The following is a 109,497-nucleotide window of genomic DNA, read 5'->3' on the forward strand; positions in this document are numbered from 1 at the left end:
CGCTCCGGCTTCGGGCGAAGCGCGGGCTGGGGCGCGCCGGTCTCAGTTCTCTTGGGCCGCGGCGGCGAGCTTGGCCTCCGCGTCCTTGTCGACGCAGGACTGGATCACCGCGTTCAGTTCGCCGTCCAGGACCTGGTCCAGGTTGTACGCCTTGAATCCGGTGCGGTGGTCCGAGATGCGGTTCTCGGGGTAGTTGTACGTGCGGATCCGCTCCGAGCGGTCGACCGTACGGACCTGGCTGCGGCGCGCGTCCGAGGCCTCCCGCTCGGCCTCCTCCTGCGCGGCGGCCAGCAGCCGCGAACGCAGGATGCGCATCGCCTGCTCCTTGTTCTGGAGCTGGCTCTTCTCGTTCTGGCAGGACGCCACGATACCGGTCGGCAGGTGGGTGATCCGGACCGCGGAGTCGGTGGTGTTGACCGACTGGCCGCCGGGGCCGGAGGAGCGGTAGACGTCGATCCGCAGGTCGTTGGCGACGATCTCGACCTCGACCTCCTCCGCCTCGGGGGTGACCAGCACGCCCGCCGCGGAGGTGTGGATGCGGCCCTGGGACTCGGTGGCGGGGACGCGCTGCACGCGGTGCACGCCGCCCTCGTACTTCAGCCGGGCCCAGACGCCCTGGCCGGGCTCGGCGTTGCCCTTGGTCTTCACGGCCACCGAGACGTCCTTGTAGCCGCCGAGGTCGGACTCGTTGGAGTCGATGATCTCGGTCTTCCAGCCGATCCGCTCCGCGTAGCGCAGGTACATCCGGAGCAGGTCGCCGGCGAACAGCGCGGACTCCTCGCCGCCCTCGCCCGCCTTGATCTCCAGGATGACGTCCTTGTCGTCACTCGGGTCGCGCGGCACCAGCAGCAGCCGCAGCTCCTCGGTGAGCTCGTCCCTGCGGGCCTCGGAGGCCTTCGCCTCGGCGATGAACTCCGGGTCCTCCGCGGCGAGTTCGCGCGCGGCCTCGATGTCCTCGCCGGCCTGCCGCCACTGCCGGTAGACCCGGGTGATCGGGGTCAGCTCGGCGTACCGCTTGGCCAGCTTGCGGGCGTTGGCCTGGTCGGCGTGGACGGACGGGTCGGCCAGCCTCGTCTCGAGGTCGGCGTGCTCGACGAGGAGCTCTTCGACTGCCTCGAACATGGGGTGGCCTTCTTCCCGGTGACTCGGAAACGTGTGGGGGGTGGGGAATTCGCGGGGGGACGCGAACGGCGCCGGCCCCCAGCGCCCCCGACAACGAGTACGGGGGCACCGGGAACCGGCGCCGAGGGAGCGCTAGGCCTTCGCGCTGTGCTGCTTGCCGAAGCGGGCCTCGAAGCGGGCCACGCGGCCACCGGTGTCGAGGATCTTCTGCTTGCCGGTGTAGAACGGGTGGCACTGCGAGCAGACCTCGGCGCGGATCTCGCCACTGGTCTCGGTCGAGCGGGTGGTGAACTCGGCGCCGCAGGTGCAGGTCACGCGCGTGACCACGTACTCGGGGTGAACGTTGGGCTTCAAGGGGTTCTCCTAGGTTTCGGGAGGGTACCGGGTCGGCGGCTGGGGCGCCGCACGTGAACCGGGACCGACGGACCAGTCTGCCAGGACCGGCCGCATCTTCCCAAACCGGGTCGCGTTCCGGGATATTCCGGACCCCCCTCAGCGCGTGCCGGCGGCCTTCGCGGACGGCTTCCCCGCGGCCGGCGCGGGGGCCGTGGGGGCCGCCTGGGCGGGGTTCTCCGGCTGTTCGGAGACGATCGCGGAGGGGAACGGCTGGTCGGCCTTGAGCGCCGCCCAGACCTGCCCCGCCTGCGGCTGCAGCGGGACCACCCGGTTCGGGTCGCTGGGGGCCGTCTCCACCGGCAGGGTGACCATGCTCAGCTGGTCCGGGCCTATCCCCTTGAGCTCCTGGGCGAGCCCCACCAGCGAGTTCACCGAGCCGAGCGCGGAGTCGGTGGTGATGCTCCTGGTCACCGTGTCGCCGACCGACCACAGCTTGACCGGGTTGGTGAGCATCCCGCTCCCCCCGACCTGCTGCAGCAGCGACTTCACCATCTGCTTCTGGAGCTCGATCCGGCCGAGGTCGCTGCCGTCGCCGACGCCGTGCCGGGTGCGCACGAAGGCCAGCGCCTGCTGTCCGTCCAGGTGGTGCTCGCCGGGCGGCAGGTCGAGCCCGCTGTCCTTGTCGTGGATGGCCACCGTGGTGGTCACGGTGGCCCCGCCTATCGCGTCCACGACCCGGGCGAAGCCGGCGAAGTCGACCTGCAGGTAGTGGTCCATCCGCAGCCCGGTGAGCTGCTCGGTGGTCTTGACCGCGCAGGCCGCGCCGCCGCTCTCGAAGGCGCTGTTGTACATCGCGCGCTTGGCGCCGGGCACCGGCTTGCCGTTCGCGTCGACGCAGTCGGGGCGGGCGACCAGGGTGTCGCGCGGGATCGAGACGATCTGGGCGCCGGAGTGGGCCTGGTTGACGTGCACCACCATCGCGGTGTCCGAGCGGGCGGTGCCGCCGGTGTCCCCGCCGGCGACCGAGCCGTTGTCGCCGGCCCGCGAATCGGAGCCGAGCACCAGGATGTTGAAGGAGCCGTCGGTGGCGGCCGGCGGCCGGGCGTCGCCGAGCCGGGCGTCGATGTCGACGCTGGTGATGTTCCCGTTGAGCCTGAAGTAGGCGAAGAGGCCCGCGCCGGCGCCGAGGACGACGAGCGCGGCGAACGCGCAGGCAGCCGTCCGCAGGATTCTGCGGCGGCGACTCAGGACCCTCTTGTGCTCGGCCATACGGTCCAGAGTAAATCGGACAACATGATCCAAACGCCCCCAAGGTGTCCCGACTCTGGAACAAAGCGGCCAGGACGCACGGAACCCCGGACCGCTCGCGCGATCCGGGGTTCCGTGCTTCGACAGCCGTCCGGCTACGGTCAGTCGCCGGAGCCGGGGGTGGTCTTGGCGATCTGCATCAGGAACTCGGCGTTGCTCTTGGTCTGCTTCATCTTGTCCAGGAGCAGCTCGATCGCCTGCTGCGAGTCGAGCGCGTGCAGCACCCGGCGGAGCTTCCAGACGATGGCCAACTCCTCGCTGCCGAGCAGGATCTCCTCCTTGCGGGTGCTGGAGGCGTCCACGTCGACGGCCGGGAAGATGCGCTTGTCCGAGAGCTTCCGGTCGAGCTTGAGCTCCATGTTGCCGGTGCCCTTGAACTCCTCGAAGATCACCTCGTCCATGCGCGAGCCGGTCTCGACCAGCGCGGTGGCCAGGATGGTCAGCGAGCCGCCGTTCTCGATGTTGCGCGCGGCGCCGAAGAACTTCTTCGGCGGGTACAGCGCGGTCGAGTCGACACCACCGGACAGGATGCGGCCGGAGGCCGGCGCCGCCAGGTTGTAGGCGCGGCCGAGGCGGGTGATCGAGTCCAGCAGGATGACCACGTCGTGGCCCAGCTCCACCAGGCGCTTGGCCCGCTCGATGGCCAGCTCGGCGACGGTGGTGTGGTCCTCGGCCGGGCGGTCGAAGGTCGAGGAGATGACCTCGCCCTTCACCGACCGCTGCATGTCGGTGACCTCTTCCGGACGCTCGTCGACCAGGACGACCATCAGGTGGCACTCGGGGTTGTTGTGGGTGATCGCGTTGGCGACCGCCTGGAGCACCATGGTCTTGCCGGTCTTCGGCGGCGCGACGATCAGACCGCGCTGGCCCTTGCCGATCGGCGACACCAGGTCGATGATCCGGGTGGTCAGCACGCCCGGGTCGGTCTCCAGGCGCAGCCGCTCCTGCGGGTAGAGCGGGGTGAGCTTGTTGAACTCGGGGCGGCCGCGGCCGCTCTCCGGGTCCATGCCGTTGACGGAGTCCAGGCGCACCATGGCGTTGAACTTCTCGCGGCGCTCGCCCTCGCGCGGCTGGCGCACCGCACCGGTGATGGCGTCACCCTTGCGCAGGCCGTTCTTGCGGACCTGGGCGAGCGAGACGTAGACGTCGTTCTGGCCCGGCAGGTAGCCGGAGGTGCGCACGAACGCGTAGTTGTCGAGGATGTCGAGGATGCCCGCGACCGGGATCAGGACGTCGTCCTCGCCGACCTGCGGCTCGGCCACGCCGGCGGCCTCGAAGCCGTCACGGCCACGACGGCCGCGGCGGTCGCGGTAGCGCCCGCGCCGGCCGCGGCGGCCCTCGCCGAACTCGTCGTCCTCGTAGCCGCCCTGCTGCTGGGCCTGCGGCTGCTGGGTCTGCTGGCCCTGACGGCCCTGCTGCTCGGCCTGGCCGCCCTGCTGCTGGCCGCCGCCCTGCTGGGGCTGGCGGTCGGCGCGCTCGCGGCGGTTGCGGCGGTCGCGGCGCGACTCGCGGCTGTCGCCGTCCTGGGCCTCGCCGCCCTCCTGGCGGTCGGTGCGCTCGGTGCGCTCGGTGCCCTCGCGGCGGTCACGGCGCTCGCGGCGGTCGCGACGCGACTCGCGGCCGTCCTCGCGGCCCTCGAAGCCGCGGGTCTCGGCCGGGCGGGCCTCGGCCTGCTTCGGCTCGGCGACCGCGACGGTGGCGGGCTCGGCGGCGGCCTCGGCGACCGGGGCGACGGGCGCGCCGGCGGCCGAGGTGGCCCGGCGGCGGGTGCGCTCGGTACGGGCGGGCGCGGCGGTCTCCGCGGCGGCCTGGACCGGGATCTCGATCTGGGCCTGCGGCTCGGCGGCGGCCGGGGCCTCGGCCTTGGCGGCGGCGGCCTTGGTGCGGCGGGCCGGCTTCTCGGCCGGGGCCTCGGCGTCCGCCTTGGCGGCGGTGCGCTTGGCGGCCGGGGCGGTGCCACCGGCGGCGAGCAGCGGGTCCCCGCCGCTCTTCTCCTTGATGGTCTCGATCAGCTGGCTCTTGCGCATGCGTCCGGTACCGGTGATGCCAAGGTCCGCGGCGAGCTTCTGGAGCTCGGCCAGGACCATGCCGTCCAGGCCCGCGGCGGCACTGCGGCGGCGCCGCGCCGGAGCAGCGGGGGCGGCGGCTGCGTCCGACGCCTCTGCGTCCGGGCGCGCGCCCATCAGATCGGTGGAGTCGCTCACTAAGGGTCCTTCCCTGGAGCGGACGTCGGCCTGTCTGGCTCGGCGACCGGTTGTGCTGTCCTGACCAACGCTCGACTGCGTCGGTCCGAGGCGGTGATCCCTCGAATGGCGGGAGCCTGTCGAGAGAGGGTTACGTGCGAGGTGCGGTGCGTGAAGCACGGTGGTGCTGAGTGGCGCGTGGGCCGGTCGTGTGTCGACCTCCCCTGAGGGCGTAACCCCCACGCTTCCTGCGAATCCCGGGCCCCCGTCGCGTGACGGTGGCCCGTGCTCCGCCCGTCCTGGCCTCAGGTGGGAGGCTGCGGGTGGGAGTCAGGTGCCGTCACGGCTTCGGGATGCGGCCGCATGTCGCGCAGGCAGGCTGCGTACGCGCTGCGGTGGGCTCCCGGAGAATCGTCGCCCCGTGCATCGCCGGGACTCCACTGCCGTGGAGCGCTGGGATCGGGACGCGGCGCACCTAGCCCCGGAGGGCACCTGGTGCAGCAATGAGGTTAACACTACCGACCCCCTCAGACATTCCCCAGCCTTGCGCTTGCCAATCGTGTCCGTCGGACCCGGCTCGGCAGGGTGCCGGTGCCGGGTCCCGAGCGGCCCGTTCGGGCTGCTCAGACGTCCAGCGGGAGCACGACGGCCCCGGTGCGGTCGACGTCCAGCCGGTGCGCGGCGAACGCCGGGTCGCCGCCGTGGCCGTGGTGTCCGGCGAAGGAGAGCACCTTGTCGGCGCCCGCCTCGTCGGTGAGGGCCAGGACGGTCGGACCGGCGCCGGAGACGACCGCCGGGAAGCCCTCGGCGCGCAGGGCGCCGACCAGCGCGGCGCTGTCCGGCATGGCGGAGGCGCGGTAGTCCTGGTGCAGCCGGTCCTCGGTGGCGGCGAGGAGCAGTTCGGGGCGCCTGGTCAGCGCCTCCACCAGCAGTGCGGAACGGCCCGCGTTGACGGCCGCGTCGGCCAGCGGGACGGTCTTCGGCAGCAGTCCGCGCGCGGTCTCGGTGAGCACCTCGCCGGCCGGCACGAACACCACCGGGACGACCTGCTCGGACGGCTCCAGCACGACCGCCTTGGCCGACTCCTCGTCGGTCCAGGCGATGGTGAAGTTGCCGCGCAGGCAGGCCGCGACGTTGTCGGGGTGGCCCTCCAGCTCGGAGGCGAGGGCCAGCAGCGCGTCGTCGTCCAGCGCGGACCGGCCGCCGATGGTCACCGCGCGGGCGGCCACGATGCCGGCGCAGATGGCGGCCGAGGAGGAGCCGAGGCCGCGGCCGTGCGGTATCCGGTTGGCGCAGACCACTTCGAGGCCGCGGGGCTGGCCGCCGAGCCGGTCGAAGGCGGCGCGCATCGAGCGGACCAGCAGGTGGCGCTCGTCGCGCGGCAGCGTCTCGGCGCCCTCACCGGCGATGTCGACGGAGAGGCCGGAGTCGGCGACCCGGACGACCACGTCGTCGTACAGACCCAGCGCGAGCCCGAAGGCGTCGAAGCCCGGGCCGAGGTTGGCGCTGGTCGCGGGAACCCTGACCCGGACGGCGGCGGCACGGAACGCGGGACCGGCCATACGGTGGACTCTCCTGGGGTAAATCGGGCGGCGCGGAGCGCGTCGTCGGTGCGAGGGTGGGAACGGACCGCGGCCCCTCCGGGGGGCGGGCGGTCGCGGTGTCGGCGCGGCCCGGACCCGCCGGGCCCGGGGCATGTGCCACACGGCCGAAGCCAGAGTATCGAAGAGAGGTTCCCGAGCGGTACACCCCGTGGGCCTTCGATCTGGTGTGTTGCCGTTCTGGCCGGAAATGCTCACCCCTCCCCGTCGACGGGAGGGGTGGAAAAGGATCGCAATGCGGAACCCAATGGACACAAAAGTGTCAGGGGGGAACTCCGACGGGCCGACCCTCGAAAGGGTCGGCCCGTCGGGGCGTCAGGGCCCTTTACCGGTCGAGCAGTCCGAGGCTGCGGGCGGCCGCCTCCGGGTCGATCGGGACGATCTGCGGCTGCGGCGCGCCGGCCACCGCCCAGTCCGGGTCCTTCAGGCCGTTGCCGGTCACGGTGCAGACGATCCGCTGGCCCGGGTCGACCAGGCCGGCCTCCGCCTTGGCCAGCAGACCGGCCACCGAGGCGGCCGAGGCGGGCTCCACGAAGACGCCCTCCTGCGAGGCCAACAGCCGGTAGGCGGACAGGATCTGACGGTCCGTCACCTTGTCGATGAGGCCGCCGGACTCGTCCCGCGCGGCGAGCGCGAAGTCCCAGGAGGCCGGGTTGCCGATCCGGATGGCCGTGGCGATGGTCTGCGGCTTGAGCACCGGCGCGCCGTCCACGATCGGGGCCGAGCCGGAGGCCTGGAAGCCCCACATCCGCGGGGTGCGGGTGGCGAGGCCGTCGGCCGCGTACTCGCGGTAGCCCTTCCAGTACGCGGTGATGTTGCCCGCGTTGCCGACCGGCAGGACGTGGATGTCCGGGGCGTCGCCGAGCATGTCGACGATCTCGAAGGCCGCGGTCTTCTGGCCCTCGATCCGCACCGGGTTGACCGAGTTGACCAGCGCCACCGGGTACTTCTCGGACAGTTCACGCGCAAGGGTGAGGCAGTCGTCGAAGTTCCCGTCGACCTGGAGGATCCTGGCGCCGTGGACCAGCGCCTGGCCCATCTTGCCGAGGGCGATCTTGCCCTGCGGGACGAGCACCGCGGAGACCATCCCGGCCCGCACCGCGTACGCGGCGGCGGAGGCCGAGGTGTTGCCGGTGGAGGCGCAGATGACCGCCTGCGCGCCCTCCTCCTTGGCCTTGGAGATGGCCATCGTCATCCCGCGGTCCTTGAAGGAGCCGGTCGGGTTGGCGCCCTCGACCTTGAGGTAGACCTCGCAGCCCGTGCGCTCGGAGAGCACCTGGGCGGGGACCAGGGGCGTGCCGCCCTCCAACAGGGTGACCACCGGGGTGGCCGCGGTGACCGGCAGGCGGTCCCGGTACTCCTCGATCAGGCCGCGCCACTGGTGGGTGTGCGCGCCTCGGACGACGTTCTCGGCAACGGCGTTCATGGCTGGTTCCTTATTCCCCTTCGACCCGCATGATGCTGGCCACGTCCCGCACGCTGTCCAGCGCGCGGAGCTTGTCGACCGTCGCCGACAGCGCGGCGTCGGTGGCACGGTGGGTGACCACGACGAGCGAGGCGTCGCCGTCGCGGCCCTGCTGGCGCACGGTGTCGATGGAGACGCCGTGCTCGGCGAAGACGGATGCCACCTGGGCGAGCACGCCCGCGCGGTCGTCCACGTCCAGGCTGACGTGGTAGCGGGTGACCACCTCGTCCATCGGCTTGGCCGGCAGCCGCGTGTACACCGAGTCACCGGGGCCGGTGGCGCCGGCGAGCTTGTTGCGGCAGACCGCGACCAGGTCGCCGAGCACCGCGGAGGCGGTCGGCGAGCCGCCCGCGCCGGGGCCGTAGAACATCAGCCGGCCGGCCGCCTCGGCCTCGACGAACACCGCGTTGTACGCCTCGCGGACGGAGGCCAGCGGGTGCGACAGCGGGATCATCGCCGGGTGGACGCGCGCGGTGACGGACTCGCCGTCCGCGGCCCGCTCGCAGATCGCGAGCAGCTTGACCACGCAGCCCATCTCCTTGGCGGAGGCGATGTCGGCCGCCGTCACCTCGGTGATGCCCTCGCGGTAGACGTCCGCCGCGGTGACCTTGGTGTGGAAGGCGATGCCGGCCAGGATCGCGGCCTTGGCGGCGGCGTCGAAGCCCTCGACGTCGGCCGTCGGGTCGGCCTCGGCGTAGCCCAGCGCGGTGGCCTCCTCCAGCGCCTCCGAGTAGCCGGCGCCGGTGGTGTCCATCTTGTCGAGGATGAAGTTGGTGGTGCCGTTGACGATCCCCAGCACCCGGTTGACCTTGTCCCCCGCGAGGGACTCGCGCAGCGGGCGCAGCAGCGGGATCGCGCCCGCCACCGCGGCCTCGTAGTACAGGTCCACCCCGGCCTCGGCGGCCGCGGCGTGCAGCTCGGTGCCGTCCTTGGCGAGCAGCGCCTTGTTGGCGCTGACCACCGAGGCGCCCTGCCGGAAGGCGGACAGGATCAGCGATTTGGAGGGCTCGATGCCGCCCACCACCTCGACCACCACGTCGATGTCGCCCCGGTTGACCAGGGCCTCGGCGTCGGTGGTGATCAGGTGCTCGGGGACGCCCGGGCGGGTCCGCCCGGCCCGGCGGACCGCGATCCCGGCCAACTCGACCGGAGCGCCGATGCGAGCGGCGAGGTCGTCGGCCGTCGTCGTCATGATGCGCGCCACCTCGGAGCCCACCACACCACAACCCAGCAACGCCACCTTCAGCGGGCGCGTACGCATCATCCGACTCCGCTCTGCATTCTTCTGCTTCGGTAATTTCCGGCGGGTTTTCCTGGACCGCCGGGAACTTCGGTCTCTACCAGTCTCCGGGACTTTCCGTACGGATCTACGGTCGTTCCATGATCTGAGACGAGGATTTCGTCATCCGATATCCAGACGCAGGAGATCCTCCTCCGTCTCGCGCCGGACGATCACCCGCGCCGCACCGTCCCTGACGGCGAGCACGGGGGGCTTGAGGGCGTGGTTGTAATTGCTCGCCATCGACCGGCAGTAGGCGCCGGTGGCGGGCACCGCGATCAGGTCGCCCGGGGCCAGGTCGGCCGGCAGGAAGGCGTCCCGGACGACGATGTCGCCGGACTCGCAGTGCTTGCCGACCACCCGCACCAGCATCGGCTCCGCGTCGCTGGTGCGCGACACCAGGGCCACCGAGTACTCGGCGTCGTACAGCGCGGTGCGGATGTTGTCGGACATCCCGCCGTCCACGCTGACGTAGGTGCGCAGGCCCTCCAGCGGCTTGATGGTGCCGACCTCGTACAGCGTGAACGCCGTCGGGCCGACGATCGCCCGGCCCGGCTCCACGCTCAGCCGGGGGGCGTCCAGGTTCGCGGCGGCGCACTCGCGGCGGACGATGTCGGCCAGCGCGGCCGCGATCTCGGCCGGCTCGCGCGGGTCGTCCTCGCTGGTGTACGCGATGCCGAGGCCTCCGCCGAGGTCGATCTCGGGCAGCTGGACGCCGTGCTCGTCACGGATCCCGGCCAGCAGGCCGACCACCCGGCGGGCGGCCACCTCGAAGCCCGCCATGTCGAAGATCTGCGAGCCGATGTGCGAGTGGATGCCGCGCAGCTCCAGGCTGTCGTGGCCGAGCACCCGGCGCACCGCCTCGGCGGCCGCTCCCCCGGTGAGCGACAGCCCGAACTTCTGGTCCTCGTGCGCGGTGGCGATGAACTCGTGGGTGTGCGCCTCGACGCCGACGGTGATCCGGATCAGCACCCGCTGGCGCACGCCCTGGCGGGCGGCGATCGCGGCCAGGCGCCCGATCTCCTCGTAGGAGTCGACCACGATGTGCCCGACGCCGGTCTTCACGGCGTGCTCGAGCTCGTCCGCCGACTTGTTGTTGCCGTGCAGCGCGATCCGCTCCGGCGGCATCCCGGCGGCCAGGGCGACCGCCAGCTCGCCCGGGCTGCACACGTCGAGGTTGAGGCCCTCCTCGTGCAGCCAGCGCACGACGGCCTTGGAGAGGAACGCCTTCCCGGCGTAGTAGACGTCCGCGCCGGTGCCGAAGGCGTCCCGCCAGGCGCGCGCCCGGGACCGGAAGTCCTCCTCGTCCAGCACGTAGGCGGGGGTGCCGAACTCGGCGGCCAGCCGCCTGACGTCGATGCCGCCGACGGTCGCCACGCCCTCGGCGTTCCGGGCGACGGTGCGCGACCAGACCTTGGGGTCGAGCGCGTTCAGGTCGGCGGGCGGGGCCTGGTAGTGGCCCTCGGGCAGGACGTCGCCGTGACGGGGGCCTGCCGGGTGTGCGGAGCGACTCATCTTCGGAGATCCTTCGAGACCTATGGCGAGGGGCGGCGACGGTCCACGTTGACCGTCAGCCGCCCCCGCCGTGCGCTTGGGGGTGGTGCCTACATCCGCTCGGGCGCCGTCACGCCCAGGAGCGTGAGTCCGTTGGCGAGCACGGTGCGCGTCGCCTCGACCAGCCAGAGGCGGGCGCGGTGCGTGTCGGAGAGCTCCTCGTCGCCCTTGGGCAGGAACATGCAGTTCTCGTACAGGCGGTGGTACTTGCCCGCGAGGTCCTCCAGGTAGCGCGCGACCCGGTGCGGCTCGCGCAGCTCGCCGGCCGTGGCCAGCACCCGCGGGAACTCCGCGAGGTGGCCGAGCACGTCGGACTCCCACTCGGTGGCGAGCAGCTCGGGCTTGAACTGCTCGACCGTGCCCTTGTCCACGCCCAGCTCGGCGGCCTTGCGGGCCACGCCGCACATCCGGGTGTGCGCGTACTGGACGTAGAAGACCGGGTTCTCGTTGGTCTGGCTGGTCAGCAGGTTGATGTCCAGCGTGATCGTCGAGTCCGTGGAGGAGCGCGCCAGGGTGTAGCGGGCGGCGTCCACGCCGATCCACTCGATCACGTCGTCGATCGTGATGATGTTGCCGGCCCGCTTCGACATGCGGACCTCTTCGCCGTCGCGAAGCATCTTCACGAACTGGCCGATCTTCACCTCGATGTTGTGGTCCATGTCGTCGCCCGCGCAGGCCGCGATGGCCTTGAGGCGGTTGACGTAGCCGTGGTGGTCGGCGCCCAGCATGTAGAGCGCGACCTCGGCGCCGCGGTCCCGCTTGGACAGGTAGTACGCGGCGTCGGCGGCGAAGTAGGTCTTGTCGCCGTCGGCCTTGACCAGGACGCGGTCCTTGTCGTCGCCGAAGTCGGTGGTGCGCAGGAAGACCGCGTCGTCCTGCTCGAAGACGTGGCCCTGCTCGCGCAGCCGGTCGATGGCCTTCTCGACCGCGCCGGAGTCGTGCAGCGTCTTCTCCGAGAACCACACGTCGAAGTGGGTGCCGAACTCGTCCATCGAGCGCTTGATCTCGGCGACCATGAGCTTGAGGCCCTCGGTGCGGAAGACCTGGAGCTGCTCCTCCTCGGAGAGGTCGAGCACGCCGGGGATCGCGTCGGTGAGCGCCTTGGCGATGTCGACGATGTACTCGCCGACGTAGCCGTCCTCGGGCGCCGGGCGGCCGTTCGCGGCGGCCTGCAGCGAGGCGGCGAACTTGCCGATCTGCACGCCGGCGTCGTTGAGGTAGTACTCGGTGGTGACGTCGGCGCCGGAGGCCCGCAGCACGCGCGCCATCGAGTCGCCGACGGCGGCCCAGCGGACGCCGCCGATGTGGATCGGGCCGGTCGGGTTGGCGGAGACGAACTCCAGGTTGATCCTCAGGCCCTTGAGGGCCTCGTTGCGGCCGTAGGCCTCGCCCGCCTCGACGACGGTGCGCGCCAGCGCGCCGGCGGTGGCGGTGTCCAGGGTGATGTTCAGGAAGCCCGGACCGGCGATGTCGACCTTGGCGACGCCGGTGATCCCTCGCAGGCGGTCGGCCAGCAGCTCGGCAACGGCTCGCGGCGGCTTGCCGGCCGCCTTGGCGAGCTGGAGGGCCACGTTGGTCGCGTAGTCGCCGTGGTCCCTGTTCTTGGGCCGTTCGACCGTCACGTGCTCGGGCACGGCGACGGCCAGCTCGCCCGCCTCGACGGCGGAGCTCACTGCGGCCTGGATTGCCTGGGAAAGGTCTGCGGGGGTCACGACGCCAAGCGTAGGCGAGACGGGGTGCCCGCCCGCCACCCGGTTTACCGGTTGAGACGCCGGTGCGCCGTGGTTACCGGGTCTCAGCCGCGATCCGTCCGCTCTGTTCGCTCAGGGCGAACTGCGTCGGACGGACCGGCACGGCGCCCGCCGGACGGACCGGCGGACTGTTCCGCGAGCCCCATCAGGCGCCGGACCAGGGCCACCAGGTCGGCCGGGTCGAAGGGCTTGCCGAGGTAGCCGTCCACCCCGACCGTCTCCCCCAGGTCGAGGTCCGCCGGGGTGCAGGCGCTCACGATCGCGATCGGCAGCCGGCTGGTGTCCGGGGTCGCGCGCAGCCGGGCCGCCGTCCGCAGGCCGTCCAGCCTCGGCATCACCACGTCCAGCGTCACCACGTCGGGCCGCACCCGGCGGACGACCTCCAGGCACTCGGCGCCGTCGGCGGCGGTCACCACCTCGAAGCCCTCGAGCTCCAGGTTGACCCTGATCAGCTGGCGGATCACCTCGCTGTCGTCCACCACGAGGACCCGCCCGGACACTCCCGACACCTCACCGAGGGTATCGGCGGCCCCGCCGCCCCGTCCGGCCTTTGGGCACTTCCGCCCCCCACCCGGCACACGGCCCGATCCCCGGGTCGATCCGCCGCCCGATTCGCGGCCCGATCCGCGGCCCGGACGATCTTCGGGGAAACCCGTGCACGGACCACCGCCGGAGCCTGGTACTGTTCTCACGTCGGAAGCGCGAGCGACCGACAGGCCAACAGGCCCCCGTAGCTCAGGGGATAGAGCACCGCCCTCCGGAGGCGGGTGCGTAGGTTCGAATCCTACCGGGGGCACTTCGCAGGAAGTGCAAGTCAGGCCCAGATCAGTGGAGTTGATCCACGGATCTGGGCCTTTGTCGTATGCGGACGCGCGACCGGGTCCGGGCCCGGGTGGGGGCCGGGTCCGGACCCGGTGTCTCAGGAGGCGGCCGCCTCGGCCTGGGTGTACAGGTCCGCGATGGTGTGGTCGAAGAGGGCGCTGTACGAGATGTCGTCGGTGTCGCCGCCCTGCTGGTAGCCGCCGATCGCGCCGATCACGTCGCCGGTGGCGGTGTTGATCCACGGGCCGCCGCTGGTGCCGCCCGGGTAGGCCGGGCAGTGGACGACCCGCTGGTAGGCGCTCTGCTGCCCGGTGGTGTTGGTGCACAGGACGGGCGCCTCGGCGTCGGCGGGGTAGCCGTAGAGGCGGACGGTGGCGCCGAACGGCTCGTCGGTGCCCAGCCGGTTGCCGCCGACCACGTCCTCGACGTTGCGGCCGTTGCTGGGGGCGGTCTCCAGGATCGCGAAGTCCTCGTCCTCGTCGCCCTTCTGGGACCAGCCGGCGGTGGTGTGGATCGCGGTCACCCGCCAGGTGCCGTACGGGGCGGAGCCGTCGCGGTAGCCGGGGGCGAAGGTGACGCCGTCGGTGCTGCTGAGACAGTGCGCGGCGGTCAGCAGCAGGTTGCCGGTGGCGCTGTGCAGCACGCTGGCGGTGCAGAAGTGGTCGCCGGCCGTCGGCGTGCCGCTGAACAGCGCGCCGACCGTCCCGGTCTCACGGTCGCCGGCCGGCGCCGGGGCGGTGGTGCCGAGCGCGACGTCGGCGGCGGTGGTGGTCGGGGCGGCCGGCGCGGCGGCGGGGGTGGCCGTCGCGGTGGCCGTCGGGTCGGCGGTCGGCGCCGCGGAGGGCGTGGGGGCCGCGACCGGGGCGGGCGGGGCGACCGCCGCCGGGTCGGCGGCCGGGACGGGCACGGCGGCCCGGGTGCTGCGGGCCGCCTTCCCGGCGGCCGTCGTGTCGGACAGGTCCAGCCCGTGCGTCCCGGTCAGCACCGCGGCGACCGCCACCGCGGACAGCGCGGTGAACAGGGACGGGGCCAGGAGTCTGCGGCGGCGCGAGCCCTCGCGGCGGTGCTTGCCCATGCCTGTCTCTCCTGCCGGGGCGGTCGGTGGCGTCGTTCGGTGAACGACTATGGCGCCTCAGCCTGGAAAGGGCGTGACCGGCTCCTTGGAGCTCGATGAGAAATACCGTCAGCGCGTCAGCACCGCGTCCAGTTCTGCGGCTCCGACGAAAGCGGTGTGCGTCCCGGCGGCGGTGCAGGCGAAGGCCCCGGCCACCGTACCGGCCCGGGCGCAGTCCAGCGGCGGGCGGCCCTGGAACCAGGCGTACAGGAAGCCGGACACGAAGGCGTCCCCGGCGCCGTTGGTGTCCACCACCGGACGGCCCGGGTCGACGGCCGGCAGCCGGCGCGGCGCCGGGTCGTCCCGGGTGAGCAGGTGGCAGCCCTCGGCACCGGCGGTGGCGACGACCACCCGCGCGCGCCCCTCGGCGAGGATCGCGCGCATCACCTCCTCGTGCCGGCCGCGGCAGCCGGCCACCGAGAGGAAGACCAGGTCGGAGCCGAGCGCGTAGTCGCGGTGGTGCGGGTCGGCGCCGTCCCAGTCGTGCAGGTCGGTGGAGGTGGTGCGGCCGAGGCGGTGCAGGTCGCCGTACATGTCCCGGTTGACGCCGGTGATGGACAGGTGGACGTGCCGGCTGCGCTCGGCGTACGGCAGACAGAAGTCGCGCGGCAGCCGCAGGTCGGCGGGGTGGCGGCCGTCGAAGAAGGAGAACCGGCGGCCGGCCGGGTCCACCAGGTTGACCCCGCGCGGGGTGCCGTACGGGCTCACCAGGTGCGCGAAGTGCAGTCCGTGGCGCGCGTAGTGGGCGCGGACCAGGTCGCCCTGGGGGTCGTCGCCGAGGAAGTCGATGAACGCGGTGCGCAGGCCGAGGTGGTGGGCGCCGAGGGCGACGCCGTTGCCGGTGTGGCCGACGTAGTCCCGCACCGGCTCGACGAACCGCGAGTCGCCGGGCGGGAGTTCCAGCCGCTCGACCCGGACGATGGTGTCCACACCGCTGCCGCCGACGACGAGCAGGTCGAACTCGGGCGGCGCGGCCTCGGGCGAAACGGTCTCGGACGGCACGGCGGCGCCTCCTTGCTTCCTGGACGGTGGTGGCCAGGAGTCAAGCAGGCGCCGGAGGTTGACTGCAAGGACTTGCTGCAAATTTCAATCGGCCGGTGGCCGCTCCGGACCCGCCTCGGCGCGGACCTCGGCCCCGGTCTCGACGTTCGCCCGGACGTCGGCCCGGGCCACGGCCCGCGGGCTCGGCCGCCCGTCCACCGCCCGTACGGCGGACGCCGATGCCGCCCCGCCCTCGACGGCGGTGGCCGCGACCGGCGTCGGCCGGTGGTCGATCATCAGCACCGCGACCAGCGCGGCCGCCAGCAGCACGCCCATCGCCACCCAGGTCGCGACCACGTAGCCGTGCACCGCGCCCTGGGCCCGCACCGCCGGGTCGGCGGCGATCCGGGTGGCCAGGAAGCTCGCGGTGGCGCTCGCGGCGACCGTGTTCAGCAGCGCGGTGCCGACCGAACCGCCCACCTGCTGCGCCGAGTTGATGGTGGCCGAGGCCGCGCCGGCCTCGTTCGGGGCGACCCCGAGGGTGGCCAGGCTCATGGCCGGCATGAACACCAGGCCCATGCCGAAGCCGATCAGCAGTTCGGCGGGCAGCACCATGCCGGCCCACGGGCTGTCCACCCGCATCTGGGTCAGCCAGGCCATGCCGCCCGCGGCGAGCAGCAGGCCGGGGCCGATCAGGTTCCGGGACGGCACCCTGGTCATCATCCGGGCCGCGAAGCCCGTCGAACTCAGCACGATGGCGACCGTCATGGGCAGGAAGGACAGGCCGGACACGATCGGCGAGAAGTGCTTGATGGCCTGGAGGTAGTAGGTCAGGAACAGGAAGAGGCCGAACATGCCGACCATCGCCAGGCCCACCGAGAGCGCGCCGCCGCCGCGGTTGCGGTCGGCGACGATGTGCAGCGGCAGCAGCGGGTGCGCGGTGCGCCGCTCCACCAGGACGAACGCCACGAGCAGCGCCACGCCCAGGACCAGCGGGCCGATCACCAGGCCGTCGCCCCAGCCCCTGGTCACGGCCTCGGAGGTGCCGTAGACGATCGCCAGCAGGCCGCCGCAGCCGAGCAGCGCCCCGGGCAGGTCCAGCCGCAGCCGGCGGCCCTTCCCGACGTGGTCGCGCTTCAGCACGTTGAAGGCCGCGAAGGCGGTGACGGCGGCGATCGGCACGTTGACGAACAGGCACCAGCGCCAGTCCAGGTACTCGGTCAGCAGGCCGCCGGCGATGAAGCCGATCGCGGAGCCGCCACCGGCGATCGCGCCGAAGATGCCGAAGGCCGTACTGCGCTCCCGCGGATCGGAGAAGGTGGTGGAGAGCAGCCCCAGCGCGGAGGGGGCGAGCAGGGCGCCGAACGCGCCCTGGAGGGCGCGGGCGCCGAAGAGCATGGCGGGGCCGACCGCCGCGCCGCCGAGGGCGGAGGCGAGGGCGAAGCCCAGCAGGCCGACGGTGAAGACGCGCTTGCGGCCGAAGAGGTCGCCCAGCCGGCCGCCGAGCAGCAGCAGGCCGCCGAAGGCCAGCGTGTAGGCGGTGATCACCCACTGCCGGTCGGCGTCCGAGATGCCCAGGTCCCGTTGGGCGGACGGCAGTGCGATGTTCACGATGGTGATGTCGAGCACGATCATGAGCTGGGCGGTGGCGATGACGGCCAGCGCCCACCAGCGGCGGCGGTCCGCGTCCTCATGACCGGCGACGGTTCTCGCAGTCACTGGTCGAGCCTTCCGGAGTGGGGCGGAGAGGTCACGCAGTCGCCTTCCAGCCAAACCCCGCTCCGGACGGATGGCAAGGAAAAACCTCACCAAATCAGACCTTCGGGACAAAAGAACCAGGCCCCCGGGACTGCGGACCGAGTCCCGGGGGCCTGGTTCCACGGCTCGCGCCGCGTGGTGGCTCAGAGCGCCGAGAGCTCCTCGACCAGGTCGTCCAGCCCGAGCGAGCCCTGCGAGAGCGCCGCCATGTGCCAGGCCTTGAGGTCGAACTCCTCGCCGCGCGCCTCGTGCGCCGCCTTCGCCGCCGCCCGGCCGCGCAGCCAGGCGCGCTCGCCCAGCTTGTAGCCGATCGCCTGGCCGGGCAGGCCCAGGTAGCGGACCAGTTCGCTGTCCAGGAAGTCGGCGGACAGGCCGCAGTACAGGCCGAAGAACTCCCGGGCGTGCTCCGGGGCGACCGGCTCGCCCGGCCGGTACGGGGAGTCCGCCGGGAAGTCCAGGCCCACGTGCATGCCGATGTCGACGATGACCCGCAGCGCGCGCATCATCTGCGCGTTGAGGTAGCCCAGGCGGTGGCCCGGGTCGGTGAGGTAGCCGAGCTCGTCCATCAGGCGCTCCGCGTACAGCGCCCAGCCCTCCAGGTTGGCGCTGACCCCGCCGAGGCTCACCTGGTAGGTGGAGAGCCGGTCGGCGACGTAGTTCCACTGCGCGAGCTGGAGGTGGTGGCCCGGGACGCCCTCGTGGTACCAGGTGGAGACCAGGTCCCAGACCGGGAAGCGGTCCCGGCCGACCAGCGGCAGCCAGGTCCGCCCGGGACGGCTGAAGTCCAGCGAGGGCGCGGTGTAGTACGGCGCGGCGGCGCTGCCCGCCGGGGCGATCCTCGACTCGACCCGGGTGACCGGCTCGGCCAGGTCGAAGTGGGTGCCCTGGAGGTCCCGGACGGCCTGGTCCATCAGGCCCTGGAGGTACTCCCGGGCGGCCTCGGCACCCTCGATCGCCGGGCCGTCCGACTCCAGCCAGCGCATCGCCGCGAGCGGACCCGCGCCCGGCAGGACCTTCTCGGCCTCGGTCTCCATCTGCGCCAGCAGGTCGTGGAACTCGCTCCAGGCCCAGGCGTAGGCCTCGTCGAGGTCCAGGTCGGCACCGGTCCAGTAGCGCACCCAGCGGACGTAGCGCTCCCGGCCCGCGGTGTCCGGGGCGCCGGCCGCGGCCGGGCCGTACACGTCGCGCAGCCAGTCCCGCAGCTCCGCCAGCGCCTCGGCGGCGGCCACCGCGTGCTTCGACAGCTCGGGGTGCAGGCCCTCCGGCGCGCCCTGGACGAAGGTGCCGAACCAGGCACCGGGCACCCGCTCGGCGGCGGGCGTGTCCTCGCCCAGCCACTCGGCGAACTGCCCGAGCACCGTGGCCACCTGGCGCGGGCCGGACAGCAGGCCGCGCTCGACGCCCTCCGTCAACGTGCGCCGGTACTGCGCGAACGCCTCCGGGAGCCGCGCCATCCGGCGGCCGATCACCTGCCACTCGGCCTCGGTGTCGGTGCCCATCAGGGTGAAGGACTCCCGCACGTCGTGCACCGGGGAGCCCAGGTTGCGCAGCGAGCGGAAGTTCTCCCCCGCCTCGTGGACGGCGAGTTCGGCGGTCAGCCGCTCGCGCAGCAGCCGGGCGCAGCGGCGCTCCGCCTCATCGTCGGCGGCACCGGCCCGCTCGGCCTCGTCGAGCTTCGCCAGGGTGCGGCGGGCGAGGTCGGCGACGGCCTCGGGACCGGCCGGGGAGAGGTCGGGAAGCCGGTCGTCGTCAAGGTTGAGACCGAGGTACACCGCGGTCAGCGGGTCGAGCTCGGCCAGTTCGCGGACGTGGTCGTCGGCGATGCGGCGAGGGGTGGCGCCGTCGGCGGTGATCAGTTCTTCACGCATTCGGACATCATTTCGTGGCGCGGCAGCTTTGCAACCCCTTTGCGAGCCGGGTTCGCCTGCGAAAATCCGTTCGGCGCGACCGGATCCGATCCGTCCGGCGCCCATTACGCTTGGCCGCCATGGAAGCCAGCCCCGCCCCGGCCGCACCCGAGCCGCGCCCGCGCCGCACCGGCTACCGGCGGCTGCCGGTCCAGCAGCGGCGCGAGCAGCTGATCGCGGTCGCCCTGGAGCTGTTCGCCTCCCGGCCGCCCGAGGAGGTGGGCCTGGACGACGTCGCCGAGGCCGCCGGGGCCTCCCGCCCGCTGGTGTACCGCTACTTCGCGGGCGGCAAGCAGCAGTTGTACGAGGCCGCGCTGCGCACCGCGGCGGACGAGCTGAGCAGCCGCTTCGCGCTGCGGCTGAGCGGGACGCCGTCCGAGCAGCTGTCGGCGGTGCTGGACGGCTACTTCGCCTTCGTGGCCGAGCACGACGCGGGCTACTCGGCGCTGCTGCGCGGCGGTTCGGTGGTGGAGACGGCCCGCACCTCGGCGATCGTGGACGACGTCCGGCGGGAGGCGCTGCGCCGGACGCTGCGCCACCTGGGCGTGCGGGAGGCCGGGCCGCGGCTGACGCTGCTGGTGCGCTCCTGGATCGCGGTGGTCGAGGGCGCGTCGCTGAGCTGGCTGGACGAGGGGCGCGCGCTGCCGGTGGCGGAGCTGCGCGACTGGCTGGTGGACCAGTTCACCGCGATGGCGGCGGCGACGGCGCTGCACGACCCGCAGACGGCCGAGGTGCTGGCGGGGGTGCTGGCGCTGGAGGGGCCGCGGCCGGAGCGGGCGGAGCGGCTGCGGGCGGTGCTGGGCGGCGGCTCCTAGCCGGCGCGGCCGCACCCGAGCGGTCCCGGCGCCCCTCCCGACCCCCGTGCCAAGGGTCGGGCGGCCCGCGCCGTTACGCCTTGCCGAGCACCTGGCGCTGGCGGCCGAGCCCGTCGACCTCGATCTCGACCACGTCGCCCGGGGCGAGGTACGGCGTGCCGGGGCGGCCCAGGGTGACCCCCGCCGGGGTGCCGGTGATGACCACGTCGCCGGGCTCCAGCACCATGAACCGGCTCGCGTAGCGGACCAGTTCGAGCACCGGGAAGACCATCTCCGCGGTGCTGCCGTGCTGCCGCCGCTCGCCGTTGACCCACAGCCGCAGGGTCAGCGCCTGCGGGTCGGCCACCTCGTCGGGGGTGACCAGCCAGGGCCCGAGCGGGGTGAAGGTCTCCGCCGACTTGCCCTTGTCCCACTGGCCGCCGCGCTCGAACTGGAAGGCCCGCTCGGTGACGTCGTTGGCGATCGTGTACCCGGCGATCACCCCGGCCGCCTCGGCGTGCGAGTCCAGGTAGCGGGCGGTGCGGCCGATCACGACGGCCAGCTCGGCCTCGTAGTCGGTCTTCTCGCCGCCGCGCGGCACCAGCACCTCGTCGTACGGGCCGACCACGGTGGAGCCCGGCTTGAGGAAGATGACCGGCTCGGCCGGGATCGCGGCCCCGGCCTCGGCCGCGTGGTCGCGGTAGTTGAGCCCGATGCCGACCACCTTGCCCGGCCGGGGCACCGGTGCGCCCACCCGCAGGCCGTCGAGGTCCAGCACCGGCAGGACGCCGGCGGCCGCGTCCCGGGCCAGTGCGGCCGGGTCCAGCCCGGCCAGGAAGGCCCCGTCGAGGTCGCGGGTCCGCCCCGAGAGGTCGTACGCGGTGCCGTCCTCACCCAGGACGACCGGGCGCTCGGCGCCCGCGGGTCCGACGCGCAGGAGCTTCATCGATCCGTCACCAACCTTTCGTCGCAGCTCACCGGGGCGGCCCGGAGGCCGCTCCCGAGTCCGGCAACGAGGTATACCAACGCGCCGGGGCGGCGGGCCAGACCGTCCCGATGGGCGAAATCCTCCCGGTTGGCGCTCCGGCCGCCGCCCCGGCTCGGCGGCCCGCACGGTTGACACCCCGGGGGCCGACCGCGCGGAGGCGGCTCAGCCGTCCTGCGCGCCGCCGCCGAGCAGCGCCGCCAGGGCGACGGCCCGCGGCCGGCCCGGGCCGAGCCGGGCGGCCTCCCGCTGCCAGTGCGCGAGGTCGCGCCGGACGTCCGCCCGGGCCTCCGGGGTGGCACCGGGCACCTGGGCCAGTTCGTCCAGCAGGGCGGCGGCCGCGCCCGGGCTGCCGTCCCGGGCCAGCCAGAGGGCCAGGTCGTGGCAGGTGCGCAGGGTGCGCGGGTCCTCCGGGCCGCAGATCCGGGCGAAGTCGGGGACGAGCGCGGTGAGGATCTCCACCGCCTCCGCGGCCTCGCCGGCCTCCCCGTGCCGCCAGGCCCGGTCGGCCCGCCGGCGCAGCTGCTCCGGGCTGGGGTCGTCCGGGCGCAGCATCCCGGGCCGGATGGCGCGCAGCCGCTCCAGCACCTCGGCGGCACCGGCCGGCCGCTGTCCGGGCCGCTTGGCGAGCAGTTCGGCGACCAGCCCGGCCAGGGCCGGGTCCTTGCCGCGCACCCGGGGCGGGACCTCCTCCAGGTGCTTGTACATGTACTCGGCGGCCGAGGCGGCGCGGAACGGGCGGGTGCCGGTGCAGACCTCGTACAGCATGATGCCGAGCGCGTAGAGGTCGGCCCGGCCGTCCACCGGGCCGCCGGACCAGCACTCGGGCGCCAGGTACGGGACGGTGCCGACCACGTTGCCGGTGGAGGTGAGCCGGACGGTCTGGGTGACCAGTCGGGCGATGCCGAAGTCCAGGACCTTGGCCCGCTCCCCGTCCTCCACGATCATCACGTTCTCGGGCTTGATGTCCCGGTGGACGATCCCCGAGCGGTGCGCGGCGTCCAGCGCCTTGCACACGTGCCGCATCCAGCGCAGCCCCTGCTTGTGGTCCGGCCGGCCGTCCTTGAGCACCTCGGACAGCGCCCGGCCGCGGACCAGCTCCATCACCAGGTACGGGATCTTCCCGGAGCCGGACTCCGTCCACCCGTAGTCGTACACGGTGACGATGTGCGGGTTGTTGAGGCCGCCGGCCGTCCGGGCCTCGCGGACGAACCGGCTGACCGCCTCCCGGTCGGTGGCGTGCTCGGCGAGCAGCACCTTGACCGCGACCGGCCGGTCGATGGTCGTGTCGGTCGCCCGCCAGACCACGCCGAAGCCGCCCCGGCCCAGCTCCTGCTCCAGCCGGAAGCGGCCGCCGAGCACCTCGCCCTTCTCCATTCCCTCCCCCAACCCGACCGCGCCCGCTCGGCGTTCGCCGCCGGAGGGGTCGGAGGGGTCACCATAGCGGCGGGCGGGGACGAACGGGTGAACGAGCCGGGCCCACTTCCGGCAGCTACGGCTTGGGCAGCCCGGGCGGGTTGATCTCGGAGCTCTTCACGGCCTCGTTGTCCAGGCCCCAGCGCTTGAGCACCTGCCCGTACGTGCCGTTCCTGATCACCTCGTCGATCGCCCCATTCAACGCCTTGACCAGGCCGTTGTCCTTCCGGGTGGTCGCCGCGATCTTGCCGAGGACGTCCGCGCCGCCGCCCGAGTAGGTGCCGACGACCTCGGTCTCGCCGGTCTGCACGGCGTGGAAGGCCAGACTGGGGTTGGGGCCGGTGTAGACCTCGATCCGGCCGGAGGAGAGCGCCAGGTAGTACTCGGTGCCCTGGAAGTACTTGATGTCGATCGGCTTGAGGCCGTTCCTGACGTTCTCCTCGCTCCAGGAGACCAGCAGCTTCTCCTGGTTGGTGCCGGTGGCGACGCCGACCGTCTTGCCCGCGAGGTCCCTGGGGCCGGTGACCTTGAGGCCGCCGCCCTTCTTCGCCTCGAAGCCCAGGACGTCCAGCCGGTAGGTGGCGAAGTCGTACTTCTCCTTGCGCGCCTCGGTGACGGTGATGTTGGACAGGCCGACGTCGTACTTGCCGCTGTCCAGGCCGACGAAGATGTTCTCCCAGGAGACCGGGTTGAACTCGACCTTGAGGCCGAGCACGTTGCCGATCAGGAGGGCGAGATCCGGTTCGACGCCGATGATGGTCTTGTCGTCGTCGGCGTAGAAGTCCAGCGGCGGGGTGGAGCCGATGGAGTCGACGACGCTCAGCGTCCCCTTCCGTCTGATCTCCTCCGGGACCAGCGCGGCGATCGCGTCGACCTTGGGCGTGGTGACCCGTTCCTGGTTCGGCGACAGGTTCACCACCGTGCCGTCCGGCGCGGTGCTGCCCTTGGCCGGGGCGAGCTCCCCCGCCGCGCCCGTGGCGCCGCTGCCGCAGCCGGCCAGGACGAGGGCTGCGGTGAGCGCGGCGGCGGTCACGAGGGCGCGACGGGGTAGGGACATGGCGGAACTCCTGCTCGGTGAAGGGGGGTTGGGGAAGGGGAAGGTCAGAGGACCTTGGCCAGGAAGGCCCGGGTGCGCTCGTGCCGCGGCCGGTCCAGGACCTCGGCGGGCGGGCCCTGCTCGACCACCACGCCGCCGTCCATGAAGACCACGGTGTCGGCGACCTCGCGGGCGAAGCCGATCTCGTGGGTGACCACGATCATCGTGGTGCCGCTGCGGGCCAGGTCCTTGATGACGTCCAGCACCTCGCCGACCAGCTCCGGGTCGAGCGCCGAGGTCGGCTCGTCGAACAGCAGCACCTTCGGCTCCAGCGCCAGCGCCCGGGCGATCGCCACCCGCTGCTGCTGCCCGCCGGACAGCTGCCGGGGGTAGGCGGCGGCCTTGTCGGCCAGCCCGACCCGCTCCAGCAGCGCCAGCGCCGTCGCCCTGGCCTCGGCCCGGGGGCGGCGCAGCGCGGAGACCGGCGCCTCGACCAGGTTCTCCAGCACGGTGAGGTGCGGGAACAGGTTGAAGTTCTGGAACACGAAGCCGATGCCGGTGCGCTGGCGCAGCACCTCGCGCTCCTTGAGCTCGTACAGCCGGTCGCCGGAGCGGCGGTAGCCGATCAGCTCGCCGTCGATGGCGACGTGGCCGCGGTCCAGCTTCTCCAGGTGGTTGATCGCGCGCAGCAGGGTGGACTTGCCGGAGCCGGACGGGCCGAGCACCACGGTCACCGAGCCGGCCGGGACGTCCAGGTCGACCCCGCGCAGCACCTCCAGCCGGCCGAAGCTCTTGTGCAGGCCGCGGACCTGCACCATCGGGGCGGCCGGGCTCGGGGCGGCCGGGCTCGGCTCGGGCTTCGTCAGGGTGGTCACGACTGTCCTCCGGGGGTACGGGCGGCGGCGGGCCGGGTGCGGTCCGGCAGGCTCCGGGCGAGGGCCCGGACGCGCTGCCACGGGGTGGGCGGCGGGGTGCGCTGGGCGCCGCGGGCGAAGTGGCGCTCGACGTAGTACTGGCCGACCGAGAGCACGGTGGTCAGCAGCACGTACCAGACGGTGGCGACCATCAGCAGCGGCACCACCCGGCCGGTGCGGCCGTAGACCACCTGGGCCTGGTAGAAGAGCTCGCCGATGGCCATCACGTAGACCACCGAGGTGCCCTTGAGCAGCGAGATCACCTCGTTGGCGGCGGCCGGCAGGATGCCGCGCATGGCCTGCGGCAGCACGATCCGCCGGCCCTGCCGCCAGCGCGGGATGCCGAGCGCGGCGGCGGCCTCGCGCTGGCCGGCGTCCACCGCGATGATGCCGCCGCGGATGATCTCGGCGGCGAACGCGGCCTGGTGCAGCCCGAGGCCGAGCACCGCCGCGCCGAGCGCGCTGAGCACCCCGACCGTCTCGACCTCGCCGAAGGTCGGGCCGAAGGGGATGCCGATCCCGAACCGCTTGTACAGGTAGGAGAGGTTGAACCAGAACACCAGCTGGACGATCAGCGGGATCGAGCGGAACACCCACACGTAGGCCCAGGCGATGGAGCGCAGGATCGCGCTGCGGGACAGCCGCATCGCGGCCACCACGGTGCCCAGCAGGAAGCCCAGCACCGTGCCGTAGGCGGTGAGTTCGAGGGTCCGTCCGATCGCCCGGAGGATGGTGTCGGCGGTGAAGTAGAGCCGGAAGGTGGCCCAGTCCCAGCCGGGGTTGGTGGCCAGGCCGTGGGCGAACTGGGCGAGCACGACCAGCGCGGCGATCCCGGCGGCCCAGCGCCAGGGGTGCCGGGCGGGGACGGTGCGCAGGCCGGCCAGCCGGTCGAGGTCGAGGGCGGCGGCCGGGGCCGGCCGGCTGGGCGGGGCCGCGCTGGTCCCGGTGGTGGCGCTGGTCCCGGTGGTGGCGGTGGTGGCGGTGGTGGCGGTGGTCATCGGGGGTCTCCTTCGCTCGGGCCGGCGCTCAGGCGTGCTCGGGCGGGCTGATCTGCGACTCCTTGATCGCCGACTCGGCGACCCCCCACTTGCGCAGGATCCGCTCGTACGTCCCGTCCTTGATCAGCTGGTTGACCGCCGCCTGGAGGGCCGGGGCGAGCTTCGAGCCCTTCTTCAGGGCGAAGCCGACGTCGAGGCGGTGGAACTCGTTGAGGAAGCGGGTCCCGGAGGCCTCCTGCGCGACCTGGTGGCGCAGGCCGTTGATGGTGGACATCTCGATGTCCACCCGGCCCTGCTGGAGGCTGGTCAGCAGGGCGCCGCTCTCGCTGAACGCCTTGACCTCGTACGGCTTCTTCCCGGCGTCGGTGCAGACGCTCTTCCGGCTGTTGAGGGTGGTCTCGAAGGTGGTGCCGGCGCCGGTGCCGATGGTCAGTCCGCACAGCTGGACCAGGTCGGTGACCGGCTGGATCGCGGTGTTGTCCTTCTTCACCGCGAAGCCCTGGCCGTCGTCGATGTAGGTGACGAAGTCGATGGTCTTCAGCCGGGCCGCGGTGACCCCGAAGTTGCCGGTGCCGACGTCGTACTTCCCGCTGTCCAGGGCGGGCAGGATGGTCTCGAAGGCGGCCTGCTCGCGCTGCACGGTCAGGCCGAGCAGCCTGGCCACCGCGTCGGTGAAGTCCACGTCGATCCCGGCGGGCCTCCGGTCGGCCTGGTCGGTGTAGAAGGCGCTGGGCGGCGTGCCGAAGGACGAGCCGAACCTGATCGTGCCGGCGGCGCGGACGTCCTCGGGCAGCAGCGCGGCGGCGGCCTGCGAGGTCCTGAGGCCGGAGACGAGGTCCTCGGTGGCGGCGGCGGACGGACCGCCCGCCGCCGCGCCCGCGATCTTCGGGTCCGAGCCGCAGGCGGCCAGGGCCAGGACCGGCAGCAGGGCGGCGGTCGCGAGCAGGCGGCGGCGGACGGTGCTGGTTCTCACGGGGGGCCTTTCAGGGAGTGTGGGCCAGAACGGGCGACTGCGGTCCGAGGACCGGCAGCCGCTTCTCGAAGGGGAGCGGGCCGATGGTCAGCGGATCGGCCGAGACGTCGAACAGCGGGGTGTAGCCGGCCGCCAGGTAGAGGTTCCTGGCCTCGGGCTGGCGCGGCCCGGTGGTGAGGTAGAACCGGCTGTAGCCGGCCGCGACGGCCGTCCGCTCCAGCTCGGCCAGCACCCGGCGGGCCAGGCCCCGGCGGCGGTGCGCGGAGTGCGTCCACATCCGCTTCACCTCGGCGGTGCGCTCGTCGTAGCGCTTGTACGCGCCGCCGGCCACCGGTTCGCCGTCCTCCAGCAGGAGCAGCAGCACGCCGTGCGGCTCGGCGAAGGCCTCGCCCGGGTAGCGGGTCATCTCCTGGTGCGCCTCGGGGCCGTACCGGGTGACGTACTCGTGGGTGAGCTCGCGCAGCAGCGGTTCGACCAGGGGGTCGTCGACGGACGCCTTGCGGAACTCCCACCCGCCGGCCGCGCTCACGCCTGCGCCGCGATCAGCTGGTGGCGGTCGCGCTCGGCGCGCTCGGCCCGGGCGGCCCCGGCCTTGGCGGCGTCCCGCTTGGCGACCTCCTCGCGGACGATCGGGATGACGTACCTGCCGAAGTCGATCGCGTCGTCCAGCAGGTGGTAGCCGCGCGCGGAGAGGATGTCCACACCGAGGTCGTAGTAGTCGAGCAGCGCCTGGGCGACCGTCTCCGGGGTGCCGACCAGCGCGTTGGAGTTGCCCGCCCCGCCGGTCGCCGCGGCGGTCGGGGTCCACAGCGCGCGGTCGTAGCGCTCGCCGGCCTCGGCGATCTCGATCAGCCGCCGGGAGCCGGTGTTCTCGGGCGTCACGGCCTCGGGGGTGGTCCCCGGCCGGTCGGCGCCCCGGCGGGCCCGGATCGCGGCCACCGTCCGGTGCGCCTTCTCCCAGGCCAGCGCCTCGGTCGGCGCGATGATCGGCCGGAACGCCACCTGGATCCGCGGCACGTCGGTGCGCCCGGCGGCCCGGGCCGCCTCCCGCACCCGCTCGATCTGCTCGGCGGTGCGGGCCAGCGGCTCGCCCCACAGGCAGTAGACGTCCGCCTCGGCGCCGCCGGCCGCGTAGGCCGCGTCCGAGGAGCCGCCGAAGGAGACCCCGGGGCGCGGCTGCTGCACGGGGAAGACGTCCGAGACGAAGTCGTTGAAGCGGTAGTGCGGGCCCTCGTGGTCGAAGGGCTCCCGGCTGGTCCAGGCCTTCTTGACGATGCCGATGTACTCGCGGGTGCGCTCGTAGCGCTGGTCCTTGGTCAGGAAGTCGCCCTCGCGCTGCTGCTCGTGGTCGTTGCCGCCGGTGATGAAGTGGACGGTCAGCCGGCCGTCGCTGATCCGGTCGAGCGTCGCGAAGGTCTTGGCCGCGAAGGTCGGGTAGGAGACGTTGGGCCGGTGCGCCAGCAGGATCTGGAGGCGGTCCAGGTGCGAGGCGAGGAAGGCCGCCGCGGCCGCCGGCTCGGGGGCGCCGGCCCCGTACGCGAAGAGCACCCGGTCCCAGCCGTGGTCCTCGTGCGCCCGGGCCAGCCGCAGGGTGTAGTCGCGGTCGAAGGCGGCGGTGGTGCGGGCGGTGGTCTCCGAACCGTCGCCGGTGGCGGCGATGCCGAGGAATTCGACGGGCATGGCGGAACCTTTCGGGGTGGGTGGAGGTCCGGTGGACCGCGGGTGGGCGGCACCGGAGGCGGCCGCGGCGGGGCGGCCGTCGAGCGGGTGACGGTGGGAGGGGTGCGGGAGCGGAGGTACCGGACGACGGGAGGGCCGGAGCGCGGGAGGGCCGGAGCGCAGTGCGGGGCCATCGGCGGCAGCGGGGGCCTGACGCGTCGCCGGTCGTCGACGACGGATCCGGCCGCGACGGGGCGGTCCGAGGGAGGGCTCTCCCCGCCGGGGGATCAGGCCGGACGGGCGGCCCGCTGCCGGGTCAGCCGCGACACGCCGCGGACCACACCCGACCGAAGTCGATGTGGTCGCGGGTGACCAGGGGCTGCTCGGCGTACATGGCCCCAAGTTGAACAGTCGGCCGATCGGTACGTCAACCATCCATCATTGCCGCACTGTTGCGATCTCCTGTCGGTTTTTCGACGCGCTTCGACGAAGCCGTCCGGCACCCCCGACCACCCTTGACAGCCGTCGATCGCGCGTGCGTACGATCGACGCGGAGTGCAGTGCCACGCGCCGGCCGTGTTGAGGGACACGGGCCGCCGCCCCCGTACGTGACCACCGCCGTACCTCTCCCCGCCCGCACTCCGCCCAGGAGCCGCCGCCATGGCCACCCCGCAGGACGTCCTGCCCGCCCCCACCCTCCTCGACCGCCCCGACGCGCCGCCCGCCCCCGAGGCCCGGATCGTCGCCCGCCGCAAGCCCGGCCAGTGGGCCGCGGCCGCCGTCGCCCTGCTGCTGGCCGCGATGGCGGTCAACTCGGTGGTCCGCAACAAGGCCTTCCAGTGGAGCGTGGTCGCCGACTGGTTCACCGCCCGCTCCGTGCTCGACGGCCTCGCCCTGACCCTCTGGCTGACCGCCGCCACCCTCGCCCTCGGCTTCGTGCTCGGCACCGTCCTCGCCACCATGCGGCTGTCCGACAACCCCGTCCTGCGCACGCTCAGTTGGGGCTACATCTGGGTGTTCCGCTCCACCCCGCCACTGGTGCAGCTGCTGTTCTTCTTCAACATCGGCGCGCTCTACCCGACCCTCGGCCTGGGCATCCCGTTCGGCCCCGAGTTCGTCACGGTCAAGACCGTCAACCTGATGGGCCCCACCCTCACCGCCGTCATCGGCCTCACCCTGCTGGAGACCGCGTACGCCGCCGAGGTGATCCGCGGCGGCATCCTCTCCGTCGACCGCGGCCAACTGGAGGCGGCGGCCGCGCTCGGGCTCGGCCGGTGGCGGGTGCTGCGCCGGATCGTGGTGCCGCAGGCGATGCGGGCGATCGTGCCGACCGCCGGGAACATGCTGATCGGCGCGCTCAAGGGCACCAGCATCGTCAGCGTGCTGGCCGTCTCCGACCTGCTCTACTCGGTGCAGCTGGTCTACCTCCAGTCGTACCAGGTCATCCCGATGCTGATGGTCGCCACCATCTGGTACCTGGTGGTCACCACCCTGCTGTCCATCGGGCAGTACTACGTGGAGCGCCGCTTCGCCCGGGGCGCCACCCGCGACGGCCTGCCGCCCACCCCGCTGCAGCGGGCCCGCGCGGCCCTCGTCAAGGTGGTGCGGGCATGACGGAGCTCGTCATCGTCGGCGCCGGCCCGCGCGGCACCGGGCTGCTGGAGCGGATCGCCGCCAACTCCGCCGAACTCCTGCCCGCCAACCGGCCGTTGGCGATCCACCTGGTCGACCCGTACCCGCCGGGCGCGGGCCGGATCTGGCGCCACGACCAGTCCCCGCTGCTGCGGATGAACTCGATGGCCGAGGACGTCACCATGTTCACCGACGAGCGCTCCACCCTCGAAGGACCGGTCCGCCCCGGCCCCTCGCTCGCCGAATGGGCGCCCCGGCAGGAGGAGTTCGCGCCCTACCGGGAGGTCGCCGACCCGGCCGTCCGGGCCGAGCTGCGCACCCTCGCCCCCACCGACTTCCCCACCCGCCGGGCCCAGAGCGCCTACCTGGACTGGGTGTTCCGCCGCGCCGTCGCCGAACTGCCGGCGCACGTCACGGTCACCGTCCACCGCGACACCGTCCGCCGGATCGAGGGCCCGGCCGACGGCCCGCAGACCGTCCGCCTCGGCGACCGGACCCTCGCCGCCGACCACGTCGTGCTCACCCTCGGCCACCTCGACTCCGTCCCGCACCCGCGCTACGCCGCCGACGCCCGGTTCGCCGCCCGGCACGGCCGCTTCCACCTCCCGCCCGCCTACTCCGCCGACGCGGCCGACGACCTGGCCGCCCTCGCCCCCGGCGAACACGTGCTGCTGCGCGGCCTCGGCCTCGCCTCGGTGGACCTGGTCGCCCTGCTCACCGAGGGCCGCGGCGGCCGCTTCGAGCCCACCGGGGACGGGCCCGCGCTGCGCTACCTCCCCTCCGGCCGCGAGCCGGTGCTCCACCTCGGCTCCCGGCGCGGCGTCCCGTACCACTCCAAGACCGGCTACCGGCTCCAGGGGCCGCCCGCCCCGCTCCCCCGGTACTTCGACGAGGCCGCCGTGGACGCCGTGCTCACCACCGGCGGACAGCTCGAACTGCGGCGCGACTTCTGGCCGTTGATGGCCAAGGAGATCGCCTTCGGGCACTACCACGAGCTGTTCCACGCCCACCCCGGGCGCACCGCCCTGCCCTGGCCGGAGTTCCTCGCCCGCTACGACCGGCACGCCTGGTACTCCCCCGAACTCGCCGCCCTGGTCGCCGAGGCCGTCCCCGACCCGGCCGACCGGATCGACTTCGAACGGCTCGACCACCCGCTGGCCGGGCTCGAACTCGGCACCGACGAGGAGCTCCAGGCGCACCTGCGCGGGTACGTCACCGCCGACGCCGACCGCCGCGCCGACCCCGCGCACAGCGCCGACCTCGGCGCCTTCCTCGCCCTGCTCTCGCTGTTCGGCCGGCTCCCCCGGGTCGTCGCCAGCGGCCGGCTCACCGCCCGCTCCCTCGCCGAGGAGGTGGACGAGTGGTTCTTCGGCTACTTCAGCTTCCTCGCCTCCGGCCCGCCCGGGTTCCGGCTGCGCCAGCTGCTCGCCCTCTCCGAGGCCGGGGTGGTGCGCTTCCTCGGCGCGGACGTACGGATCGAACGGGACGAGGCGAGCGGTACCTGGCGGGCCTCCGGCGCCACCGTGCCCGGCCACCACGTCACCGCGACGGCCCTGGTCGAGGCGTACCTGCCCAAGCACGCGCTGGCCCGCACCCTGGACCCGGTGCTCGGCGAACTGCACCGCACCGGACGGATCGTCGAGGAGGTGGTCACCGACCCGGACTACACCCACCGCTCCGGCCTGGTCACCATCGCCGCCGCCGACAGCCGGCTGCTGGACCCGGCCCTCGGCGGCGCCCCGCACCCGCGCCGCACCGCCCTCGGCCCGCACACCAGCCTGCGCGCGGCCGCCGCCTTCGCCCGCCCCCGCACCGACGCCCCCGGCTTCCGGCAGAACGACGCCGCCGCCCGCGCCCTGCTCCGGGCCCTGGCCGCGCTCCCGGCGGCCGCGCCGGCGCTGGCGGCGTGCGCACGGTGACGGCGGTATCGGCCTGAGCACCGCGGCGACGGCACCGGCGTGGCCTGGGCGCCGTGGCGGCGGCGCTCAGGCCCCGAAGATCTCCTCCACCAGGTCCTCGTCCGAGACGTGGTCCGGCGCGTCGAACACCACGTCCGCGACGCCCTTCAGGCCGATCCCCCGGTCCAGCGCGTCCATGCAGGCCCGGGCCTGCTCGTCGGTGGCGAAGTCCCACACCCGCAGCCGCCGCACCAGCACCAGCGCCTCCATCGGGCTCATCCGCGGCGTCCGGCGGCGCGGCCCCGGCCCCTTGCGGCCGGCCTCGGCCAGCTGCCGCTGGTAGCCGGCCAGGTCCTGCCAGGCCTGCACGGTGCTCGGGTGCTGCTCGCCCAGCACCCGGGCGAGGTCCGGCAGCAGCCCGTGCAGCTGGATCACCGCGCCCTGCGGGTCGCCCCGGTTGGCCTGGTGCAGCGCGAGGTCGTGCCGGGCCTTCAGGACCCGGGGGTCGTACGGGCCCCAGGCGGCGTGCAGGTCGGGCAGCAGCTCGTGCATCAGCCGGATCGTGGTGATCGGCGCACCGCTCTCGCCGACGCACCAGACCAGGTGGTAGCGGGCGCCGAGGGTGTCCGGGTCGAGCGGGCCGAGCGCCGAGCGCATGTCGCCCACCAGGGCGGTCAGCAGCCGGATCGCGCCGTTCAGGTCCCCGGTCCGGCTGAGGTACCAGGCGAAGTCCCGCCAGGTGCACAGGGTGTCCCGGTCGCTCGCGCCGAGCACGGTCACGCACTCCTGGGCGACGGTCTGCAGGAGCATCGCCGACTCGCCGGCCGTCGCCGCCCGGTAGGCGGCCGACCGGCGCTCGCGCAGCCCGGCCCGTACGGCCTCGGAGGGCGGCGCGGCCGTCACCGGCGGCGTGGTCAGCGGCGGCAGCACCGACGGGACGGCGGGCGGCGCGGCGGGAGCGGGAACAGCGGGCGCGGGAACGGCAGGCGGCACGGTGGGCGGGGGAACGGCGGGCGCGGGAACGACCGGCGGGGCGCTCGGCGGAGGCGGCACCACCGGTGCCGGGCGCTCCACCACCACCGTCGGCACCGGCGCCGGCGCACCCGCCCGGCCGCCCGCCCACCCGGCCAGCTCGGCGAGCCGCCGCTCGACCGTACGGGCGTCGGCCGGCCGGTCCGCCGGGTCCTTCGCCAGCAGCTCCGCGACCAGCCCGGCCACCTGCGGCGGCAGCCCGAACTGCGCCGGGTCCAGCGGCGCGGGCACCTCGTTGAGGTGCTGGTACATCAGCACCGGCGTCGAGTCCCCGCCGAACGGCCGTGCCCCGGTGAAGAGTTCGACCAGGACGCAGCCCAGCGCGTACAGGTCGGCCCGCCCGTCCACCCGGCCGCCGGTCCACCGCTCGGGCGCCATGTACGCCGGGCTGCCGACGATCGTCCCGGTGGTGGTCAGCCCGCCCGCGCCGGTGTCCAGCTGGGCGATGCCGAAGTCCAGCACCTTCAGGTGCCCGGCGTCGGTGATCATCACGTTGTCCGGCTTGATGTCCCGGTGCACCATGCCCGCGTCGTGCGCGGCGGCCAGCGCGCCGCTGATCTGCCGCCCCCAGCGCAGGCTGAGCCCGGGCTCGGGCACCCCCGCCTCCAGCACCTCGGTGAGGGTGCGGCCGGTGAGCAGCTCCATCACCAGGTAGGTGACCTCCTCGCCGCCGAGCTCGCACTGCCCGAGGTCGTGCACCGTGACGATGTGCGGGTGCGAGAGGTTGCCGGCCGCGCCGGCCTCCCGGACGAACCGCAGCGCGGCCTTCGCCCGGTCGCCGCCGTGGTGCCCGATGACCTTGACCGCCACCGGCCGCCCCATCCGGGTGTCCTCGGCCCGCCACACCACCCCGAACCCGCCCTGCCCGAGCTTCTCCACCAGCTCGTACCGGCCGTCCAGGACGTCCCCGACTCGCACGCGCGCTCCCCTCCCGCCATGACGCCCAGACTCTACCGACGCCGGCCGCCGCCCTTCGCCCCGCCGTCGCCCCTCCCCGCCCGCCCCCTCCCCCGGCCCCCGGCCAGGTGGAAGGATGGAATCGAACCCCCGCACGAAGGCGGCGGTACGCACCAGCAGAGCCCGAGGAGAGCGGCCATGGCCAAGCAGGCCCCGCAGAGCGACCCGGCGCAGGACGCCCCCGAGGTGTCCGCGCCCCAGCACGCCGCCGCCGGGCTGCCCGCCGTCGGCCACAGCCTGCGGATGGCCGCCGAGCAGATGGGCGCCCGCCGCACCCTGGCCACCCTGCTCAAGGTCAACCAGCAGGACGGCTTCGACTGCCCCGGCTGCGCCTGGCCGGAGCCGGACAAGCCGCACACCGCCGAGTTCTGCGAGAACGGCGCCAAGGCCGTCGCCGAGGAGGCCACCGAGCGCCGCGTCCGCGCCGAGTTCTTCGCCGCCCACCCGGTCGCCGACCTGGCCGAGCGCTCCGGCTACTGGCTGGGCCAGCAGGGCCGGCTCACCCAGCCGATGCTGCTGGACGAGGGCGCCACTCACTACACGCCGGTCTCCTGGGACGACGCCTTCGCGCTCGTCGCCGAGGAGCTGAAGGCCCTGGACACCCCGGACGGCGCCGCCTTCTACACCTCCGGCCGGACCAGCAACGAAGCCGCCTTCGCGTACCAGCTGTTCGCCCGCCGGCTCGGCACCAACAACCTGCCGGACTGCTCCAACATGTGCCACGAGTCCTCCGGCTCGGCGCTCACCGAGACGCTCGGCGTCGGCAAGGGCAGCGTCAGCCTGAAGGACCTCTACCAGGCCGACCTGATCATCGTGGCCGGCCAGAACCCGGGCACCAACCACCCCCGGATGCTCTCCGCGCTGGAGCGCGCCAAGCGGGCGGGCGCCACGATCGTCAGCGTCAACCCGCTGCCGGAGGCCGGCCTGGAGCGGTTCAAGAACCCGCAGCACGCGCGCGGCCTGGTCGGCCACGGCACCAAGCTGACCGACCTCTTCCTGCAGATCCGCCTCGGCGGGGACCTCGCGCTGTTCCGCGCGCTGAACCGGATCGTCCTGGAGCAGGACGGCGTCGACCGCGACTTCGTCGCCGAACACTGCTACGGCTTCGAGGAGTTCGAGGCCCAGGCGCGGCGGACCGACCGCGCCGAGGTGCTCGCCGCGACCGGCCTGCCCTGGGAGCAGATCGAGGAGCTCGGCCGGCTGGTGCTGAAGTCCGAGAAGATCATCGTCTGCTGGGCGATGGGCCTCACCCAGCACAAGCACGCCGTGCCGACCATCCGCGAGGTGGTCAACTTCCTGCTGCTGCGCGGCAACGTCGGCCGCCCCGGGGCCGGGGTCTGCCCGGTGCGCGGGCACAGCAACGTCCAGGGCGACCGGACGATGGGCATCTTCGAGCGCCCCGGCGACGCCTTCCTGGACGCCCTGGGCCGGGAGTTCGGCTTCGAGCCGCCGCGCGAGCACGGCCTCGACTCGGTGGACACCATCCGCGCCATGCGCGACGGCCGGATCGGGGTCTTCTTCGCGATGGGCGGCAACTTCGTCGCGGCCACCCCGGACACCGAGGTCACCGAGGCCGCGATGCGCAAGTGCCGGCTGACCGTCCACGTCTCCACCAAGCTCAACCGCTCGCACGTGGTCACCGGCGCCCGCGCCCTGATCCTGCCCACCCTCGGCCGCACCGACCGGGACGTCAGCGCACGCGGCGCCCAGTTCGTCAGCGTCGAGGACTCGATGGGCCAGGTGCACGCCTCGCGCGGCGGCCTGCGCCCGCCCGCCCCCGGCCTGCTCTCCGAGACCGCGATCGTCTGCCGGCTGGCCCGCACCGTGCTCGGGCCGCGGGACACCGTGCCGTGGGAGGACTTCGCCACCGACTACGACACCCTGCGGGACCGGATCGCCCGCGTCGTCCCGGGCTTCGAGGACTTCAACGAGAAGGTCCGCCGCCCCGGCGGCTTCACCCTGCCGCACGGCCCCCGGGACACCCGCACCTTCCCGACCGCGACCGGGAAGGCCAACTTCTCCGTCAACCCGCTGACCGCCCCCGAGGTCCCGCCGGGCCGGCTACTGCTCCAGACCCTGCGCTCGCACGACCAGTACAACACCACGATCTACGGCCTCGACGACCGCTACCGCGGCATCAAGGGCGGCCGCCGGGTGGTCCTGGTCAACCCCGCGGACGCCGAGGAGCTGGGGCTGACCGACGGCGGGTACGTCGACCTGGTCGGCGAGTGGAGCGACGGGGTGGAGCGCCGCGCCCCGCACTTCCGGGTCGTCCACTACCCCGTCGCCCGCGGCGGCGCGGCGGCCTACTACCCCGAGACCAACGTGCTGGTGCCGCTGGACTCCACCGCCGACATCAGCAACACCCCGACCTCCAAGGCGGTCGTGATCCGCTTCGCCCCCGACAGCGGCGCGTAACCCCGAGCACCGCGAAGGCCGCCCCGCGTCCGGTGACGTGGGGCGGCCTCCTCGTGGCCTGATCGGCGCGTCAGTGCGTCGGGGTGCCCAGCGGCAGCGTCGCCGTCGCACTGCCCGCGGCCGTGGCGGTCGCCGAACCGGTGCCGCTCGGGCTCCCCATCGGGGTGCCCGTCCCGGTCGGGGTGGGCGTGCCGGTCCCGCTCGGGGTGCCCGGCCCGGTCGGCGTCCCGGTCGGGGTCGTGGTCGGGGTCGTGGTCGGCGTGCCGCCGGTCGGCGTCCCCGGGTCGGTCGGCGTACCGGTGCCGCCCGGCGTGCTCGGCGTGCCCGGGTCGGTCGGCGTGCCCGGCACGGCCGGCGGCGTCACCGTGCCGCCCGTGGCCGGCGGGGCCGGCACCTGGTTGGCCGGGCTCGGCGCGATCGGCGTCACGGAGTCCCAGTTCGCCGGGAGGTCGGGCACCTTCCAGGCGCCGCCGGCCTCGTCCGCCGCACCGGTCGGGTCCGGACGGACGGCGCCGAGGATCGGCATCGAGCCGATCGGCGAGATCTTGATGAACGCCCCGGGCCGCGGCGCCTGCACGATCAGCCCGCCACCGATGTACATCCCGATGTGCGAGGCGTCCTGGAAGTACACCACCAGGTCGCCGGGCCGCAGCTGGTTGAGCGCCACGTGCGGCAGCTGCGCCCACTGCTCCTGGCTGGTGCGCGGGATCGGCCGGCCGGCGTGCAGCCAGGCCTGCGAGGTGAGGCCCGAGCAGTCGTAGGCGTCCGGGCCGGTGCCGCCCCACAGGTACGGCTTGCCCACCTGCGCCAGCGCGAAGGCGATCGCCCCGCGACCCTGCTGGGAGGGCGTGCGCTCGCCCTTGCCGAGCGCCCCGGAGGCGAGGAACGCGAGCTGCGCCTCGTCCGCCTTGGCCTTCTCCAGCTGCTCCAGCTCGGCCCGCTGGGCGCCGGTCAGGGTGGCGACCGTCTGCTCGACGGCGGCCAGGTCGGAGGCGGCCTTGGCCTTGGCCGCGTCCTGCTGGGCGACCAGCGCCTGGGAGGTCTTCAGCGCCTCCTCGGTCTGCTTCTTCAGCCCGTCCAGCGCGTCCCGGTCGCTCTTCAGCTTGTCCAGGAACTCCGACTGCGAGCGGCTGGCCGAGGCGAGCAGCTCGGCGATGACGACCGCCTCGTACGGGTCCTTGGAGAGCAGCAGCTCGGCGTAGGCCGAGGCGGACCCGTTGCGGTACTGCGCGGCGGCGAGCTGGGAGGCGATGTCGGTGCCGGCGTCGACCTGCTTCTGCTGGCGGTCCTGCCGGCCCTGGAGGTCGGTGAGCGAGGTCTGCTGCTCCGCCGCCTTGGCGACGGCGCCGTTGTACTGCTCGGTGGCGGCCTCGGCGCTCTGGTAGAGCGCGTGCAGCCGGTCGAGCAGCGGGCCGAGGGTGGCCTTGGCGTCGGCGAGCGGGTCCGCGCCGGCGACGACCTGCCCGGCTCCCGGGTCGGGTGCGGCCCAGGCGGCCGCCGCGCCGACCGGCAGCGCGAGCGCCGCGGCCGCGAGGACGGCTCCGCAGCGCAGTGCCGCCCGTACCCAGGGCCGTACGCGTGCCGTCTCCGCTCTCTGTCCCGCCCCGCCCATGGCTGGTCCTCCCCGCCGCGCACTGCCCCTGTCCCGGCTTCCCGGATCCCGCAGATCCTCCCACGGGTTACTCACCGGAAACAGGGCGCATGCGGACTGGGAGGTTAATTCTCGATTGACCTGTGAGACAGCTCTCAGCAAACCGGGTCGAACCGGCGCGTTCTTCGCTAATGTCCAGTTCAGCGCGCCGTATGTCACCCCGACGAAACCCAGTGGTCACTGCGAGTCAACCATTGGAACCACGATTCCCGACCCAGTTCACCTTCCGTTTACCAAGCAGACCTACGGTCGCGACGTCACCAACGTCCGTGCGACAACTACGACGATTGTTTGGGTATGGAACACATCTCGTTCCTGGTAGCCGTTGTGATCATCACGGCGCTCGCCTTCGACTTCACCAACGGGTTCCACGACACCGCCAACGCGGCCGCCACCGCGATCGCGACCGGGGCCCTTCGTCCGAAGGTCGCGGTCACCATCGCGGCCCTGCTCAACTTCGCGGGCGCGTTCCTGTCCGTGAAGGTCGCCACCACCATCTCCGGCGGCATCGTCAACGAGAAGGCCGGCGTCCATCCCGAGATCATCTTCGCCGCACTGGCCGGCGCGATCCTCTGGAACCTGCTGACCTGGCTGCGCGGCCTGCCGTCCAGCTCCTCGCACGCCCTGTACGGCGGCCTGATCGGCGCCACGATCGTCGGCGTCGGCACGAGCGGCGTCAACTTCGACACCGTGGTCACCAAGATCCTCATCCCGGCCGTCGCGTCCCCCTTCGTCGCCGGACTGGCCTCCTGGGGCGCCACCAAGCTGGCCTACGCGATCACCCGCAAGGGCAACACCGCGACCACCGAGAAGGGCTTCAAGACCGGCCAGGTCTTCTCCTCCTCGCTGATCTCGCTCGCGCACGGCACCAACGACGCCCAGAAGACGATGGGCATCATCACCCTGACCCTGGTCTCGGTCGGCGCCCTGCCGCACGGCGCGCTGCCCCCCACCTGGGTGATCGTCTCCGCCGGCGCGGCGATCGCGCTCGGCACCTACATGGGCGGCTGGCGGATCATCCGCTCGATGGGCAAGGGCCTGGCGGACATCCGCCCGCCGCAGGGCTTCGCCTCCGAGTCGGCCGCCGCGACCGTCATCCTGACCTCCTCGCACATGGGCTTCGGCCTCTCCACCACCCAGGTCTGCTCCGGCGGCATCATGGGCGCCGGCCTCGGCGGCCCGAAGGGCGAGCTGCGCTGGAGCCTGGTCCGCCGCATGGTCTACACCTGGGGCCTGACCCTGCCGGCCGCCGCGGTGGTCTCCGGCGGCGCCGCCCTGCTGGCCGAGCAGGGCAGCTGGGGCGTCGCCCTGGTCGGCGTCGTGCTGGTGGCCGGCGCGGCCGCGATGTGGGTGATCTCCCGCCGCCAGCCGGTCGGAGCGGACAACGTCAACGACGTCGACGTCACCCCGGTCGAGGTCGCACCGGCCGGTACCGCGAACACCCCCACCCCCGCCTCGACCACCGTCGCGGCCTGAGCGCCACCGGCTGAGGAGCACTCACCATGCACATCAAGTGGAACGCCCTGGCCCAGACCGCCGGTCTCAGCTTCGGCATCACCGTCGCCGTGGTCGCCGTCTTCGCGCTCGGCATCCTGGCGCTGTCCCGCCGCGAGGCCGCGGTGAGCGCCGCCGGTACGGGCGAGGGCACCGCCGGGGCCGCGGGCGGCGGGCGGCTGGCCCTGGCCGGCGCGTACGTCTGCTTCGCCCTGTGCGGCGGGGTCGTCCTCTACGGGCTGTCCCTGATCGCCGGCCACTAGCCACCGCACGCGCCGCGCACAACGGAACGGGCCGGGGAGTGTCTCCACACTCCCCGGCCCGTTCGCGTATCCCTGCCCGCGGTCGGTCCCGCCGGCCGGTCAGCCCTCCTGGGTGGTCCTCAGCACGGTCTCCCGGATGAAGAGGACGGTGACGAAGGCCAGCGCCGCGAACGGGGCGGCCCACAGGAAGACGGTGCCGACGCCGTGGCCGAAGGCGTCCGTCACCAGCGGCACGATCGGGGCCGGCAGCTTGGCCAGGTCCGGGATGCCGCCACCGGTCGCCGCGGGCGAGGCCGGGACGTGCGCCGCGGCCAGGTTCTCGGCCAGGTAGTGGCCGACCTTGTTGGTCATCAGCGCGCCGAGCGCGGAGACGCCCATCGCGCCGCCCATGGTGCGGAAGAAGGTGACCACCGAGCTGGCCGCGCCGAGCTCGTGCCGGGGCACCGTGTTCTGCACCGCGAGCACCAGGTTCTGGCTGGTCAGGCCGAGGCCGACGCCGGTGATCGCCATGTAGAGGGAGAGCAGCGCGTAGTTCGTGTCGGCCCGGGCGGTGCCCAGCAGGCCGAAGCCGATGGCGAGCAGCGCGGTGCCGGAGACCAGGTAGGCCTTCCACTTGCCGTACTTGGTGATCAGCCGGCCGGCCACCGCGGAGGAGACCGCCAGGCCGAGGATCATCGGCAGGGTCATCAGGCCGGCCACGGTCGGGGACTTGGCGCGGGCCAGCTGGAAGTACTGGCTGAGGAAGGTGGTCGCGCCGTACATCCCGACGCCGACCAGCACGCTGGCGATGGCGGCCAGGGTGACGGTGCGGTACTTGAAGAGGCTCGGCGGGATGATCGGCTCGGCGGCGCGGCGCTCGATCACGACGGCCAGGGCGCCCAGCACCAGGCCGCCGCCGACCATGGCCGCGGTCTGCCAGGACAGCCAGGCGTAGTTCTTGCCGGCCAGGGTGATCCAGATCATCAGCAGGCTGACCGAGGCGGTGATGACCAGCGCGCCCAGGTAGTCGATCTTCGCCTTGCGCTTGACCAGCGGCAGCTTGAGGGTGCGCTGCACCACGAGGATCGCGACCAGCGCGAACGGGATGCCGACGTAGAAGCACCAGCGCCAGCCCAGCCAGGAGGTGTCCACGATGACGCCGCCGATCAGCGGCCCGCCGATGGTGGCGAGCGCGAAGACCGCGCCGAAGTAGCCGCTGTACCGGCCGCGCTCGCGCGGCGGGACCATCGCGGCCAGGCAGATCTGGCCGAGCGCCACGACACCGCCGGCGCCGACGCCCTGGAGCGCGCGGCAGGCGATCAGCTCGCCGGTGTTCTGCGAGAGGCCGGCCAGCGCCGAGGTGCCGATGTAGATCAGCAGGGCGATCTGGAGCAGCAGCTTCTTGCTGACGAGGTCGGAGAGCTTGCCCCAGATCGGGGTGGAGGCGGTGAGGGTGAGCAGGGCCGCGGTGATCACCCAGGTGTACGCGGACTGGCCGCCGTGCAGGTCGGCCAGGATGTGCGGCAGGGCGTTGGAGACGACGGTCGAGGAGAGCACGGCCACGAACAGGCCGAGCAGCAGGCCGGAGAGCGCCTCCATCACCTGCCGGTGCGTCATCTGGGGACTGTCGGCCGCGGCGGCGGTTCCGCTCGCGGCCTCGGTGGTCACGGTCATCTGGGTCCTTCGGCGGGCGGGCGGGATGCGCGGATCATGAAATTTCGTTGCCGTAAGCAACCATAAAACGAGATGGTTGAATAAGGCAACTTTCTTCAAGGGCAAGTAAAACCCGCAGCTACGGGCCCTGTCGCACCGCCGGGGACCGCCCGGTCAGTCGGCCGCCGACTCCCCCAGCACGTCGTTGAAGCGGTGCAGCAGCTCCGCGAAACGGGTCACATCCTCCGGCGACCAGCCGCCCATCACCTCGCGCACCCGCCGCATCCGGACGCCCTGCGCGGCCAGGTAGCGCCGCCGCCCGTCCTCGGTGAGCGAGACCAGCGCGGCCCGGCGGTCCAGCGGGTCCGTCTCCCGGGCCACCAGGCCCAGCTCCTCCAGCGTCCGGACCTGCCGGCTCACCGTCGCCTTGCCGACCGAGAAGTGCGCGCCGACGTCGGTCACCCGCACCGGCCCGGCCTGCTCGATGTAGCCGAGCAGGCTGTACGCCATCCCCTCCAGCCCGGGGTGCACCCGCCGTGAGAGTTCCGCCACTCTGGCCCGGCCCCGTCGGAACATCAGCGCGACCTCGCGCTCCACCGCCACCAGGGATTCCTCGTCACTCACCGCGCCAGTATCGCGCAGCGGCACCGGCGGCGGCCCGGCGCGGCCGGTGCGACAAGCCAACTACTTCATGGTATGAAGTATCGGTTCTGGAAGTACCGTTTTTCCCCATTACACGAGGAGATGTGGATGGCAGCCCCGGGGCAGGGTTTCATCGCCGAACTGAAGAGCGCGGTCACCCCGCGCGCGGCACTGCTCGTGATCGGCGTGCTGCTGCTCCAGCTCGGCTTCATCACCTCCTACATCGGGGCACTGCACAAGCCCGCCCCGCAGAACCTCTCCATCGCGGTGGTCGCCCCGCCGCAGGTCGCCCCCAAGCTGGTCGGCGCGCTGGAGTCGGTGCCGAACGACGCCGTCCGCGCCAGCACCGCGCCGGACGCCGAGACGGCGACCCAGCTGATCAAGGACCAGAAGCTCTACGCCGCACTGGTCGTGGACCCGACCTCCACCCAGGACACCCTGCTGGTCGGCAGCGCCCGCGGCACCTCCGCCGCCAAGGCCGCCGAGTCCATCACCACCGCGATCGACCAGTCCCAGGGCCGTACGGTCAAGGTCCACGACGTGGTGCCGCTCGCCAAGGGCGACACCAACGGCCTCTCCGCCTTCTACCTGGTGATCGGCTGGTGCGTCGGCGGCTACCTGGTCGCCTCGATCCTGGGCATCAGCGCGGGCTCCAAGCCGGCCAACACCCACCGCCTGCTGATCCGCCTCGGCGTCCTCGCGGTGTACTCGGTCGGCGCCGGCGTCCTCGGCACGGTGATCGCCGGGCCGGTGCTGGACGCCCTGCCGGGCTCGGTCCTCGGGCTGAGCGCCATCGGCGCCCTGGTGGTGTTCACGGTCGGCGCGTTCACCATGGCGCTGCAGTGCCTGTTCGACATCCTCGGGATCGGCGTCGCGGTGCTGATCTTCGTGGTGCTCGGCAACCCGAGCGCGGGCGGGGTCTACCCGGCGCCGATGACGCCGCCGTTCTGGCGGGCGATCGGCTCCTGGATCCCCAACGGCGCCGGTACCACCGCCACCAAGTCGGTCGCCTACTTCGGCTCCACCAACCTGGGGCTGCCGATCCTGGTCATGGTGGTCTGGGCGCTGATCGGCATCGGCGTCGCCCTGCTGGCCGTGCTGCGCGGCCCGCGCTCCGGCGGCCGCGAACTGGCCGCCGCCGAGAGCTGAGCCCCGCACTCCTCCCGCTCGTCACCGAGCCCCCGGCCGCCACGGCCGGGGGCTCGGGCGCGTTCGCCGCCGGGGCCCGCCGCTACCCGACCGGGCCCGGGTCGGCCACGACGGCCCGGACGACCCGCACCGCCGCGCCCAGCAGCGGGCCCCGGCGGCCCAGCCGGGAGACCGTCAGCCGCTCCTCCGACCAGGGCCGCACCGTCACCCGGGCGGCCAGCTCGGCCCGCATCGCGGGCAGCAGCCAGGGCGCCAGCCGGGCGTAGCCGCCGCCCAGCACCACCTCGGCCGGGTCCAGCAGGTTGACCGCGCCGGCGGCCGCGGTGCCGAGCGCCGTACCGGCCCCGGCCAGCGCCGCGCGGGCGGCCGCGTCCCCGGCCCCGGCGCGGTCGGCGACCAGGGCCACCCAGTCGCCGCGGGCCCCGGTCAGGCCGGCCGCCCGCAGCACCGCCGCCTCGCCCGCGTACTGCTCCAGGCAGCCGTGCGCCCCGCAGGCGCAGCGGGGCCCGTCGGGGTGCACCGGCACGTGGCCGAACTCCCCGGCGAAGCCGCCCGCCCCGCGCAGCAGCCGGCCGCCGACCACGATCGCCGCGCCGACCCCGGCCTCGGCGGAGACGTACAGGAAGTCCTCCGGGCCCTCGCCCAGCCAGCGCTCGGCCAGTCCGCCGAGGTTGGCCTCGTTGTCCGCCTCGATCGGCAGGTCGGCCAGTCCGCCCCCGGCCGTCCGCAGCGCGGGGCGCAGGGCGGCGGCCAGCGGGACGTCCTGCCAGCCCAGGTTGGCGGCCCGCTGGAGCATCCCGCCGGAGCCGCCGACCAGCCCGGGCACGGCCAGGGTGAGGGCGGCCGGGCGCAGCCCCGACTCGGCGACGGCCTCGTGCAGCAGGTGGGCGAGGTCGGCCATCACGGCGGCGGGCTCGCGGCCGTGGTTGGAGACCTCCCGGCGCCGCCAGGCGCGGACCTCCCCGCGCAGGTCGACCACGCAGGCGCCCAGGTGCCGCACGCCGATCTCGGCGCCGAGGCCGCCGGGCCCGGCCGGGTTGAGGCCGAGGGCGGTGCCGGGGCGGCCGACCTTGCCGCTGGGCGCGGCGGGGCCCTCCTCGACCACCAGGCCGGCGGCGATCAGCTGTTCGGCCAGCGAGGAGACGGCGGCCCTGGTCAGCCCCGTCCCGGCGGCCACCTCGGCGCGCGAGCGCGGCCCGCTCGCGATCGTCCCGAGCACCAGGGCCAGGTTGGCCCGGCGCATCCCCTGCTGGCTGGCGGGCCCGGTCCGGGCGGGGTCGGACTCGTGCACAAGGCTCACCTCGCCCCTTTTACGTCCTTACGGCACATCCCGTGGCATCTCGGGTGCAGCGTAGCCGGGTTCCGGGGGCACCGTCGTCGGCACCGGGACGGGCTCGGCCGGGGCCGTCCCGGCGGGCGGGAAGACCCACCGCCGGATCGCCCAGTAGCGGAACAGCATCGCCACGAAGGTGCCGACGACCATCCCGCTGAGGAAGTCCGCGACCTCCTGCCGGAGCGGGTCGACGTACGGCTCGCGCAGGTCCAGGAGGTACCGGGAGACCGCCAGCGGCACGTCATTGACGGCGATCGCCACCGCGCTGACCAGGACGAACACCAGCACCTCGCGCCGCCGGCCGTCGGCCCGCAGGGCCCGGAAGGCCCAGCGGCGGTTCAGCACGTACGAGACGACGGTGCCGATCACCGTCGCGACGGTCAGCGCGACCACCGGCTTGTGCTCCAGCACGGTGAACTTGAGCTCGAAGTCGATCACCGTGGTGAGCGCGAAGCAGCCGCTCCCGACCAGCAGGAACTTCACCAGCCGGCGGTGCCGCACCAGGAACGGGCGCAGCCGCGCGGGCACCCGGGCCAGGGCCCGCTGCGTGGGGGACGGCATCTCCGCAGTCTCGCACGCGGGGGTGCCGTCGGCCCCGCAGATCGCCGCGGCCCCCGCGGGGCGCCGACGGGCCGCCCGGACCGCCGCTGGGGCGGCCCGGGCGGCGGTCGGAGCGGCGGCCGGGGCGAGCCGGTCAGGCGGCGACCAGCACCGCGGCCCCGGCCGGCTCCAGCGCCAGCTCCAGCACCTCCCGGACGTCCGCCACCGGGTGGACGGTGAGCCGCTCCAGCACCTCGGCCGGGACGTCGTCCAGGTCGGCCTCGTTGCGCCTGGGGATGATCACCGTGGTGACCCCGGCCCGGTCGGCGGCGAGCAGCTTCTGCTTCACCCCGCCGATCGGCAGCACCCGCCCGGTCAGCGACACCTCGCCGGTCATCGCCACGTCGGTGCGCACCTTGCGCCCGGAGAGCAGCGAGGCCAGCGCCGTGGTCATGGTGATGCCGGCGCTCGGCCCGTCCTTGGGGATGGCCCCGGCCGGGATGTGCAGGTGCACGCCGCGGTCGCGCAGCGAGGTGACCGGCAGCTCCAGCTCGGCGCCGCGCGAGCGCAGGTAGGAGAGCGCGATGTGCGCGGACTCCTTCATCACGTCGCCCAGCTGCCCGGTGAGGGTCAGCCCGGTGCCGCCGGTCTCGGCGTCGGCCAGCGAGGCCTCGATGTAGAGGACGTCGCCGCCGGCGCCGGTCACCGCGAGGCCGGTGGCCACGCCGGGGACGGCGGTACGGCGCTCGGCCGGCTCCTGGGCGGACTCCGGCACGTGGTGCGGCCGGCCGATCAGGGCCCGCAGGTCCTCGGCGCCGACCGCGGCGGGCAGCTCGCGCTCGCCCAGCTCGGCCTGTGCGGCGATCTTGCGCAGCACCCGGGCGATCGAGCGCTCCAGGGTGCGGACGCCCGCCTCCCGGGTGTACTCCCCGGCGAGCCTGCGCAGCGCCGGCTCGTCCACGGTGACCTGCCCGCCGCCCAGACCGGCCTTCTCCAGCTGGCGCGGGAGCAGGTGGTCGCGGGCGATGACGACCTTCTCGTCCTCGGTGTAGCCGTCCAGCCGGACCAGCTCCATCCGGTCGAGCAGCGGCCCGGGGATGGACTCCAGCACGTTGGCGGTGGCGAGGAAGACGACGTCGGAGAGGTCGAGCTCGACCTCCAGGTAGTGGTCCCGGAAGGTGTGGTTCTGCGCCGGGTCCAGCACCTCCAGCAGGGCGGCGGCCGGGTCGCCCCGGTAGTCGGAGCCGACCTTGTCGATCTCGTCGAGCAGGACGACCGGGTTCATCGAGCCGGCCTCCTTGATCGCCCGCACCAGCCGACCGGGCAGCGCGCCGACGTAGGTGCGCCGGTGGCCGCGGATCTCCGCCTCGTCCCGGACGCCGCCGAGCGCGACCCGGACGAACTTCCGGCCCATGGCGCGGGCCACCGATTCTCCGAGCGAGGTCTTTCCGGTGCCAGGCGGCCCGACCAGGGCCAGCACCGCTCCCCCGCGGCGGCCGCCGATCAGCCCGAGCCCCTGGTCGGCCCGGCGCTTGCGGACGGCCAGGTACTCGACGATCCGCTCCTTCACGTCGGCCAGGCCGGCGTGGTCGGCGTCCAGCACCGCGCGGGCGCCGGCGATGTCGTACGCGTCCTCGGTGCGCTCGTTCCAGGGCAGCTCCAGGACGGTGTCCAGCCAGGTGCGGATCCAGGAGCCCTCGGGCGACTGGTCGGAGGAGCGCTCCAGCTTGTCGACCTCCTTGAGCGCGGCCTCGCGGACCTTCTCCGGCAGGTCGGCGGCCTCGACCCGGGCGCGGTAGTCGCCCTCCTCGTCGGCCGGGTCGCCGTTCAGCTCGGCCAGCTCCTTGCGGACGGCCTCCAGCTGGCGGCGGAGCAGGAACTCCTTCTGCTGCTTGGCCACGCCCTCCTCGACGTCCTTGCGGATGGTGTCGTTGACCTCCTCCTCGGCGAGGTGGTCGCGCAGCAGGGCGAGCGCGTACTCCAGGCGGGCGACCTGGTCGGCCTCCAGCAGCACCTTGAGCTTCTGCTCGGCGGTGGCGAAGGGCGCGTAGCCGATGTTGTCGGCGAGCTCGCCGACGCCCTCGATCTGCGCCACCCGGTCGACGATCTGCCAGGCGCCGCGCCTGCGCAGCCACTGGGTGGACAGCGCCTTGTACTCCTTGACCAGCTCGGCGGCCCGGCCGGCCACCGGGGTGCCCACCGAGGACTCCGTGAACGGCGTGGTCTCCACCCAGAGGGCGGCGCCGGGGCCGGTGGTGCCGACCCCGATCCGGACCCGGCGCACCGCGCGCACCAGCGCGGCCGGCTCCCCGTCGGCCAGCCGGCCGACCTGCTCCACGGTGGCCAGCGTGCCGGCCGCCGCGTACGAGCCGTCCACCCGCGGGACCAGCAGGACCTGCGGCTTGCCGGCGCCGGTGGCGGCGGCCCGGGCGGCCTCGACGGCGGCGCGCACCTCGGTGTCCTTCAGGTCCAGCGGGACGACCATGCCCGGCAGGACGACCTCGTCGTCGAGCGGCAGCACGGGCAGGGTGAGCGGTGTGGACGTCGATGCCATGATCTCTCCCCAGTCAGTGAACTTGAGTCGACCTGACTAAGGCTTCACGGGCGCCGGATGTTCCCGGCCCCCTGTTCGCCGTGAGCGAACAGGAATCGGCGGGGAAAGCGCGGCACCCGACTTCGTCAAAAGAGCACCGGACACGCCTCGAAAAGTCCCGACGGGGAGCCCCGCGAGTCCGGGGAGGTCCGACCGGGCGACGGCGCAGACGCGCCTAACGCACAGGCGTCAGCGCGCCGCACGCACCCGCGCGGGCGCGCCGCCCGCGGCCGTCGCGGCGGCCGGGCGCGGCCGGGGCGGGCGCCGCTCGGCCCGGCGCAGCCAGCGCCACAGCGCGACCCCGGTCAGCACCGCGGCCGGGTGCCCCACCCCGGTGATCACGTCCTTGTCGGTGGCGATCTGCTCGGCGATCATCAGCCCGGCGCCGCCCAGCGCGAGCAGCCGCCCGCGCCAGGAGAGCAGCCCGGCCACCGCGCCCAGGCAGGCGAGCACGCCGTAGCTGACCCCGATGTCCAGGTAGTCCATCGCCTCGGGCGCCATCCGCCCGGTCTCCACCGCGGTGATCACCACCCCCTGGGAGAGCAGCGTCGCCGCGACATGCCCGGCCGCGAACACCGCCGCGGCCCGGGCCGGGCCGACCCTGCGCTCCAGCGGGGCGAGAGTGAGGGCGAATCCCCACAGGTACGGCATCCACACCTCGCCGGCCACCCAGAACCCGCTCAGCACAAGGGCGCGCAAAGGATGCTGGAGCAGGTTGTGGCCGTCCGAACTGGAGGCCTCCTGCAGACGCTGGACGAGTTCCGGATCGGCGAGCCTGGCGAAGGTCGTGGTGGCTCCCACGACGGCGAGGTACCCGAGCGTGAAGGGCGTTCTCCGGGGCGTCGGCACCCGTTCCAGCAGCCATTCCAGGACGCCGGTGCGCAGCCCGAGGCGGAGCATTCCGTACGGCGCCCCCGCACTCCCGTACCCGTCGGCACCCCGCCCGAGTCCCGCCATGCCGCCTCCGCTCCACGCCGCAGCCACCGGCTCCCCGCCGGATGCCCAACGTACCGGCGCGCGCCGCGGATTCCGCCCGGCCGGGCGCTCACGTGGCCACGGTACGTCGAGGTTCTGAGAGGCACCTGAAAGAAGCCCGTGAAGACCGTCGCCGTAGCGGACCGCCGGATTCCCGACATTGGTCCAGACCTTCTCCCCATAAACGGGGCACCAGGGCCTCTGACCGGCGACTTGGCGTCAACTGCACTGCATACGTACCGTTACGCAGAGAAAATTCGACGGGTAAGGTATCGGCCCGTGCCCACTCGTGCAGTGGGTCCGAGGGCGGCCCGACAGCCGGCCCACGGGCCGGAAACGTCCGGTCCACCTGCCGGGAAGCATCCGCTGTCCGTACGCTGCGAAGTGCGCGGGAGAAGTGGGCGGCCGACCATCCGTCCTCGGCTCCCGATCGCGCGACGGGACGGCGGACCCGGCACAGTCCACGACGGAACAAGACTACGAGCGGAGCCCCGCCATCCCCACAGGTGGCCGGCCCGCAGCCCTGGGGGCGGTGGCGTGACCGTGACAGAGATTCAGCAGGACAACCACAACGCCGGCGGCACTGTGAGCAGCCAGCGCAGAGTCCTGGTGGTGGAGGACGAGCCCACGATCGCCGAGTCGATCGCCGCCCGGCTGGGCGCCGAGGGCTTCAAGGTCGCCGTGGCCCACGACGGCCCCGGCGCGGTCGACGGCTTCCACACCTGGCAGCCGGACCTGGTGGTCCTCGACATCATGCTGCCCGGCTTCGACGGCCTGGAGGTGTGCCGCCGGATCCAGGCCCAGCGCCCGGTGCCGGTGCTGATGCTGACCGCCCGCGACGACGAGACGGACCTGCTGGTCGGCCTCGGAGTCGGCGCGGACGACTACATGACCAAGCCGTTCTCGATGCGCGAACTGGCCGCCCGCGTCAACGTCCTGCTGCGCCGCGTCGAGCGCGCCCAGCAGGCCGCCCGCACGCCCGCGCTGGGCAGCCTGCGGTTCGGCGAGCTGGAGATCGACCACGTGCAGCGCCGGGTCCGGCTGGCCTCGGGCGACGTCCACCTGACGCCGACCGAGTTCGACCTGCTCGCCTGCCTGGCCGCCCAGCCGCGCGCCGTGCTCACCCGCGAGCAGCTGCTGGCCGAGGTCTGGGACTGGACCGACGCCTCCGGCACCCGCACGGTGGACAGCCACGTCAAGGCGCTGCGCCGGAAGATCGGCGCCAGCTGGATCCGCACCGTCCACGGTGTCGGATACGCGCTGGAGGCCCCGCTCTCCTAGGGCCTCCCAGGGCGACGGGCCACCGGGGGGCCCGCAGCCCGGACGACGCCGTGCCACCACGCGGGCCGACACCGCGGGGACCACAAGGAACCGATGACCTTTCCACAGCAACGCAACGGGGAATCCGCCGACACGCGGCCGCAGAACCTGGCCGCCCGTGCCGCCCGCCGGGTCTGGGCCGACATCCGGCCGCTCGACCCGGTCCGCTCGATCAAGGGCAAGCTCACCCTGCTCGTGATCGTCTCCGTGTGCCTGGCCACCGGGATGGTGGTCGTGGCGATCCGGTCCGAGACCCAGATCCGGATCATCATGGTCTTCTCCATGATCGCCTCACTGCTCTTCATGCAGTTCCTCGCGCACGGGCTGACCGCCCCCCTGCGCGAGATGACGGCCGCCGCCCGCGCGATGGCCTCCGGCGACTACAGCCGCCGGGTCGAGGTGAACTCGCGCGACGAGATCGGCGAGCTGGCGGCCGCCTTCAACGCCATGGCCGCCGACCTCCAGGCCGCCGACCGGCACCGCCGCGAGCTGGTCGCCAACGTCTCGCACGAACTGCGCACACCGATCGCCGCGCTGCGCGGCGTCCTGGAGAACGTGGTGGACGGCGTCGTCCAGCCCAATCCGGCCACCCTGGGGGCGGCCCTGGAGCAGACCGAGCGGCTCGGCCGCCTGGTCACCCACCTGCTCGACCTCTCCAAGATCGACGACGGCGTGGTCGCCCTGGACGCCCGCCCCTTCGAGGTGCGCGAGTTCCTGGACGGCGTGCTGCGCGGGGTCACCGTGGACGGCGCGACGGCCGGCGGCGCCTTCTCCCGGCGCGGGGACGTCCGGCTGGCCCTGGAGGTCAGCCCGACCGGCCTGACCGGCGTAGCGGACCCGGAACGGCTCCACCAGGTGGTCGCCAACCTGGTCGACAACGCCTGCAAGCACTCCCCGCCCGGCGGCACCGTGACGGTGCGGGCGAGGCCGGAGGGCGAGGAGGGCGGCCTGCTGCTGGAGGTCGAGGACGAGGGCCCCGGCATCCCGCCGGCCGACCGCTCCCGGGTCTTCGAGCGGTTCAGCCGCAGCGGCACCGCGACCGCCGCCGGGCCGGGCTCGGACGGCGGCACCGGACTGGGCCTGGCCATCGCCCGCTGGGCGGTGGACCTGCACGGCGGACGGATCGCGGTGGCCGAGTCCCCGCGCGGCTGCCGGATCGAGGTCCGGCTGCCCGCACGGCGTCAGAGCGACGGTCGGGACATTTGTCACAGATCCGACACAGCGGTCTACGAAGATCGTTAGAGGATTTGGCCGGGTTTTTGTCCGCTTTGGCCCCGGTATGCCCCCTGTTCGGCGCTGATCGGTTCCCCTCAGATACGGCTTTCTAACGCACTTTTTCAGCCAAAGTGCAGGTCAGCACTGTGATCTGGGCGACGCCTGGGCCCCGGGGACTGCGCGATCACTGGTCAGGGGCGTAGCCTTAATCCCCGCTGTCCAAACATCCCAAAAGGAAGCGGAAGAGGGCGGTTGCCGCCGTGTCGCCACAGTCCCCTGAAACCCCCAACAGCTCGGCAAGCTCCACTGGCTTCGGCCCCAATGAGTGGCTCGTCGACGAGATCTACCAGCAGTACCTCCAGGACCCGAACTCGGTCGACCGAGCCTGGTGGGACTTTTTCGCCGACTACAAGCCCGGTACCGAGGTGACCCCAGTGACCCAGGCCGCGACCCAGGCCGGCCCCGCGCCGACCCCTGCCGCTGCCCCCGCGCCCGCCGTCGCAGCCGCTGCTCCGGCCGCGCCCGCCGCCGCTCCGGCGCCGGCCGCTCCGGCGCCGGCCGCCCCGGCTCCGGCTCCGGCCGCCGCCCCGGCTCCGCTCGCCGCCGCGCCCGCCGCGCCCCCGGCCCCCAAGGCCGCCGCCCCGGCGCCGGCCGAGCCCGCTGCCGCCGCCGGCCCCGAGCTGATCCAGCTCCGCGGCCCGGCCAAGGCCGTCGCCACCAACATGGACGCCTCGCTGGAGGTGCCGACCGCGACCTCGGTCCGCGCCGTGCCGGCGAAGCTGTTGATCGACAACCGCATCGTCATCAACAACCACCTGCAGCGCGCCCGCGGCGGCAAGGTCTCCTTCACCCACCTGATCGGCTACGCCCTGGTCCAGGCCATCAAGGCCGCCCCGGGCATGAACTACAGCTACAAGGTGGAGAACGGCAAGGCCTTCCTGGTCAAGCCGGAGCACGTCAACCTCGGCCTGGCCATCGACCTGGTCAAGCCGAACGGCGACCGCCAGCTGGTCGTCGCGGCCATCAAGAAGGCCGAGACGCTCGACTTCTTCGGCTTCTGGCAGGCCTACGAGGACATCGTCCGCCGGGCCCGCGCCAACAAGCTGACCATGGACGACTTCACCGGCGTCACGGTCTCGCTGACCAACCCCGGCGGCATCGGCACCGTGCACTCCGTGCCGCGCCTGATGCAGAACCAGGGCACCATCGTCGGCGTCGGCGCCATGGAGTACCCGGCCGAGTTCCAGGGCTCCGCCCCGGAGACCCTGTCCCGGCTGGGCGTCTCCAAGATCATGACGCTGACCTCGACCTACGACCACCGCGTCATCCAGGGCGCGGCGTCCGGCGAGTTCCTGCGCGAGATCCACCGCCTGCTGCTCGGCGAAAAGGGCTTCTACGACGAGATCTTCGAGTCGCTGCGGATCCCGTACGAGCCGGTCCGCTGGGCCACCGACGTCGCCACCACCCACGACGACGAGGTCAACAAGACCGCGCGCGTCATGGAGCTGATCCACTCCTACCGGGTCCGCGGCCACCTCATGGCCGACACCGACCCGCTGGAGTACAAGCAGCGCAAGCACCCCGACCTGGACGTCACCACCCACGGCCTCACCCTGTGGGACCTGGAGCGCGAGTTCGCGGTCGGCGGCTTCGGCGGCCAGAAGATGATGAAGCTCCGCGACATCCTCGGCCTGCTGCGCAACACGTACTGCCGCACCGTCGGCATCGAGTACATGCACATCCAGGACCCGAAGCAGCGCAAGTGGCTGCAGGAGCGCCTGGAGAAGCCGTACGCGAAGCCCGAGCGCGAGGAGCAGCTGCGGATCCTCCGCCGCCTGAACTCGGCCGAGGCCTTCGAGACCTTCCTGCAGACCAAGTACGTCGGCCAGAAGCGCTTCTCGCTGGAGGGCGGTGAGTCGCTGATCGCGCTGCTGGACGCGACCATCGACTCCGCCGCCGAGCACCGCCTCGACGAGGCCGTCATCGGCATGGCCCACCGCGGCCGCCTGAACGTGCTGGCCAACATCGTCGGCAAGCCGTACGGCAAGATCTTCGGCGAGTTCGAGGGCAACCTCGACCCGAAGTCGATGCACGGCTCCGGCGACGTCAAGTACCACCTGGGCTCCGAGGGCACCTTCACCGGCCTGGACGGCGAGACCATCAAGGTCTCGCTCGCCGCGAACCCCTCCCACCTGGAGACGGTCGACCCGGTCGTCGAGGGCATCGCCCGCGCCAAGCAGGACATCCTGGACCAGGGCGGCACCACCTTCCCGGTGCTGCCGATCCAGGTCCACGGCGACGCGGCCTTCGCCGGCCAGGGCGTCGTCGCGGAGACCCTGAACATGTCGCAGCTGCGCGGCTACCGCACCGGCGGCACCGTGCACGTCGTGGTGAACAACCAGGTCGGCTTCACCGCCGCCCCGGCGTCCTCGCGCTCCTCGATGTACTGCACCGACGTGGCCCGCATGATCGAGGCCCCGATCTTCCACGTGAACGGCGACGACCCGGAGGCCGTGGTCCGCGTCGCGCGGCTCGCCTTCGAGTTCCGCCAGGCGTTCCACAAGGACGTGGTGATCGACCTCATCTGCTACCGCCGCCGCGGTCACAACGAGGCCGACAACCCGTCGTTCACCCAGCCGCTGATGTACGACCTGATCGACAAGAAGCGCTCGGTGCGCAAGCTGTACACCGAGGGCCTGATCGGTCGCGGCGACATCACCATGGAAGAGGCGGAGCAGGCGCTCCAGGACTTCCAGGGCCAGCTTGAGAAGGTCTTCGCCGAGGTCCGCGACGCGGCCCAGGCGCCGGCCGACGCCACCGCCGGCAAGCCGCAGGCCGACTTCCCGGTCAGCATCCAGACCGGCATCTCCCAGGAGATGGTCAAGCGGATCGCCGCCTCGCAGGTCAACCACCCGGACTGGCTGACCGTCCACCCGCGCCTGCTGCCGCAGCTGCAGCGCCGCGCCGCCTCGGTCGAGGACAACACCATCGACTGGGCGATGGGCGAGACCCTCGCCATCGGCTCGCTGCTGATGGAGGGCCACCCGGTCCGCCTGGCCGGCCAGGACAGCCGCCGCGGCACCTTCGGCCAGCGGCACGCCGTCCTGATCGACCGCAAGACCGGCGAGGACTACACCCCGCTGCAGTACCTCACCGAGGACCAGGCCCGCTACACCGTCTACGACAGCCTGCTGTCGGAGTACGCGGCCATGGGCTTCGAGTACGGCTACTCGCTGACCCGCCCGAACGCGCTGGTCATGTGGGAGGCGCAGTTCGGCGACTTCGTCAACGGCGCGCAGACCATGGTGGACGAGTACATCGCCTCCGCCGAGCAGAAGTGGGGCCAGCACTCCGGCGTCACCCTGCTGCTGCCGCACGGCTACGAGGGCCAGGGACCGGACCACTCGTCCGCCCGTCCGGAGCGTTTCCTGCAGATGTGCGCGCAGGACAACATGACGGTCGCGATGCCGACCCTGCCGTCGAACTACTTCCACCTGCTGCGCTGGCAGGCGCACAACCCGCACCACAAGCCGCTGGTCGTCTTCACCCCGAAGTCGATGCTGCGTCTGAAGGCCGCGGCGAGTGCGGCGGAGGAGTTCCTGTCCGGCTCGTTCCGCCCGGTCATCGGCGACTCCACCGTCGACCCGGCGCAGGTCCGCAAGGTGGTCATCACCGCCGGCAAGTTCTACTACGACCTGGCGGCGGCCCGCGCCGAGCGCGGCGTCACCGACACCGCGATCGTCCGGGTCGAGCGGCTCTACCCGCTGCCGGTGGCCGAGCTCCAGGAGGAGCTGGCCCGCTACGGCGACAACGTCCAGTTCGTCTGGGCGCAGGAGGAGCCGGCCAACCAGGGTGCCTGGCCGTTCATCGCGATGAACCTGGTCGACCACCTCCAGGTCGTCATCGGCCGCACCGGCGGCGACGCCCGTCTGCGCCGCGTCGCCCGTACCGCCGCCTCGTCCCCGGCGGTCGGCTCGGCCAAGCGGCACGCCGCCGAGCAGCAGGCGCTGGTCGAGGAGGTCTTCGCGCTCTGACGAGCCGAAGCCCGACGCTCTCCACACCCGCGGCCCCGTCCTCCCCACCGGGAGGGCGGGGCCGCGGGCGTTCGCCGGGCCACCACCGGTACGACGGCCGACCGGCCCGGACTATCCTGACCAGGTCAATCCCCACCGGACCGGAGCGAACCGTGTACTTCACCGACCGAGGCATCGAGGAGCTGGAGAACCGGCGCGGCGAGGAGGAGGTCACCCTGGGGTGGCTGGCCGAGCAGCTGCGCACCTTCGTCGACCTCAACCCGGACTTCGAGGTCCCGGTCGAGCGGCTGGCCACCTGGCTGGCGCGGCTCGACGACGAGGACGACGAGTGACCCGGTGACGGCCGCCGTGAGGCCCGGGAGGCAACCGCCTCCCGGGCCTCGCGCGTGTCCGGGTACGGAAGGGTGCTGAAGGGTGCGGAGGGTGCGGAGGGATGCGGAACCCCGGGGGCCTCGTAGGGGAGGACTCGGGGACGGGTCGGGGACGGATCGGGGTCGGGTTCGGGGGTCGGGGCGCTTGACTCTGCCAGCACGCGATATATCGTCTTTAGAAGAGAACGCGATACATCGCGATCGACAACGGGAGGCGACGGACATGAGCCAGTGGACGGTCGAGGGCACCGAGAGGATCACCTTCGACGAGCCGGTGCGCGCGCTGCACGTGCGGACCATCGAGGGCACGGTGAACGTGGTGGCGGCCGACGGCCCGACCCGCCTGGAGGTCACCGAGCTGGCCGGCGAGCCCCTGCACGTGACCCTGGTGGACGGCGTCCTGACGGTCACCTACAAGGACATCCACAGCTGGGGCGAGTTCGGCGACCGGCTCAAGTCGGTCGGCTCGGTGAAGGACCTCTTCGGCTCCTTCAAGCGCAAGCGGATCGCCGCCGTGACGGTGACCGTCCCGACCGAGGTCGAGGTCAAGGTCGGCACCGTGTCGGCCGACACCACCGTCAGCGGCGTCAGCGGGCACGTCTCGGTGCAGAGCGCCAACGGCGACACCACCCTCGCCGGGGTCACCGGCCAGATCGAGGCCGGCACCGTCACCGGCGACGTGGACGCCCACGCGGTCGGCGGCCGGCTCAAGGTCAACACCGTCTCCGGGCAGCTCACCGTGATCGCCGGCACCGCCGACCGGGTCCAGGCCAACACCGTCACCGGCGCCGTCACCCTGGACCTCGACGTGGCCGGCGAGACCGACGTCAAGGTCAACACCGTCAGCGGCGCCGTCGTGATCCGGATCCCCTCGCTGGCCGACGCCACCGTCGAGGCCGGCTCCACCAGCGGCGACGTCTCCAGCACCTTCGAGGAGCTCCAGATGAGCAGCACCTGGGGCGCCAAGAAGATCTCCGGCCGCCTCGGCGAGGGCCGCGGCAGCCTCCACGTCACCACCGTCTCCGGCGCGGTCACCGTGCTGCGCCGCCCCGAGGCGGAGGAGGACGGCCCGGTCGTGGTCAAGGAGCTCCCGGCCGGCCCGGGCACCCCGAACCTCACCAAGGAGGCCTGAGATGACCCCTGTGTTCGGCCACGGCCGGCTCCGCCTCTACCTGCTGAAGCTGCTGGACGAGGCCCCGCGCCACGGCTACGAGGTGATCCGGCTCCTGGAGGAGCGGTTCCAGGGCCTGTACGCCCCCTCGGCCGGGACGGTCTACCCGCGGCTGGCCAAGCTGGAGCAGGAGGGCCTGGTCGCCCACAGCACCGAGGGCGGCCGCAAGGTGTACCGGCTGACCGACGCCGGGCGCGCCGAACTCGAAGCCCGGCAGGTCGAGTTGGACGAGCTGGAGGTGGAGATCCGGGACTCCGTGGCGCAGCTCGCCGGGGCGATCCGCGAGGACGTCCGGGACAGCGCCAAGGACCTGCGCGAGGAGCTGTGGAACGCCGCCCGGCAGGCGCCCGGGCCGGAGCGCACCGAGCCCGGCGACCCGTGGGCCGGGCCCTGGGGCGACAACGAGTCCTGGCAGCGCGCCAAGGAGGAGTTCGCCCAGTTCAAGCGGCAGGCCAAGGAGCAGGCCAAGCGCGCCCGGGAGCAGGAGAAGGCCGCCAAGGCCAAGGCGAAGGCCGCCGAGGCGGAGGCCCGACGGCTGCGCGAGCAGGCCAAGGCCTCGCGCACCGCGGCCCAGCAGGAGGCGCTGCGGATCAAGCGCCGGGTCGAGCAGCAGGTGCGCGAGCACGCCGCGAAGGGCGACTGGCCGACCGGGCTGGCCGAGGGCCTGTCCGAGCTGACCAAGGGCCTGGCCGGCCTGGCCGACGCGGCCCGCTGGGGCCACGGCGCGGAGGAGCCGCCGGCCGAGCCCGCCGAGCGGGTCACCGTGACCAGGATCGACCTGGACAAGGACGGGTCCGACACCCCGGCCGACCTGCCGCCGTGGGCCGCCACCGACCCGGCCGGGGACCCGGCCCGCGAGCTGGAGCGGCTGCTCGACCGCTTCCGCGACCAGGTCCGCGACGCGGCCCGGGACGGCGGGGTGAACGCGGACACGCTGGCCGAGGCCCGTACGGTGCTGGGCGCCGCGGGCGAGCGGCTGAAGCGGCTGCTCGGCTGAGCCCGGAACGGCTCCTGCGGCCCGGTGCCCCCGTCACGGGAGGCACCGGGCCGCCGCACGCCCGCGGGCAGACGCCAGGGAGTGGGACTCCGTCAGGAGCGGGGTGCCGTCAGGGAGTGAGGACGATCTTCCCGAAGACGTCGCCCTCGGCGAGCCGGGCGAAGCCGTCCCGGGCCTCGGCCAGCGGCAGCACCGAGTCGATCACCGGCCGGACCCCGGTGTTGGCGCAGAACGCGAGCAGCCCGGCCAGCTCCTCCTTGGTGCCCATGGTCGAGCCGACCACCCTGAGCTCCAGGAAGAAGATCCGGTTCAGCTCGACGGAGCTCGGGTTGGTGCCGGAGGTGGCCCCCGAGATGACGATGGTGCCGCCCGGGCGCAGCGACTTCACCGAGTGCGACCAGGTCGCGGCGCCGACCGTCTCCAGCACCGCGTCCACCCGCTCGGGCAGCCGGGCGCCGCTCTCGAAGGCCGCGTCGGCGCCGAGCTCCACCGCCCGGGCGCGCTTGGCCTCGTCCCGGCCGGTGACCCAGACCCGCAGGCCGGCCGCCTTGCCGAGGACGATCAGCGCGGTCGCCACGCCGCCGCCCGCCCCCTGCACCAGGACGGTGTCCCCGGGCTTGACCCCGGCGTTGGTGAACAGCATCCGGTAGGCCGTCAGCCAGGCGGTGGGCAGGCAGGCGGCCTGCTCGAAGCTCAGCCCGGCGGGCTTGGGCAGCAGGTTCCAGGTGGGCACCGCGACCCGCTGGGCGAAGGTGCCCTGGTAGCGCTCGGTCAGGATGGACCGCGGCTCGTCCGGGCCGACCCCGTGGCCGCTCTGGCCGATCACCGAGTGCAGGACCACCTCGTTGCCGTGCTCGTCGACACCGGCGGCGTCGCAGCCGAGGATCATCGGCAGCCGCTCGGCGGGCAGGCCGACCCCGCGCAGCGACCACAGGTCGTGGTGGTTGAGGCTGGCGGCCCGGACGGTGACCACGCTCCACCCGGGGCGGGCCTGCGGCTCGGGGAGGTCGCCCAGCTCCAGCCCGCTCAGCGGGTCGGCGGCGTCGGTACGTGCGGCGTAGGCAGCGAACATGCCCCGGACGATAGCCGCGACGGCCGGGGCCGGGAACCACGCGGAGGTGTGACGCGTGTCCCGGCTGCTGCTCCCCCGCTCGCCTCCGGGCGCTCGGGGGGACGCGGGGGAGCGGCCGCCGTGGCGGGCGCGCTCCCCCGATCACCTCGTCAGATCCGGGCGACGCCCTCCGCCCGGGCGGCCTCGGCGACGGCCTTGGTGACCGCCGGCGCGACCCGCTCGTCGAACGGCGAGGGGATGACCTTCTGCGGCGTCAGCTCGTCGGCCACGACGCCCGCCAGCGCCTTGGCGGCGGCCAGCTTCATGCCCTCGGTGATCCGGGAGGCGCGGACCTGGAGGGCGCCCGCGAAGATGCCCGGGAAGGCCAGCACGTTGTTGATCTGGTTCGGGAAGTCACTGCGGCCGGTGGCCACCACGGCGGCGTACTTGTGGGCGACCTCCGGGTGGATCTCCGGGTTGGGGTTGGCCATCGCGAAGACGAACGCGCCCTCGGCCATGGTCGCCACGACCTCCTCCGGCACGGTGCCGCCGGAGACGCCGATGAACACGTCGGCGCCGGCCAGCGCGTCGGCCAGCGAGCCCTTGAGGCCGGTGCGGTTGGTCCGCTCGGCGATCTCGGCCTTGACGTCGGTGAGGTCGCCGCGGCCCTCGTACACCACGCCCTTGCGGTCGCAGACGGCCACGTCGCCGATGCCGGCCGCGACCAGCATCTTGGCGATGGCGATGCCGGCCGCGCCGGCGCCGGAGATGACGGCCCGCAGCGAGCCGATCTCACGGCCCGTCACCTTGGCGGCGTTCCACAGGGCCGCGGTGGTGACGATCGCGGTGCCGTGCTGGTCGTCGTGGAAGACCGGGATGTCCAGGGCCTCCTGGAGCCGGCGCTCGATCTCGAAGCAGCGGGGCGCGGAGATGTCCTCCAGGTTGACGCCGCCGAAGGAGGGCGCCAGCCGGACCACGGTCTCGACGATCTCGTCGACCCCGGTGCAGTCGAGCGCGATCGGCACCGCGTCCACGCCGCCGAACTGCTTGAACAGGATGGCCTTGCCCTCCATCACGGGCAGCGAGGCCTGCGGGCCGATGTCGCCGAGGCCCAGCACCGCGGTGCCGTCGGTGACCACCGCGACGGTGTTGGACTTCCAGGTGTAGTCGTTGACCAGCTCCGGCTGCTCGGCGATGGCCGTGCAGACCCGGGCGACACCGGGGGTGTAGGCGAGGGACAGGTCGTCCGCGTCGCGCACCGGGACGGTCGCCCGGATCTCCATCTTCCCGCCGCGGTGGAGCGCGAAGACCGCGTCGACCGGATCCTCGGTGTCCTGGGTGCTGCTGTGAATGATCTCCGCTGCCACGATGACCTCTTCGTCATTGATCTGGCGAGGACGCGCGGCCGACGGGCAGGGCGACCCGTCCGGAAACCGGAAACCGGGTACGCCGAAGCGGACCCGGGGTCGGGGTCGGGGCGCTGCCGTCGGGCGGCGCCCTCGGATGAGGGTTGTATGGGGTCTGTGTTGTCCGCGTTGTGCTTCCGGGCCGAGCGTAGGTCGGAGGAAGGCATCGCACCTATGCCTTTTCGTCCTCGTCACGTACGGTTCATCGCCGCGCTGTCGCGTCACAGGGGCCCGGCGTCGGAAGCGCCGGGCTCCGGCGGCGGCAACGGCATGAGCGCACGCGCACCCGCAGGAGTGAACACAGGCCGAAGGGGATTCGGTGCCCCGGATACGGAGCCGCGTGAGGACTTCCGTTCCCGGGCACCCCGAGCCTGTCGGGGCTCGTCGGCCTGGTTCGAGCGTTCGGGGGTCACCCGGTACCGAATTCTGACACACCCGCCGCCGGGCCCGGCAGGGCGGGATGGCAGGATCGCTTGTCCGCCATTTCGCGTACACCCGTGCGACACCGTGGCGGCCCCACCTCCCTCCCTCAGGAGCCGCCCTCATGCCGCACGTCCGCCACGCCCTCCGTCCGGTCCCGGCCGGCGCCGCCCTGGCCGCCGCCGGGGCCCTCCTGCTGACCGGCTGCGGCGGCGGGCAGGCCGCCCCGGGCGACCCGGTCAAGGACCTCCGCGGCAAGCTGCCGAAGGCCCAGCGGTCGGCCGGCGCGCTGCGGGTCGGCATGGACGTCAACTACGCCCCGGTGGAGTTCCGCGGCCCGGACGGCAAGCCGACCGGCCTCGACCCGGACCTCGCCGCCGCCCTGGGCCGGATCCTCGACGTGCGGGTCGAGTTCGTCGACACCCCCTTCGACAAGCTGGTGCCGAACCTCCAGGCCAAGCAGTACGACGTGGCGATGTCCGCGCTCAGCGACACCCGCCGGCGCCGGGACGCGGTGGACGAGACCGGCAAGCCGACCGGCCCGGGCGTGGACTTCGTGGACTACTTCATCGCGGGCACCTCGATCGTCGTCCCGAAGGGCAACCCCAAGGGGATCAGGGGCCTGGACGACCTGTGCGGCAAGACCGTCGCGTTCCAGCAGGGCACCACCCAGGACGAGATCGTCACCCGCCAGGTCGGCGTCTGCACCCGGGCCGGCCGCCCGCTGACCCCGCACAAGCTGGACACCGACACCAAGGCGCTGGCCGAGGTCGCCTCCGGCGCCGCCGCGGCCGGCCTGAACGACTACCCGGTGGCCGCCTACGCGGCGAAGACCACCGACGGCGGCGCCCGCTTCGAGGTGACCGGCGGGCAGTCCACCTCCAACCCGTACGGGATCGCGGTGCGCAAGGACGACGGGCCGCTGCGGGACGTGCTGGCCGGGGCGATCGACCAGCTGATCCGCAGCGGCGAGTACGACAAGATCCTGGCCAAGTGGAACGTCGGCGCCGGCGCGGCGCAGAACGCGGTGGTCAACGGGGGCATCTGAGGCGGGGGCGGCGGGCCTCCGGGGACGGCACGGACCGATCTGCATACTTATGCGCAGAGTGACAGGGGCGCGGAATAAGTCCGAATAGCGGACAGCGCGACCCCTCGTTATCCGATTTTGATCTGGATGAGGGCCACCTGACTGTCATCAGATGGCAGGATTCCCCCCATCTCGGATCGAGCCGGCCACTGGTCGAGGCCGTCCGGTCAACGTCCACCTCGGCGGAGGGTGGCGGAAGCAGTACCTCGTACAACCCCGGACGGCTCCCCCGCGCCCGGGCAACTGCACGACCCGGCCTGCACGTACGACGACGTACGGCGACACGCACCCGTACCGAGCCGCGCGGCTCGCCGTTCCGGTGCGCCGCTCCCGCGGCGCGCTCCGCCCGACCTCTCTCCCCCAGGATGGAGATCCCCCTCATGACCACCCGTACCCAGCGCAGCCGGCTCTTCGCAGCCGGTGTGGTCGCCGCCTCGGTCTCCCTGGTGCTGACCGGTTGCAGCAGCAGCAAGAGCGAGAGCAGCGGCGCCCCCAACGCCTCCGCGACCGTCAACGAGGTCAAGGCCGACCCCAAGCTGGCCGGGCTCGTCCCGGACGACGTCAAGGCCGCCGGCAAGCTCCTGGTCGGCGCCGACGCCTCGTACGCGCCGGACGAGTTCAAGGACGACAGCGGCAAGGTCATCGGCATGGACGTCGACCTGGCCAACGCCATCGCCGCCAAGCTCGGGCTGAAGGCCGAGGTCCAGGACTCCGGCTTCACCGCGATCATCCCCGGCATCCAGTCGAACAAGTTCCAGCTCGGCATGTCGTCCTTCACGGACAACAAGGAGCGCGAGCAGATCGTCGACATGGTCACCTACTTCAACTCCGGCAGCGCCGTCGCGGTGAAGAAGGGCAACCCGGAGAAGATCGACCCGAAGGACCTCTGCGGCAAGAAGGTCGCCGTCCAGACCGGCACCACCCAGGCCGACGAGATCAAGGACACCCGCGACCCGGACTGCGCCAAGGCCGGCAAGCCGGGCGTCCAGAACGGCGGCGACAAGTTCGACCTCCAGACGGACGTCACCAACGCCGTGGTCTCCGGGCGCGACCAGGCGATGATGGCCGACTCCCAGGTCGTCGACTACGCGATCAAGCAGTCCGGCGGCCAGCTGGAGAAGGTCGGCGAGACCTACGGCGTGGCCCCCTACGGCGTCGCGCTGGCCAAGGGCTCCAAGCTCACCCCGGCCGTCCAGGGGGCCGTCCAGTCGCTGATCGACGACGGCACCTACAAGCAGATCCTCGCCAAGTGGGGGGTCGAGTCCGGCGCCATCACCACCTCGACCGTCAACGGCGCCGTCAGCTGACCCTCGTCCGCTCCATCTTCTCCCCCGAGGCCACACCGTGAACTCTTTGGACAAGGGGACGGCGGAGCAGGGCCGGCCCGAGACCATCAAGGCCGTCCCCGTCCGCCACCCCGGACGCTGGGCCGGCGCCGTCGTCATCGCCGTACTCGCGGCGATGCTGGTGAGCGCCCTCTTCACCAACCCCGCTTTCAAGTGGGACATCGTCGGTCAGTACCTGTTCCACGACAGCATCATGCACGGCCTGCTGGTGACGCTGGAACTGACCGTGCTCGCCATGCTCATGGGTGTGGTCGGCGGCATCGTCCTCGCGGTGATGCGCCTGTCCCCGAACCCGCTGCTGGCCGGCGTCGCGTGGGTCTACATCTGGATCTTCCGCGGCACCCCGGTGCTGGTGCAGCTGGTGTTCTGGAACTTCCTCGGCCTGATCTGGGCCAAGCTGTCGATCGGCGTCCCGTGGGGGCCGGAGTTCTGGTCCGAGCAGACCAACGTGCTGATCCCGACCTTCGTCGCCGCGCTGCTGGGCCTCGGCCTCAACGAGGCCGCCTACATGGCGGAGATCGTCCGCGGCGGCATCCAGTCGGTGGACGAGGGCCAGACCGAGGCCGCGCACGCGCTCGGCATGAGCCGGTTCCAGACCATGCGCCGGATCGTCCTGCCGCAGGCCATGCGGGTGATCATCCCGCCGACCGGCAACGAGACCATCTCGATGCTGAAGACCACCTCGCTGGTCTCCGTGATCTCCCTGGAGGAGATCTTCCGGGCCGGCCAGGTCATCTACTCCCGGAACTACCAGAACATCCCGCTGCTGATCGTGGTCAGCCTCTGGTACCTGTTCTTCACCTCGGTGCTGACCATCGGCCAGTACTACATCGAGCGCCACTACGCCCGAGGTTCCAACCGCACCCTCCCGCCCACCCCGCTGCAGCGGCTGCGGAGGCTGTTCGCCGGGAAGCCCGCCCCCAGGACGACCGCCGACGTCGTCCCGGGGCTCGAGGGAGGTGGTCACGTATGACCGATCCGACCAAGTCCCCCGCCGGCGCCGCGTCCGGCGAGCCGATGGTCCGCGCCGAGAACGTGCACAAGTCGTACGGCCCGGTCGAGGTGCTCAAGGGCATCGACCTGGAGGTCAGGCAGGGCGAGGTGTTCTGCCTGATCGGCCCGTCCGGCTCCGGCAAGTCGACCTTCCTGCGGTGCATCAACCACCTGGAGAAGATCAACGGCGGCCGCCTCTGGGTGGACGGCGAGCTGGTCGGCTACCGGCAGAAGGGCGACCGGCTGCACGAGCTCAGGGACCGCGAGGTCGCCCTCAAGCGGCGCGACATCGGCATGGTCTTCCAGCGCTTCAACCTGTTCCCGCACATGACCGCCGTCGAGAACGTCATGGAGGCGCCGGTCCAGGTCAAGGGCGAGAGCCGGGCCGACGCCCGCGAGCGCGGGATGGCCCTGCTGGAGCGGGTCGGCCTCGCCGACAAGGCGAAGAACTACCCCTCGCAGCTCTCCGGCGGCCAGCAGCAGCGCGTGGCGATCGCCCGCGCGCTGGCCATGAAGCCCAAGCTGATGCTCTTCGACGAGCCGACCTCCGCGCTCGACCCGGAGCTGGTCGGCGACGTCCTCGACGTCATGCGCGGCCTCGCCGAGGAGGGCATGACCATGGTGGTCGTCACCCACGAGATGGGCTTCGCCCGCGAGGTCGGCGACGCGCTGGTGTTCATGGACGGCGGGGTGGTGGTCGAGTCCGGCAACCCCCGCGAGGTGCTCACCGACCCGCAGCACGAGCGCACCAGGGCCTTCCTCTCCAAGGTGCTCTGAGCCCGTACGCCCGGCGCCCGGCAGGTCACTCCTGCCGGGCGCCGTCGTTTTGCCCGCCCGGGTAATAGGCTGGAGGCAGTCAGCCCGTTACCGACCCCCCTGGAAGGACCCCTGTGGAGCTCGCCGCCTACGCCGATCTCGCCGTCCGGCTGGTGAACACCGAGGAGCCCGAGCGCGGCACCGACTCGCTGACCTCCGTGGAGGCGGTGCGCGGTCTCTTCTCCGACTCCTCGCGGGCCCGCTCGCTCGCCGACGAGTCCGACGTGCCCCGGCTGCGGGCGGTGCGGACCCGGCTGCGCGGGGTCTTCGAGGCCGCCGCCGGCGGGGACGAGATCCGCGGCGTCGACCTGCTGAACAGCCTGCTGATGGAGTACCCGGTCAGCCCGCTGATCTCCGGGCACGACTACCTGGACGACGCCGGGCGGCCGCGCTGGCACCTGCACCTGGCCGACAACTCCCCCACCGCCACCGCCCACTTCAGCGCGGTCGCCTGCATGGGCCTGGCCGTCCACCTCACCGAGCTGGGCGCCGACCGGCTCGGCATCTGCCAGGCCGCGCCCTGCCGCAACGCCTACCTGGACACCTCGACCAACCGCTCCCGCCGCTACTGCTCGGACCGCTGCGCGACCCGCGCCAACGTGGCCGCCTACCGGGCCCGCAAGCGCCTGGAGGCGGAGGCGGCGGCCCGGGCGTAGCGGCCCGCTAGACCTCCTCGACCCAGGCGCCGAGCCGGCGGGCCAGGCCCGGCACCCGGGCCAGCCGCGGGGTGAGCAGCAGCCGCTCCAGCCGGCGCCCCGGCGCCAGCCAGACCGGGCTCGGGCGCAGCCGCAGCAGCACCCGGCCGAGCACCAGCTCGTCCGGGACGGCGCCGTAGCTGCGGCTGTCGCTGTCCACCGGGCGGTTGTCGGAGAGCAGCCACCAGCCCGTGGCCCGGCGCTCGGCGGCCCGCTTCACCACCAGCAGGTCCTGCTGGAAGGGGTGCCGGAAGACCACCACCGCGCCGGGCCGGATCGGCGCGCCGTAGCGGACCAGCAGCCGGTCGCCCTCGCGCAGGGTCGGGACCATCGACGGCCCCGCCACGTCGACCAGCCCGAACGGCAGCGCGCCGCCCGGGCCGCGCTCCCCCGCCCCGGCGCCCTCCGCTCGCGTGCTCCGCGCCACGACTCCTCCTCCCGCCCCCGCTCGCGCCCCCAGTCTGCCGTACGGACCGCCGTCCGTCCGATGTCCGGATTGCGCCGGTTCCCGGTCCGTCTTTCGCCCTAGGCCCACCGCCCGATCGCGAAACCGGGAGGGCGGAAGGGTAATCTCGGGCGCGGGAAGACGATCTAAGGAAGGACTCCCATGTTCTCTCGTCTGTTTGCACCGCGCGCCACCGTCCACGCCCACTGCGACCTGCCCTGCGGCGTCTACGACCCCGCGCAGGCCAAGCTGGAGGCCGAGTCGGTCAAGGCCACCCAGGAGAAGTACCAGGCCAACGAGGACCCGCACTTCCGCGCCCGCGCCGTCATCATCAAGGAGCAGCGCGCCGAGGCCGTCAAGCACCACATCTCGGTGCTGTGGAGCGACTACTTCAAGGCCCCGCACTTCGAGAAGTACCCGCAGCTGCACCAGCTGATCAACGACACCCTGAAGGCCGCCTCGGCCGCCAAGGCGTCCACGGACCCGGCCACCGGCCAGGCCCTGCTCGACCTGATCGCCCAGGTCGACAAGATCTTCTGGGAGACCAAGCAGGCCTGAGCCTGACGCGTCGCCACCCGACCGCCCCCGTCCGCACCGCCGGACGGGGGCGGTCGTGCGTTCACGTCCGACCCGGCCCGGTAAGGGTTGCCTGCCCTGAGTGGCTGTTATGCTGCCAGGGCGTCCGAGGGGGAAGTCCGGTGCGAATCCGGCGCTGACCCGCAACGGTGAGCACGGCCCGTACCCGCCCGTACGGCCGCGCCAGCCCGATCGCCCTCGGCCGCCGACCTCCCGACAACTCGCCGCGGACTGCGAGGGGAACGGCGCCCCGGCACGCCCCCGGCCCGCGCCCGCCCCGGCGCGCTCCCGGCCCGAGGCAAGGCGCACCCGTGAACCGCGCACCCGTCAACCGTGCAGTCGGCCCGCCCACTCGCCGAATACCCGTCGTCCCGCTCGCCGCCGGACTCGCCGCCGCCCTGCTGCTCTCCCTGGTCTGCGGGGTCGCCCTCGGCTCCTCCGGGCTCGGCCTGCCCCGGGTGCTGCGGCTCCTGGGCGCCGGGCTGACGGGCGGCCGGCTGGACGCGGACGAGGCGGCCGCGTACGCGATCGTCTGGGAGATCCGGCTGCCGCGCACCGTGCTGGCCGCCGTGGTCGGCGCCGGGCTGGCCGCCTGCGGGGTCGCCGTCCAGGCCCTGGTGCGCAACGCGCTGGCGGACCCCTTCGTGCTCGGCATCTCCTCCGGCGCGGCCGTCGGCGCCAACGCCGTGATGCTGTTCGGCGCCTTCGCCTCGCTCGGGGTGTGGGCGATCTCCGCCTCCGCCTTCGGCTCCGCGCTGGCCGCCATGACCCTGGTCTACGTCGCGGCCCGCACCGCGTACGGGCTCACCCCGCTGCGGCTGGTGCTCACCGGCACCGCGCTGTCCTACGGCTTCTCCGCCGCCACCACCCTGATGGTCTTCGCCGCCGACCGCGGCGAGGCCGCCCGGGACGTCATGATGTGGCTGCTCGGCAGCCTCGGCGGCGCCACCTGGGGCAAGGTGCCGATCGCCGCCGTCACCGTGCTGGCCGGGCTCGCCTACCTGGCCTGCACCGCCGGGCGGCTGGACGCGCTCGCGATGGGCGACGAGACCTCCGCCTCGCTCGGTGTGGACCCGGACCGGCTGCGCCGCGAGCTGTTCGTGGTGACCGCCGCCGTCACCGGCACCGTGGTCGCGGTCAGCGGGGCGATCGGCTTCGTCGGGCTGCTGATGCCGCACCTGGCGCGGATGCTGGTCGGCGCCGGGCACCGCCGGGTGCTGGTGGTCGCGCCGCTCGCCGGGGCGCTGCTGCTGGTCTGGGTGGACATCGCCTCGCGCACCCTGCTGGCGCCCGCCGAACTGCCCGTCGGGGTGTTCACCGCGGTGCTCGGCGTGCCCGCCTTCCTGGTGATGATGCGCCGCCGCGGCCAGGCCTTCGGAGGTGCCCGGTGACCGCGACGACCGACCCGACCCCGGTGCACGCCCAGGACCTCGCCGTCGACGGCGTCTCGGTGGAACTGGCCGGCACCCGGCTGGTCCACGAGGTGAGCCTGGCGGCCGCCGCCGGGCAGGTGGTCGGCCTGATCGGCCCCAACGGCAGCGGCAAGTCGACCCTGCTGCGCTGCGTCTACCGGGTGCTGAAGCCGGCCGGCGGCGTGGTCCGGCTGGCCGGCGACGACCTGCACGCCCTCACCGCCCGCGAGAGCGCCCGCCGGGTGGCCGCGCTGACCCAGGAGCACTCCGCCGAGTTCGACTTCACCGTCGCCGAGGTGGTCGCCATGGGCCGGCTGCCGCACCGCCGCGGCTTCGGCGCCCAAGTCGACGGGGACGAGCGGCGCTGCGCCGAGGCGCTGCGCAAGGTCCGGGCCGGGCACCTCGCCGAGCGGGGCTTCCTGAGCCTGTCCGGGGGCGAGAAGCAGCGGGTGCTGTTCGCCCGCGCGCTGGTCCAGGAGCCGCGCCTGCTGGTGCTCGACGAACCCACCAACCACCTCGACATCGCGCACCAGTTGGAGGTGCTGGCGCTCGCCCGCGAGGCCGGTCCGACGGTGCTCACCGCGCTGCACGACCTCAACCTGGCGGCGGGCCACTGCGACCTGCTGTACGTCCTGCGGGACGGCCGGATCGTCGCCTCCGGGCCGCCCGACGAGGTGCTCCGACCCGCCCTGCTGGCCGAGGTGTTCGGCGTCCGGGGCACCCCGGTGCGCCACCCGGAGACCGGCGCCCTCCAGCTGCTCTTCGACCGCCTCCCCTGACCCCCAAGGAACTCCCGTGCGCACCAAGGCCGTTGCCGCCACCGCCCTGCTCGCCCTCGGACTCGTCGGCTGCGGCGCCGAGATCGCCCCGAAGGAGGCCGCCACCGCCTCCGCCCACTACCCCGTGACGGTGGACAACTGCGGGGAGAAGCTCACCTTCGCGCAGAAGCCCGCCCGGGTGGTGACCAACGACGTCAACATCACCGAACTGATGCTCTCGCTCGGCCTCGCCGACCGGATGGCCGGCTACGTGATGCCCGACGACAAGGGGAAGATCGACCAGGTCGCCTGGAAGGACGGCTACCAGCAGACCACGTGGCTCTCCAAGAAGATCCTCACCAAGGAGATCGCGCTGGACGCCATGGCCGACCTGGTCTTCGCTGGCTGGCACTACGGCTTCGACGAGGGCAGCGGCGTCACCCCGCAGGCCTTCAAGGCGCTCGGCGTCGACTCGTACGTGCTCAGCGAGTCCTGCCGCAGCGGCAAGGGCACCGAGCGCGGCGTGATGGACCCGCTGGAGGCGCTCTACACCGACCTGGCCAACCTCGGCGAGATCTTCGACGTCAAGGACCGCTCCGACCAGCTGATCGCGGACTTCAAGGCGCGGATCGCCGCCGTCCCGCCGGCCGAGCGCCACCCGTCCGTCTTCCTGTACGACAGCGGGCAGGACAAGCCGTACACCGCCGGGAAGTTCGCCGCCGCCAACGAGATCATCGCCAAGGCGGGCGGGACCAACATCATGGGCGACCTCGCCGACAGCTGGGTCACGGCCGGCTGGGAGAGCGTGGTGCAGCGCGACCCCGAGGTGATCGTGATCAACGACTACGCGACGCCGAAGGCCGAGGAGAAGCGGAAGTTCCTGATGTCCTTCCCGCCGCTGGCCGACGTCGCCGCGGTCAGGAACGGCCGGATCTTCGTCATGGACTACGTCGACCTGGTGGAGAGCCCGCGCAACCCGGCCGCGATCAGCGCGCTGGCCGCCTACCTGCGCACCGTGCCGGCCTCCTGACCGGCCCGGATCCCGCTCCTCCGGGTCCGGGCGGCCGCGGGCGTACGCTCAAGGTACGAGCCGACGGAACCCGACCGGAGGAGCGAGATCATGACCACCACGACGGCCCCCGCCGCCTTCGACACCCGCGCACTGCGCGAGGGCATCGAGCGCCGCGACGCCGAGGCCCTCCTGGCGCTCTACGCGGAGGACGCCGAACTGCGCATGGTCGACCGCAAGACCCAGCCCAGCCACCCCCTGGTGATGCACGGGCGGGAGGAGATCGGCGCCATGCTGGACGACGTCTACGGCCGCGAGATGACCCACACACTGGAACAGGTGGTCGTCCAGGGCGACCACGTCGCCTTCCTGGAGTCCTGCCGGTACCCGGACGGCGTCCGGGTGCTGATGTCCTCGATGGCCGGTCTGCGGGACGGCCGGATCATCGACCAGACCTCCCTCCAGGCCTGGGACGAGACCGGTCCCGAGCAGTAGGCTCACGGACATGATCCGCACCGCCGTCGCCACCGACGTCCCCGTCGTCCACGCCATGATCCGCGAACTCGCGGAGTACGAGAAGGCCCTGCACGAGGCGAAGGCCACCGAGGAGCAGCTGCACGAGGCCCTGTTCGGCGAGAACCCGGCCCTGTTCGGGCTGATCGCCGAGGACGACGCCACCGGTGAACCGGTCGGCTTCGCGGTCTGGTTCCGCAACTTCTCGACCTGGCGCGGCACCCACGGGATCTACCTGGAGGACCTGTACGTCCGCCCGGAGGCGCGCGGCGGCGGCCACGGCAAGTCGCTGCTGCTGGAACTCGCCCGGATCGCCGTCGAGCGCGGCTACTCCCGGGTCGAGTGGTCGGTCCTGGACTGGAACCAGCCCTCGATCGACTTCTACAAGTCGATCGGCGCGGTGCCGATGGACGAGTGGACGGTGTACCGGCTCTCCGACGGGGCGCTGGCCGCCGCCGGGCAGCGCTGAACGGCTCCCGGGAGTCCGGGGAAAGGGTCTGCCACCCTGCGTCGCAATGCCTTACCATGAGTAACTCCCGAACCGGGGTGCGGAAGGCAGAGCGATGGCGGATCCGCGGCGCCGGGCCCCCTTCGGGGGTAGCAAGCGGTAACAAGCGGGGTACCAAGAAAGCACAGCGCGCCACCCAGGAGGCAAGGGTGTCCCAGATCGACGGCGATCTCGGCGTTCAGGACTTCGTGGAGGTCCGGCTGCCCGCAGCCGGGGCCTACCTCTCCGTCCTGCGAACAGCGACGGCCGGGTTGGCGGCCCGGTTGGACTTCACGCTCGACGAGATCGAGGACCTGCGGATCGCGGTCGACGAGGCCTGCGCCATCCTGCTCCAGCAGGCGGTGCCCGGCTCCGTACTGTCCTGCGAGTTCCGGCTGGTCGGCGACTCGTTGAAGGTCACCGTCTCCGCCCCGACCACCGACGGCAAGGCTCCCGAACGGGACACCTTCGCCTGGACGGTGCTCTCCGCCCTGGCCGGCGAGGTCGACTCCTCGGTCGCCGAGGACAGGACCGTGACGATCAGCCTGCACAAGAAGCGCGGCGGGTCCCCCTCCCACTAGTCGGGCGCCGGACCGCACCGCACGACCGAGCAGCACCGAGCAGCACCCGCGCAAGGGCCGTCCGCCGCTCCCCCGCTCAGGGGACCGACGGACGGCTCCCGGTACCGCCACCCACGCGGTACGACCAACGAGACGATTCCGGGGCCACCGGCCCCGGTGCTCCCGGAACGGAACGGGGGAATGGCCGTGAGTGATCTGGACCGTACCGGCCTCGCGACGGCGGGACCTGCCGTACCGACCCAGGCGAGCGTTCCCGGCCTCGCCGCCAACGACGAAGCGCACCCGAAGGACGCCCAGCGGATGAGCCACCCCACCGAGCCGACGTCCGAGCCGACGCCTGCCTCCGCGCCCCCGCCGGACCCGGTGGACGAGGCGGCCCCGGCCGTCGGGACGGAACCGGCGGTCGAGGCCGACCCCGCGGTCGAGGCCGAGTCGACGGCCGAGGTCGAGCCGCACGTCGCCCTGCCCGCCCAGGGCTCGCACCGCACCGGCGCCCCGGACCGGGAGGCCGCCCGCGCGCTGTTCGTCCGGCTGTCCGCACTGCCCGAGGGCTCCCCGGAGCGGGTCGAGCTGCGCAACCAGCTGGTGCGGATGCACATCCCGCTGGTCGAGCACCTGGCCCGGCGCTTCCGCAACCGGGGCGAGCCGCTGGACGACCTGACCCAGGTCGCCACCATCGGCCTGATCAAGTCGGTGGACCGCTTCGACCACGAGCGCGGGGTCGAGTTCTCCACCTACGCGACGCCGACCATCGTCGGGGAGATCAAGCGGCACTTCCGCGACAAGGGCTGGGCGGTGCGCGTCCCGCGCCGCCTCCAGGAGCTGCGGCTGTCGCTCACCACGGCGACCAGCGAACTCTCCCAGCGGCACGGCCGCTCCCCCACGGTGCACGAGCTGGCCGAGCACCTGGGGATCTCCGAGGAGGACGTCCTGGAGGGCCTGGAGTCCGCCAACGCGTACTCCACGCTGTCCCTGGACGTGCCGGACAGCGACGACGAGTCGCCGGCCGTCGCGGACACCCTGGGCGCGACCGACGAGGCGCTGGAGGGCGTCGAGTACCGCGAGTCGCTCAAGCCGCTGCTGGCCCAACTGCCGCCCCGGGAGCAGAAGATCCTGGTGCTGCGGTTCTTCCGGAACATGACCCAGTCGCAGATCGCCGCCGAGGTGGGGATCTCCCAGATGCACGTGTCCCGGCTGCTCGCCCGGACCTTGGCCCAGCTGCGGGAGAAGCTCCTGGTGGAGGAGTAGGGCTGACGCTCCTTCAGTTCCCCCGGCTTGAGGCTCCCCTTTCAAGCCCCCGGCTTCAAGCCCCGGCTTCAGGCTCCCGGCGGCCCTGTACCCCTAGTCCTCGGACGGGGCGTACAGGGCCGCCGTCGACTTCGGGTTCAGCAGGCAGCCGATGCCCACCAGGCCGAGTGCGCCGACCAGCACGCCGACCGCGATCATCGCGCCGCCGCTCTCGGCCATGTAGTAGCCGACCGGCAGGCAGATCGAGTTGGTCAGCACCGCCGGACTGCGGCCCCAGCGGCGCTCCTTGAGCAGGGCGCGGGCGGCCAGCACCGGCAGCACCCCGAGCAGCACGATGACCGCTCCGCCGAACTCGTTCAGGGCCAGCTGCTTGGACTGGCCGGACAGCGCGGCCACCATGTCCCAGACGCCGACGACGGCCAGCGCGGCGCCCGCCAGGGCCGTGATGGCGGCGCCCAGGGTCAGGGAGGCCGGGCGGCCGGATCCGGCCGAGGGTACGGGTGCGGAGGTTTCTGCGGTCACTCCAGCAGGGTAGCCGCCGGTTGCTCCGTACCGACCCGTAGGCTTTCCCCATGCGCGCTCTCCTGGTCGTGAACCACAAGGCCACCACCACCAGTGGCCGGACCAGGGACGTCCTGATCCACGCCCTGCGCAGCGATCTCAAGCTGGAGGTCGCCGAGACCCGCTACCGGGGCCACGCGCGCGACCTGGCCCGCGAGGCGGCGGAGGACGGCACGGTCGACCTGGTGGTGGCGCTGGGCGGGGACGGCACCGTCAACGAGGTGGTGAACGGGCTGCTGGCGCACGGCCCGGGCGAGAAGGTCCCGCGACTGGCCGTGGTGCCGGGCGGTTCGACCAATGTGTTCGCCCGCGCGCTGGGCCTGCCCAACGACCCGGTGGAGGCCACCGGCGCCCTGCTGGACGCGCTGGAGCACGGCCGGGAGCGGCCGATCGGGCTGGGCAAGGCGATGACCGACGGACTGCCGGACCGCTGGTTCACCTTCACCGCCGGCCTCGGCTTCGACGCCGGGGTGGTCGGGCGGGTCGAGGAGCAGCGCCGGGCCGGGCGCAAGTCCACCCACGCCCTGTACGTCGGCCAGGCCCTGCGGCACTACTTCACCCAGCGTGAGCAGCGCCGTTCCGGCCCCGTCTCCCTGGAGCTGCCGGGCCACGAGCGGGTTCCGGGCCTGGTGCTGTCGATAGTCAGCAACACCTCTCCCTGGACGTTCCTCGGCAACCGTCCGGTCTACCCCTCACCGCTCGCCTCCTTCGACACGGACCTGGACGTCTTCGGCATCACCCGGATGACGGCGTTCGGCACCGCTCGAACGGTCCGTCAGATCCTGCGGTCGTACACGACTTCGAGTGACGGCGCCCCTCCCAGCGGCCCCTCCGGGAAGCACGTCGTCTCCTATCACGACGTCAGACACTTCACCTTGGTTTCGGAGGAACCGGCCCCGTTCCAGGTCGACGGGGACCATCTTGGAGACAGGAGTCGCGTCAGTTTCACAGGCGTACGGCGGGCACTGCGTGTGATTGTGTGACTGGAAGGGGGGTTCCTCCTTCTTCTCGAACGCACAAGCCCCCTTCACTCCATAGAAGTACTGGCTGTGAGCTAGGCGACACCGAAGAATCCAAAATTCCTCCCCGAAGGGGGTTGTATCCGAGCCCGAGGTTTGCGAACCTCTACATGGCGATCGGGACACATCGCAGCGACGGCAACTCCGGAACCACAGGAGCGCCGACCGCGGGGTGTCCCTCGAATCGCCGAATCCCCCCCAGCACAGACCACCCGGGCCCGACGGGCCTTTGGTCTCTTTTGCTGTTGCGGGATTCGTGAAAGCGTTCACATTCACAAGCCATTCGATTATGCCGATCGGGCCACCCCCCGCGGCAGGAGGAGTTGGACGACCATGGACTGGCGCCACCGCGCTGTCTGCCGCGAAGAGGACCCCGAGCTGTTCTTCCCGATCGGGAACACCGGTCCTGCTCTGCTGCAGATCGAGGAAGCCAAGGCCGTGTGCCGCCGCTGTCCGGTGATGGAGCAGTGCCTCCAGTGGGCGCTCGAGACCGGTCAGGACGCCGGCGTCTGGGGCGGCATGAGCGAGGACGAGCGCCGCGCGATGAAGCGCCGTGCAGCCCGCAACCGCGCCCGCACCGCCTGATCACCCGGCGATCACACGCCGTAGTACCAGCAGTGACCGCAGTACCGATCGACACATGATCAAAGGCTTCCCTGCACCTCCTGGTGAAGCCTTCCGCACCAAGGACCTCGCCCAGCCAGGTCCCGCGACACCGGACCCGCCCAAGCACTTGATACTGTTCACTTAGAGCAATATCGTGGAGCTGTGGCGCTCACCGTGTGCAACGCACCGGCGAGGTGTCGCACCACCCAGAGCCCCCGTTCCGGCCGACTCCCCCCGACGGCCGGAACGGGTTGAGAGGCCCTGTCGACCCACCCCCCCCCGGTCGACAGGGCCTCGTTTCTGTTTCCGCGCCCCGTTCCGCACCCCGGCGTGCGGGTGCGCGCACCCGGCGCTTCCGCCGGACGCACGCCCCCTCCACGCACCTGTGCGCATCCCCGCGCAACGGTTCCTCGCTCCCCGCAGACGGGGAACTCAGCGGACGGGGATCTCCAGGATCACCTTCGTACCGCCGTTCGGGCCGGCCACCATGTCGAAGGTGCCGCCCAGCTCGCCGGTGGCCAGCGTCCGGACGATCTGCAGCCCGAGGTTGCCCGCCGTCTTCGGGTCGAAGCCCTCCGGCATGCCCCGGCCGTCGTCCTGCACCGTGATCAGCAGGTACTCCTCCGGCCGGGCGCCGCCGTTCCAGGTGTCCGACCAGCCCTTTCCGGTCGCCGGGGCCCGCCCGCGCAGCGCGCTGACCTCCAGGTTCCCGGAGGCGGTCGGACCGAACGCGTGCTCCAGGGCGTTCTGGAGCAGTTCGGTCAACACCATCGACAGCGGGGTGGCCACCTCGGCGGAGAGGATCCCGAAGCTGCCGGTGCGGCGGGTCGCCACCCGGCCGTCCTGGGTCAGCTCCATCGCCATCGCCAGCACCCGGTCGGCGATCTCGTCGAAGGCCACCTGCTCGTCCAGCGCCTGGGAGAGCGTCTCGTGCACGATCGCGATCGAGCCGACCCGGCGCACCGCCTCGTCCAGCGCGGCCCGGGCGGACTCCGACTCCATCCGGCGGGACTGCAGCCGCAGCAGGGCCGCGACGGTCTGCAGGTTGTTCTTCACCCGGTGGTGGATCTCCCGGATGGTGGCGTCCTTGGTCATCAACTCGCGGTCGCGGCGGCGCAGCTCGGTCACGTCCCGGCAGAGCACCAGCGAACCGGTCAGGGTGCCCTTGGGCTTGAGCGGGATCGCCCGCAGGGTCACCACTCCCCCCTGCGCCTCCACCTCGGTCTGCCGGGGCGCCCAGCCGCTCGCCAGCTTCACCAGCGCCTCGTGGACGGCCGAGCGGGACGGCGGGGCGAGGTCGGCGGTGGCCCGGCCGAGGTGGCTGCCGACCAGGTCGGTGGTGAGGCCGAGGCGGTGGTACGCGGAGAGGGCGTTGGGGCTGGCGTAGGTGACCACGCCGTCCGCGTCCAGCCGGATCAGGCCGTCGCCGACCCGGGGGGCCGCGTCCATGTCGGCCTGCTCGACGCCGGGGAAGGGGAAGGAGCCGGCCGCGATCATCTGGGCCAGGTCGGAGGCGCTCTGGAGGTAGGTGAGCTCCAGCCGGCTGGGGGTGCGGACGGTCAGCAGGTTGGTGTTGCGGGCGATCACGCCCAGCACCTTGCCCTCGCGCCGGACCGGGATCGACTCGACCCGGACCGGGACCTCCTCGCGCCACTCCGGGTCGCCCTCGCGCACGATCCGGCCCTCGTCGAAGGCGGCGTCCAGCAGCGGGCGGCGGCCGCGCGGGACGAGGTGGCCGACCATGTCGTCCTGGTAGGAGGTGGGCCCGGTGTTGGGCCGCATCTGCGCCACCGAGACGTAGCGGATGCCGTCCCAGGTGGGGATCCACAGCACCAGGTCGGCGAAGGAGAGGTCGGAGAGCAGCTGCCACTCCGAGACCAGGTGGTGGAGCCATTCCACATCGGCCCCGGTGAGGGTGGTGTGGCGGCGGACGAGTTCGTTCAGCGAGGGCACATGGCGAGGGTAGCGCCGCCGGTCCGGGCGGGGCGCGCCAGGCCTCCCGCCGGGTCCGGACACCCCCTGAGTTGTTTAGACCAATTTTCCGGGAGGCCTGGACAACCGAGATTGGTCTAGTCCACAATGGAAGGGCACCAAGGAGAGGTCCCCGCGCAACTGCCCTGACCGCGCGCGGCCCCTCCTCGGTCGGACGCCGCAGATCGAGGACCCCGCACAGTTCTCGATCCCATCTGGCGCCCGACGACAGCTCCGGGCTGCGGTGCCGCATGGGTTGAGGGTCCCGTGTCGGCGCCGTGGCCCGTAGTGTTTTCCACCCCCGGAACCATGTCTCCGCCGCTCAACGAGCCGGCCCCGGTCCACAACCCGTGGACCGGGGCCGGCTCGCGTGCGGGACGGGTCGCCGCCGCGCGTGGGACGGGCTACCGCGTCTCGGTGACCTTGGCCAGGGCGCGCGGGGCGTCCGGGTCCTGGCCGCGGGCGATGGTGACCTCGTAGGCCAGCAGCTGGAGCGGCAGGATCTCCAGGATCGGCTGCACCTCCTCGGGCACGCCGGCCGGCAGCGCGAAGCCGGCCGAGGCGGCGTCCACCTGCGCCTGCTGGCCGACCACCACCAGGTCCGCGCCGCGCCCGCGCAGCCGGTCCAGCACCGGCTGGAGGGCCTCGCCGCCCTTGCCGTCCGGGACGATCGCGATGACCGGCGAGACGTTGTCCACCATCGCCAGCGGGCCGTGCAGCAGGTCGGCGCCGGAGAACGGGGTGGCCGGGATGTAGGTGGTCTCCATCAGCTTGAGCGCCGCCTCGCGGGCGGTCGGGTAGCCGTAGCCGCGCGAGGTGATCACCAGGCGCTGGGCGAAGCGGTAGCGCTCCGCCAGCGCCTTCACCTCGGCCCGGCGGGACAGCACCCCGGCGGCCAGGCTCGGCAGCTCCTTGGCGGCCGCGCCGTCGCCCCTGCGCAGGCCCTCGACCAGCAGGTAGAGCGCCAGCAGCTCGGCGGTGTACGTCTTGGTGGCCGGCAGCGCCTTCTCCGGGCCGGCCAGCACGTCGATGTGGAACTCGGAGACCTCGGCGAGCGGCGAGGCGGCGTTGTTGGTCACCGCGAGCGTGACGGCCCCGGCCTCGCGGGCGGCCTTGGTGGAGGCCACCAGGTCGGGCGAGCCGCCGGACTGGCTGACGGTGACGACCAGCACGTCGGTGAGGTCCGGCTTGGCGCCGTACGCGGTGGTGGTGGACATCGAGGTCAGGCCGGCCGGCTTTCCGAGCAGGATCTCGATCAGGTACTTGGCGTACAGCGCGGCGTTGTCGGACGTGCCGCGCGCGGTGAGCAGGACGAAGCGCGGGCGGCGGGCGGCGATCTGTGCGGCGACCTCGCGGATCTTCGGGGCACCCTCGTCGAGGATGCGCTGGAGGACGGCCGGCTGCTCGGCCATCTCCGCCGCCATGATCCGGCCGGGGACGGGAACGGTCTGCGGGTCGGACATCTGGGTCTGCCTCCGGTGAGACGGTTCGACCCCGCTCGGGCGGCTGCCCGGCGGGGACCTCCAGGCGGCGAGTCCGCACACTCGCTGCGGTCCTTCGTCCCACGATCCTACGGGCGCTCCCGCCGCCGGGCACCTCCGTCCGCACACCCGCGCGCCCCGCGCGCACGCCCACCCGCGCGCCCCTCCGGACGCCCTTCCGACGACGGGACGGGCGTCCGGAGACGGGCGCGACTCGAGGTCAGGACGCCTTGTTGATCAGCTGGTCGATCGCGGCGTCGGCCTCCTTGGTGGCCTGGTCCACCGACTTGCCCTTGAGGATCGAGGTCAGCATGTCCGGGATGATCTTCTGCTTCTCGACCGCGCCCCAGCCGGGGGCCAGCGGGGTGAACCAGGCGTCCGGGACGGCGTTGGCCGCGGCGGCGGTGCTCGGCTTGCTCTTCAGCGGGTTCAGCTGGGTCAGGTTGTTCGGCAGGATGTCCTTGTCGGCCAGCGCCTGCTCGGACTTGGTGCTGGTGAACATCCGGATCCAGTCGGTGGCCAGCGCCACCTGCTGGGACTTGGCGGTGACGGCGAGGTCGGAGCCGCCGATGAAGGTCGGCAGCGGCTTGCCGTCCGGGCCGGGCATGGTGGCCACCTTGACGGCGTCCTTGAGGCTCGGGTCGCCGGTGACCGGCGCGGTGACGCTGGCCGCCTCGTAGCCGTTGCCGTAGAAGGACGCGGCGTGCCCGCGGGCCATCGACTCGAACTGGTTCTGCTCGTTCACCGCCAGGTCGCCCTTGTTGTACTTGCGCACCAGGTCGACGAAGTGGCTGATGCCCTGCTGGGACTTGGGGTCGTGCAGGGTGCCGTGCCAGTTGCCGGAGCCGTCGAACTTGGCGATGCCGCCGCCGTACGCGGCCACGTAGCTCATCGCGGCGTACCAGTACGGGCCGGGCAGGTAGAGCGGGGAGAAGGTCTTGTCGGCCTTGTTCCGGTCCGCGACCTTGTCCAGCGCGGCCAGCAGCTCCGCCTCGGTCTTCGGGAAGTCGGCGCTGCCGGTGGCCTGCTGGAAGGCGGTGGAGTTGTAGATGGCGACCCGGGAGCCGGCGTAGTAGGGCACGCACCAGAGCTTGTCCTGGTACGTACAGGTGTTGGCGAGCGCCTTGATCCAGCTGTCGGAGTTGTCGAAGGTGCCGCGGTCCACCGGGGCCAGCGCGCCGGAGAGCACGTACTTCATGGTCTCGGTGTTGCCCAGCTCGACCACGTCGGGGGCGCTGCCGTCGGCGATGGCCTTGTCGAGCTTGGCCAGCTTGTCGGCCCAACCCTGGTAGGCGAGCTTGAGGGTGACGTTCGGGTACTTCGCCGCGAACTCGTCGTTGACCCGCTGGACCAGGTCCGGCCAGTTCTTCTGGGCGTCGTCCATCAGCCAGACGGTGACGGTGCCACCGGCGGCCTTCGGGTCCGCGGAACCGGCCGCGCCGGCGTCGCCCGAGGGCTTCGCCGTCGAGGAACAGGCCGTCAGACCGACCGCCAGTGCCAGGGTCCCGAGCGTCGAGATGAGCTGACGCTTCTTCACGCCATCCTCCGAGGGGTGTAGAGCCGTTGTGCCCGCCGGCAGCGTGATTGGCGCCCGTGGCGGAGAGTCCGGACAGGGGGCGGCGAAGAGCTTGGGGGAGGGCCGATACCACATCCGGCGAGGTTGAATCTCGAACCGGATGACTGGACTCTGGCCTAGACCATAGGTGGTGTCAACGACCAAAAGCCTTCGTCGGGGCGGCCGTTGCAGAGCCGTTGTACCGCGTGGCCGCCAGTCGTCGTTCCGTCACCCTAAGTGGGCCTTAAGGTGGATTTAAGGCCTGCTTGAGGGAACACGGTCACTCGGTGGTCTCCCGGGTCGACGGCGGGGAAACAGAACGGGCCCGCCATGCGACATGCGCATGACGGGCCCGTTCACCGACGCCACCGGACAGCGCCGGTGACGTCGCGTCGATCGTGTCAGCCGACCGCTCCCGGCTGCCCGGTGAGGACCTCCACGGCCGCCAGTCCGCAGACCCGGGCGGCGCCGTGGGTGGCGATGTACAGCGCGCCGACCGGCTCCGACTGGGGCAGGCCCATCTCGACCACGGCGGCGTCCGGCCGGGCCGCCACCAGGCGGCGCAGCGCGGCGGACATCCACGCGTGCCGGTGCGCGTCCCGGACCACCAGCACCAGGCGGCGGCCCTCGGCGCCGGCCAGCAGCTCGCCGACCAGGGCGTCCAGCAGCTCCGGCGCGGCCTCGGCCGCCGACACCGCGCGGGTGCGGGTGCCGGGGAAGCGGTCCGCCAGCATGCCGGCCACGCCCCACGGGGTGACGTCGCCGACCGCGATGTTCGGCTCGTCCGAGAACGAGGCCACGTACGGGCGCTCGCTCACCGGCGGCACCACCTGGCCCGGCGCCCGGACCACCTTGAGCGCCCGGCGCGCGGCCCGCAGACCGACCGCCAGGTCCGGCTCGACCCGCTCGCCCTGGGCCGCGATCCGGCCCCAGCTGCCCAGCGCCCGGACCCGCTCGGCGGCGTCCGCCAGCCGCTCCTCGGCGAGCAGGCCGGAGCGCACGCCCGCCACGATGGCGTCGCGCAGCATCAGCACGGTCTCCTCGTCGGCCAGCCCGCCGCCGACGCAGATCGCGTCCGCGCCGGCCGCCAGGGCCAGCACGGTGCCCTCGCCCATCCCGAAGGTGTCGGCGATGGCGCCCATCTCGATCGCGTCGCTGACGATCAGGCCCTGGTAGCCGAGGCCGCCGTCGGCCGGGGCCGCGCGCAGCAGGTCGCGCAGCACGGTCGGGCTCAGGGTGGCCGGCAGCTTCGGGTCCAGCGCCGGGATCATGATGTGGGCGGTCATCACGGCCTTGGTGCCGGCCGCGATCGCCGCCTGGAACGGGATCAGGTCGCGGGCCCGCAGCACGTCCAGGTCGACGTCGATGACCGGCAGGCCGTGGTGCGAGTCCACCGCGGTGTCGCCGTGGCCGGGGAAGTGCTTGGAGCAGGCGGCCACGCCGGCCGACTGCAGGCCCTCCACCCAGGCGGCGGTGTGCCGGGCGCACAGCTCGGGGTCGGCGCCGAAGGAGCGGACGCCGATGACCGGGTTGCGCGGGTTGGAGTTGACGTCCGCGGTGGGCGCCCAGTTGTAGTTGACGCCGGCCGCGGCCAGCGCCCGGCCCAGCTCGCGGGCGACGTCCCGGGTCAGCGCCGGGTCGTCGATCGCGCCGAGCGCGAGGTTGCCCGGCCAGGACGAGCCGGAGCCCGCCTCCAGCCGGGTGACGTCGCCGCTCTCCTCGTCGATGGCGATCAGGAGGTCGGGGTTCTCGGCGCGCAGCGCCCGGGTGAGCGCGGACAGCTGGTCGAGGTCGACCACGTTGCGGTCGAACAGCGCGACCGAGCCGAGGCCCGCGGCGAGGTGGCGGCGCAGCCACTCCGGCGGCTCGGTGCCGACGAAGCCGGGCTGGAGGACGGTCAGGGCGTCGCGGTGCAGCTGGTCGCTGTCCGGCACGGTGGGAACGAGGATGCTCACGTGGACTCAGCCCTTCACGGCGCCGTCGGTCAGACCGCCGACCGCCTTGCGCTGGAGGAAGACGAACAGGATCAGCACGGGGATGGCGAACATCGTGGACGCGGCCATGGTGGCGCCCCAGTCGTTGCCGAAGGCGGTCTTGAAGGACGACAGCCACAGCGGCAGCGTCTTGCCCTGGTCCTTGTTGAGGATCAGGACGAGCGGGAACTCATTCCACGCCGTGATGAAACCGAACAGCGAGGTCGACATCAGGCCCGGGGCCAGCAGCGGGAAGATCACCTTCACGAAGGCCTGGGAGCGGGTGCAGCCGTCCACCATGGCCGACTCCTCCAGCTCCTTCGGCACCGCGGCGATGAAGCTGCGCAGCGTCCAGATGGTGAAGGGCAGGACCATCATCATGTAGAAGAGGGTCAGCGGCACCAGGCTGTTCAGCATGTCGTTGTCGCGGGAGATGATGTAGACCGCGATGGTCATGACCTCCCAGGGCGCCATCTGGGCCATCATGATGACCAGCACGAAGGCCTTGCGGCCGCGGAACCTCATCCGGGCGATGGCGAAGGACGCCAGGGTGGCGATCACCAGTGACCCGAGCACCGCGCCGACGGTGACGACGACGCTGTTGAGGACGTACGTCCAGAAGTTCGGCGCGTTGACCGCGGTGGTGAAGTGCTCGAAGGTCGCGTCGAGCGGGATGAACACCGGCGTCGGGCTGATGATGTCGCTGTTCTGCTTGAACGCGGTCGCGAACATCCAGTAGACGGGGAACACGAAGAAGACGGCGAGGACGGCCGCGATCACGTTCAGCCAGGTACGTCCGAAGAGAGAGCGCCTCACAGCTCGTCCTCCTGCTTGATCATGATGCGGAAGTAGTACGCCATCAGCACGCCCAGCATCAGGATGGTGAGCACCGCGATCGCGGAGCCGACGCCGTAGTGCTGGCCGGCCGAACCCTCCAGGAAGGCGTGCACCGGCAGGGTCCGGGTCAGCTTCTCCGGTCCACCGGCGTTGACCGCGTAGACCTGGGTGAACGCCTTGAACACCCAGATGACCTCGAGGAAGGTCGTGGCCAGGAAGAACGGCTTCAGGTTGGGGAAGATCACCGCGGTGAAGATCTTGCGCGCGCCGGCGCCGTCCATCCGGGCCGCCTCGTAGAGCTCCTTCGGGATGGTGGTCAGGCCGGCGTACATGTTGAACGCCACGAACGGGATCGACATCCAGACGATCAGCAGGATGATCACGAAGAACGTCGAGTACTGGTTGCTGAGCCAGTTGTAGCCGTGCATCGACTGCCAGCCGAGCTGCTCCAGGATCCAGTTGACGACGCCCCACTGGGAGTCGAACAGCCAGGTGTAGACGGTGGTCGCGGCGACCACCGGCATGGCCCAGGCCAGCAGCAGCGCGACCTGGAGCACCAGCCGCATCTTCTTGCCGAGCTGGTTCAGCAGCAGGCCGATCAGGGTGCCGCCGACCATGATCAGCACCACGTTGACCAGGGTGAAGACGATGGTCCGGCCGGTGACCGACCAGAACTCCGGGTCGGTCAGCTGCTCCTTGTAGTTGTCGAAGCCCGTCCACTCGGTCAGGTGCAGGACCAGCTGGCGCCTGTTGAGGTTCTGGAACGACAGCAGGACCGTCTTGAGCAGCGGCCAGCCCAGCAGGGCCAGGGTCGCCACGGTGGCCGGCAGCAGCAGCAGGTACGGCGCGAGGCGTGAGCCCAGGCTGGGGCCGCCCGCGGATCTGGCGCCCTTCGGCGCGGTGCCCTTCGAGCCGCCGCCCGAGGCGCTCGTCTCTTGACCGGCCACAGCGGCCTTCCCTGGGTCCGGGGACTGTGTCTGCACCCGCTCCGAATGCACAGCCATCGTTCTCACTTCCTCACAACCTGGCCACGACGGACAGGCGCCGCCCACCGGCCCCCCGCCGGGGGCCGGTGAACGACGCTGCTGGGACCCGCCTCCGGACTCCCGCCTGCGGGAGGGCCGAGGACGGGTCCCGGGTGCTTACTGCTTCTGGTTGAGCTTCTTGGCGATCTCGTCGTCGTACTTCTTGGCCGTGGAGGCGAAGTCGCCGCCCTGGAGGACAGCGGTCAGGAACTCCTTGACCGGGTTCGGGTTGTCCTCGACGCTGGACCAGTTCGGGGTGTTCGGGGTGATCGCGCCGACGGTGGCGCCCTGCTGGGCGGCCTTGGCGAAGTCGCCCTGGATGTTGGCGTTCAGCGCGGGCTTGTTCGTGGTGATGCCGGCGGCGGCGAACAGACCCTCGTTCTTGTCGTTGAGGGCGATCTTCAGGTAGTCCTTGGCCATGTCGGTGTTCTTGCTCTGCGAGGCGATCGCGAGGTTCGAACCACCGAGGAACACGCCGGTGGGCTTGTCGGCGGTCTTGCCGGGGAGCGCGAAGTAGCCGATCTTGTCCTTCGGCATGGCCTTCTCGTCCGGCAGCTCCCAGCCGAGGCCGATCATGGCGCCGACGTTGCCCTGGGCGAAGACGTCCTTCTGCTGCGGGGTGGCCTCGTCCTTGTCCTTCGGACCGGTGGCCGAGTAGCCCTGGAGCTTCTTGTAGGTCTCGAAGGCCTTCTGGCTCTCGGGCGAGCCCAGGCCGCCGACCCACTTGTCGCCGTCCTTCTTGGCGATCTTGCCACCCTCGCTGGTGAGCAGACCGAAGTAGACGTACCACTCCTGGCCGGGCATGTAGATCGGGTCGACGACGCCCTCGGTGGTCTTCAGCTTCTCCAGGTCGCTGTAGAACTCCTCCAGGGTCTTCGGCGTGTCGGTCAGGCCGGCCTTGGCCCACAGGTCCTTGTTGTAGGCGACCACGCGGTTGGTGACGTACCACGGGGCGGCGTACTGCTTGCCGTCCAGGACGGCGGACTCGTTCTGGTTGGCGGGCCAGGCGTCGCCGCCCAGGGCGGCCTTCTCCTTGGTGAGGTCGAGCAGACCGCCCGAGGAGGCGTAGCCGGCGGTCTGGGTGTTGCCGACCTCCAGGACGTCGACCGAGCCCTCCGACAGCGCGGCGGTGATCTTGGCGCCGATGCCGCCCCACTCCTGGGTCGCGTACTCGACCTTCGAGCCCGGGTAGGTGGTCTCGAACTCGGTCTTGACCGCGTCGGTCCAGCCCTTCGGGGCGGAGCCGGTCATGGTCCAGACCTTGAGCGTCTTGCCCTTGTACTTGTCCGCCGCGGAGGCGGAGGACGACCCCGAGTCGCCCTCGCTCTTCTTGCCGTCCGAGCCGCAAGCCGCCAGGCCGACGACCATTGCTGCGACGCCGACCGCCGCGATGAGCTGACGCTTCATTACGCCATCCTCCTGAGGGATGCCTGGGTTACCCCCGTCGGGCGGCAGCGGCAGACCCACACAAAGCGGGGGAAAGGTGCCGCGGACCCCTTCGAACGGGTGGGGGGATTCATAGCTACCGGCCTAGTGGTGTAGACCAGCTGCCTGGAGCTTGGCCTAGACCAATGGGCCTGTCAACGGCTGTTCGACCGATCTCGACCACCCGTTATCAAGCCGACACCGCACATCGTTCATCGCGTGATGAGGTATTCGTTCCGTAGCCATACATGCAACGATGTGAGCCGTTAACGATGTGGCGGGGTCGCCGTAGGCCTCGCGAGAAGCGGGAGAACAGGTCCGATGAGCAGCGACGGGGGATCCACCGCCCAGGTCAACGACCCCGAGGTGAACAGCCTCCCGACGCAGGCCGGCACCGACCCGACCGCGCGCGTCCCCAAGTACTACGGCCTGAAGCGGCACCTGCTGCAGCTCACCGAGACCCAGCCCGCCGGCACCCCGGTGCCGCCCGAGCGGGCGCTCGCCGCCCAGTTCGACACCTCCCGCACCACCGTGCGCCAGGCCCTCCAGGAGCTGGTCGTCGAGGGCCGGCTGGAGCGCATCCAGGGCAAGGGCACCTTCGTCGCCAAGCCCAAGGTCGCCCAGGCCCTCCAGCTGACCTCCTACACCGAGGACATGCGGGCCCAGGGCCTGGAGCCCGCCTCCCGGCTGATCGAGATCGGCTACATCACCGCCGACGACCGGCTCGCCCCGCTGCTCGACATCAAGCCCGGCGGCCGGGTGCTGCGGATCGAGCGCCTGCGACTCGCCAACGGCGACCCGATGGCCATCGAGGTCGCCCACCTCTCCGCCAAGCGCTTCCCGGCCCTGCGCCGCAACCTGGCCAAGCACACCTCCCTCTACGCGGCGCTGCGCGAGGTGTACGGGGTCACCGTGGCCGAGGCCGAGGAGACCATCGAGACCACCCTGGCCAACCCGCGCGAGGCCGGCCTGCTCGGCTCCGACCTCGGCCTGCCGATGCTCCAGCTCTCCCGGCACTCCTTCGACAACGACGGGGCCCCGGTCGAGTGGGTGCGCTCCATCTACCGCGGCGACCGCTACAAGTTCATCACCCGACTGAAGCGTCCGGAGTAGCCGCACTCCCCCACCGCATCCCGGGCACCGGCGCGCGCGACCCGCGCGCCGGTGCCCTTCGCGTTCCGCGGCGGCTTCTCCCGCGGCCCCCGGCGGTGGTGGCTTTTGCGCCCCCCGGCGGCGGACTCCGGCCGGTTGCGTCCGGCTGGTGGGAAGTTCGGTCAATCCCGGTGACATGGATCACCCCATGCTCTAGATTGCGCAGCCGTACTGACCTGACTGCCGATCACCGATGGTGCTGCTCGGCGGGCCCGTGCGGCGCTCGGCGCCGAGGGGCTGCGGCGCCGACGGGGAACCCCTCCGGAGCGGAGCCGAAGATGCCCTCTGATCCTCCCAGCGTCGAAGATGTCATGCCCGAGCCAGCCGGGAGGCCCGTCCCGGCCGTGACGCCCGAGCGGGTGCTGGCCGGCCTCGCCCTGCTCGTGCCGATCGTCGCGACGCTCTGGGTGTCCTCGTACGACAAGAGCGACCCGGCGGTGGCCGGGGTGCCGTTCTTCTACTGGTACCAGCTGCTCTGGGTGCCGGTGTCGGCCGTGTTCACGGTCGCCGCCTACCTGCTGATCACCCGGGACGAGAAGGCCCGCAAGGCGGCCCGGAAGGGCGGTGCGCGATGAAGGACGTCAACGTGCCGGCCCTCGTGGTCTTCGTGCTGTTCTTCGCCCTCGTCACCGTGATGGGCTTCCTCGCCTCGCGCTGGCGCCGCGCGGACAACGCCGCGCACCTGGACGAGTGGGGCCTGGGCGGCCGCAGCTTCGGGACCTGGGTGACCTGGTTCCTGCTCGGCGGCGACCTCTACACCGCGTACACCTTCGTCGCCGTCCCGGCCGCGGTGTACGCGACCGGCGCGGCGGGCTTCTTCGCGGTGCCGTACACGATCATCGCCTACCCGCTGGTCTTCCTCTTCCTGCCCCGGCTCTGGTCGGTCTCCCGGGTGCACGGCTACGTGACCCCGGCCGACTTCGTGCGCGGCCGGTACGGCTCGCGGCCGCTGTCGCTGGTGGTCGCGCTCACCGGCATCCTGGCCACCATGCCGTACATCGCCCTGCAGCTCGTCGGCATCCAGGCCGTGCTGGACGTGCTGGGGGTCGGCGGCGGGGAGAACGCCAACTGGTTCGTCAAGGACCTGCCGCTGTTCATCGCCTTCGGCGTGCTGGCCGCCTACACCTACTCCTCCGGCCTGCGCGCCCCGGCGCTGATCGCCTTCGTCAAGGACGCCCTGGTCTACATCGTGATCATCGTCGCGGTGATCTACATCCCGATCCGGCTCGGCGGCTACGGGCACATCTTCGACTCGGCCGCGCAGCACTTCAAGGAGGTCAAGGGCGGCTCGCTGACCATCCCCGAGAACAAGCAGTGGACGTACGCCACGCTCGCCCTCGGCTCAGCGATGGCGCTGTTCATGTACCCCCACTCGGTGACCGGCGTATTGGCCTCCAAGTCCCGCAAGACCGTGCGCCGCAACATGGCGATCATGCCCGCCTACTCGCTGATGCTGGGCCTGCTGGCGCTGCTCGGCTTCATGGCGCTCGCGGCGGGCGTCGGCAAGGGCGTCAAGGGCTACAACGCCCAGCTGTCGGTGCCCCAGCTGTTCGCGGACATGTTCCCGGACTGGTTCACCGGCGTGGCCTTCGCCGCGATCGGCATCGGCGCGCTGGTGCCGGCCGCCATCATGTCCATCGCGGCGGCCAACCTGTTCACCCGCAACGTCTACAAGGAGTGGCTCAAGCCCGCCGCCACCCCCGCCGACGAGACCCGGATCGCCAAGCTGGTCTCGCTGCTGGTGAAGGTCGGCGCGCTGGTCTTCGTGCTCGGCATGGACAAGCAGGCCGCGATCAACCTCCAGCTGCTGGGCGGCCTGTGGATCCTGCAGACCTTCGTGGCGATCGTCGGCGGCCTGTTCACCCGCTGGTTCCACCACTGGGCGCTGTTCGCCGGCTGGGCGGCCGGCATGGTGTACGGCACCTGGAAGGCGTACGGGATCGCCAGCCCGGCCACCAAGCACTTCGGCGGCAACGCGGCCGAGATCCCCGGCATCGGCGAGATCGGCTACATCGGTGTCACCGCCTTCGCCCTCAACCTGGTCGTCGCGGTGGCGCTCACCCTGGTGCTGCGGGCGGTCAAGGCGCCGGACGGCCCGGACGAGACCAGGCCGTCCGACTACAGCGCCGAAGCCGGCGACGACGAGCTGAAGAACGCGCCGGAGCCTGTAGCGGCGCACTGATTCGCGCGGTACGCGCCCTGTGATCGCGCCGCCTTCTCCGTGAACACTGGAGAAGGCGGCGCGATCATATGTATGAACAGGCGTGCACGCCGGGCACCACCAGACCGGACCGGCATCCGGCCGGGACCTGATCGACCACGGGGAGCTCGCGGCCATGGCAGAACTCGGCACCACCCTCAACGGCCAGCACCAGTCCACGCAGGGCCAGCACCACCACGTCACCGCGCAGGGCCAGCACGGCACCACCCAGGGTCAGCACACCGCCGGCCACGGGCCGCACACCACCGGCCAGGGCCAGCACGGCACCGCCCACCGCCCGTCGGCGGCCGGCCGGCTGCCGTCCGTGCTGATCGCCACCCGGCACGGGGAGTCCACCGCCAACGTCGAGTTCCAGCTGGCCGAGGCCGCCGGAGCGCTCAGCGTCCCGATCAGCTGCCGCGACGCCGACATCCCGCTGTCGCTGCAGGGCCGGCAGCAGGCCCAGGCGCTCGGCCACTGGTGGGCCGGCCTGCCCAGCGCCGACCGCCCGCGCAGCGTCTGGTGCTCGCCGTACGTGCGCACCGCCGAGACCGCCCGGATCGCGCTCGCCCAGGCCGCCGGGCTCGGCTCCGTCCCGGTCACCCTCGCCGTCCGGTACGACGAGCGGCTGCGCGACCGCGAGCTCGGCGTCCTGGAGATGCTGCCGAAGGCCGCGATCGAGGCCAAGCACCCGGAGGAGGCGGCCCGGCGGCGCAAGATGGGCGAGCTGTACTACCGCCCGCCGGGCGGCGAGTCCTGGGCCGACGTCGCCCTGCGGGTGCGCAGCCTGCTGCGGGACCTCTGCGAGGAGGAGGCCGGACGGCCCGTCCTGCTGGTCGCGCACGACTGCACGGTGCTGATGCTCCGCTACGCGCTGGACCGGCTCACCGAGGACCAGCTCACCGCGCTCGGGCCGGTGCACAACTGCTCCACCAGCCTCTGGCGGGCCCAGGACGGGCGGCTGCGGCCGGACGGCTGGAACGGCATCGGGCACCTGACGGCCGGGGCTGACTGACGGCCGGCGGAACCTGCTGGCGCGAGCCTGCGGCCCCTCAGCCCGCCTTCGGGTCCGGGTCCGGGTCGGCGAAGCAACGCCGGTAGGCCAGCGGCGTGGTGCCCAGCCGGCGGCCGAAGTGGTGCCGCAGCGCGGCCGCGTTGCCGAAGCCGCAGCGGGCGGCGATCGCGTCCACCGGCTCGGTGGTGGACTCCAGCAGCCGCTGGGCGAGCAGCACCCGCTGCCCGACCAGCCAGCGGTGCGGGGTGGTGCCGGTCTCCTGCTGGAAGCGGCGGGCGAAGGTGCGCGGCGACATGTGCGCCCGGGCGGCCAGCTGCTCGACGGTGGCCTCCTCGGCCAGGTGGTGGCGCATCCAGTCCAGCAGCGGGGCCAGCGAGTCGCCGGCGGCCTCCGGCAGCGGCCGGTTCACGAACTGGGCCTGCCCGCCCTCCCGGTGCGGTGCCACCACCATCCGGCGGGCGATCTCCCGGGCCACCTCGGCGCCCTGCACCTTGCGCACCAGGTGCAGACAGGCGTCGATGCCGGCCGCCGTCCCGGCCGAGGTGATCACCGGGTCGTCGTCCACGTACAGCACGTCCGGCTCGACCGTGGTCAGCGGGAAGCGCTCGGCCAGCTCCTCGCCGTGCCGCCAGTGCGTGGCGGCACGACGGCCGTCCAGCAGCCCGGCGGCGCCCAGCACGAAGGCGCCGCTGCAGATGGACAGCACCCGGCCGCCGCCCTCGACCACCCCGCGCAGCGCCGCCAGCAGCGGCTCCGGGTAGCCGGGGCGGATGCTCGCCGCGGTGACCACGGCGAGGTCCGCACCGGCGAGGCGCTCGGGACCGTACGGGACGTCCACCGCGAATCCGGAGTGGGTGGCGTGCGGCCCCGGCCGGGCCCCGGCGATCGCGAAGTCGTAGCCCGGCAGCCCGTCGGCGGTGCGGTCCAGGCCGAACACCTCGCAGGCCACACCCAGTTCGAAGGGGTGGACCTCCTCCAGCACCACCGCGACCACGTTCTTCAGCATGCCCACCAGGATGCCCCCGGCGCCCGCCCCGGCGGAAGGAAGGGGACGGCGGGAGGATGGCAGGATTTCGAGGTGATCGGTCGTTCCTGCCACTCGTGGCCGCGGCGCCGCCCGGCCACAGTGGTGCCCATGGACAGCGACACCCTCATCGGCTCACTCGCGATGACCGCGGCCGTCGGCGGTTTCGGCCTGCTCGGCCTGCTGATCGGCCGCGAGACCTCCCACGGCCCGGCGGCCGGCCGCGACAACTACCACCGCCCGGGCGGCTACCCGGCCGACCCGGCCCGCCCCGACCGGCTGCACGGCACCGCCGACCCGGCCGCGAAGGCGGCCCCGTCGAGCGGTTCGACCCCTCCGACCCGTTCGACCCTGGAGGACCGTCCCGACCAGGGCTCCGGCACACTGGCCGCATGGACTTCCTCATCCGCCAGGCCCTCCCGGAGGACCTCGCCGACGCCGGCCGGATCACCGTCGAGGCCTTCGTCGGCGACGGCTTCACCAACCCCACGAGCAGCTACGTCGACCTGCTGCGCGACGCCGGGCGACGGGCCCGCGAGGCCGAACTCCTGGTCGCCGTCGACACGGCCGGAGCCGGGGTCCTCGGCTGCGTGACCTACGCGGTCGGCGGCACCGAGTGGGCGGACATCGCCACCCCGCGGGAAGGCGAGATACGGATGCTCGCCACCGCCGCCGCCTCCCGCGGCCGCGGCGTCGGCGAGGCCCTGGTCCGCGCCACCGTCACCCGCAGCCGCGAACTCGGCCTGGCCGGCATGGCCTTCTCCACCCGCCCGGAGATGACCACCGCCCACCGCGTCTACGAGCGCATCGGCTTCCGGCGCACCCCCGAACGCGACTGGGCCCCGTACCCGGGGATGGACCTGATGGTCTACACCATGGCCTTCTGACGACCGGCCCGGGCGCCCGTCACGGCTTCTTGTCGTACCCGGGCGCCACGTAGACGGTGTACCGGCCGTGCTTCCCGCTCGTCACCACGGTGACCACCCGGTACCCGGAGGCCTTCAGGGTGGGCTGGATCGCCTTGTCGATGGCCCCGGTCTGGGTGAAGTCCAGGACCACGACCTTCCACTCGTGGGCCTGGATGCCGGCCTGGATCGCGGGCACCCCGTTCTGCATCTCGCCGGTGGCCGGGTCCCGTCGGAAGACGGCCACCAGGTCGTGCCACTGCTGCCAGGTGGTCTGCTTGCGCAGGTAGTACGCGGGGACGTTGTAGTTCTCGACCAGGTACCGGTCGTCGCCCTTGACGATGTACGGCTCCAGGGCGGCGACGAACTCCTTCGAGTTCGACCACTCGCCGTACATCTCCCGGCCCTGGGCCGCGCCCACCCAGGCGAGCGGGCCGACCACCAGGGCGGCCGCCGCCACCCCGGCCACCAGGTGCAGACGGCCCTTCAGCCACAGCGCCGTACGGGCCAGCACCAGGCCCACCACGATGCAGGAGAACCAGGCGCCGAAGTCGACGTGCTTCTGCAGCGACAGCCAGGTGTGGATGCGGATCTGGTTCACCGGCGCCATCAGCCCGGCCAGCAGCAGCAACAGCGCCAGCCAGAACTCGGGCCAGGCCGCACCGCCGCGCCGCCGCGCCCGCACCAGCTGCACCAGCACCCCGGCCAGCGCGACCACCAGCAGCGGACCCACCCAGCGGGCGGCCTCCGAGGCCACGTAGGAGTACGAGTCGTGGCCCGGGGCGCGCTTGAGCGTGGTGTGGTTGAAGCCGTTGACGTACTTCTCGCCGGCCGCCAGCGCCGCCGCGCCGACCGCCACCACGAAGGTGAGCAGCACCAGTAGCCCGCGCCGCCAGGCCTCCCAGCTGCGCAGCGACCCGCGCGGCCCGGCCAGCACCGCGATGCCGCACACCACCGGCACCCACAGCAGCGCGGCGTACTTGGTGGCGCCGGCCAGGGCCAGCAGCAGCCCGGAGGCGACCAGGCTCGGGTACCCGCCGCCCGTGGTCAGCCGCACCGCGAAGTACCCGGCCCAGGCGAGGACCGCCAGCGCCATCGCGTCGTAGGTGGCCAGGCCGCCGAGGAACTGGGTGGGGCCGAGCGCGACGAAGGCCGCCGCCGCGCAGAACGCCGCGAGCGAGCCGTGCAGCCGACGGGTGGCCAGGTGGACGGCCGTGGTGGCGGAGAGCATGAACGCCAGGCTCAGCAGCCGGGCGCCGTTCAGCCCGCCGACGAAGTCCGCGACGGCCACCACCACCGGGTAGATCAGCGGGGAGCCGGAGAAGAAGGTCTCGTACGTCGACACCGGGGTGCCGTGCCGCAGGTGCGCGATCTCCTGGTAGCCCGCGTAGATGTAGGTGCCCTCGTCAATGAAGGCGGTGTTGCTGAGGATCAGGTGGTACGAGAGCGCCGCCTGGACCAGCAGCACGGCCAGCAGCGGCAGCCAGTCCGCCCGCAGCACCGGCCGGGCCGGGTGCGGCACCCGGGGCGGCCCGGGCCTGCGGCGGCGCCGGTCGGCCGGGGAGGCCGGCGTCGGCCCGGGGCCCGTCCGGCCGCGCTCGCCGAGGGCCACCCCGCCCGGCCGGGCTCCGCCGAGGACGGGCTTGCGGGTGGACTCGGGCCGGATCCAGCGGCCGTCCGCGCTCATCAGTACTGCTCCTCATCTGGGACTTCGCATCCGGACGCGCCGTGGAGCGCGCGCCCCGGGGCGCGCTTCGGCCGCCGCCCCACACTGCCGGGGGCGGCGGCCGGACGTTCACGGGGGCCGGTCGGCCCCGCGGCGGATCCCGCGGGACCCGCCCCTGGCGGTGCTAGGGCCTGTCTTCGAACTCGCGTCTGCGGGGCGACGCCGGGGCACGCACCTCGCCGCGTTGTCGTCGGTCGCCAATGGCCCCCAGCCTTCGGCCGGGAGGTGCCCCCACCGCAGTGGCTCCCTCCTCCGCCTTGCGATGCACGCACCCCAACGCCGCCCCGCCCGCCCTCCGGGCGGACGACGGGAGTTCGAAGACAGGCCCTAGCCGCCGAGCCAGGCGCCGGTCGGCGCGATGGACGGCGGCGAGCTCGGGCCGGCCACGATCTTGACGATGTCGGCCTCGGGCAGCACCTGGTCCCACACCTGGATGTCGGCGACGGCGCCGTGCCAGGGGTCGGCCCACTGCGAGTTGGAGCTCAGCCGGCCGACCTGGAGGGAGTTGCTGCCGCTCGGCTGCACCCCGGCCGACTTGGCCGAGGACTGCGGAGCGCCGTTGACGTACAGGGTGAGCTGGCCCGACGGGTCGTCGTACACGCCGGTCAGCAGCACCCACTGGTTGACCGTCGCGTCGCCCTTGGACCAGGCGATCGCCGAACCGCCGCCCGGCACCTGGACCTTGAAGTACCACTGGTCGTGCCCGTTGTTGCCGGCCCGGCCCAGCGCGAACGAGTAGTACTGGCCGTCGCCCTGGCTGACCGCGCTGCGGTTGCCGTTGGGCACGTCGACCAGCACCCGCGCGGAGACGGTGAAGCTCTTGTTGACCTCGACGACCGACGTGGAGGTCGAGGCGAACGAGTCCTGGCCACTGGGCAGTTTGAGGACCTGCCCGGAGAATCCGGCCATCGTCCCCTGCTTGGCGTCCGCCCCCAGGTTGAGCGCGGCCGCGCCCTTCTTGGCGGGCAGCGAGCCGACGGTCGGCGGGCTGTCGATGCCCTTGAGCGGCGGCGCGCTCGTCGTGTTCGACGGGCCGGTGACCGTCGGGGTCGGCGAGCCGGCGCCGTGGGCCGTCGGCGTCTTCTCCTTGCCGTGCTGGTAGTACCAGTACCCGCCGCCACCGGCGGCGGCCACCACGACCACCGCGGTCACCGCACCGATCAGCTTGAGCCTGCGGCCGCGCTTGGCGGACTGCTCGTTCTGCTCGGCCAGCGCCTCCCAGTTCGGCGTGCCGGCCGGGGAGAGCGCCGGGCCGGGCGGGGGGACGGGCGGCTGGAAGCCGCCCTGCTGCTGCCAGTGCGCCACGGGCTGGCCCGGCTGCGGGCCCGGCGGGAAGGGCTGCCCGACGGCCGGCCCGGGCTGCGGCATCGGTGCCTGCGGCTGCGGCTGAACCGCCTGCGGCTGGACGGGGTGTGGTGCCACCGGGCCGGGCTGCGGCGCCACCGGACCGGGCTGCACCGGCCCCGGCGCCACCGGGGCGGGTCCGCCGCCCTGGTGCGGCACCGGCGGCACCGGCTGCGCGACCGGATGCGGCGTCATCTGCTGGGGCTGCGCGGGTGCGGGCGGCGGCCCGTAGCCGGACGCGGGGCCGAAGGCTCCGCTCGGGAACTGCGGTGGCACACCGGTGGCCGGAGCGGGCCCCCCGGCCGGTGCCTGCTGCGGTGGCGTGGCGGGCTGGCCCGGCTCGCCACTCGGTACCGGTCGATCGCTCATGGCCCGAATGCTAGGGCATCCACCCCGACACGCCCATGGGGGGTGCGCGGACGAAACGTCAGCACGGCCGGGGTTTCCCGGGTGCGACGCCGGCTCACGCGACCCCGTTGTAGGGCAGCTTCCAGCGCTGCGAGACGGTGTCCGCGCACGGGCGCAGGAGCACCGCCGTGCCGTCCGCGAGCGCCCCGCCCGCGGTGCCCAGGCACAGCCCGGTGTCCGGGTGCTTCAGCCGCTGCCCGGGGGCGGTGACCCAGCGCTGGGCCGAGCCGCCGGTGCACTCGGCCAGGGTCACCGAGGAGCGGTCGGCGCCCGGTGCCAGGCAGGCCGCCCCGCCGCGCAGCGAACCGTCGTTGCCCACCGTCCACCCGGTCGAGACGGCCTGGTCGCCGCAGGATCCGACGGTCACCGGGCTGCCGGCGGTCCCGCCGCCGCCGTGCCGCAGGCAGATCCCCGGGGCGCCCGCCGGGACCTCGCCGGCCGGCAGGCCGACCCGGTTGTGGAAGGCGAAGGAGTTGCTGCGCAGGCCGGTCCCGCCGCTCCAGACCTCGAACCCCGCCTGCACCCGGCAGAGGTAGGAGCTCTTCGGGACGTAGCCGCGTGCCATCGCGTCGGCGGTGAACAGCCGCAGGTCGAGGCCGCGGGTGGTGTGGGTGGGTGCCGTGCGGACGTAGCTGATCACGCTGTGCGGGCCGGTGATCGGCGCCTGGTAGACGTGGTAGCTCGCGTCCCCGAACGGCAGGGCGTCCGCCACCTTGTCGCCGGCGGGCCGCACATTGTCGGTGGCGTCCAGCCAGATCATCACCTCGGCGCTCTCCCCCGGCAGGCAGTTGTCCGGGCTGGAGCCGTACCAGAGGTCGAAGGAGAGGTTGAAGGAGCCGCTCACCCGGCCGTTGGCGTCCCAGTCGGCGGTGGCGTCGCCGAGCGCGCTGACCGGCACCGGCAGTCCGCTCGCGCCCGGGGCGGTCGAGACGTTGGGGTAGGCGCCCGGGGCGAGCGGGTTCTTCGGGACGAAGTCGTTGATCCGGGACACCGTGAACCCGCTGTCCCCGACCGGGTCCACGCAGACCGTGCCCGCGGTGTTCCACGGGTTCGGTTCGAGGATCTTGGCGCCGCCGTCCATCGCCAGCTTGGGGAACGGCTCCTGAGCGGTCGAGCAGATGCCCGGCCCGGACAGCGCCGTCGCCGGGCCGGCCGGCGGCTCCACCGCCCCGACGTCGCCGCTGCACCCGGCCAGCAGCGCGGCGACCGCACCGAAGGCGGCGACCGCCCGCAGGCCCCGCGCCACGCGCCCGGCCGCGCCGTCCTCGATGCCCATCGCTCTCCCCCGAACCGTCCTCGCCCGTCGAACGGACAACCGTACACAGGCGCTCCGGCCGCACCCCCGTTCACATCACGATCGGAGCTCGATATCGGTTCCGGGCGGCCGGTCGAACAGGGGGAAGCGGACGCAGAGCGATCGGTCCCGTACGATCCTGGCGTCCCCTGGTGCCCGAGCGACAACGGCCACCACCCGGGGACGGTTCAGACTCAGTACGGCTTCGGGGGAGTAGAGCACGTGACTGTCACCGAGAGCGCGCGACTCGCGGGAAGCGGTCAGCCGCCGGTCTCACGACGCCGCAGCCGGCGCGGCCCGGCCGCCCGCAACCGGTGGGGCCTGCTCCCCCAACCCCCGGACAACACCGAGAAGTACCTCTACGCCCGCACCAACCTGTGGGTGCTGACCTGCTTCTCCCTCATCAGCTTCGCCTGCATGGTGGCCAGCGAGATCGGGCTGCTGAGCGCGACGCCGTGGTTCCTCTTCTTCATACCGCCGCTCGCCTTCACCATCGTCTACTACCTCATATCCCGCTGGGTGCACGGCTTCAACGAGACCTTCGACCTCTCCGCCCACCGGGCCCTGGTCAAGTCCTGGCAGCCCGAGCACCATCCGACCGTCGACATCTTCCTCCCGGTCGCCGGCGAGCCGATCGAGGTCCTGCACAACACCTGGACGCACGTCGCCCGGCTCCGCGACCAGTACCCGGGCGACGTCACCCCGTACGTCCTCGACGACAGCAACAGCCCGCAACTCGCGCAGATGGCCGTCGACTTCGGGTTCGTGTACGGCACCCGCGACAAGCTCGGCTGGTTCAAGAAGGCCGGCAACCTCCAGTTCGGCTTCCGCAACTCCGACAGCGACTACATCCTCATCCTGGACGCCGACTTCGCGCCCCGGCCGGACCTGCTGAACGAGATGCTCCCCTACATGGAGGCCGACCCCCGTCTCGGCATCGTCCAGTCCCCGCAGTTCTTCCGCATCCTGGACTCGCAGAACTGGATCGAGCGCGGCGCCGGCGCCGTCCAGGAGCTGTTCTACCGGACCGTCCAGGTCTCCCGGCAGCGCAGCGACGGCGCCATCTGCGTGGGCAGCTGCGCGGTGTACCGGCGCGCGGCGCTGGAGGAGAACGGCGGCACCACGCTGATCGGCCACTCCGAGGACGTGCACACCGGGTTCGACCTGCGCCGCCTCGGCTGGGACCTCCAGTACATACCCGTCGCGCTGGCCACCGGCGTCTGCCCGGACAACGTCGGCGGCTTCTTCAACCAGCAGTACCGCTGGTGCACCGGCTCGATGAGCCTGCTCGGCAGCAAGAAGTTCTGGCAGACCAAGCTGCGGCCGATCACCCGGGCCTGCTACCTGTCCGGCTTCTTCTACTACATCCACACGGCGCTGTTCACCGTCGTCTCACCGCTCATCCCGATCGTCCTGCTGCTCGCCCGCCCCGACCTGATCCGCTGGGAGAACACCGCGCTGGTGCTGCCCGGCCTGCTCTACGCGACGGTCATCTTCCCGCTCTGGCACCGCAACCCCTACCGGCTGGAGGCCTGGGCCGCCCGCATGATGTACGGCTGGGCGCACGTCTTCGCCATCTGGGACATCGTGCGCCGCAACCGGATGGCCTGGCAGCCGACCGGCTCCAGCGGCGCCAAGCGGAACAGGACCCGGCGGTTCTGGATCGGCGTCATCGCCTGGGGCGGCGGAACCGCCCTGCTCTGGGTGCTGCTGAGCATCTGGCGGATGCTCACCATGGGCCCGCTGAACTTCGCCCTCGTCCTCGCCTCCGGCCTCTTCTACGCCACCATCGTGGGCCGGGTCCTCGTCCAGCCCCGCCCGACGGAAGCAGTGTGATCGCCATGTCCGCCCACCCGAGACGGGCCGGCCGGCTCCGTCACCGGCTGGCGCTCCCGCTGCTGGCCGCCGCCGGCCTGCTGCTCACCACCGCGTGCGGCCCCGAGGACCCCGGCTTCGCGATGCAGAAGGACCTCGCCCAGGCCGCCCCGGCCGCCACCCCGGCTCCCGGCGCCCCCGGGACTCCCGGCACTCCGGGCGCGACCCCCGCCGCGGGGGGCACCGCGCCGGCCGCGCCCGCCACGCCCAAGGCCCTGCCGGCCGGCGTCCCGTACGACGTCACGCCGCTGCTCAGGCCGAGCCACAAGTACCTCGGTGCCGCCCTGCCCGACGTCCCCGCCACGATGGACGCGCTGCCCGGCTACCGCGACGCGATCGGCAAGCAGCCCAACGTCCTGGAGTTCTACGCCCACTGGAAGGGCGGCTTCGACACCGCGGGCGCCCGCCGGATCCACGACGCCGGGGCGCTGCCCTTCATGGCCTGGGAGCCGCACGACCGCTCGCTCGCCTCGATCGCGGCCGGCGACACCGACGACTACGTGCGCGGCGTCGCCAAGGCCGTGGCCAAGTTCAACCTGCCGATCGCCGTCAGCATCGCCCACGAGATGAACGGCGACTGGTACCCGTGGGGCCGTCAGGCCGCCACCCCCGAGGACTTCGTGGCCGCCTGGCGCCACGTCCACGACCTCTTCGACCAGGCCGGCGCCACCAACGTGATCTGGGTCTGGAGCCCCAACATCACCGACCCCGCGCCCAACACCCGCCTGGAGCCGTACTACCCCGGCGACACCTACGTCGACTGGGCCGGCATGACCGGCTACTTCACCAAGACCGGGCCCAAGACCTTCGACGCGCTCTACGGCCCGACCATGGCCGAGATCCGCGGCTTCTCCCAGAAGCCCTTCTTCATCAGCGAGACCGCCTCCGAGCAGGGCAAGCGCCAGCACGCGGACATCGACCAGCTGTTCTCCGGGCTGGAGGCGCACGACGACATCGTCGGCTTCGTCTGGTTCAACATCGTCAAGCGGGCGGACTGGCGGGTCGAGGCCGTGCCGGACACCCTCGCCGCGTTCAAGCAGCGCGTGTCCGACCCCCGTTACGGCTTCGACATCCGGAACCCCTGATGAGCACTGAGTCCGAGTTCTCCCCCGTCCCGCACGGCCGCTCCGCCCACGACCCGGCCGCCGAGCCGGACCCGGACGGGCCCGGCGCCGTGGCGGTGGACAGCCCCGACGGGCCCCGCCCCGCCGTAACGGTCGACAACCCCGACGGCGTCGAGCTGGCCCCGTACACCATCCCGCGGGTCCCCGCGATCGGCTGGGACCCGGGCACCAGCCCCCGGCGCCGGTGGATCGCCCGCGGGCTGCTGGGCGCCGTCCTCACCGTCCAGGCCGCCCTCTCGCTGCGCCTGCTGGCCGCCGCGCACCCCGACGAGGCCGCCGCCATGGTCGCCGGCCGCCAGCAGCTGGCCCACCTGCTGCACGGCACCCCGGTCACCACCGACCTGGTCGACCGGGTGCACGGCTCGCCCTGGCTCTACCCGCCGCTGGCCGGCGCCGCCGCCGACGCCAACGGCATCTGGGGCACCCGGCTGCTCAGCCTCGGTTTCGCGCTGCTCACCACGGTCCTGCTGTACTCGCTGACCCGGCGGCTGTTCAACGAGCGGGTCGCCATCTGCGCCATCGCCGGGTACGCCGTCCTCCAGTCCACCGTCGTGGTCGGCTTCTACGCCGCGCCCGAGTCCCTCGCCGTCCTGCTGGTCGCCCTCGCGGCCTGGACCACGGTGTTCACCGCCGGCCGCCATCCGGCCCTGGCCCTGCTCGCCGCCCCGCCCACGGCGCTGGCCTGCGCCACGGCCTACTCCGCGGCCTTCGCCGTCCCCGCCCTGGTGGCCCTCGCCTTCGCCTGCGCCCGGCCGTACCACCGGGTGGGCCCGGCCGCCCTGCGCTCACTGCTGACGGCCCTCGGCACCCTCGTCCTGCTGCTCCCGTACGGCACCCTCGGCAAGGTCGCCGGGTGGTCGCCCTCGCGCGGCAACGCCCCCGGCTCGGCCGGCTCGGTCCTGCTCGGCACGCTCCAGTGGGCCGGCCTGTTCACCGTCCTCGCGGTGGCCGGCACCATCGCCTACGCGCGCCGCGAACAGATGCCCGAGCACGACGCGCCGGAGAAGGAGCCCCTCCCCACCACCCGGGGCCGGCGCGCCCTGCTCGGGGCCGTCCTGACCGCCACCGCCCTGCTGGTCCCCGCCGCCCACCTGTGGACCGGCACCTCCGGCGCGCTGTTCCGCCACCTCGGCTACGGCATGCTGCTGGCCGCCCCGCTCGCCGGGGTCGGCCTGACCCGGCTGGTCGGCGCCCACTTCCGCCACCCCCAGCTCGGCATCCTGGTCTGGGTCGCCCTGCTCGCCCTCGGCCTGGAACAGTCCGCACTGCGCTACCAGAACGGGCCCGACTCCGGCCGCCTGCTGGCCGTCCTGCGGGTCCACACGGAGCCCCAGGGCCGCTACCTCACCGAGGTCGACGGACTCGCCGAGTACTACCTCGGCGGCGTCTCCAAGCCCGAGCAGTGGGTCTCCGCGCGCGCCGGCACCGACTACCGCGACGGGGCCGGGGTCGAGCACCACGGCGACGACGGCAGCGTCGCCGCGATCCGGGACGGCTGGTTCACCATGGTCGTCCTCGACAGCACCGCGCCGAGGGCCACCGACCGGGCCCTGAGCGAGGCCCTGGGCGCCGCCGGACACTACCGGCTGGTCGCCCAATTCACCTCGCCGACCGGCGATTCGAGCACGTACAAGGTCTATCTGAAGCACTGACCGGCCGCCCGGCCCACGCACATCCGCGACACGACAGGCACAACATATGGTGCCGCCGCAGTCCGGCGGCACAACATGTATGCTCGCTTCTGCTGTCGATGCAGGGGAACCCGGTGCGAATCCGGGACTGCCCCGCAGCGGTGAGCGGGCGGCTCCAGCAGCCGCACCCCGCGAGTCCGAGTACCTGCCGACGGCGTGCGCCACGGCCCTCCCGCAGAGGCCGCGCCGGCACCAGCAGTACCCCTCCGGGCCTCGCGGGCGGGCCGGGGAGTCACCTCGCGCGACGCTTTTTGCGTTCGCGCCGTGCTCCCCTGCCCAGATCGGCCCGGTGGCCCCCCGAGCACCGCCGCCGATCGCCGCCAGGAGAGAGCGCCTTGACCACCGCTGCCTCAGCCACCCTGCCCGCCCAGGGCTCCGGTACCGCCTTCACCGACCCGACGGTCTCCGACCCCGGGGGCGCGCTGCTGCGGCTGCTCACCGACCGCAGCACCGACCTCACCGAGGTCGACCCCGGCCATGTCGCCGCCGCCGCGCTGCGCGGCCGCCACGCCGGCTCGGACTTCGCCGAGCTGCGCGGGCTGGCCGTGGACGCCGCCGCGTCGATGATCGCCGAGGACCCCCAGTACTCGAAGCTGGCCGCCCGCCTGCTCGCGCTGGAGATCGTCGACGAGGCGAACAGCCAGGGCTCGGTGTCCTTCTCCGCCTCGATCGCCGTCGGCCACACCGAGGGCCTGATCGGCGACACCACCGCGGACTTCGTCGCCAAGCACGCCGCCGCCCTGGACGCGCTGATCGACACCGCCGGCGACGACCGCTTCGAGTACTTCGGCCTGCGCACCGTGCAGTCCCGCTACCTGCTGCGCCACCCGATCACCCGCAAGGTGATCGAGACCCCGCAGCACTTCCTGCTCCGCGTCGCCTGCGGCCTGGCGGTCGGCGACTCCGAGCAGTCGGTGCGCGAGGTGGCCGAGCTGTACGGCCTGATGAGCCGCCTGGAGTACCTGACCTCCTCGCCGACGCTGTTCAACTCCGGCACCCGGCACCCGCAGATGTCGAGCTGCTACCTGCTCGACTCGCCGCTGGACAACCTGGACTCGATCTACAACCGCTACGCGCAGATCGCCCGCCTGTCCAAGCACGCCGGCGGCATCGGCCTGTCCTACTCGCGCATCCGCTCGCGCGGCAGCCTGATCCGCGGCACCAACGGCAAGTCCAACGGCATCGTGCCGTTCCTGCGCACCCTCGACTCCTCGGTCGCCGCCGTCAACCAGGGCGGCCGCCGCAAGGGCGCGGCCTGCGTCTACCTGGAGACCTGGCACGCCGACATCGAGGAGTTCCTGGAGCTCCGCGACAACACCGGCGAAGAGGCCCGCCGCACCCACAACCTCAACCTGGCGCACTGGATCCCGGACGAGTTCATGCGCCGGGTCAACGCCAACCAGGACTGGTCGCTGTTCTCCCCGGCCGACGTGCCGGAGCTGGTCGACCTGTGGGGCGCCGACTTCGACGAGGCCTACCGCAAGGCCGAGCTGGCCGGCAAGGCCGTCCGCACCATCCCGGCGCAGACCCTGTACGCCCGCATGATGCGCACCCTGGCGCAGACCGGCAACGGCTGGATGACCTTCAAGGACGCCTCCAACCGCGCCGCCAACCAGACCGCCCTGCCGGGCCGCACCGTGCACTCCTCCAACCTGTGCACGGAGATCCTGGAGGTCACGGACGACTCCGAGACCGCCGTCTGCAACCTCGGCTCGGTCAACCTCGGCGCCCACGTGGCCCCCGGTGCCACCGTCGACGACCTGCTCGGCGCCATGGACTGGGAGCGCCTCGACGCCACCGTCCGCACGGCCGTGACGTTCCTCGACCGCGTGGTGGACATCAACTTCTACCCGACCACCGAGGCCGGCACCTCCAACTCCCGCTGGCGGCCGGTCGGCCTCGGCGTGATGGGCCTCCAGGACGTCTTCTTCAAGCTGCGGATCGACTTCGACTCCGCCGAGGCCGCCCGCCTGTCCACGCTGATCGCCGAGCGCATCATGCTCACCGCGTACGAGCGCTCCGCCGACCTGGCCGAGCAGCTCGGCCGCCACGAGGCGTACGGCGAGACCCGTGCCGCCCGCGGCGAGCTGCACATCGACCACTTCCCGACGGCCGCCCCGCAGTGGGCCGACCGCTGGACGGCGCTGCGCGCCCGGATCGCCGAGACCGGCCTGCGCAACTCGCTGCTGCTGGCCATCGCGCCGACCGCGACCATCGCGTCCATCGCCGGCGTGTACGAGTGCATCGAGCCGCAGGTGTCCAACCTGTTCAAGCGCGAGACGCTGTCCGGCGAGTTCCTCCAGGTCAACCCGTACCTGGTGCGCGAGCTCAAGGAGCTCGGCGTCTGGGACCAGCAGACCCGCGACGCCCTGCGCGACGCCAACGGCTCCGTCCAGGACCTGAACTGGCTGCCCGCCGGGGTCCGTTCGCTGTACCGGACGGCCTGGGAGCTGCCGCAGCGCGCGCTGATCGACCTGGCCGCGGCCCGCATGCCGTACCTGGACCAGAGCCAGTCCCTGAACCTGTTCATGGCGGCGCCGACCATCGGCAAGCTCAGCTCGATGTACGCCTACGCGTGGAAGGTCGGTCTGAAGACCACCTACTACCTGCGTTCGCGCCCGGCCACCCGCATCGCCCAGGCCGCGTCCGGCACCGCCCGTGCCGCCGCGCCGGCGCCGGTGCCCGTGAACACCCCCTCCCTCACCCCGGAGCAGGAAGCCGCCATCGCCTGCTCCCTGGAGAACCCCGAGTCCTGCGAGGCCTGCCAGTGACCACCCCCGAAGACCGCAAGATGCTGCTCGACCCCGGCTTCGAGCTGACCCTGCGCCCGATGCGCTACCCGTCGTTCTACGACCGGTACCGGGACGCGATCAAGAACACCTGGACCGTCGAGGAGGTGGACCTGCACTCCGACGTCGCCGACCTGGCGAAGCTCAGCGAGGGCGAGCGCCACCTCATCGGCCGGCTGGTCGCGTTCTTCGCGACGGGCGACTCGATCGTCTCCAACAACGTGGTGCTGAGCCTCTACAAGCACATCAACTCGCCCGAGGCGCGCCTGTACCTCTCGCGGCAGCTGTTCGAAGAGGCCGTGCACGTCCAGTTCTACCTGACGCTGCTGGACACCTACCTGCCCGACCCGGAGGACCGCAACGCGGCCTTCGCCGCGGTGGAGAACATCCCCTCCATCCGCCAGAAGGCGCAGTTCTGCTTCAAGTACATGAACGCGGTCGACCACATCGACTCGCTGCAGACCAAGGAGGACCGCCGCGCGTTCCTCCTGAACCTGATCTGCTTCGCGGCTTGCGTGGAGGGCCTGTTCTTCTACGGCGCCTTCGCCTACGTGTACTGGTTCCGTTCGCGCGGCCTGCTGCACGGCCTGGCCACGGGCACCAACTGGGTGTTCCGCGACGAGTCCATGCACATGGACTTCGCGATGTCGGTGGTCGACACCGTCCGCGAGGAGGAGCCCGACCTCTTCGACGACGAGATGGCCAAGCAGGTCACGGAGATGCTGGAGGAGGCCGTCGAGGCCGAGCTCCAGTTCGCCCAGGACCTGTGCGGTGACGGCCTGCCCGGCATGAACACCGCCTCGATGCGCGAGTACCTGCAGGCCGTGGCGGACCAGCGCCTGGCCCGCCTGGGCCTGCCGATCCGCTACGGGTCGACGAACCCGTTCGGCTTCATGGAGCTCCAGAACGTCCAGGAGCTGACCAACTTCTTCGAGCGCCGCGTCTCGGCGTACCAGGTCGCCGTCGAGGGCTCCGTCGCCTTCGACGACGACTTCTAGGAAGCACACGCAACACCAGAGGTGCCCCGCACGGCTCGGCCGTGCGGGGCACCTCTGTCGTTGCGCGCCGTCACCCGGCGTCGCCGTTCCCGGCCCGTCGGCGGCCGGCGGTGAGGTCGGCGTCGGCGGCGGCGAGGATGCGGCCGAAGGTGTGGGCGATGAGGGGCTTGGCCAGGGCCCGGGTCAGGGCCGCGCCGAAGGGCAGTCGGACCTGGAAGGTGGTCGTCCACGCGACCTCCGTCCCGCCGGGGACCTCGATGAAGGTCATCCGGCCGAGTTCGTGCCGGGACGGCGGCAGGCTGCGCTCGACGGTGTAGTCGAAGCCGTACGGCCGGTTGTACGCGGTGACCCGCTCGCGGAACCAGCCGATCGCCCAGGTGTGCACCCGCACCGCCCCCACGCCGTACGGCGCACCGGCGCCCGGCCGGGCCAGGCGGGCCCGGAGGATGAGCGGGGAGCGGGTGTAGTTGGTGGTGGTGGCGCACCAGTCGAACACGTCCTCGATCGGTGCGGCGATGACGCGTCGGACGGTCAAGGTCTCCATGGTCATGTCCCCTCTCTCGGTCGGCGGCGGCGCGGACTGCGGCCACCGCGCCCGACAGATGGACCGGGGAGCCGTCGGAAACGTGACACCGGGGCCGCCGCCCCGTCCCGGAGCGCCTCCGACCATGCCCTGAAACTATCGAATCTGCTACGGTCGTACATATGACGAAAGATACCGGCGCCCAGTCCGCCGTGACCGAGCTCCGGATGCCCCTCGACACCAAGGTGGTCATCTGGGCCTTCTGCGGCGCGGTCGGCGCCGGCCTCGGCTTCGCCGTCCCGTGGCTCCTCCAGTTCGCCGCCCGGCACCCGATCCCCTACGCGGACACCGTGCGCTTCCTGGGCTCGTTCACCTCCCCGGCCATGGTGATCGGCCGACCGGTGGCGCTCGCCGCCGTCGGGCTCGTGGTCGGGATGTTCGTCACCTACCACGCCGCCACGCTGCGCATCTCGGACGAGAGCATCACCGTCGTCGAGGGCGACGACAGCCGGGTGATCGCCCGGGACCAGGTCGGCGGCGTCTTCCGCCACGGCGGCAAGGTGCGGATCGAGTCACCGGTCGGCCGGGTCCTCTTCGACGACGACGTCGAGGGCAGGAAGGCGGCCATCGCCTCGGCCTTCCGCCGCCACGGCTACCCCTGGGAAGGCGCCTGAGGCCCCGCGTGCCGGATGTGGCACATTGACCGGACGGCCCCAGCCCCGGGCCCCGTGATCGAGAACCGAGGTCTCCCGTGTCCGCAGACAACGCCGCGCCGTACCGACCCGCGCCGCGCACGGTCGTCGAGGCCTGCTTCGACCCGCAGGGCACCGCCCCGCTCGACTACGTCTACGACGTCGCCGCGGCGGCCGGCCTGGCGGACCAGCCGGTACGGCTGGCCGTACGGCGGCTGGAGGCGGCGGGCGTCCTGCGGCAGGAGGGGCGGGGCCGCAAGGGCCGGCTCGTCCTGACCGACGCGGGCCGGCTCCGCTCGGACCTGGACGTCCGGTTCGTCGCGCTCGCCTACGCCCAGGACGCCGGGCGCGCCCCCTGGGACGGGCTCTGGCGCCTCTACACCTTCTCCGTCCCCGAGCGGCACCGGGCGGAACGCGACGCCCTGCGCACCGCGCTGACCCGGCTCGGCGCCGCCCCGCTCGCGCCCGGCGCCTACGTCAGCCCGCACGACCTGCTCGACGAACTCGCCGCCGAGGCCTCGGCGGCGACCGTCGACGCCTACCTGGTCACGGCGGAGGCCACCCGCCTGACCGGCCGGGGCTTCACCGGCCCCGCCGCCACCGCCGAGCAGCTCTGGCCCGCGGCCGGGACGGTCGAGGCCTACCGGCCCCTCGCCGAGGCGCTGGCCGAGGAACCCCTCGGCCCCGACCGCGGCTCCGTCGAACTCGTCGCCACCGCGCTGCGCCTGGCCGAGGCCTTCACCCACGCCCTGGAGCTCGACCCGCTCCTCCCCCCGGAGCTGCGGCCCGCCCCGTGGCCGCCGGCCGGGGTCCGGCGCGACTTCGACGAGGCCTGGACCGCGATCCGCGGCCGCACCCCCGACCTCTCGCTCTTCCGCGCCTTCGACGCGGAGCCGGAGCACCACGAGCCGGAGCACCACGAACCGGGACAACACCTGTCCGCCTGATTTTCACCCGGACGGACGCGATTCCGAATTCCCGGATCGCGAATATGTTCGAGGCTTGATATATCGATAATATGCTCGAAGAATACGACAAGGTATTGGTGTCGGGCGGATTGGGTTTCGTCGGAAGGCACCTGACCAGCGCCCTTCTCTTTCTCGGGAAAGAGGTGGCGATCATCGACAACGCCCGCACCGCGACGAGCATCTCGGCGCCGTCCGGGACCACCCTGCACCTGCTGGACATCCGCGAGGTCGACGCCGTCGCCGAGGCCGTGGACGACGCCGACCTGGTCTTCCACGTCGCCGCGAACGCGAACGGCACGCTGTCGGTGACGCAGCCGCGCCTCGACTTCGAGATCAACGCACTCGGCACCCTGATCTTCGCCGAGGCCCTCCTCAAGGCGTCCGTCCGCCGGGTCGTCTACGTCTCGTCCGCGTCCGTCTACGGAACTCCCCGGAAATTCCCCATGGACGAGGACCACCCGACCCGCCCCTTCGTCCCGTACGGCGCGTCGAAGCTCAGCGGCGAGATCACCTGCCTGGCGCTCCACCGCGCCTGCGGTCTGCCGGTGGTGGTCGGCCGCCCGTTCTGCGTCTACGGGCCGGGCGAGAACCCGCACGAGGCGATGGTCGAGGTCGGCCGGTTCCTGCGCTGGCACCTCAACCACCAGCCCATCCAGATCGTGGGCGACATCGACCGGAAGACCCGCGACTTCGTCCACGTCACCGACCTGGTCCAGGGGCTGCTGACGATCGCCGACCGGGCCGAGCTGGGCGAGGTGTTCAACATCGGCTCCGGTACGGAGGTCTCGATGCGCGACCTCGTCAACACGATCGGGGAGGCCACCGGCGTCACGCCCGAGGTCAGCGTGATCCCGGAGATCGAGGACGACACCTACCGGCTGGTCGGCGACATCTCCAAGCTCCAGGGCCTCGGCTACCGGCCGGCGGTCTCGCTCGCCGAGGGGGTGCGCGACCTGGCCGACCACCTCGGCGCGAACCCGGAGCTCCCCGGCAGCCCGACCATCTTCTCCCGCGGCCAGCACGGCGAGTCCTGAGCCGCTCCCCCGTGCCGGACCGCCCCACGGAACGCCGAGGGCCGGGACACCAGCGGTGTCCCGGCCCTCGCGTGCGACGGACCGTCAGTCGTTCGCCACGGTCGCGTACTTCGGGGTGCCCTCGGCCATCTGCTTCAGGGCGTCCTTGCGGTCCCGCTTCGACAGCTTGTCGATGTAGAGGGTGCCGTAGAGGTGGTCGGTCTCGTGCTGGAGGCAGCGCGAGAAGAAGCCGGTGCCCTCGACGCGGATCGGCTGACCGTCCTTGTCGACGCCGGTGACCGCGGCGTAGTCCGGGCGGGCCAGCTCGGCGTAGGCGGTCGGGACGGAGAGGCAGCCCTCGTTGCCGTCGTCCAGGACGCGGCGGCGGTCGGCCGGGTACTCCTCCAGCACGGGGTTGATCACGTGGCCGATGTGGCGCACGCCCTCGTCGTCCGGGCAGTCGTAGACGAAGACCTTGAGGTCGACGCCGATCTGGTTGGCGGCGAGGCCGACACCCTCGGCGGCGTACATCGACTGGAACATGTCGTCGATCAGCGCGGACAGCTCACCGTCGAAGACGGTGACGTCCTTGACCTCGCGGTGCAGCACCGGGTTGCCGACGACGGTGATCGGGCGGGCGGTGCCCTTGCTGAGGTCGGGCTCCTCACCGATCACCTTCACGGGCGCCTCGGCCGCCGTCCCCTCCACGTCGTGCTCGTGCTCGTGCTGCTCGGCCTGCTCCGCCATGTCTTCCGCTTCCGTCGGTGTACGCGTTACCTCACCAGGGTACTCAGCACACTTCTTCGAGGTCCCGGTACGCCCGGCTTCCCGGGGCGGACGCGACCCAGCGGTCCAGCAGGGTGCGCACCAGGTGGGCCGGGGCGGCGATCCCGCACTCGCGCTCGACCAGCCAGGACATCCCGGCCGCGCCGCCCTGGCTGAGGTGGCTGAGGTGGCCGGGGTGGGCGGCGTCACCGTCGTCATGCGGGTCGTGGTGGGCGGCGACCCCGTCGTCGGAGGCCATCCGGCTCTCCGAGCAGGCGCGGCACAGCAGCCGCACCGAGGAGGTCCAGTCCTCGGCCGCGTAGCCGGCGTCGGCGACCAGCCGCTCCAGCGCGTCCCGGTCCCCGGCGGTGGCGGCCTGCAGCAGCACCACGTACGTCGGCACCGGGGAGGGCGCCCACAGCTCGATCTCGTCGAACACCGGGTAGGCGACGCCGTCGGTGACCCGCTCGCCGTGCGGGGCGCCGTCGTGCAGCACCACCTCGCCCCAGCGGCGGCCGGAGGAGGGCAGCGGGATGGACAGCACCTCGATCCGGGCCGGGTCCAGCCGGCGGCCCCAGACCACCTCGGACTCGCCGTCCGGGGACAGCCGCACCGGGGTGGTGCCGAGGTCCAGGCTGACCGGGCCGTCCGGCTGCGCGCCGGGGCCGCCGGACAGCTTCAGCCCGTACGCCTGCCAGGCGCGGCGGGCCAGCGGCCAGTCCTGGAGGGCGGTGGCGGTGATGCCGAGGTTCCACCAGTCCGGGGCGCCGTGCTCGCGGTCCAGCAGGGCGACGGCGCGCAGGCCGGCCGAGCGGGCCTGCTCCCAGTCCCGGCGGAACTTGTGCAGCAGGGCGAGGTTGAACCAGGAGTCGGAGAGCCACGGCTCCAGGTCGGCGGCCATCACCAGCAGGGCGCCGGCGTCCTCGTAGCGGCCGTCGCCGATCAGCGTGAAGGCCCGGTCGGTCGTCTGCCGCCAGGTGGCGGACGGCCGGTGCCGTGCCCGGTGGAAGATCCTCACGTTCGTCCCTGCCGTCGTCGTCCGCTCAAGTCCCGTGCCACCGTGCCCGTACCGCCTCGGAGGGCGCCCGGGCCCGGTGCCCCGGGTCGGTGTTCCACGCTACGACCGCATCCAACCACGCCCGCCCCCGCCCGCGCTCCCCACCGCCGAGGTTGGGGCCCGCCCCTCCCCAGCCTGCCTGTCCGATGCCGCCCGCTCAACCCCTGACGGCCGGAACCCGCATCCCGGGCCCCGCGGCGGCGGCCGACGGCCCGGGCCGTACGGGCCCGCGGACCCTGCTCCGCCCGGCCGTACGGGCCCCGCGGACCCGAGTTCGAGGACGGGCGCTAGGGCCTGTCTTCAAACTCCCGTCGTCCGCCCGGAGGGCGGGCGGGGCGGCGTTGGGGTGCGTGCATCGCAAGGCG

89 protein-coding genes, 1 tRNA gene and 2 riboswitches are annotated in these 109,497 nt (G+C 72.7%); of the genes, 42 read left to right on the forward strand and 48 right to left on the reverse strand.

The annotated features are described in order from the left end of the window. Positions 1-42: 42 nt before the first annotated feature. From prfA to ACLWS4_RS16135, 10 genes are all read right to left on the reverse strand, one after another. A complete protein-coding gene (gene prfA, locus ACLWS4_RS16090; protein ID WP_049658075.1) occupies positions 43-1,122 on the reverse strand; it encodes a peptide chain release factor 1 in 1,080 nt (359 codons plus the stop codon). A 132-nt stretch (positions 1,123-1,254) separates the two neighbouring features. After that, the gene (gene rpmE / locus ACLWS4_RS16095) at positions 1,255-1,476 is read right to left on the reverse strand and encodes a 50S ribosomal protein L31 (RefSeq protein ID WP_030057539.1); all 222 of its coding nucleotides are present in this window, start codon (positions 1,474-1,476) and stop codon (positions 1,255-1,257) included. 138 nt (positions 1,477-1,614) lie between these two features. Further along, the gene (locus tag ACLWS4_RS16100) at positions 1,615-2,727 is read right to left on the reverse strand and encodes an LCP family protein (RefSeq protein WP_375876474.1); all 1,113 of its coding nucleotides are present in this window, start codon (positions 2,725-2,727) and stop codon (positions 1,615-1,617) included. A gap of 140 nt (positions 2,728-2,867) precedes the next feature. Continuing rightward, positions 2,868-4,970, reverse strand: coding sequence for a transcription termination factor Rho (gene rho, locus ACLWS4_RS16105; RefSeq protein WP_181970680.1), 2,103 nt, complete (start codon positions 4,968-4,970; stop codon positions 2,868-2,870). Positions 4,971-5,572: 602 nt separating this feature from the next. Then, positions 5,573-6,511, reverse strand: coding sequence for a homoserine kinase (gene thrB / locus ACLWS4_RS16110; protein WP_049655887.1), 939 nt, complete (start codon positions 6,509-6,511; stop codon positions 5,573-5,575). A gap of 364 nt (positions 6,512-6,875) precedes the next feature. Beyond that, positions 6,876-7,976, reverse strand: coding sequence for a threonine synthase (thrC, locus tag ACLWS4_RS16115; protein WP_049655889.1), 1,101 nt, complete (start codon positions 7,974-7,976; stop codon positions 6,876-6,878). 10 nt (positions 7,977-7,986) lie between these two features. Further along, a complete protein-coding gene (locus ACLWS4_RS16120; protein WP_049655891.1) occupies positions 7,987-9,279 on the reverse strand; it encodes a homoserine dehydrogenase in 1,293 nt (430 codons plus the stop codon). Positions 9,280-9,417: 138 nt separating this feature from the next. Then, positions 9,418-10,809, reverse strand: coding sequence for a diaminopimelate decarboxylase (lysA, locus tag ACLWS4_RS16125; RefSeq protein ID WP_416874420.1), 1,392 nt, complete (start codon positions 10,807-10,809; stop codon positions 9,418-9,420). Positions 10,810-10,898: 89 nt separating this feature from the next. Beyond that, entirely contained in the window at positions 10,899-12,560 is a 1,662-nt protein-coding gene (gene argS, locus ACLWS4_RS16130) for an arginine--tRNA ligase (protein ID WP_049655895.1), read from the reverse strand. An 83-nt stretch (positions 12,561-12,643) separates the two neighbouring features. Continuing rightward, positions 12,644-13,099 carry a response regulator gene (locus ACLWS4_RS16135; RefSeq protein WP_049655897.1) on the reverse strand — a complete coding sequence of 152 codons (456 nt, stop codon included), beginning with the start codon at positions 13,097-13,099 and terminating at the stop codon, positions 12,644-12,646. Between the two features lie 224 nt (positions 13,100-13,323). Here ACLWS4_RS16135 and ACLWS4_RS16140 point away from each other — a divergent pair. After that, positions 13,324-13,395: transfer RNA gene (locus tag ACLWS4_RS16140), tRNA-Arg, on the forward strand. Between the two features lie 123 nt (positions 13,396-13,518). Here ACLWS4_RS16140 and ACLWS4_RS16145 read toward each other — a convergent pair. The 4 genes from ACLWS4_RS16145 to ACLWS4_RS16160 form a co-directional block, all read right to left on the reverse strand. Then, entirely contained in the window at positions 13,519-14,496 is a 978-nt protein-coding gene (locus tag ACLWS4_RS16145) for a trypsin-like serine peptidase (protein ID WP_074001447.1), read from the reverse strand. A gap of 108 nt (positions 14,497-14,604) precedes the next feature. Continuing rightward, positions 14,605-15,537, reverse strand: coding sequence for a carbohydrate kinase family protein (locus ACLWS4_RS16150; protein ID WP_049657742.1), 933 nt, complete (start codon positions 15,535-15,537; stop codon positions 14,605-14,607). An 84-nt stretch (positions 15,538-15,621) separates the two neighbouring features. Next, positions 15,622-17,235, reverse strand: a complete 1,614-nt coding sequence (locus ACLWS4_RS16155; RefSeq protein WP_416874421.1) for an MFS transporter — start codon at positions 17,233-17,235, stop codon at positions 15,622-15,624. A 182-nt stretch (positions 17,236-17,417) separates the two neighbouring features. Next, complete coding sequence (locus tag ACLWS4_RS16160) at positions 17,418-19,142, reverse strand: DUF885 domain-containing protein (protein WP_416874422.1); 1,725 nt, start codon at positions 19,140-19,142, stop codon at positions 17,418-17,420. A 119-nt stretch (positions 19,143-19,261) separates the two neighbouring features. Between ACLWS4_RS16160 and ACLWS4_RS16165 the strand changes: the two genes are divergently transcribed. Beyond that, positions 19,262-19,996, forward strand: a complete 735-nt coding sequence (locus tag ACLWS4_RS16165) for a TetR/AcrR family transcriptional regulator (RefSeq protein ID WP_074001443.1) — start codon at positions 19,262-19,264, stop codon at positions 19,994-19,996. Positions 19,997-20,069: 73 nt separating this feature from the next. Here ACLWS4_RS16165 and ACLWS4_RS16170 read toward each other — a convergent pair whose 3' ends face one another. The 8 genes from ACLWS4_RS16170 to ACLWS4_RS16205 form a co-directional block, all read right to left on the reverse strand. Further along, positions 20,070-20,921 (reverse strand): fumarylacetoacetate hydrolase family protein, encoded by an 852-nt coding sequence (locus ACLWS4_RS16170; protein ID WP_375876482.1) that lies wholly within the window; start codon positions 20,919-20,921, stop codon positions 20,070-20,072. A gap of 204 nt (positions 20,922-21,125) precedes the next feature. After that, positions 21,126-22,337: a serine/threonine-protein kinase gene (locus ACLWS4_RS16175; RefSeq protein WP_416874423.1), complete on the reverse strand. Its 1,212-nt coding sequence runs from the start codon at positions 22,335-22,337 to the stop codon at positions 21,126-21,128. Between the two features lie 115 nt (positions 22,338-22,452). Continuing rightward, positions 22,453-23,433, reverse strand: coding sequence for an ABC transporter substrate-binding protein (locus ACLWS4_RS16180; RefSeq protein ID WP_416874424.1), 981 nt, complete (start codon positions 23,431-23,433; stop codon positions 22,453-22,455). Between the two features lie 44 nt (positions 23,434-23,477). Then, the gene (locus ACLWS4_RS16185) at positions 23,478-24,230 is read right to left on the reverse strand and encodes an amino acid ABC transporter ATP-binding protein (RefSeq protein WP_049655467.1); all 753 of its coding nucleotides are present in this window, start codon (positions 24,228-24,230) and stop codon (positions 23,478-23,480) included. Between the two features lie 53 nt (positions 24,231-24,283). Continuing rightward, positions 24,284-25,324 carry an amino acid ABC transporter permease gene (locus tag ACLWS4_RS16190; RefSeq protein WP_416874425.1) on the reverse strand — a complete coding sequence of 347 codons (1,041 nt, stop codon included), beginning with the start codon at positions 25,322-25,324 and terminating at the stop codon, positions 24,284-24,286. A gap of 28 nt (positions 25,325-25,352) precedes the next feature. Then, the gene (locus tag ACLWS4_RS16195) at positions 25,353-26,297 is read right to left on the reverse strand and encodes an ABC transporter substrate-binding protein (RefSeq protein ID WP_049655460.1); all 945 of its coding nucleotides are present in this window, start codon (positions 26,295-26,297) and stop codon (positions 25,353-25,355) included. A gap of 10 nt (positions 26,298-26,307) precedes the next feature. Beyond that, positions 26,308-26,826, reverse strand: coding sequence for a GNAT family N-acetyltransferase (locus ACLWS4_RS16200; protein WP_049655459.1), 519 nt, complete (start codon positions 26,824-26,826; stop codon positions 26,308-26,310). Beyond that, positions 26,823-27,977 (reverse strand): LLM class flavin-dependent oxidoreductase, encoded by a 1,155-nt coding sequence (locus ACLWS4_RS16205; protein WP_117489518.1) that lies wholly within the window; start codon positions 27,975-27,977, stop codon positions 26,823-26,825. Before ACLWS4_RS16205 ends, ACLWS4_RS16200 begins: the two co-directional genes overlap by 4 nt. Before the next feature lie 639 nt (positions 27,978-28,616). Between ACLWS4_RS16205 and ACLWS4_RS16210 the strand changes: the two genes are divergently transcribed. Both ACLWS4_RS16210 and ACLWS4_RS16215 read left to right on the forward strand, forming a co-directional pair. Continuing rightward, positions 28,617-29,570, forward strand: a complete 954-nt coding sequence (locus ACLWS4_RS16210) for an amino acid ABC transporter permease (protein WP_380776543.1) — start codon at positions 28,617-28,619, stop codon at positions 29,568-29,570. Continuing rightward, positions 29,567-31,507 (forward strand): FAD/NAD(P)-binding protein, encoded by a 1,941-nt coding sequence (locus tag ACLWS4_RS16215; RefSeq protein WP_416874426.1) that lies wholly within the window; start codon positions 29,567-29,569, stop codon positions 31,505-31,507. Before ACLWS4_RS16210 ends, ACLWS4_RS16215 begins: the two co-directional genes overlap by 4 nt. A 66-nt stretch (positions 31,508-31,573) precedes the next feature. Here ACLWS4_RS16215 and ACLWS4_RS16220 read toward each other — a convergent pair whose 3' ends face one another. Then, positions 31,574-33,436: a protein kinase domain-containing protein gene (locus ACLWS4_RS16220; protein WP_416874427.1), complete on the reverse strand. Its 1,863-nt coding sequence runs from the start codon at positions 33,434-33,436 to the stop codon at positions 31,574-31,576. Between the two features lie 177 nt (positions 33,437-33,613). On the opposite strand from ACLWS4_RS16220, the gene ACLWS4_RS16225 reads away from it, so the two are divergent. Beyond that, positions 33,614-35,893 (forward strand): FdhF/YdeP family oxidoreductase, encoded by a 2,280-nt coding sequence (locus ACLWS4_RS16225; RefSeq protein WP_388044585.1) that lies wholly within the window; start codon positions 33,614-33,616, stop codon positions 35,891-35,893. Positions 35,894-35,963: 70 nt separating this feature from the next. Here the strand turns inward: ACLWS4_RS16225 and ACLWS4_RS16230 are convergent, their stop codons facing one another. After that, on the reverse strand, positions 35,964-37,505 hold the full coding sequence (locus tag ACLWS4_RS16230) for an NlpC/P60 family protein (protein ID WP_416874428.1): 1,542 nt from the start codon (positions 37,503-37,505) through the stop codon (positions 35,964-35,966). 336 nt (positions 37,506-37,841) lie between these two features. Between ACLWS4_RS16230 and ACLWS4_RS16235 the strand changes: the two genes are divergently transcribed. Both ACLWS4_RS16235 and ACLWS4_RS16240 read left to right on the forward strand, forming a co-directional pair. Continuing rightward, positions 37,842-39,020 carry an inorganic phosphate transporter gene (locus ACLWS4_RS16235; protein ID WP_380740239.1) on the forward strand — a complete coding sequence of 393 codons (1,179 nt, stop codon included), beginning with the start codon at positions 37,842-37,844 and terminating at the stop codon, positions 39,018-39,020. A 26-nt stretch (positions 39,021-39,046) separates the two neighbouring features. Further along, positions 39,047-39,301 (forward strand): hypothetical protein, encoded by a 255-nt coding sequence (locus tag ACLWS4_RS16240; protein WP_049658085.1) that lies wholly within the window; start codon positions 39,047-39,049, stop codon positions 39,299-39,301. A gap of 99 nt (positions 39,302-39,400) precedes the next feature. Here ACLWS4_RS16240 and ACLWS4_RS16245 read toward each other — a convergent pair whose 3' ends face one another. After that, a complete protein-coding gene (locus tag ACLWS4_RS16245; RefSeq protein ID WP_416874429.1) occupies positions 39,401-40,954 on the reverse strand; it encodes an MDR family MFS transporter in 1,554 nt (517 codons plus the stop codon). Positions 40,955-41,107: 153 nt separating this feature from the next. Beyond that, positions 41,108-41,557, reverse strand: coding sequence for a MarR family winged helix-turn-helix transcriptional regulator (locus tag ACLWS4_RS16250; RefSeq protein WP_234348623.1), 450 nt, complete (start codon positions 41,555-41,557; stop codon positions 41,108-41,110). A 126-nt stretch (positions 41,558-41,683) separates the two neighbouring features. On the opposite strand from ACLWS4_RS16250, the gene ACLWS4_RS16255 reads away from it, so the two are divergent. Continuing rightward, positions 41,684-42,724 (forward strand): DUF3533 domain-containing protein, encoded by a 1,041-nt coding sequence (locus ACLWS4_RS16255; protein ID WP_387821967.1) that lies wholly within the window; start codon positions 41,684-41,686, stop codon positions 42,722-42,724. A gap of 82 nt (positions 42,725-42,806) precedes the next feature. Here ACLWS4_RS16255 and ACLWS4_RS16260 read toward each other — a convergent pair whose 3' ends face one another. The 4 genes from ACLWS4_RS16260 to ACLWS4_RS16275 all read right to left on the reverse strand — a co-directional run bounded on the left by ACLWS4_RS16260 (position 42,807) and on the right by ACLWS4_RS16275 (position 48,147). Beyond that, on the reverse strand, positions 42,807-43,967 hold the full coding sequence (locus ACLWS4_RS16260) for an ROK family transcriptional regulator (protein ID WP_416874448.1): 1,161 nt from the start codon (positions 43,965-43,967) through the stop codon (positions 42,807-42,809). A gap of 75 nt (positions 43,968-44,042) precedes the next feature. Further along, positions 44,043-44,618: a GtrA family protein gene (locus tag ACLWS4_RS16265; RefSeq protein WP_074001429.1), complete on the reverse strand. Its 576-nt coding sequence runs from the start codon at positions 44,616-44,618 to the stop codon at positions 44,043-44,045. Positions 44,619-44,751: 133 nt separating this feature from the next. Next, positions 44,752-47,151, reverse strand: coding sequence for an endopeptidase La (gene lon / locus ACLWS4_RS16270; RefSeq protein ID WP_049660270.1), 2,400 nt, complete (start codon positions 47,149-47,151; stop codon positions 44,752-44,754). 228 nt (positions 47,152-47,379) lie between these two features. After that, entirely contained in the window at positions 47,380-48,147 is a 768-nt protein-coding gene (locus ACLWS4_RS16275) for a rhomboid-like protein (protein ID WP_143204494.1), read from the reverse strand. Positions 48,148-48,708: 561 nt separating this feature from the next. Here ACLWS4_RS16275 and ACLWS4_RS16280 point away from each other — a divergent pair. The 6 genes from ACLWS4_RS16280 to ACLWS4_RS16305 all read left to right on the forward strand — a co-directional run bounded on the left by ACLWS4_RS16280 (position 48,709) and on the right by ACLWS4_RS16305 (position 57,273). After that, a complete protein-coding gene (locus tag ACLWS4_RS16280; protein ID WP_181970677.1) occupies positions 48,709-49,446 on the forward strand; it encodes a response regulator transcription factor in 738 nt (245 codons plus the stop codon). A gap of 93 nt (positions 49,447-49,539) precedes the next feature. Continuing rightward, complete coding sequence (locus tag ACLWS4_RS16285) at positions 49,540-50,727, forward strand: sensor histidine kinase (protein WP_416874430.1); 1,188 nt, start codon at positions 49,540-49,542, stop codon at positions 50,725-50,727. Between the two features lie 233 nt (positions 50,728-50,960). After that, entirely contained in the window at positions 50,961-54,734 is a 3,774-nt protein-coding gene (locus ACLWS4_RS16290; RefSeq protein WP_074001426.1) for a multifunctional oxoglutarate decarboxylase/oxoglutarate dehydrogenase thiamine pyrophosphate-binding subunit/dihydrolipoyllysine-residue succinyltransferase subunit, read from the forward strand. Between the two features lie 152 nt (positions 54,735-54,886). After that, positions 54,887-55,066, forward strand: coding sequence for a DUF6104 family protein (locus ACLWS4_RS16295; protein WP_049649445.1), 180 nt, complete (start codon positions 54,887-54,889; stop codon positions 55,064-55,066). Between the two features lie 262 nt (positions 55,067-55,328). Beyond that, on the forward strand, positions 55,329-56,237 hold the full coding sequence (locus ACLWS4_RS16300) for a DUF4097 family beta strand repeat-containing protein (protein ID WP_074001425.1): 909 nt from the start codon (positions 55,329-55,331) through the stop codon (positions 56,235-56,237). A 1-nt stretch (position 56,238) separates the two neighbouring features. Beyond that, positions 56,239-57,273: a helix-turn-helix transcriptional regulator gene (locus ACLWS4_RS16305; RefSeq protein ID WP_416874431.1), complete on the forward strand. Its 1,035-nt coding sequence runs from the start codon at positions 56,239-56,241 to the stop codon at positions 57,271-57,273. A 109-nt stretch (positions 57,274-57,382) separates the two neighbouring features. Here the strand turns inward: ACLWS4_RS16305 and ACLWS4_RS16310 are convergent, their stop codons facing one another. After that, positions 57,383-58,345, reverse strand: coding sequence for a zinc-binding dehydrogenase (locus ACLWS4_RS16310; protein ID WP_049649442.1), 963 nt, complete (start codon positions 58,343-58,345; stop codon positions 57,383-57,385). Between the two features lie 149 nt (positions 58,346-58,494). Continuing rightward, on the reverse strand, positions 58,495-59,691 hold the full coding sequence (locus ACLWS4_RS16315) for an NAD(P)-dependent malic enzyme (RefSeq protein ID WP_416874432.1): 1,197 nt from the start codon (positions 59,689-59,691) through the stop codon (positions 58,495-58,497). A 583-nt stretch (positions 59,692-60,274) separates the two neighbouring features. On the opposite strand from ACLWS4_RS16315, the gene ACLWS4_RS16320 reads away from it, so the two are divergent. The 5 genes from ACLWS4_RS16320 (at position 60,275) to ACLWS4_RS16340 (ending at position 65,048) form a co-directional block, all read left to right on the forward strand. Beyond that, positions 60,275-61,198 carry an ABC transporter substrate-binding protein gene (locus ACLWS4_RS16320; RefSeq protein ID WP_074001423.1) on the forward strand — a complete coding sequence of 308 codons (924 nt, stop codon included), beginning with the start codon at positions 60,275-60,277 and terminating at the stop codon, positions 61,196-61,198. 419 nt (positions 61,199-61,617) lie between these two features. Continuing rightward, positions 61,618-62,544 carry an ABC transporter substrate-binding protein gene (locus ACLWS4_RS16325; protein ID WP_063780035.1) on the forward strand — a complete coding sequence of 309 codons (927 nt, stop codon included), beginning with the start codon at positions 61,618-61,620 and terminating at the stop codon, positions 62,542-62,544. Between the two features lie 37 nt (positions 62,545-62,581). Next, positions 62,582-63,556: an amino acid ABC transporter permease gene (locus ACLWS4_RS16330; RefSeq protein ID WP_049649438.1), complete on the forward strand. Its 975-nt coding sequence runs from the start codon at positions 62,582-62,584 to the stop codon at positions 63,554-63,556. After that, positions 63,553-64,353, forward strand: a complete 801-nt coding sequence (locus tag ACLWS4_RS16335; protein WP_416874433.1) for an amino acid ABC transporter ATP-binding protein — start codon at positions 63,553-63,555, stop codon at positions 64,351-64,353. Before ACLWS4_RS16330 ends, ACLWS4_RS16335 begins: the two co-directional genes overlap by 4 nt. 113 nt (positions 64,354-64,466) lie before the next feature. Continuing rightward, positions 64,467-65,048 (forward strand): CGNR zinc finger domain-containing protein, encoded by a 582-nt coding sequence (locus ACLWS4_RS16340; RefSeq protein ID WP_049649436.1) that lies wholly within the window; start codon positions 64,467-64,469, stop codon positions 65,046-65,048. Between the two features lie 7 nt (positions 65,049-65,055). Here ACLWS4_RS16340 and sodX read toward each other — a convergent pair whose 3' ends face one another. Then, entirely contained in the window at positions 65,056-65,418 is a 363-nt protein-coding gene (sodX, locus tag ACLWS4_RS16345) for a nickel-type superoxide dismutase maturation protease (protein WP_082345175.1), read from the reverse strand. 276 nt (positions 65,419-65,694) lie between these two features. Here sodX and sodN point away from each other — a divergent pair, with 276 nt between their 5' ends. From sodN to ACLWS4_RS16385, 8 genes are all read left to right on the forward strand, one after another. Further along, positions 65,695-66,090: a superoxide dismutase, Ni gene (gene sodN / locus ACLWS4_RS16350; protein WP_049649434.1), complete on the forward strand. Its 396-nt coding sequence runs from the start codon at positions 65,695-65,697 to the stop codon at positions 66,088-66,090. Positions 66,091-66,171: 81 nt separating this feature from the next. Further along, a riboswitch (cobalamin riboswitch) is annotated at positions 66,172-66,297 on the forward strand. 122 nt (positions 66,298-66,419) lie between these two features. After that, complete coding sequence (locus tag ACLWS4_RS16355; RefSeq protein ID WP_388044514.1) at positions 66,420-67,499, forward strand: FecCD family ABC transporter permease; 1,080 nt, start codon at positions 66,420-66,422, stop codon at positions 67,497-67,499. Beyond that, complete coding sequence (locus ACLWS4_RS16360) at positions 67,496-68,299, forward strand: ABC transporter ATP-binding protein (RefSeq protein WP_234348192.1); 804 nt, start codon at positions 67,496-67,498, stop codon at positions 68,297-68,299. Before ACLWS4_RS16355 ends, ACLWS4_RS16360 begins: the two co-directional genes overlap by 4 nt. Positions 68,300-68,315: 16 nt before the next feature. Continuing rightward, the gene (locus tag ACLWS4_RS16365; RefSeq protein WP_416874434.1) at positions 68,316-69,308 is read left to right on the forward strand and encodes an ABC transporter substrate-binding protein; all 993 of its coding nucleotides are present in this window, start codon (positions 68,316-68,318) and stop codon (positions 69,306-69,308) included. Between the two features lie 90 nt (positions 69,309-69,398). Next, on the forward strand, positions 69,399-69,782 hold the full coding sequence (locus ACLWS4_RS16370) for a nuclear transport factor 2 family protein (protein WP_049649431.1): 384 nt from the start codon (positions 69,399-69,401) through the stop codon (positions 69,780-69,782). A 10-nt stretch (positions 69,783-69,792) separates the two neighbouring features. Further along, positions 69,793-70,269, forward strand: coding sequence for a GNAT family N-acetyltransferase (locus ACLWS4_RS16375; RefSeq protein WP_416874435.1), 477 nt, complete (start codon positions 69,793-69,795; stop codon positions 70,267-70,269). A 188-nt stretch (positions 70,270-70,457) separates the two neighbouring features. Continuing rightward, positions 70,458-70,868: an anti-sigma regulatory factor gene (locus ACLWS4_RS16380; RefSeq protein WP_049649429.1), complete on the forward strand. Its 411-nt coding sequence runs from the start codon at positions 70,458-70,460 to the stop codon at positions 70,866-70,868. A gap of 186 nt (positions 70,869-71,054) precedes the next feature. Further along, entirely contained in the window at positions 71,055-72,116 is a 1,062-nt protein-coding gene (locus tag ACLWS4_RS16385; RefSeq protein WP_416874436.1) for a SigB/SigF/SigG family RNA polymerase sigma factor, read from the forward strand. Positions 72,117-72,209: 93 nt separating this feature from the next. On the opposite strand, the gene ACLWS4_RS16390 is transcribed toward ACLWS4_RS16385, so the two are convergent. After that, positions 72,210-72,638, reverse strand: coding sequence for a hypothetical protein (locus ACLWS4_RS16390; protein ID WP_049649428.1), 429 nt, complete (start codon positions 72,636-72,638; stop codon positions 72,210-72,212). A gap of 50 nt (positions 72,639-72,688) precedes the next feature. On the opposite strand from ACLWS4_RS16390, the gene ACLWS4_RS16395 reads away from it, so the two are divergent. Continuing rightward, positions 72,689-73,660 (forward strand): diacylglycerol/lipid kinase family protein, encoded by a 972-nt coding sequence (locus tag ACLWS4_RS16395; protein ID WP_074001417.1) that lies wholly within the window; start codon positions 72,689-72,691, stop codon positions 73,658-73,660. 369 nt (positions 73,661-74,029) lie between these two features. After that, the gene (locus ACLWS4_RS16400) at positions 74,030-74,281 is read left to right on the forward strand and encodes a WhiB family transcriptional regulator (protein WP_014138019.1); all 252 of its coding nucleotides are present in this window, start codon (positions 74,030-74,032) and stop codon (positions 74,279-74,281) included. Between the two features lie 453 nt (positions 74,282-74,734). On the opposite strand, the gene ACLWS4_RS16405 is transcribed toward ACLWS4_RS16400, so the two are convergent. The 7 genes from ACLWS4_RS16405 to ACLWS4_RS16435 all read right to left on the reverse strand — a co-directional run bounded on the left by ACLWS4_RS16405 (position 74,735) and on the right by ACLWS4_RS16435 (position 84,551). Continuing rightward, positions 74,735-76,255, reverse strand: coding sequence for a sensor histidine kinase (locus tag ACLWS4_RS16405; RefSeq protein WP_181970676.1), 1,521 nt, complete (start codon positions 76,253-76,255; stop codon positions 74,735-74,737). Positions 76,256-76,677: 422 nt separating this feature from the next. Further along, entirely contained in the window at positions 76,678-77,736 is a 1,059-nt protein-coding gene (locus ACLWS4_RS16410; protein ID WP_416874437.1) for an SIS domain-containing protein, read from the reverse strand. A gap of 238 nt (positions 77,737-77,974) precedes the next feature. Further along, positions 77,975-79,291: an extracellular solute-binding protein gene (locus ACLWS4_RS16415; RefSeq protein ID WP_259316730.1), complete on the reverse strand. Its 1,317-nt coding sequence runs from the start codon at positions 79,289-79,291 to the stop codon at positions 77,975-77,977. A gap of 419 nt (positions 79,292-79,710) precedes the next feature. Next, complete coding sequence (locus ACLWS4_RS16420; RefSeq protein WP_049649424.1) at positions 79,711-81,264, reverse strand: glycoside hydrolase family 3 protein; 1,554 nt, start codon at positions 81,262-81,264, stop codon at positions 79,711-79,713. Positions 81,265-81,270: 6 nt separating this feature from the next. Continuing rightward, a complete protein-coding gene (locus ACLWS4_RS16425) occupies positions 81,271-82,098 on the reverse strand; it encodes a carbohydrate ABC transporter permease (protein WP_049649423.1) in 828 nt (275 codons plus the stop codon). Continuing rightward, on the reverse strand, positions 82,095-83,123 hold the full coding sequence (locus ACLWS4_RS16430; protein WP_049649422.1) for a carbohydrate ABC transporter permease: 1,029 nt from the start codon (positions 83,121-83,123) through the stop codon (positions 82,095-82,097). The genes ACLWS4_RS16425 and ACLWS4_RS16430 overlap by 4 nt, the downstream gene beginning before the upstream one ends. A 138-nt stretch (positions 83,124-83,261) precedes the next feature. After that, the gene (locus tag ACLWS4_RS16435; RefSeq protein ID WP_074001414.1) at positions 83,262-84,551 is read right to left on the reverse strand and encodes an extracellular solute-binding protein; all 1,290 of its coding nucleotides are present in this window, start codon (positions 84,549-84,551) and stop codon (positions 83,262-83,264) included. Between the two features lie 339 nt (positions 84,552-84,890). On the opposite strand from ACLWS4_RS16435, the gene ACLWS4_RS16440 reads away from it, so the two are divergent. From ACLWS4_RS16440 to ACLWS4_RS16455, 4 genes are all read left to right on the forward strand, one after another. Beyond that, complete coding sequence (locus tag ACLWS4_RS16440) at positions 84,891-85,682, forward strand: GntR family transcriptional regulator (protein ID WP_049649420.1); 792 nt, start codon at positions 84,891-84,893, stop codon at positions 85,680-85,682. Between the two features lie 350 nt (positions 85,683-86,032). Further along, positions 86,033-86,296 carry a DUF3311 domain-containing protein gene (locus ACLWS4_RS16445; protein WP_049649419.1) on the forward strand — a complete coding sequence of 88 codons (264 nt, stop codon included), beginning with the start codon at positions 86,033-86,035 and terminating at the stop codon, positions 86,294-86,296. Next, complete coding sequence (gene mctP / locus ACLWS4_RS16450) at positions 86,293-87,903, forward strand: monocarboxylate uptake permease MctP (RefSeq protein ID WP_049649418.1); 1,611 nt, start codon at positions 86,293-86,295, stop codon at positions 87,901-87,903. Before ACLWS4_RS16445 ends, mctP begins: the two co-directional genes overlap by 4 nt. 154 nt (positions 87,904-88,057) lie before the next feature. Further along, complete coding sequence (locus ACLWS4_RS16455) at positions 88,058-88,936, forward strand: histidine phosphatase family protein (protein WP_416874438.1); 879 nt, start codon at positions 88,058-88,060, stop codon at positions 88,934-88,936. Positions 88,937-88,973: 37 nt separating this feature from the next. Here the strand turns inward: ACLWS4_RS16455 and ACLWS4_RS16460 are convergent, their stop codons facing one another. Next, positions 88,974-89,942 (reverse strand): helix-turn-helix domain-containing protein, encoded by a 969-nt coding sequence (locus ACLWS4_RS16460; RefSeq protein ID WP_388044509.1) that lies wholly within the window; start codon positions 89,940-89,942, stop codon positions 88,974-88,976. A 410-nt stretch (positions 89,943-90,352) separates the two neighbouring features. Between ACLWS4_RS16460 and ACLWS4_RS16465 the strand changes: the two genes are divergently transcribed. Then, complete coding sequence (locus ACLWS4_RS16465; protein WP_074001412.1) at positions 90,353-90,847, forward strand: GNAT family N-acetyltransferase; 495 nt, start codon at positions 90,353-90,355, stop codon at positions 90,845-90,847. A 19-nt stretch (positions 90,848-90,866) separates the two neighbouring features. Here ACLWS4_RS16465 and ACLWS4_RS16470 read toward each other — a convergent pair whose 3' ends face one another. The 3 genes from ACLWS4_RS16470 to ACLWS4_RS16480 form a co-directional block, all read right to left on the reverse strand. Next, positions 90,867-92,552, reverse strand: a complete 1,686-nt coding sequence (locus tag ACLWS4_RS16470; RefSeq protein WP_074001411.1) for an ArnT family glycosyltransferase — start codon at positions 92,550-92,552, stop codon at positions 90,867-90,869. Positions 92,553-92,918: 366 nt separating this feature from the next. Further along, entirely contained in the window at positions 92,919-94,304 is a 1,386-nt protein-coding gene (locus tag ACLWS4_RS16475) for a LamG-like jellyroll fold domain-containing protein (RefSeq protein ID WP_416874439.1), read from the reverse strand. Between the two features lie 94 nt (positions 94,305-94,398). After that, entirely contained in the window at positions 94,399-95,619 is a 1,221-nt protein-coding gene (locus ACLWS4_RS16480; RefSeq protein ID WP_049652356.1) for a ricin-type beta-trefoil lectin domain protein, read from the reverse strand. 435 nt (positions 95,620-96,054) lie between these two features. On the opposite strand from ACLWS4_RS16480, the gene ACLWS4_RS16485 reads away from it, so the two are divergent. The 5 genes from ACLWS4_RS16485 to ACLWS4_RS16505 all read left to right on the forward strand — a co-directional run bounded on the left by ACLWS4_RS16485 (position 96,055) and on the right by ACLWS4_RS16505 (position 104,114). After that, the gene (locus tag ACLWS4_RS16485; RefSeq protein ID WP_107086463.1) at positions 96,055-97,473 is read left to right on the forward strand and encodes a glycosyltransferase family 2 protein; all 1,419 of its coding nucleotides are present in this window, start codon (positions 96,055-96,057) and stop codon (positions 97,471-97,473) included. 5 nt (positions 97,474-97,478) lie between these two features. Continuing rightward, positions 97,479-98,597 (forward strand): glycoside hydrolase family 26 protein, encoded by a 1,119-nt coding sequence (locus tag ACLWS4_RS16490; protein ID WP_416874440.1) that lies wholly within the window; start codon positions 97,479-97,481, stop codon positions 98,595-98,597. Beyond that, positions 98,597-100,288, forward strand: coding sequence for a glycosyltransferase family 39 protein (locus ACLWS4_RS16495; protein WP_416874441.1), 1,692 nt, complete (start codon positions 98,597-98,599; stop codon positions 100,286-100,288). Before ACLWS4_RS16490 ends, ACLWS4_RS16495 begins: the two co-directional genes overlap by 1 nt. 72 nt (positions 100,289-100,360) lie before the next feature. Next, positions 100,361-100,495, forward strand: a riboswitch (cobalamin riboswitch). A 191-nt stretch (positions 100,496-100,686) separates the two neighbouring features. Next, the gene (locus ACLWS4_RS16500; RefSeq protein WP_049652373.1) at positions 100,687-103,098 is read left to right on the forward strand and encodes a ribonucleoside-diphosphate reductase subunit alpha; all 2,412 of its coding nucleotides are present in this window, start codon (positions 100,687-100,689) and stop codon (positions 103,096-103,098) included. A gap of 20 nt (positions 103,099-103,118) precedes the next feature. After that, positions 103,119-104,114, forward strand: coding sequence for a ribonucleotide-diphosphate reductase subunit beta (locus tag ACLWS4_RS16505; protein ID WP_074001568.1), 996 nt, complete (start codon positions 103,119-103,121; stop codon positions 104,112-104,114). Positions 104,115-104,184: 70 nt separating this feature from the next. On the opposite strand, the gene ACLWS4_RS16510 is transcribed toward ACLWS4_RS16505, so the two are convergent. Next, complete coding sequence (locus tag ACLWS4_RS16510) at positions 104,185-104,658, reverse strand: SRPBCC family protein (protein WP_416874449.1); 474 nt, start codon at positions 104,656-104,658, stop codon at positions 104,185-104,187. A gap of 161 nt (positions 104,659-104,819) precedes the next feature. Between ACLWS4_RS16510 and ACLWS4_RS16515 the strand changes: the two genes are divergently transcribed. The 3 genes from ACLWS4_RS16515 to ACLWS4_RS16525 all read left to right on the forward strand — a co-directional run bounded on the left by ACLWS4_RS16515 (position 104,820) and on the right by ACLWS4_RS16525 (position 107,331). Continuing rightward, positions 104,820-105,311: a hypothetical protein gene (locus ACLWS4_RS16515; RefSeq protein WP_416874442.1), complete on the forward strand. Its 492-nt coding sequence runs from the start codon at positions 104,820-104,822 to the stop codon at positions 105,309-105,311. Between the two features lie 77 nt (positions 105,312-105,388). Continuing rightward, positions 105,389-106,276, forward strand: coding sequence for a transcriptional regulator (locus ACLWS4_RS16520; RefSeq protein ID WP_416874443.1), 888 nt, complete (start codon positions 105,389-105,391; stop codon positions 106,274-106,276). Positions 106,277-106,347: 71 nt separating this feature from the next. Further along, positions 106,348-107,331 carry an NAD-dependent epimerase/dehydratase family protein gene (locus tag ACLWS4_RS16525; RefSeq protein WP_049652368.1) on the forward strand — a complete coding sequence of 328 codons (984 nt, stop codon included), beginning with the start codon at positions 106,348-106,350 and terminating at the stop codon, positions 107,329-107,331. An 84-nt stretch (positions 107,332-107,415) separates the two neighbouring features. Here ACLWS4_RS16525 and def read toward each other — a convergent pair whose 3' ends face one another. Both def and ACLWS4_RS16535 read right to left on the reverse strand, forming a co-directional pair. After that, positions 107,416-107,991 (reverse strand): peptide deformylase, encoded by a 576-nt coding sequence (gene def, locus ACLWS4_RS16530; protein ID WP_369808303.1) that lies wholly within the window; start codon positions 107,989-107,991, stop codon positions 107,416-107,418. 109 nt (positions 107,992-108,100) lie between these two features. Beyond that, positions 108,101-109,093, reverse strand: a complete 993-nt coding sequence (locus tag ACLWS4_RS16535) for a tetratricopeptide repeat protein (RefSeq protein ID WP_049652370.1) — start codon at positions 109,091-109,093, stop codon at positions 108,101-108,103. Positions 109,094-109,497: the final 404 nt, after the last annotated feature.

Origin of the sequence: Kitasatospora sp. SC0581, from assembly GCF_048159585.1 — a bacterium.
In the GTDB taxonomy this organism is placed as follows: domain Bacteria; phylum Actinomycetota; class Actinomycetes; order Streptomycetales; family Streptomycetaceae; genus Kitasatospora.

What these genes read in the sequence shown, in the direction of transcription:
- ACLWS4_RS16410 (WP_416874437.1), bottom strand. Translation starts at nt 77,736, where the DNA reads ATGTCCGACCCGCAGACCGTTCCCGTCCCCGGCCGGATCATGGCGGCG.
- lysA (WP_416874420.1), bottom strand. Translation starts at nt 10,809, where the DNA reads ATGAGTCGCTCCGCACACCCGGCAGGCCCCCGTCACGGCGACGTCCTG.
- ACLWS4_RS16375 (WP_416874435.1), top strand. Translation starts at nt 69,793, where the DNA reads ATGATCCGCACCGCCGTCGCCACCGACGTCCCCGTCGTCCACGCCATG.
- ACLWS4_RS16475 (WP_416874439.1), bottom strand. Translation starts at nt 94,304, where the DNA reads ATGAGCGATCGACCGGTACCGAGTGGCGAGCCGGGCCAGCCCGCCACG.
- ACLWS4_RS16440 (WP_049649420.1), top strand. Translation starts at nt 84,891, where the DNA reads ATGAGCAGCGACGGGGGATCCACCGCCCAGGTCAACGACCCCGAGGTG.
- ACLWS4_RS16325 (WP_063780035.1), top strand. Translation starts at nt 61,618, where the DNA reads ATGACCACCCGTACCCAGCGCAGCCGGCTCTTCGCAGCCGGTGTGGTC.
- ACLWS4_RS16480 (WP_049652356.1), bottom strand. Translation starts at nt 95,619, where the DNA reads ATGGGCATCGAGGACGGCGCGGCCGGGCGCGTGGCGCGGGGCCTGCGG.
- ACLWS4_RS16470 (WP_074001411.1), bottom strand. Translation starts at nt 92,552, where the DNA reads ATGAGCGCGGACGGCCGCTGGATCCGGCCCGAGTCCACCCGCAAGCCC.
- ACLWS4_RS16180 (WP_416874424.1), bottom strand. Translation starts at nt 23,433, where the DNA reads ATGTCCCTACCCCGTCGCGCCCTCGTGACCGCCGCCGCGCTCACCGCA.
- ACLWS4_RS16185 (WP_049655467.1), bottom strand. Translation starts at nt 24,230, where the DNA reads ATGGTGCAGGTCCGCGGCCTGCACAAGAGCTTCGGCCGGCTGGAGGTG.
- ACLWS4_RS16230 (WP_416874428.1), bottom strand. Translation starts at nt 37,505, where the DNA reads ATGGGCGGGGCGGGACAGAGAGCGGAGACGGCACGCGTACGGCCCTGG.
- ACLWS4_RS16300 (WP_074001425.1), top strand. Translation starts at nt 55,329, where the DNA reads ATGAGCCAGTGGACGGTCGAGGGCACCGAGAGGATCACCTTCGACGAG.
- ACLWS4_RS16170 (WP_375876482.1), bottom strand. Translation starts at nt 20,921, where the DNA reads ATGAAGCTCCTGCGCGTCGGACCCGCGGGCGCCGAGCGCCCGGTCGTC.
- ACLWS4_RS16395 (WP_074001417.1), top strand. Translation starts at nt 72,689, where the DNA reads ATGCGCGCTCTCCTGGTCGTGAACCACAAGGCCACCACCACCAGTGGC.
- ACLWS4_RS16515 (WP_416874442.1), top strand. Translation starts at nt 104,820, where the DNA reads ATGACGAAAGATACCGGCGCCCAGTCCGCCGTGACCGAGCTCCGGATG.
- sodN (WP_049649434.1), top strand. Translation starts at nt 65,695, where the DNA reads ATGTTCTCTCGTCTGTTTGCACCGCGCGCCACCGTCCACGCCCACTGC.
- sodX (WP_082345175.1), bottom strand. Translation starts at nt 65,418, where the DNA reads ATGGTCCCGACCCTGCGCGAGGGCGACCGGCTGCTGGTCCGCTACGGC.
- thrB (WP_049655887.1), bottom strand. Translation starts at nt 6,511, where the DNA reads ATGGCCGGTCCCGCGTTCCGTGCCGCCGCCGTCCGGGTCAGGGTTCCC.
- ACLWS4_RS16245 (WP_416874429.1), bottom strand. Translation starts at nt 40,954, where the DNA reads ATGACCGTGACCACCGAGGCCGCGAGCGGAACCGCCGCCGCGGCCGAC.
- ACLWS4_RS16175 (WP_416874423.1), bottom strand. Translation starts at nt 22,337, where the DNA reads ATGGAGAAGGGCGAGGTGCTCGGCGGCCGCTTCCGGCTGGAGCAGGAG.
- ACLWS4_RS16165 (WP_074001443.1), top strand. Translation starts at nt 19,262, where the DNA reads ATGGAAGCCAGCCCCGCCCCGGCCGCACCCGAGCCGCGCCCGCGCCGC.
- ACLWS4_RS16265 (WP_074001429.1), bottom strand. Translation starts at nt 44,618, where the DNA reads ATGCCGTCCCCCACGCAGCGGGCCCTGGCCCGGGTGCCCGCGCGGCTG.
- ACLWS4_RS16190 (WP_416874425.1), bottom strand. Translation starts at nt 25,324, where the DNA reads ATGACCACCGCCACCACCGCCACCACCGCCACCACCGGGACCAGCGCC.
- ACLWS4_RS16210 (WP_380776543.1), top strand. Translation starts at nt 28,617, where the DNA reads ATGGCCACCCCGCAGGACGTCCTGCCCGCCCCCACCCTCCTCGACCGC.
- ACLWS4_RS16145 (WP_074001447.1), bottom strand. Translation starts at nt 14,496, where the DNA reads ATGGGCAAGCACCGCCGCGAGGGCTCGCGCCGCCGCAGACTCCTGGCC.
- ACLWS4_RS16275 (WP_143204494.1), bottom strand. Translation starts at nt 48,147, where the DNA reads ATGGCGGGACTCGGGCGGGGTGCCGACGGGTACGGGAGTGCGGGGGCG.
- ACLWS4_RS16240 (WP_049658085.1), top strand. Translation starts at nt 39,047, where the DNA reads ATGCACATCAAGTGGAACGCCCTGGCCCAGACCGCCGGTCTCAGCTTC.
- ACLWS4_RS16285 (WP_416874430.1), top strand. Translation starts at nt 49,540, where the DNA reads ATGACCTTTCCACAGCAACGCAACGGGGAATCCGCCGACACGCGGCCG.
- ACLWS4_RS16505 (WP_074001568.1), top strand. Translation starts at nt 103,119, where the DNA reads ATGCTGCTCGACCCCGGCTTCGAGCTGACCCTGCGCCCGATGCGCTAC.
- ACLWS4_RS16100 (WP_375876474.1), bottom strand. Translation starts at nt 2,727, where the DNA reads ATGGCCGAGCACAAGAGGGTCCTGAGTCGCCGCCGCAGAATCCTGCGG.
- ACLWS4_RS16320 (WP_074001423.1), top strand. Translation starts at nt 60,275, where the DNA reads ATGCCGCACGTCCGCCACGCCCTCCGTCCGGTCCCGGCCGGCGCCGCC.
- lon (WP_049660270.1), bottom strand. Translation starts at nt 47,151, where the DNA reads ATGGCATCGACGTCCACACCGCTCACCCTGCCCGTGCTGCCGCTCGAC.
- ACLWS4_RS16215 (WP_416874426.1), top strand. Translation starts at nt 29,567, where the DNA reads ATGACGGAGCTCGTCATCGTCGGCGCCGGCCCGCGCGGCACCGGGCTG.
- ACLWS4_RS16460 (WP_388044509.1), bottom strand. Translation starts at nt 89,942, where the DNA reads ATGCTGAAGAACGTGGTCGCGGTGGTGCTGGAGGAGGTCCACCCCTTC.
- ACLWS4_RS16305 (WP_416874431.1), top strand. Translation starts at nt 56,239, where the DNA reads ATGACCCCTGTGTTCGGCCACGGCCGGCTCCGCCTCTACCTGCTGAAG.
- ACLWS4_RS16490 (WP_416874440.1), top strand. Translation starts at nt 97,479, where the DNA reads ATGTCCGCCCACCCGAGACGGGCCGGCCGGCTCCGTCACCGGCTGGCG.
- ACLWS4_RS16430 (WP_049649422.1), bottom strand. Translation starts at nt 83,123, where the DNA reads ATGGCTGTGCATTCGGAGCGGGTGCAGACACAGTCCCCGGACCCAGGG.
- ACLWS4_RS16310 (WP_049649442.1), bottom strand. Translation starts at nt 58,345, where the DNA reads ATGTTCGCTGCCTACGCCGCACGTACCGACGCCGCCGACCCGCTGAGC.
- ACLWS4_RS16335 (WP_416874433.1), top strand. Translation starts at nt 63,553, where the DNA reads ATGACCGATCCGACCAAGTCCCCCGCCGGCGCCGCGTCCGGCGAGCCG.
- ACLWS4_RS16400 (WP_014138019.1), top strand. Translation starts at nt 74,030, where the DNA reads ATGGACTGGCGCCACCGCGCTGTCTGCCGCGAAGAGGACCCCGAGCTG.
- ACLWS4_RS16435 (WP_074001414.1), bottom strand. Translation starts at nt 84,551, where the DNA reads ATGAAGCGTCAGCTCATCGCGGCGGTCGGCGTCGCAGCAATGGTCGTC.
- ACLWS4_RS16510 (WP_416874449.1), bottom strand. Translation starts at nt 104,658, where the DNA reads ATGGAGACCTTGACCGTCCGACGCGTCATCGCCGCACCGATCGAGGAC.
- prfA (WP_049658075.1), bottom strand. Translation starts at nt 1,122, where the DNA reads ATGTTCGAGGCAGTCGAAGAGCTCCTCGTCGAGCACGCCGACCTCGAG.
- ACLWS4_RS16525 (WP_049652368.1), top strand. Translation starts at nt 106,348, where the DNA reads ATGCTCGAAGAATACGACAAGGTATTGGTGTCGGGCGGATTGGGTTTC.
- thrC (WP_049655889.1), bottom strand. Translation starts at nt 7,976, where the DNA reads ATGAACGCCGTTGCCGAGAACGTCGTCCGAGGCGCGCACACCCACCAG.
- mctP (WP_049649418.1), top strand. Translation starts at nt 86,293, where the DNA reads ATGAAGGACGTCAACGTGCCGGCCCTCGTGGTCTTCGTGCTGTTCTTC.
- ACLWS4_RS16445 (WP_049649419.1), top strand. Translation starts at nt 86,033, where the DNA reads ATGCCCGAGCCAGCCGGGAGGCCCGTCCCGGCCGTGACGCCCGAGCGG.
- ACLWS4_RS16485 (WP_107086463.1), top strand. Translation starts at nt 96,055, where the DNA reads ATGGTGGCCAGCGAGATCGGGCTGCTGAGCGCGACGCCGTGGTTCCTC.
- ACLWS4_RS16225 (WP_388044585.1), top strand. Translation starts at nt 33,614, where the DNA reads ATGGCCAAGCAGGCCCCGCAGAGCGACCCGGCGCAGGACGCCCCCGAG.
- ACLWS4_RS16205 (WP_117489518.1), bottom strand. Translation starts at nt 27,977, where the DNA reads ATGCCCGTCGAATTCCTCGGCATCGCCGCCACCGGCGACGGTTCGGAG.
- ACLWS4_RS16495 (WP_416874441.1), top strand. Translation starts at nt 98,597, where the DNA reads ATGAGCACTGAGTCCGAGTTCTCCCCCGTCCCGCACGGCCGCTCCGCC.
- ACLWS4_RS16160 (WP_416874422.1), bottom strand. Translation starts at nt 19,142, where the DNA reads ATGCGTGAAGAACTGATCACCGCCGACGGCGCCACCCCTCGCCGCATC.
- ACLWS4_RS16120 (WP_049655891.1), bottom strand. Translation starts at nt 9,279, where the DNA reads ATGATGCGTACGCGCCCGCTGAAGGTGGCGTTGCTGGGTTGTGGTGTG.
- ACLWS4_RS16455 (WP_416874438.1), top strand. Translation starts at nt 88,058, where the DNA reads ATGGCAGAACTCGGCACCACCCTCAACGGCCAGCACCAGTCCACGCAG.
- ACLWS4_RS16465 (WP_074001412.1), top strand. Translation starts at nt 90,353, where the DNA reads ATGGACTTCCTCATCCGCCAGGCCCTCCCGGAGGACCTCGCCGACGCC.
- ACLWS4_RS16370 (WP_049649431.1), top strand. Translation starts at nt 69,399, where the DNA reads ATGACCACCACGACGGCCCCCGCCGCCTTCGACACCCGCGCACTGCGC.
- ACLWS4_RS16235 (WP_380740239.1), top strand. Translation starts at nt 37,842, where the DNA reads ATGGAACACATCTCGTTCCTGGTAGCCGTTGTGATCATCACGGCGCTC.
- ACLWS4_RS16255 (WP_387821967.1), top strand. Translation starts at nt 41,684, where the DNA reads ATGGCAGCCCCGGGGCAGGGTTTCATCGCCGAACTGAAGAGCGCGGTC.
- ACLWS4_RS16260 (WP_416874448.1), bottom strand. Translation starts at nt 43,967, where the DNA reads ATGCGCCGGGCCAACCTGGCCCTGGTGCTCGGGACGATCGCGAGCGGG.